Here is a 115,343-nt window from a genome sequence, read left to right as displayed (position 1 = left end):
AAAACGTTGAATGGTTGCCGGGCATCATCGGGCCAGTCCCTCCGCCACTCTCAATAAGAGTTTAATAATTTATAATGTTTTGAATTAATTGTCATGATAGCATGATAAACAAAGTCTGTCAAAATAAAATAAAAAATGTTCGCTACAGAAAGGTTTAAAAAAGAGGGAATGTATATTTTGTATAGATAGATAATACATTAGAAGCAATCCAGAACACGGTTAGATTCAGTGGTCTAAGTAATTTTATTTTGATCTAGTTCTTAACTAAAAATTTTTTTGATCAACTTTACAATCCGACTACTCGGTGATACAATGTACCTGTACTTAGCAATACTGAATACCAGTAATACTAAATAGTTAAATTTTTTTTAAAAAAGGGTTCACATTTCTTCTACTTAGTAATACTATATACTATTACTAAGTAATACGGAGTATCAGTCGCACCAGATAGCTGAAAAAGAGTTCAAATAAAATGAACAGTGAAATCAATGATCTATAGGCTATTTAGTTTTTCTATTGTCCGGTACTAAGTATTACTGAATATTTGTATCACTAATTAGTAAAAAGGTGGTTTTCTCCGCAGTTAATTGCCGTTTAAATTAATAGACCTAAAACTTATTTAACGAAAGTAAAAAGGAGGTGTACGCTATGGAAAATTTAACAGAAATGCTCAAAGGTTCATTGGAAGGTTGTGTACTTGAAATCATCAGTCGCGGTGATACTTACGGCTACGAAATTACTCGTCTTCTTAATGACTTAGGATTCACTGAAGTTGTCGAAGGTACAGTCTACACCATTTTAATCCGACTGGAAAAGAAAGAGCTGGTAAATATCGAGAAAAAACGATCTGAAATGGGACCGCCTCGTAAGTTTTATTCATTAAACGAAGCAGGGCGTGAGGAATTACAACAATTTTGGAAAAGATGGAATTTTGTTTCATCAAAAATCAATATCCTAAAGGGGGAGCGATAGTATGAAAAAATTTATTGAGTTAATCATTGGCGATATAGAAAGCAAAAAAGAATATAAAGCATTTATGAAAAAGGTAAATTCTCTACCAAAAGATTACGCATTTGTGTTCAAAAAGATTCAAAAGTACATGTGGAATTTCGGTTATGGTTTTGGTGAAGAAATCATCAATCTATATGAACTATTTGAGGCTAGTTCAGCAGAAGGAAAGCATGTGTTGGATGTAACTGGTGAAGACGTAGCGGCATTTGCCGACGAATTGATGGCTCTCTCTAAACTAGGTGGAGAATCGGCAGGTTTTTTCGGAGGTAAAGTAGAGTTGGAAAAAGATATTGAGAGTAGAGTCGAACAGCAAGTAAAGATATGGACGAATAAAAAATAAAAGTAGGGGGCTAAAAACCATGGTGAATTTCTTCAAAAAGATACTCGATGATAAAAAAGAATACAAAGAAATGATGGCACGAGTAGATGCATTGCCAGCCGATTACCAAGAAGCCTATAAAAAAATCTGCAACTATATGTGGAGTTTTGCTTCTGGAAGCGGGATGGATATGTTGAGAATCCAGTATGATCTCATTGATTTATTTGAAGCAGGTGCATCAGATGGTAAGGACGTATTAGAAGTAACAGGTGAAGACGTTACAGCATTTGCTAATGAACTTACCGATCAAGCGAAAAGATGGGATGATAAATTACGTAATAATTTGAACAAAAGCATTCTAGATCGATTGGGTAAGAAAAAATAAAATCATCAGTTAATATTTAACAAATAAGTACAGCATAAGTCATATTTGTATGTCTGTTTAGATAAATCCAGCTGCAGGCGCAACTTACGCTTAGAGCGCGCGCCTTCAGCTTTATATATGGGAGGGAAATGATTATGAGTAATACTGCAATCTCAGTGAAGGGATTAAAAAAATCCTATAAAAATATAGAGGTGCTAAAAGGCGTAGATTTTGAGGTGAAAAGAGGCAGTGTTTTCGCTTTACTGGGCTCCAATGGTGCTGGGAAAACGACTATTATTAAAATCTTGAGCACATTAATACAAGCGGATATGGGGGAAATTGAAGTTTGTAGTTCGAATATTCAAACAAATCCAGGGCAAGTACGTGAGAAAATTAGTCTAACCGGACAAAACGTTGCAGTAGATGATATTTTGACAGGGCGTGAAAATCTCGACCTAGTAGCAAAACTCCGCCACTTGCCTGATCGAAAAAAAGCTGTGGAGGAAAGTCTACGCCGTTTTGATTTAATTGAAGCTGGTGATCGAGCTCTTGCTACTTATTCTGGCGGTATGAAAAGACGATTGGATTTAGCAATGACAGTACTTGGGTCACCGGAACTTGTTTTTCTTGATGAGCCTTCAGTTGGACTTGACCCGGAAGCACGATTAGCTTTGTGGGAAGTGATTCGTGATATGGCAAAAGCGGGTATTACTGTATTTCTTACTACACAATATTTAGAAGAAGCCGAACAACTAGCTGACCGAATTGCCATTTTACATGAGGGCAAAATTCTTGTAGAAGGTACGCTGGATGAATTAAAAGCAATTCTTCCGCCTAAAAAAGTAGAATACGTGGAAAAACAGCCAACACTTGAGGAAATTTTCCTAGTTGTTACTGGAAAGAGAGGGGAATAGCAATGAATGGAAATCATTTTTTCAGCGATACGTTTACAATGTGCAGTCGAGTGATGAAACATTCACTTCGAAGTATTGATACAATTATTACAACGATCCTCATGCCGATTATGCTTATGCTCGCTTTTGTCTATATTTTCGGTAGTGCCATGACAATGAATAAAGTAGATTACGTGAATTTTATCGTTCCAGGTGTGTTGCTTATGTGTATTGGAATGGGGATTTCCTATACAGCAGTTCGAGTGAACACTGACATGACAAAAGGAATATTTGATCGATTTCATTCCATGCCAATCGCTAAATCATCGATATTGGGAGGGCATGTTATCTCAACTTTAATATTAAATTTATTATCAGTTACAGCAGTGATTCTCATTTCTTTTATCATGGGATTCCGTCCTCACGCTGATTTTGTGGAATGGTTATTAGCAATTGGTATGATTCTTCTTACCGTATTTTCTTTTACTTGGATTGCAGTGGCATGCGGACTAATGTCAAAATCGTATGAAGGTGCGAGCGTATTCTCTTATTTACTTATGGGCTTAATGTTCGTAAGTTCTGCCTTCGTTCCAACAAATAATATGGGTAGCAAACTAAGAGCTTTTGCCGAAAACCAACCAATGACACCAATTGCTGAAAGCGTGCGTTCACTTTTAGCTGGGCAACCGGACTATGGTAATATTTTAACTGCTGTATTATGGTTAGTCGGAATTGGAATTTTGTTTTATATGATTTCAATGAAGGTATATAAAAAAAGAATGAAATAAATTATCGAAGTACGGGCTGGAGAATCTTTCAGTTTGTGCTTTTTTTATTTTGACAAAATGTTATTTACGAATTAAATCATTTTTTTGTTATGGAGAATAGTGCATTTTTCATAAAAAAAGAAAAATATGTAGAGACGTTGGAATAAGTCCACGAACTGATAATATTAAATAGAAAAAGATTACTACTATGAACTATTCAAAGTGGTAATCTTTTTAGTTAGAACAACTTAGATAAAAACGCTTAACTCCTGAAACCTTTGATTATCAGAACTAGATTTACAAGTAACTTCAGTATTACTTCTTATTCTTATAAAAACAAATCAATAAAAATATATTAATAAAAATAATAAAAACCAAATAAAATAGATTTTGTACTAAATATTTAATGTTATAAAAAGCTTGTCCCATATCTTCTTTATCTAATGGATATGCCGACTCTAATATACTAGGGATTTTTAAACTTCCGATAAGTATAATGAACATTAAAAATATAAATATGTAGCTTTTTTTCATGTTTAAATACCTCAATAATTATTTATAAGTGTATGTTTTTTTAAATTCCACGCCATAAGCTTTTTTAGCTGTACCAGTTCCTTCTATGCTCTAATAAATTGAATACCATGGCATGCTATACACATTATATTTTTTAGTTTAAAATTTATTAAATTTTAACAAGAAAAGATGTATATAAAATATAAAAAGTGTGACAACATTTCGAACCTTACAAAACTAAACTACAGAACAGCTAAAAGTTACTTTAGTATTCTTTTAATCTGTTTAAAAAGTTTAAAAGGCACTTGTTTGAGTAGAATTGAGGCATAAAACAAATTTTGGATACGAATTGAGTTAGTTTAATAACCCAAAATCAAGTATGATTGAACTAATATAAATTTGTACTAAAGGAAGATTATGATGAAGAATCGATTTTCAATTGGAGAAATGGCAAAGCTCCATAATACGACTATAAAAACCCTTAGATATTATGATGAAATTAGTTTGCTAAAGCCAATACATACAGACATAAACAACGGTTATCGATACTATTCCACCGAACAATTTGAGCACCTAAACACCATTCACTATTTAAAGGAATTAGGCTTTTCTTTAAAGGAAATCAAGCAACATTTAGAAAATCGAGATATTGATAGTTTTTTGCTTCTTCTTGAGGAACAAAAAGAATTAACTGAGCAAAAGATAAGAGAATTAGAAAGAGTAAAACAACGATTCCAAAATCGTATTATGGATATAAGAACAGCAAGAGAAATAAAGGAATTAGAAGTTCCTTTCATAAAAGAAATGAAAGAAAAAACGATTGTAAGATTAATGGAAAGAATCAGTTCGGAACCAGAGCTTGAAGTTACTTTGCGAAGATTAGAGGATTTATCAAATTTGAGTTCTTCTATCTTTATTGGAGGGGTAGGTCTAACTGTTAGTCTAGATCATATAAAAAATACTAAGTTTGACGAGTATAATTCCATTCTATTATTTACGGAGGATGATGATCTGCAAAGTCCACTTATTTCTACACTTCAGGAAGGGCAATATGCCTGTATTTATTATAGAGGAAACCATATGGAATCTTCGATGTATTACAATATCTTACTGAATTATATTGCAGAAAATGGACTTGAAATAATAGGCGACTCGATTGAACGGACGATTATTGATCATTATATTTCAAAGAACAAAGCTGATTATTTAACTGAATTGCAAATCCCAATAAGCTATTGACCCTCCTGTAACCGGAGGGTTTATATTTTGTTTATGACTAATTTTGAAAGGGGTTTTCAAATGTTTGATTCAACAACATTATTACTTTTTATTGGAACAGCCATTATTTTAATTATTATTCCCGGTCCAGATTTAATTTTTACTCTTACACAAGGAATGACAAATGGTAGGAAAGCTGGAGTGGTCACTGCGATGGGGTTAAGTTTAGGGAATATCGTACATACTTTAGCAGCAGCGCTTGGACTTTCCCTTATTATAAAAACTTCAGTGGTTTTATTTACGATCTTCAAATCGTTAGGAGCAATTTATTTATTTTATCTCGCATATAAATCTCTGAAACATCGAAAGGAAGTACTAAGTCTTAACAATGAAAATAATAGTGAAACAAAAGGTTTGTTTTTTAAAGGATTGCTAATGAATATATTAAACCCAAAAGTAGCCATTTTTTATCTTACCTTTCTTCCACAATTTGTAGACTACAAGGCACCACACGTCGCGTTACAAATGTGTATTCTAGGTTTAATTTTTATCATTTTGACGGCGTTAATATTTAGCTCTTTAGGCTATTTCTCAGGAACATTTCGAGATCGATTATTAAAAAATCCACGATTTAACGAGTATATGAATATCACAGCTACAATTATTTTCTTTGCATTAGGATTAAAACTGATTACTACTAGCATTTAAAAATTGTGTACTAGTTAATGGTAAATTGAAATAGAGGAAACCGTAAAAATGGATGGCCCTTGTGGTTTTACGTGTATTGTTTTTAAAAAGGAGAATATTATCGGTCAATACTTCAGCATTGAAGAGGTAATTTTGGGGATTAAAGGAATCCTTATTTAAAGAACAGTGATATATAATATAATCAGTATACGAAAAGTAAAGTCATAAAAAGGGGATATAACAATGGTATTATCATTAAGAACTGTTCAAAGTTCAGATTTAAAACAGTTAATAACGATTGAAAATGAAGGCTTTTCAAAAGAAGAAGCTGCTACAAAAGAAGCGTTTATTGAGAGGATTCAATTAATCCCCGATACATTTATTGTCGCGGAAAAAGACGGGGAGATTCTTGGTTATATTAATGGTCCAATTATTAACCAACCTTATATAACAGATGATCTTTTTGAGACAATTAAATTGAATCCGGATAAAGGTGGCTATCAAAGTATTTTAGGATTGGCAGTTTCCAATAATGCAAGAAAACAGGGTATTGCAAAAATCTTAATTGAAAAAATGGACAAGCTTGTAGAGGAAAACGAAAGAATAGGAATCACTTTAACATGCAAACAGGAATTAGTTTCTTTTTACGAAAAGCTAGGATTTGTAAATCATGGTTTATCTGATTCAAAACATGGTGGAGTAAGTTGGTATAATTTAGTTAAATTAAAATCGGATTATTAATAGAACGAATATTGAGATGAAAAGTTGGTCACAGTTTTGTTAATGAATCATCGACAATAATAACGCATCGAATACAATGTTTCGATGCGTTACTATTTGAAATTTATTTTGTAGAAGTTTCATATTCTTCATCTGTAACAGGTTCCAACCATTCTGGGGTACCTGCAGTTATTGCAATGTGCTCAAACCAACTATCTTTCGCAGCACCATGCCAATGCTTCACGCCATCGTGAGTGTTGATTACATCACCAGCCTTTAAGAATTGTGCGGGCTTCCCTTCTTCTTGGTACCAACCTTCCCCACCAGTTACTAATAATATTTGAAATCCATCTCGATGGACATGCCAATTATTTCTGCAACCTGGCTCAAAGGTCACATTTCCAACACCAACATTTACATTTGGATCGGCAATTAAGGTTTTAAGATAACTTTGTCCTACAAAAAATTGTGCGTATGCTTCATTTTTTTCGCCGACAGGGAATATGACACCATTTTTTACTTCTTCATGTTTTATCAATTTACTTCCTCCTAAATTGTAAATCTAAGCTAACAGTTAGTCGATTATCATTAAAGGCTACATCTCAAGATTTTAAATAAGTTATTTCTTTTGCCAGTCTATAGTAAAAGATGTTTCAAAGACTATGCTTTTGAAACATCTCTGAAAAACTATTAAATTGTGCTTGTGTCGATGACAAATCGATATTTCACATCTGATGCTAAAACTCGCTTGTATGCTTCGTCAATTTGATCGGCAGAAATAACTTCAATGTTAGGGACAATGTTATGTTTTCCACAGAATTCTAACATCTCTTGAGTCTCACGAATTCCTCCAATCATAGATCCTGCAAATGAACGACGATGACCTATAAGTGAAAAAACACTTAGGGATAACGGCTCTGCTGGGGCACCGACATTTACTAGCGTACCATCTAGATTGAGTAGCCTTAAATAAGCATCCATATTTATTTTTGCACTTACAGTGTTAATAATTAAATCAAAAGTTCCTGCAAGATTTTTAAATGTTTCTGGATCGTTTGTAGCATAATAGTGGCTTGCTCCAAATTGTAAACCGTCGTCTTTTTTGTTCAATGTTTGTGACAGAACGGTTACCTCTGCACCGAGTGCATGTGCAATTTTAACTGCCATATGCCCAAGTCCACCCATTCCAATAACAGCGACCTTCTTACCAGGCCCTGCTCCCCAATGGTTTAATGGAGAATATGTAGTAATACCTGCACAAAGTAAAGGTGCAGCAACATCAAGTTCAATATTATCAGGTATTTTAACCACGAAATCTTCTGTTACAACGATGTGGGTTGAGTAGCCACCCTGAGTTGGCTCGCCGTATTTGTCAACACCAGCATAAGTAGGTGTATTTCCTTTAAGACAGTATTGTTCCTCACCTTTACGGCAGTTTTCACAATCGCCGCATGAGTCTACCATACAACCAACACCAACACGATCGCCAACCTTGTATTTCGTTACCTCTGTTCCTACATCCGTTACTATTCCGGCAATTTCATGTCCTGGTACGAGTGGATAGTGCACATGACCCCATTCCCCGTGGGCAGTATGAATGTCAGAATGGCAAATTCCAGCGTATTTTATTTCAATTAGAACATCATTTAAATCAAGATCACGTCGCTTAATCTCAGCAGCTCGAAAGGACTTGTCAGGACCATCTACAGCTCTTGCTTTTGCAGTTATCATAAATAAAACCTCCTAAAAAAATATTTTGATAGAGAACAAAACAAATCACTCAGGTTAAACTTTACATGCATTTTTACCCTAAATTTATTCTCTTGCACAATCATCATAATCCCTCGAGTTAACTCTAGGTCAAGCGATTTTGAGGAATCCACGTTTCTTTTTATATGACATAAAAAAAATAACGTGATAAAATCCCTTCATAATAATAGAGTTAACTCGAGGTCTAATGCTTAGGAAAGAGGGATTAATGTGAAGACATATTCAATTGGGGAAGTAGCAAAAGCATTGAATCTTACGGTATATACTTTGCGATACTACGACAAAGAAGGGCTTATGCCTTTTGTAGAACGGACAACCAGTGGTATACGAGTTTTTAAAGAATCTGATATAGAGGCGTTAAAAATAATTGAATGTCTGAAATCTACAGGGATGCCAATAAAGGAAATTAAAAATTTCATAGAATGGTGTTCTGATGGGGATTCCACATTACAATTAAGATTTGACATGTTTATGGAAAGAAAAGCGAATGTAGAAGCACAGATGGAACAATTAAAAAAAACAATGGAAATTATCGAGTACAAATGTTCATATTATCAAATTGCTTTAGAAGCCGGAACGGAAAATAGTTTAAAGAACAATAAAAAAGAAACTTTGAATTGTCAGTAACCAAAAGCCCCCACCGATTCATAAATGAGTTATGAATCGTGGTGGTCATTATTTTTTTAGAGTCAACTGATTTTGTTGTGGATCGATGACTCCAAAAATCTAAACATCTACACAATGTAAAGGCAAATCCCAACTCGTAAACAAACAATTATTATATATTATAAAAAATTTATAAAATTTTATTTTTTCTAATAACGCCAACGATGAAAGCGTTATCACTTAAAGGGAATTTAAAATCCGATATTGACAATCAGTTTACTAGGACTTATTATTCAATTAATGAAATTACATAATAGAAACTTATCGAGAGTGACCGAGGGATCAGGCCCTATGACGTCCGGCAACCTCCTTGAAAAGGAACGGTGCCACTTCCTGCAGAATGAAATCATTCTGATAGATAAGTCGAAAACAATCGTTTCCGATGCCTCTTTCTGAATGAAAGAGGCTTTTTGTGTTTTTATATACTTCTCAATTACAGGGGGGATCTCTTAATCAATCTACAAAATATTATGGAATTTGTTTTTAACTTACTTTTATAAAATTTTTTATTTAAACAAAATTCCAACTTAGTTGATAGGAAAACTTGTTTATTTGAATAATAAGGGAGAGAATAGAAATGAAGTATGGTTTTTGGTTACCGATTTTTGGGGGATGGTTAAGAAATGTGGACGATGAAAAGATGCCACCAACCTTTGATTATGCAAAAGAAGTTATTCAATCAGCAGAAAAATGGGGTTACTCAACTACTTTAATAGCTGAATTATATTTAAATGATATAAAAGGACCGGAACATGATTCACTTGAAGCTTGGTCGACCGCAGCTGCTCTAGCGGCAGTGACAGAAAAAATTGAAATTATGACAGCGATACGCCCAGGTTTTCATAATCCAGCTGTAACAGCGAAAATGGCAGCAAATATTGATCAAATCAGTAATGGCCGTTTTACGTTAAACGTAGTTTCAGCTTGGTGGGCAGAGGAAGCACGTCAATACGGGGGCGTTTTTACAGAGCACGATGAGCGTTATGCGCGAACTGAAGAGTTTATTGATGTTCTAAAAGGGTTATGGACAGAAGAAACCTTCAATTATTCTGGTCAATTTTATGATTTAAAAGAATCGAAGCTTGCTCCAAAACCTGTTCAAAGACCTAATCCACTTCTTTATGCTGGAGGTGAAAGTGAAAAAGGTAAGCAAACAATTGCTGAAAAATGTGATGCTTATGTGATGCACGGTGGAACAGTTGAAGAGATTGCTCGAAAAATAAATGATATGAAAGTACGCCGCGAACAAACTACTAATGCACCATTTAGTTCTTTCGGTATGGCAGCTTATGTTATTTGCCGCGATACAGAAGAAGAAGCTTTTGCAGAGCTTGAAAAAATTACAACCGTGAAGGAATCTAGCGGCTATGCAGGCTTTAAAGATTTCACAACAAAATCACAATTAGAGCAACAAATACAATTACAAGATTATTCGGTTTCAAATCGTGGGTTACGACCAAACTTAGTTGGAACACCTGAACAAATTGCAGAACGAATTTTACAATACGAAGAAGCGGGCTTAGACTTGCTATTATTACAATTCTCTCCTCAACTAGAGGAAATGGAACGCTTTTCTAAGCAAGTTATGCCTTTAGTAGAACAAAAACGTAGTTTAATAAATAGCTAGATAGGGGAAATAAAAATGAGCAAAGTATACGTTATACATGAAAATAGTGAATGGACAGTACATTTAACAAAAAGATTAGAGGAGCTAGGTGTTCCTTATGAAGAATGGCACTTAGATGAAGGAACGGTTGATTTATCAGCAGCACCACCAGAAGGAATATTCTACAGTCGAATGAGCGCTTCTTCTCATACACGTGATCATCGTTTTGCAGCTGAATTTACAGGGCAAGTATTAGCTTGGCTTGAAGCACATGGGCGTACTGTATTAAATGGAACAAGCGCTTTAAAGCTAGAAGTTAGTAAGGTTTTACAATACTTAGAATTAAATAAATATGGTGTAAAGACACCAAAAACAATTGCAGCTGTTGGAAAACAAAATATTATTAATGCAGCTGAAAAATTTGAAGGACAGTCATTTATCACAAAGCATAATCGTGCTGGTAAAGGATTAGGTGTTCAATTATTCCATAGTGTAGAAGCATTAAAAGCTTATGTGGAAGGTCCTACTTTCGAAGAGCCAGTCGATGGCATTACACTTATTCAAGAATACATTCTATCCCCAGAAAGCTACATCACTCGTTGTGAGTTTGTAGGTGGAAACTTTGTTTATGCTGTTAAAGTTGATACTTCAGAAGGATTTGAACTTTGTCCAGCAGACGCATGCCAAATTGGAGATTTATTCTGTCCAGTAGGTGAAGAAGTAGAAGAAAAACCTAAGTTCCAAGTCATTGAAGGATTTGATGACGAAATTTTAACTAAATATAAAGAAGTTCTAGCTAAAAACAGTATCCAAATTGCTGGAATCGAATTTATAAGAAATGCTGAAGGTGAAATTTATACTTACGATATCAATACAAACACAAACTATAATTCTGATGCAGAAGAAAAATCAGGGAAATTTGGAATGCTCGAAGTAGCTTTATATTTAAAGAAAACGTTAGAAGAAAATTACACTAAAGTAAATGCTTAATTTAGTGTAGTGAATCGCTAAAGGCCCAAACCTATGATAGATCAGGTTTGGGCTTTTTTTTATTGGAGACTGTGAAGAGAAAGTGGGTAATCGCAAATAAAATCAGAGAATCGCAATTAAAAATGAGGAAACGCAAATAAAATCAGAGAATCGCAAATAAAAGTGGGGAATCGCAATTAAAATGAACAAATACCAATACCGGTTAGGGTATATCGTCTGAAAAATTAAGCAATAACGGTCGCTTTCAAATATAAATAAGCAAATTTGACTTAATTCTTTCTAATTCTAGGGAAAAATGGGTAAGAATCAGCTACTAATCTATAGAAAGAATGAAACAAACAATCAGCTAGAAATGAAAAGTTTAAGGAAAATAACCATCCCTTCGATAAATCAACAAAGCACTCACACGAAAAAAAGTTCGTTTAAATTTAATTCAATAGAATAGAAAAAATATCAAAGCATTTTTCGAATTAAGAGAAATAGGCAATTAATTGAGAGGAATATGCTAACGATTAAATTTAATATATTGATAATATAAGATTGTAAGTTGATTTGAATTTTAAAGAAGTTCAATTGGCTCTTTTCCTGAGGACTTGATTATGGAAATATTCTATTAACATTCAAATAGGGGGATGCAAATGAAAAAGACTTTGTATCTAATGAGGCATGGGCAAACATTATTTAATAGTAGAAGGAAAATTCAAGGTTGGTGTGATTCACCACTTACAGAGTTAGGAATTAAACAAGCAGAGACTGTTGCAAAGTACTTTAAAGACAATAATATTATTTTTGATCACGCCTATTGCTCCACATCTGAAAGAGCAAATGATACGTTAGAGCTTGTGACGGATTTGCCGTATACAAGATTAAAAGGATTAAAGGAATGGAACTTTGGAACGTTTGAAGGTGAAAGTGAAGATTTAAATCCACAGTTACCATACGGTGACTTCTTTGTTCAGTTTGGTGGGGAAGATCAAAAAGACCTCCAACTAAGAATTGCTACTACTTGCCAAAAAATAATGGAAGAAGATAATGAAATAGTTTTAGCTGTATCGCATGGAGCGGCTTGTAGAAATTTTATGAGATATTGGGAGCACACTAGTTCAATTGCACAACAAGTAAGAATTGGGAATTGTTGCATTTTGAAATTTGAATATGAGAAAAAAGAATTTAAATTAGTAGAGATTATTAATCATAATTTAAGCGACATAGTCCAAGTATAGTTTGGGTTAGTTTTTAATAGTAATAGATTACATATTTTGAAGGTGAGGATATTTTGATGGAATATACAAAACTTGGAAATACAGGATTAGATGTATCTAGACTTTGCCTTGGTTGTATGGGTTTTGGAGACGCGAATCGTTGGATCCATCCATGGGTAATCGATGAAGAAAACAGTCGTACAATCATAAAAAAAGCACTTGATTTAGGAATTAATTTTTTTGATACAGCGAACGTTTATTCAGACGGAACTAGTGAAGAATATGTAGGTCGAGCTTTAAAAGATTATGCAAATAGAGACGAAATCGTACTTGCAACGAAAGTTTATTTTCCTATGCATCAAGGTGCTAATGGGTCAGGACTTTCCCGTAAGCATATTATGAGCGAAATTGATAAAAGTCTTAAACGCCTCGGAACGGATTATGTGGATTTATACCAAATTCATCGTTGGGATTATCACACCCCAATCGAAGAAACAATGGAAGCACTGCATGATTTAGTGAAGGCTGGTAAGGTAAGATACATCGGTGCTTCTGCTATGTATTCATGGCAATTCTTGAAAGCTTTACATGTCGCAGAAAAAAATGGTTGGACTAGATTTGTAACAATGCAAAATCATCTTAACCTTATATACCGTGAAGAGGAAAGAGAGATGCTGCCTCTTTGTAAAGACGAAAAGATCGGCGTAATTCCATACAGTCCGCTTGCTTCGGGAAGGTTGACACGTGACTGGTCAAATACGACACTAAGATCTGAGACAGATGAAACTCAGAAATCGAAATACGGTGCAACGGAAAATACTGACCGACTCGTAGTGGAGCGGGTTGCGGAAATCGCCGAAAAACAAGGCGTATTAAAATCACAAATCGCACTTGCCTGGTTACTACAGAAACAACCAGTTACTGCTCCAATTATTGGTGCCACGAAAATTTCCCATCTTGAAGATTCAGTAGGGGCTTTATCGGTTAAGTTAACTGCTGAAGAGGTTGCTTATTTGGAGGAGCCTTATGTTCCTCATCAGGTAGTTGGTGCATTAGGTTCTAATTAATGTTAACTTTAAAATAATGAGTTTAGACCCTATTTTCCTTAAGTGTGAAAAGGGGTTTTTTTATATCATAGTGATATATGTTGCAATATGCCGAAAAATCCTTCATATTTGTTAAAAAGGAGGTTCTTTATGCGAAGTGATATACAACCGAATGAACGAGCTTTTTCTTCGAAGGAAGTAGCAGAAGAACTGGGTATTGCAACGCCTACTGTTCGAAAGTATGGACAAATCTTAGAGCGCAATGGATATGAGTTTTTGAAAGATGGCGAACGGCGTATATTTGTTCAATCTGATATTAAAGTGCTTATAGCGTTACGCGATACAGACAAGTCCCTGGAAGATACTGCAAAAGACCTCGTATTTCAACAAAAAGAAAGATTAGAAGGTTTTGATGAAACACAAATTGCGGTATCCGATACATATGAAAATTTACCACATGACCCAAATCAATTAAAAGAGTTTTTAAGGTTTTTAGTCAGTGAACTTGCAGCTGCACGTGAAATGAATGTTGAGCTGAAAAATGATATGACAGAACTTAAAACGGCGGTTTCCAGGCTTCAACAAGATCATCATGATATAAGCGCAAATATTGGAAACTCATCCAAAAAAACTTATATCAAAATTGAAAAATTAGCCGAACATCAAAAAATACAATACGAGACATTACTGGAACAAGAAAAACAAAAAAATGATTTTTTACAAGAAGAATTACAAAACATGCGAGAAGAACAGAGAACAGAATGGCGCTCACAAGATGATTTTAATAAACGTTTAGAAATTGTGATACAAAAGCCTAAAGATAAATGGGGATGGCTTTTCTCTTTATTTAGAAAATAAAGGAACTATTAAAATCTTTTTATGCTAATCTTGTGAAAACTTGTTTCATATTTTTGATAATGAAAATTTAATAAGTACTTTAAGGTCGATACTTCCGTAAGGATGTATCGGCTTTTTGTTTCGTATCATATCGTTGGCTGATACAAATTGCAATTGATACAAAAGTCTTTTTAATCGTAAAAATTTGAACACGATACAAAAAATCTCTAAACAATACATCAAAAGTTCCTTTGAAACATATAACAAATTAGATTTTAATTTATATCAAATTTTTACAAATTCCCGGGAAATATCTACAAATTTCTTGATATAGGAAATAAATTCTATGTGTGACACTATGTCGAAAATGACTAGTAGAGATTGAATAGTATAACCTCAGTCATAACAATGAAATATACTATTTTTTCAATGAAGTTTACTTAGAATATTGATTACAATCTTGTGCATTACACAGAAAAAGCCCCCGAATAGCAGGGGGCTTTTGTAGTTTAAATCGAACATAATAGTATTTTAAATATAAGAAAGCTAGTTTATTGTACGCCTAAAGCAATTTTAATACTTTCTAAAGTAGCAGATTTATATTGTTTTTGTGGCTCAGGTGCATTCTCTGCATATTGATTTTGTTTCAGATAGTTACTTTCTACAAAATTCAAATCATTTGCATCAACTTTTCCATCAAAATTAATATCTGCCTCTCTTTTGCTAGTGCCCCAATATGTTTGGATGTATAATGCATCAAGAACATCAATCACATTATCTTGATTCACATCACCAGCAACTGCCTGTTTAATAAAGTAAGAGGTTGCAAGTTTCTTTTGTTGACCAAACAGAGTACCCTTGTATTCGAAACCAGACATCATCGGAATTTTTACCATAAAGTGACCTGGTAAAGTGAATTCCCAAGACCATGAATCGCCAGTTAGTGGTAATTTTGAAATAGAGAAGCGGTTGACATCCTTTACTAAATTCGGTGTAATATCAAATACGTTACCATTTGATTGTGTTAGTTTAATGGATGCACCTGAGTTTGGCCAATCTACATTTTTATATTTATTTGTTGTACCTGGATTTAAAAATCCTTCAGCATTAAGCGGACCTTCAAGTTCAGAGAAGGAAGATAATAACCCCCATGTATATCCTGCTTTAATTAAATTAGTAGTTCCTTCTAAGGTGTTAATCGTAACTGTTGGATCTATTTTAATAGATGTACCAAAAACAGCATCTTTCACTTTTAAAGTTACATCGACCGCAGCCACTTTGTCATTTATTTGAGTCGTTGATGGCAGATCCAATTGTACAGTTGGACTACTTGAATTCGTAAGAGTCACTTTTGCTTCTCCATATTGGCTTAACTCTGCATTTGGTTTGGCATCGACTATTTCAAAGTTTTTATCTAGATTAGCGAAAGTCCAGTTAGCAGATGATAGGGATGAAATATTATCTAATTTCAATGTTGCCTTTACGGTATCACCCATCGTTACTTCTTTTATTGGGCTAGTGATATATGCGTTTGGTGTACCCTCTTTGATAAAATAGTATTGTTTTTTAACAGTACTGTTTACAGCCACATCTCTACCTTTTACGGTGAAGCTTTGAACTGGGTATTCTGGATACATAACAATATCTTCTGAAAACTTTCCATCTTTATCCATGTTAATAATATTGGATTCAGCTGAATTAATAAAGGTATATTGAAAAGAAGTATCCGATAAATCTACGTCCATCCCAGCATCTTGCATTTCCTTCACCTGTGGATCAGTAATTTGCATCGAAAAAGGATACGTTTCTTGTCCAGGTTTGTATTCGTGAAATGGTGATTCCTGATCTAATGATGTAGTAACTTCTGGTTGTTCAATATCTACATAAAGATCAAGATAACCGGTAAAGGTTTTACCTTTCGCATTGGTCGAAATCAGCTTTATCTTGTAGTAACCTGGTTTTGCGTTTTGAGCAATAGCAGAAATCGGATGATCAGGATCACCAGTAAATGGATAATAGCTACCAAATATAGCTAAGGGGGAAATAATCTGTGTATTTGTATTTAATTTAGATAGATCAATTGATGTAGCGTATCCTAGATCTTGGCCGGTTTTTCCATCTTGCCAAACGATATCCATATTTTGCATAGGTGTTTTCATATTAAAAGTTAGTACAGGCGCAACAGTACCTGAAGCCATTCCCATCGGTTCTGTTTGCGAAATTCTATATTCTAAAGTTGTTGTAGCTTTATTGAGTGCATATCCATAAAAGCCTTCCTCTACTGCTCGTATACTAAAAGGAATACGATATTGCTCATTTTTATCTTTTTGGTTTGTTAAGATAACATAACCAGTATAGACGCCTTCTTTTGCTGTTTTCGGAAAAGTAAGCGATACATTTACATTTTTAGTTTCGTTTTTCTTGACTTGAATCACTGGGTCTACGGCCAATTTTATTCCGCTAGTAGTTGGGTCAGAAGTACCTTTTATATTTTGAAAATGAACAGTTGCAGTTAACTTTTTATTTTCTTTTTCAAAGTTTTGCAAAGTCACTTTTTTATTAATTGAAAGGTCCTCACCTGTATAAAGTTCACCAAAGCTAATTCCACCCGACTTTTCGTCAATTTTGACCATTTCTTCTCCGAATGGAATGAGGGTTTCATCTTTAACTTGAACTTCCATTTTTGGATGAATCGCTTCATTTGGGTCGACTCGACCTGCTCCTTGTTCATAAGGAAGATAGTCTCCATTTAGTGGATCCGCAGTATTCATTAAAAGGGTCTTAATATCCTCAGGTTGCAGATTTGGATTAGCTTGTAACATTAAGGCTGCTATACCTGCTACATGAGGTGTCGCCATAGATGTTCCACTCATTCGAGCATAGGCACTTGAGTAATCAGTAGGTGTATCTGAGTTAGTTATATAAGCAGGTACAGTGGAAAGAACACTAACACCTGGTGCGACAACTTCTGGTTTTACATCGAAGTTGGCTAATGAAGGACCACGGGAACTAAAATCCGCTAGCTTATCTCCTTCTGTTTCGGTAACAGTTACATCAGTAAAGGTTAATTTATTGTTACCTGCAGCAACTTGCGTCTTTAAAGCTTGTCCGTCTTGTTGAGTTACAGAGAAAGTAGGAATAAAGTCATTTGCTTCTCCAATATAAGCCCCAATTTGGCCTTCAACATTGTTAAATAGAAGAACTGCTTTCGCACCATGTATTTTTGCAAACTTAATCTTATCTGCTAGTGCGTAGGTACCTCTTTCGACTAACGCGATTTTGCCTGCTACATTTTTATTTGTGTAGTCAGCATCTCCACCTAATCCAACATCAACCATGTCAAAACTTTTCCCTTTTAATGTTGTGAGATCATCAGAAAAACTTCTTGCCATCGTTTGTAGTTCAATCGATGATTCAGATGCAACTTTACCCTTCATGGTTGTAATTGGCATCGAAATATCACTCGCACCAACAGTAAGTGCTAAAGCCGCCGCTCCAGGAGATCCTAAAGTATAGAACCCAGGTCCAGAGTTTCCAGCTGCAATTACTGCGGTTACACCACTTAAAACAGCATAGTTAATCGCTGTACTAGTTGGATAGTATGGATCATTAAGGGTAGCACCTAACGAAAGATTCATAACATCCATTCCTGATATTACTGCTTGATCAATTGCAGCAATAATATTAGAGGACGTGCCCGAACCGTATGGACCTAGTGCTCGATACACATATAAGTCCGCGTCCGGAGCAATTCCTGTGACGGAAATCTCACTATTACTTTTCGCTTGTGAAGCGATTGTACCTGATACATGAGTGCCATGTTCGGTGTAATAGGCAGAACCGTTAGCAGCAAATTCAGCTGATCCTGATTTTTTCCAATCTTCATAGGTTGTTTCCATCGGATCATTGTCATTATTTACAAAGTCGTATCCACCTTTGTAGGCATCTTTGAGATCAGGATGATTGTAGTCAATTCCTGTATCGATGACAGCTACTTTGACTCCCTTACCTGTGATACCTTCTTCGTGTAGCTTGTCTACACCTAAGAATGAAACAGGATCGCCAGTCACAGTTGAATTCGTATTTTCTGATTTACCAGGCTTTCCATTAGACTCTGCAATAGAAGGTGGTTCAATTGTAAACGTTGTATCCTTGTAAATTGCTTGAACAACATCTGACTGCATAAGTGATTCAATTTGGTTTGCTGGTAGCGTCATAGAAACTCCATTATAGGAAGCTTTGAAGGAACGCTTGATTTGGTAAGGTGTTTCTACCATATTTAAACCTTTTCCAGTTGAGGGAAGAGATCGTTGCAAACCAGCTTTAGCAGGAAAGATTTGTTTGAGATCATTTAAGAATGTGGAATGATCTTGATCGACCTTGCTTTGTGCTACATCTCTTGTTAACGATTTTCCATCTAAAGCAGCATCAACAACAGCTACTTGATCTGGTTTTGATTTAAACTGAACGATAACGGAAATCTCTTTGTTATCTTTTAGCTCTTTCTCATCAAACCCTTGAAGTCCATATAGTTCCTTTGCTTCAGACTTTTGTAATGCTGCTCGTTGTGCATCCGTTAAGGAAGCTAGAATTTTTTCGGCACTACTTTGAGTTTTAGTAGCTGCATTCGTCAAACTAGAATGCGTGGTTGGGAGGATTAGCCCCAATGTTAACACTACAGGAGTTGCTTTTTTTAAAGTCTGATAAACCAATCGATGTTTACTCTTTTTCATATTTCTCCTCTTTTCAACTTGATTAAAAATTTTCAGAAAACTTTCATTTTTTAATTTTCAAAAAATTCTCATGGGAGTAATGTTAATATCTAATTTTGGAGATTACAAAGGGGGTTTCTTTAGGTACAAACTACCTGTTTTTATTGAGGAAATTATATGATGGAGATTTTTTTTATCTGTTTTCATTAAATCTAGGTTAGAAAGTATCAAAATTTATTGGGGTTTTATTCTAACATTTTAAATAGATTTTAAGGAAGTATATTTTTACCAATTGATAGAAATAGCAATTATCATTGATAACATTAAAAACTATGATTTAAAATACGTAGTATAAATATTAATTTAATAGAATTAGGGGTAGTTAAACTATTTAAGTATACTAATGCGGAAAAAACAAGGGGGGGACAACATGATCCAAGGGAAAATAATAAAGTTTTACCGTGAACTTCAAGGTTTAAGGCAAGCAGACTTAGGGAATCAAATTTGTTCTAGTACGCATATTAGCAAAATTGAACGTGGTATAACAGAAGTATCTGAAGAAACAATCAAATTGTTAGCTAAAAAACTTGATATAAACATGCATGATGAAATCGAAACGTACTATAAATTGAATTCAGTTTTAAAAGAATGGCATGAAGCAATAATCTTAAAACTAAATTCAAAAGCAACAAGCATGAAAGCCAAGTTAGAAGGAATCTCGCTATTGAAAATCCAAGATTTTTATCGTTTTTACACACTGGTTTTAACTAGATATTATTTATTAATTGGTGAAAAAAATCTTGCTAAAGCTTTGATTGAAGAGATGAATTGTTGGCAAGAACTTTCACCTTATGATCAAAATATGCTATATCATATTAAGGGGAAGTTTTATCTTGACTATCAGGGTGAATATAAACGAGCGATTTCTTATTTAAAGAGAATTGATCTAACCTACTACAATAATCCGGAATATTATTTTGATCTAGCTGTTGCCTATATGTGTATGAATTCGCATGTGCTTGCGTATCATTACGCTAATAAAGCATTACAATTTTTTACGAATGAGAACAGCTTTAATCGCATTCTTGAAACTGAAATGTTAATGTTGATTCAAGTTGAACAAGAAGAAATTTTTGATACAAAAGATTCAGGGTATCCAAGATTAATTGAAATGGCTGAAAGTCTAGGTTTAAATGATCAAAAAGCTAAATTGCTTCATAATTATGCTTACCAACAATTTCGTAATGGTTCATATAAACAAGCATTCGATTATTATAGTCAGTCCTTAAAATTACGTGATAAATCACATCCTCATTATCTAGTAACCTTAGAAGGATATTTAAATACAGCTTCAAAACTAGGTCTACAATCTAATATAGACTTGATTAAAACTGCAAAGAAAGGGCTCGCTTTAGCAAATAAATCAAACGATGCTATGTATTTACACTATTTTCAGTTACATGTCTTTAAAATTCAAAATTTAATAGAAGAATACTACCAATATTTAGAGACAGTTGCATATCCGTTTTTTAAGGAGAAAGGCTATGGTCTTGCAACTGAGAATTATGAAATTAAATTGTTCGATTATTATTTAAAAAGAGGAGATATCGAGCGCGCTAATCAGTTCACACACTCAATAGTAGATCGATATCGAAAAAACAGTGAGCTTGTTTAAAGTTAATAAATAGAAGCCTTGTATTTAATATAAGGCTTTTTATGGTTTGTATAGGAGATTTTAATGTAAAAACCCCATTTATTAACAAGCATTCGTCATCTTTCCTTCATTTATTTCACCTAGTAGTAAAGTTTTCAGAGTGAATAACCCCCATTGCTGTGTAAATCTACAGAGATTAAGATAATTTCAGAAAGATTTTTCTGAATATTTAGAAATGGAAATTTCTCTCTACATACATGATTTACTAGGAGGAAGAAAATGGGGAAGAATCGTCAAAAACATAAAACTGTAAAGAGTTTAACAGTTTTAGCTTTATCTACTTGTTTCGTTTTTGGTTCATTTGGTCAAGCAACATTAGTCTCACAAGCAAAGAGTAACTCCAAAGTAGAAGATATTCTCGGGAATTTATCATCTTCACAAAGAGCAGCTCTACATCAATTATCAACGACGGATGAAACAGGGCTCAAAGTTTCACCTGATATTAATTTAGCATCAACAGCTCAAACGCCTGTCATTGTTGAATTCACTAATAAACCAGCAAAAGTTGCTCAAATAGAAGCGAGTCTAGAAGGTAATAGTTTAACGGAAGCAAAAGCATCTAGTTTAGTTGAAAGTGATCATGAAGAGTTTAAAAAAGATATTGAGAAGTTAAAATCCAATAATAAAAAATTGGATTTTAAAATTAAACGTACATATAAAAATGCTTTTAATGGTGTGTCAATGAGTTTACCGGCAAATCAAATTAATGAGCTGTTAAAGTCTAAAGTTGTAAAGAAGATATGGAGTAATCAAACATTTACGATTAATCCACCTCCAGAAGAAGACAAAAGTGGTGAATTGAAAGCAGACGAAGCTAAAGTTGGGAATTACTCACCTTACGACGGATTAGATCGCTTACATGCTGAAGGTTATACAGGAAAGGGTATAAAGATTGGGATATTAGATACTGGTATTGATTATAACCATCCTGATTTAAAGGACGCTTATAAAGGTGGTTATGATTTTATTGACAATGATAACGATCCGATGGAGACAACCTATGAAGACTGGAAAAAATCAGGGGAACCAGAATTTGATGGTACATCAGCTTATTATACCGAGCATGGTACCCATGTAGCTGGTATAATTGCTGGTCAAGGAGTAGCAAATAGTGAATATAAAAAAGTTGGAGTAGCCCCAGATGCAGACATTTATTCTTATCGTGTACTTGGTCCTTATGGGGGTGGTGATAGCGATGGAATAATAGCTGCAATTGATAAAGCTGTAAGCGATGGCATGGATGTTATCAATATGTCTTTAGGTGCAACGATTAATGATCCATTATTTCCAACGTCAGTAGCTGTAAATAATGCAGTAATTAGTGGCGTGACTACAGTAGTTGCTGCGGGAAATAGTGGTGATAGCTTGTATTCACTCGGGGCACCTGGTACATCAGCATTAGCTTTAACAGTAGGGGCTTCATCAGTAGCAATTGATTTATATCAATACTCAGGTGTTAACAACAATAAAAATTACTTATTAAGACAAATGGCTCAAAATTATTTAGATGACTTAACATCATTAAAAGGTAAAACATATCAACTTGTAGATGTTGGTTTAGGAAACACCTATAATTTTACTGGAAAAGATGTTAAAGGGAAGATTGCCTTTATAAAGCGGGGTTCTATTGCATTAATGGATAAAATTAAAAATGCAAAAGCAAATGGTGCTGCTGGCGTAATTATGTATAATGATGAAGCAAATAAAGCAGAAGGAACAATCAAGGAATTATTAGGAGAGTCCATGGACGCAATCCCTTCTTTTTCAATAACGTACGAAGATGGTTTAGCCATTTCTAATGCAATTAAAGAAGGAAAATCAGATTTTACATTTGGTGATTTTTCAAAGTTACAAACGGCATCAGATGAATTAGCTAGCTTTAGTTCAAGAGGTCCATCTCGTATTAATTATGATATTAAACCAGAAGTGACTGCACCAGGGGTATCAATTCTTTCAACAGTTCCATATTATATTAATGATAAAACAGCGGATGGTACAAAAGCACAGGATTATCAATTTGCTTATGAACGTTTATCGGGTACATCAATGGCTACACCTTATGTTGCAGGAGTATCGGCTTTACTACTTCAATCAAATAAGGGTCTCTCTCCGTCTGATGTGAAGTCGATTTTGATGAATACAGCTGACCCGTTGTCAAAAGCATATAGTGTATTTGAAGTTGGCAGTGGCAGAGTAGATGCATATGAAGCTATTCACTCAAATGTGGAATTAGTAGTAAAGGATAAAACACCTAGCATTATTAATGGAAAACAAAAATTAATCGATGAAGACACAGGTGGAATGAGCTTTGGATCTTTCGGATTTAATGACCAAGCCATTTCTGATTCAAGAACTGTTACACTTAAAAACAGAAGCGAAAAGGCGAAGACATTTAGTATAAATGTTAAGTTTCAAACTGATCAAAGAGGATCAAAAGATGCTGCTTTAAATAATGTATCGTTAGTAGGGCCAAGTTCAATTAAATTAAATGGAATTAGTCAAAAATCGATTAAGTTTAACTTAAACATTCCAAAAACGGCAGACAAAGGGACTTATGAAGGATATGTGGTATTTACTAATAATGAAGATCCAACAGAGCAATATCAAATTCCGTTTGGTGTGCGCGTAGTAAACGAGGGGATTTCAACATTTAAAGTGGAAAATCCGCTATTTTCAACTGGCTACACATGGCCAGAGACAATGTATCCATTTCTCGGTTTCTCATTTGAATTAAAGTCTCATATGAAGACTTTAGATGTAGTAATACAAGATCCAATTACTGGACAAGACCTTGGATTAATAGGATCATTTGATACTTTACAATTAAATGAAAATCAATCTTATTTTATCCCAAGAGGGTTTGATGGTAATTATTATCCATTTACAGGCGATCCAAAAAATCCTATTAGTAGTGAAGCTGAAACAATACAAACTGGACATTATAAATTAAGATTAGTCGGGACTAATGAAAGTGGAAAAGTATTCTCAGCAGCTTCAGATTTCTTATACGAACTTGGTGCACCGACAATGACCAGTAGTTTTGATCAGTTAGACCAAAAAGTAATTGAATACAATGATCGTCAATTAGATTCAAACGGACAATTTTTATATGATTTTACTATTAATGTCCAAGATCCAGAAGTTGAAGAGGCAAATCGTATAGGTATTCCTGTTGATCAATCTAGTAATTCAGTTGTATCGTTTTATGGTGGATTTCCAGCAAATCCAATCAACACAGATAAAGACGGAAATTATGAAGATCAAATTTTAGTTAACAGTCAATTTCAACCATTACAAGTCCAATTTTATGGTATGGACGCTGCGAAGAATCCTTCTGCGGACGCGTCAAATATGTTAAAGGTCGTTTTCGTAAAAGATACGTACCCATATTATTATTTAAAGGCAAATAAACAAAGTATCACAACGGGGGACACGGTTAATTATAGTGTGCGTTCAAATAATATTAAAAACTTAAAAACTACTAAAATTTCGTTACCAGTATTTACAGATCAAGCTAGCATTGAGAATGTGACTGTAAATGATGAGGTGAAAAAATATGGGGCAGCCAAAGTCACCGTAGCAACTAGTCCAACAAACTGGCCAAATGTACAACAATTTACATTTACTTTTAATTATGAAGGTACTAAATCACTTCCTGAGGATTTACAGTTATTTAATTTCGATGTAAAGACATTAAATAAATATACGGTAAGTACTCCATTCTCATGGCATCTGATTAATTCTACGACAATCGATCAATCGAATGTTGAGACCTCAGATGTTTACACTTATATGGATGGTTATAAAAATAATCAAACAGTATCAATGTTAGAAGGTTCTTTACAAGTAGAGGGCGCTTATGACCCTACGACTGGTCAATTAAATAATGATTTAGACCAAAGAATGATTGATGCAAAAGTTACTGTTAGTTCATACGACGAAAAATCAATTGTTGAAGTACCAATAACAAATAATAATGGTGCATTCGAAGCAAATGGTTTTAATGCTGATAAAAATGATTACACTGTAAGAGTAGATGTTCCTGGACATTTTACATTATACAAACAAGTAAATTTATCAAATGAAGTGCGCGGTAAGTTAGTAGGAAAAGATCTACAAGTTAATATGCCAATTGCTGCAGCTGGTGATGTAAATAAAGATAATGTAATTGATATTTTGGATGCGTTAGCTGTCCAAACATATTGGGGTACAAATAAAGCCTCTGCAGACTTTAACTTTGATAAAGTAGTAGATAAAAAGGATATGGATTTTATTATTAAAAACTTCGGATTACAAAACAAAACTGTTCAAGATGTACCGAAAGCGAAGACTTCTTATAAAGGTGCAACGTTAGACAGTATATTGGAAATGTTGGGATTAAGTAAATAGAAAGACATTTTAATAATAGGTACAGCAAAAGACTCATGGAATAATTCATGAGTCTTTTTTATTGATCATCGTAAACGAAAGGAGTGATGACTTAATTTACAAAAATCAAATATAAAATCAAGGTTAAAATATCCTAATAAACTCTTGGGAGGGATGACATAGCTTTTGTAGAATTTTATCTATTTATGGCATGATGTGAAAATGGAGAAAAAAGGAGAAATATTTCATTTTAGGAAAATCACTACTTAAAAAAAGTAATTGAGTCTAAAATAAATAAATTGAGTAGATTTTAAAATTAATCAGTAGGTAATAGATGAATGGAATGGTTTTTCTATTGATTTCATTATGTTTTTTTTGTTGGCATGAAATTTGCTTAATGATTAGTAAGGAGAGATAAGTTCTACTCATTTGTTCCTGTAAGAGATGGACGGAAATAGGAGGTGCTTTAGAGGACAAATTTCATATTACTTATTCACTCGTCTAGAATTTTGTTTAAAAATGTAATTAAGTGGAAGATAAATATCAAAAAATGAGACAATCCTCTATTTTACTTTTTATGAGAATTCTATGGCCATTAAGCTCATCTGTTCTTTGTTTAGTTTCTGTAGTATTTTTAGAGATTATTAGAAAATGTAAAGGTTTACAAAAGTTTATGCTATTTTAGTAGATATATTTTTCTATTATTTCGTTTTATTTTTTCTGAATATTCTAAAATAAAAGGTGGGTCAATATGGAATCTAATAATGAAAAAGGGCAGTTACAACGTTCCATGAAAAGTAGGCATTTGTTTATGATTTCACTCGGAGGAGTAATCGGTACAGGTTTATTTTTAGGTTCAGGTCTTACGATTAATCAAGCTGGTCCAGGTGGAGCAGTTGTTGCGTATTTATTTGGTGGATTGGTGATGTATCTTGTAATGGTTTGTTTAGGTGAACTATCCGTCTCGATGCCAGTAACGGGTTCATTTAAGACTTATGCTACTAAATATATTGGTCCTGGTACAGGATTTACGATTGGCTGGATGTATTGGCTTAGTTGGGCAACAACTGTTGGTTTGGAATTTACCGCAGCTGGGATGTTGATGAAAAGATGGTTTCCTCATGTACCTGTCTGGGTTTGGTGTCTTGTGTTTATCATTCTTTTGTTATCCTTAAATATTCTTAGTGTAAAGGGCTACGCTGAAACAGAGTTTTGGTTTGCAGGGATTAAAGTATTTGCTGTTATAGCGTTTATTCTAATTGGAGCGGCTGCCATTTTTGGGTTTGGTAGTAAAGGTCATTCAGCCCCGATGTTTACTAATTTTACAAATGATGGTGGACTTTTTCCACATGGCTTTTCATCAATATTTACTAGTATGATGGCGGTTGTTTTTGCATTTCAAGGCGCAGAAGTTGTTGGAATTGCAGCCGGTGAAAGCGAAAAGCCAGAAAAGACTCTTCCAAAAGCAATTCGTAGTATCATTTTTCGTGTATTGATTTTTTACGTGTTAGCAATCTTGGTCTTAGCAGCTTTAATTCCATGGAGGCATGCTGGTGTAGTTGAGAGTCCATTTGTAGCAGTTTTTGACAGCGTAGGGATCCCTTATGCTGCTGATATTATGAATCTTGTTATTTTAACGGCACTCCTTTCAGTAGGAAATTCTGGATTATATGTTTGTTCTCGAATGCTTTGGTCACTTTCCAAAAATGGTATGGCACCTGCTGCATTAGGTAAAGTGAATTCCCGTGGTGTTCCGGCTAATGCAGTACTGTTCAGTCTTTTGTTTGCTTTAGTATCATTACTAACAAGTGTAGTATCTGCAGAGACTTTGTTTGTAGTCTTGCTTTCTGCAACTGGACTAGCAGGTACACTCAGCTGGATGGCAATTGCATTATCTCAATTCAATTTTAGAAGACAATACATTAAAAATGGTGGAGATGTTAAAGATTTAAAGTACAAAGTTCGTCTATTTCCATTAGTTCCTATTTTATGTCTTGTTCTATGCGGAATTTCTATTTTATTTATGGCTTATGATCCGGCACAACGTTCATCCCTGTACGGTGGATTAGGGTTCATGGGTGTAAGTTATCTTTATTACTTTATACGTCATGGAAGACATAAAAATAAAGTTGGCATTAAACAAGATCATGGAGAAGTACCTGTACAATAAAAAAGAAACTGTAGAATGAATTTACTAAAAATTAATTAAAGGAGCTGGAAAACTATGAAAAAACCTTACCTAGTAGTTGAATGGAATGATAGTGAGACAGATGCAAAAGGGTGGTTGGTAGTACATAACTTTGTCAAAGGGTATGCAGGTGGAGGAACACGAATGCATCCGACAGTGACTAGAGAAGAAGTAGAACGTTTGGCAGAGGCAATGGCCTATAAATATATGGCTTCAGAAAGTGTCACTACAGGTGGTTGTAAAGCTGGAATTGCATATGATTATAAAGCTCCGGATGCGTATGAAGTATTAAGAAGATTTTTAATTGCAATGATGCCATATGTAGAAGCGGGAGTATCTTTAGGAAGCGATTTAGGTACGAAATATGAGGACGTACTAAGGGTATTTGATGAATTCAACGTAGGAATCCCTTTAACTAAATCGATGAAGGAAAATGCAAGTGTTCAAAATCGAATTAAAGATTTTAATAACTTGCTAGCTTCTAAAATAGATTGTTTCCTTCTAAACGATGCAGTAACAGGCTACGGTGTTGCATATTGTGCAGATGAAGCGTGGAAGTTTAAAGGGAAAAATAAAGATGCGAAAGTAGTTATCCAAGGATTTGGTTGTGTAGGAGCAAGTTGTGCGTTGAAGTTATCACAGTTAGGCTATAAAATCGTCGGCATTTCGGATGCAAATCTACTTGTTACTTGTGAAGAAGGATTAGATGTTCAAAAATTAATTGACCATAAAAATTCACACGGAGAAATGAATCAGGCGTTTTTTGAACCAAATTATGTGGTAAGAACTAACTCTGAATGGCTTGATGTAGATTGTGATATTTTGATTCCTGCAGCTTTAGAGGACGTAATTAATGTATCAAATGCCAATAAAGTAAAGGCGAGTTTAATTGTAGAGGCTGCAAACATTCCAATCTCTGCTGAAGGTGACAAGATCATCAAACAAAGAGGTATTGATGTGGTTAATGATTTTGTAGCGAATTTAGGAGCAATTAGATTTTATGATGCAGTTATTTTTGAATTAGTGAAACCTGATCCTCAGGCAGTAATAGATGATATTGAAAGATTAAGCAGAAAAAATACGTTTAACTTATTTAATGAAGCTAAAAAGCAAAATCGTTATCAAAGAGAGATTGCTTGCGAACTGTTTGAGCCAACTGTTCGAGATTTGATTGAGTGTTAAACTAACAAAATTAAAAATCAGTAAGGTTTTAGAAAAGGGGTTTCTCATATATTGGGACACCCCTTTTCTATTTGGATGGGTTTTAAATACGAACAAAATATGAACTATATTGATAAAGTTGTGAACTTCGTTGATATAATGCTGATTCTCGTTGATATAATGCTGATTCTCGTTGATATAATGCTGATTCTCGTTGATATAGTGCTGTTTCTCGTTGATATAGTGCTGATTCTCGTTGATATAATGCTGATTCTCGTTGATATAATGCTGTTTCTTGTCGATATAATGCTGATTCTCGTTGAAATAATACAGTTTCTCGCTGAAATACCTTTTTTGATAGTCCCACTTTCAACCCGAATGTTATTAATGAGTTAATTTTGACAGTTTTGAGTGAATTTTAGGTTTATTTTTCTCTATTTAGGACTGTAATTACTATCTACATTGGAGTTTTGAAGTTGGCATGGGTTTTGCATTATGAAAGATATAAAGAAAATGAGGGACAATCTATCTCTTTAATTTTCTAAATAAAGCTACTACAGAAGTGGTACCCATTTAATTGTCTAGTAGAAACTAGTAAATTAGCGGAGGAAAAGAGATGAAGAGGTGATCAAATTGCCGGGGGCATTACATGGTGTCAAAATTATTGATTTAACTAGAGTACTAGCTGGTCCCTTTTGTACGATGATCCTAGGTGATCTCGGGGCTGAGGTAATCAAAGTTGAAAGTATTAGCAGTGGGGATGAAACAAGGGGTTGGGGGCCTCCTTTTGTTGAAGGAGAAAGCGCGTATTATTTATGTGCTAATCGAAATAAGCAAGGTATAACTTTAAATCTGAAGAATGACAAAGGTAAAGAAGTTTTAAAAAAGCTTATCTCAGAAGCGGATGTTGTCGTCCAAAATTTTAAACCTGGGACATTAGCAAAACTTGGTTTTTCATATGAAGAAATGAAGGAGATTAAAGAAGATATTATTCTTGCATCAATTAGTGGGTTTGGTAGCAAAGGACCTAATTCTTCACTTCCTGGATATGATTATATCATTCAGGCGATGTCTGGTTTAATGAGCATTACTGGAGAGAAGGATGCCGAGCCAACAAAAGTGGGAGTTGCCATATCAGATGTTTTAACGGGGTTATTTACATGTGTTGGAATTCTTGCCTCTCTGCAGCATCGCAATCGTACAGGCGAAGGACAAGAAATTGATATTTCACTATTTGACTCTCAATTAGCTGCTTTAGTTAATGTGGCTAGCAACTATTTATGTAGTGGAGCTGTTCCTGAGCGATTAGGGAATTATCATCCTAATATTGTTCCTTATCAAGTTTTTTCGGCTAGCGATGGTGAGATGGTGATCGCAGTTGGAAATGACAATCAGTTTAATCGATTCGCGTCACTGATTGAAGAACCGATTTTATTAGACGAATCTTATCGAACAAATTCTAGTCGATTACAGCATCGAAAACAAATTGAAGAATTAATTTCAAATAAAATAAAAACAAAAACTAAAGATGAATGGAAAGTCCTTTTAGATAAAAATGGAATTCCAAATGGACCTATTTATAACGTAAGTGAGGCCTTACAGTCTGAACAGGCTAGATCAAGGGATATGGTTCTAGAAGTAAATCATCCAACCGTAAAGGATCTAAGGTTAGTTGGTTCACCTCTAAAATTATCAAAAACACCAGTCGAAGTTTTAAGACATCCACCACTGCATGGGGAACATACTGAGGAAGTAATAAGTAAACTTGGTTATTCTCAATTAGAAATAGAAGAAATGAAGCAAAATAATACAATTTGAGGAGGAAATAAAATGAATTTTTCATTAACAGAAGAACAAAGTAGTGTAAGAAAGGTAGTTAGATCATTTGTAGATCGTGAAATTATACCGTTCATTAAGGAATGGGATGAAAAAGGACATTTTGAAGTAAATATTTTAAAACGTCTTGCTGAGTTAGATCTAATGGGCGTATGTATCCCTGAACAATATGGCGGAGTTGGAATGGATTATAATACTTTAGCAATCATCTGCGAGGAATTAGAGCGAGGCGATACAGCTTTCCGTACTGCTGTTTCAGTACATACCGGATTAAATAGCATGACATTATTGCAATGGGGAAGTGAAGAGCAAAAGAAAAAATATCTTGTTCCTCAAGCACAAGGGAAGAAAATTGGGGCATTTGGATTAACTGAGCCAAATGCAGGTTCTGATGTAGTTGCAATGTCTACAACGGCGGTAAAAGATGGGGATGGTTATATTTTAAACGGTTCAAAAACATGGATTTCTCTATGTGATGTAGCTGATCATTTCTTAATTTTTGCAAAAACAAATCATGACTTAAAGCATCATGGCATTTCTTGTTTTATTGTAGAACGTACTTTTGAAGGAGTTTCTACAAAAGCGATTAAAGGGAAAATGGGAATTAGAGCAGGAAATACTGGAGAAGTATTTTTAGATGATGTAAGAGTACCTGCTGAAAACTTATTAGGATTCGAAGGTGAAGGATTTAAAATTGCAATGTCTGCGCTTGATAATGGAAGATTTACTGTTGCAGCCGGTGCTTGTGGATTAATTCAGGCATCACTTGAAGCTAGCGTAAAATATTGTAATGAGCGAAAAACATTTGGTAAAGAAATCGGAAAACATCAATTAGTACAACAAATGATCGCTAAAATGTCTTCAAATCTTGAAATCTCACGTCTATTAGTCTATAAAGCTGGTTGGTTAAAAAATAATGGAAAACGTAACACTAGAGAAACTTCACTAGCAAAATGGATTTCTTGTAACGCAGCAAATGAAGCAGCAAATGATGCAGTGCAAATTCATGGTGCATATGGATTTTCAAATGAGTTCCCGGTAGAGCGTTATTTAAGAAACTCAAAAGCTCCAGTAATTTATGAAGGAACAAGAGAGGTTCATACAATTATGCAAGCTGAATATGACCTTGGTTATAGAGAAGATAAGGTTTTAAGAAAGATGCTCCCAGCTTGGCCATTTGAAGAGGTTAATGTAGAGACTGTTAAAGCTTAATAAAAAATACAACTAGCTAATAGATAGCTAGTTGTATAGGAAGACTTTGCATAGTAGAAGGGAGTGCTGAGCAATGAAAATCAGTGGAGGAAAAGCTGTAGTCAATGTTATGGCAAAGGAAGGGGTAAGAAAGGTTTTTTGTGTACCTGGTGAGAGTTATCTAGGAGTAATGGATGCGTTATATGAGCATCCAGATATTAACTTGATTTCAGCCAGACACGAAGGTGGAGCTTCATTTATGGCAGAAGGCTATGCGAAAGCATCAGGTGAAGTAGGTGTCTGTATGGCAACTCGTGGAGTAGGAGCTTCGAACTTGGCGATTGGCATTCATACTGCCAGCCAAGATTCTACACCTCTAGTTGCGCTGATTGGACAAGTGGAACGCCCATTTAAAGAAAAGGAAGCATTTCAAGAAGTTAATCTAGTCGGGATGTTTAGTCATTTGTGCAAATGGACAGTAGAGATTGATCAAGTAGAACGAATTCCAGAGCTCTTACACCGCGCATTTCATATTGCACGTTCAGGTCGTCCTGGTCCTGTGTTAGTTGCACTGCCTCATGACATGCTAGAAGACACGGCCGAAATGGTCGAGATTCCAGTTTATCAATCTCTGCCAACTAGACCAAATAAAGAGAGTGTTCATCAAGTAGTAGAGATGATTCAAAATGCAAAACGTCCGATTCTTATAGCAGGTGGGGGCGTCATCCGATCGCATGCTGTTCCTTTACTAGTTAACTTTGCTGAAACGTTACAAATTCCTGTTGTTACTGCATTCCGTCGTTTTGATGCGTTTCCAAACTCACATCCCTGTTATGCAGGTTGGTTAGGCTTTGGAACACCGAAGTATTTACTTGAAGCGATCGACAATGCAGACGTGGTGATTGCACTAGGTACAAGATTTTCCCAAGTAGGAACGCAGGATTATTCTTTACTTTCTGGAAAAGGGAAACTAATTCATATTGATATTTCCGAGGAGGTATTCGGAAAAGTTTACGCTCCTACATTGGCAGTTACAGCAGATGCTAAAGCCTTTTTAGAGGAAGCAGTAGCAGTTGCGTTAAATACAACGTTATCTTCAGATGAAATGCGAGTAGAAAAGCTACATAACGAATATATAAACTTTTCAAAAGCGAAGGAAGATTACACAGATGAATACGTAGACATGGATGGTTTTATGTATGATATCATCTCGCATCTTCCAAAAGATACGATTATTACGAATGACGCAGGGAACTTCTTTGGTTGGCTTTCTCGATATTATCGCTTTGAGCATGAAAATACATATGTCGGACCAACATCTGGAGCAATGGGATATGGGCTACCTGCTGCGATTGGTGCAAAACTCGCACAGCCACATAAAACAGTTGTTTCCTTCTCAGGAGATGGAGGTTTCATGATGACACTGCAGGAAATCGAAACAGCAGTACGCTACAACATTCCGGTCATCTCAATTGTCGTGAACAATAATTTGTATGGAACTATTCGTACACATCAAGAAAAGCATTTTCCAGATCGAGTAATTGGAACAGAATTGACAAACCCGAATTTTGCAGAGCTTGCCAAATTATTTGGTGCATACGGTCAGAAGGTTGAAAAAAATGCTGATTTTGCACCTGCACTGCAAAGGGCATTATCGTCAGGCCGTCCAGCTGTGATCGAGGTAGTAACAAATCCGAAAATTTTATCTGTTAGTCAAGATAAGTCTAAAGAGAATTTACTTTATAGCAAATAAAGTAGATTGCTAGCAATTGGCATTATTAGTTAAAAATAATCTAATTGGGGGAAATGACATGCGTTTTGCAAATTATATTAATGGACAATGGAAACAACCTACTTTAGGAGAATATCGAGAAAATACTAGCCCTCATGATGGTGAGTCATTAGGCGAATTTCCATCAAGTACTGAGGAGGATACACGAGAAGCCATTCTTGCAGCCAAAACGGCATTTCAGTCATGGAAGAAACTTTCTTATCAACAGCGAGCTTCGTACCTTCAAAAAGCAGCAGACATATTAAAAGCAAAAGTCCAAGAAGTAGGAAGTGATCTAGCTCTAGAAGAAGGAAAAACATTAGCCGAGGGAATCGGCGAAACACAGCGTGCTATTAGCATCTTTGAATACTTTGCAGGAGAAGCTAGACAGCCAGTTGGAGAAGTGATTCCTTCTGGAAATACAAATACATTCTTATATACGACTCGTACACCAATCGGGCCAATTGGACTGATTACTCCTTGGAATTTTCCAATCGCAATCCCTGTATGGAAAATGGCCCCAGCACTTGTGTATGGTAATACGGTCGTTATCAAACCAGCGGATCTGACACCGAAATCAGTCTATCATGTCATAAAAGCACTTGATGAAGCTGGGATTCCTTCGGGAGTTGTGAACTGTGTATTTGGTAGAGGGTCAGTCGTTGGAACTGAATTAGTTGAACATCCATATATTAAAGCGATTTCGTTTACAGGCTCAAATCAAGTTGGAAATCAGATTCAGCAGAAGGCTTCAGCAAAAGGTAAGAAGGTTCAAATGGAATTAGGTGGAAAAAATCCGCTTATTGTTCTTGCCGATGCAGATATCGAAAAAGCAGTTGAAATAGCTGTGAGCGGTGCTTTTAGATCGACGGGTCAAAAGTGTACAGCAACGAGTAGGGTCATTGTGGAAGAATCGATTTACGAAACATTTCGTGACCGACTTGTAGAACGTACAAAGACATTAAAAGTCGGCAATCCACTTGATGACGATACATTTGTTGGGCCAGCTGTATCTCAATCGCAACTCGATACCGTACTTGCGATGATTGAAGCAGGTAAGGATGAAGCAACATTATTATATGGTGGTGAAGTTCCAGCTGAAAATGACCTGAAAAATGGTTTCTATGTACAACCTACCATCTTTGAAAATGTCTCCACAGATGCTCGTATTGCTCGAGAGGAAATTTTCGGACCAGTTATCGCGCTTTTTAAAGTGAAAAATTATGAAGAAGCGGTAGATATGGCGAATGATACAGAATATGGCTTAAGCGCGGCAATTTGTACAAACAATTTTACGGTCGCACAGCGCTTCGTTGAAGACATTGATGTTGGACTAGTGCACGTAAACAACGAAACAGCAGGATCAGAGCCACAAGTACCATTTGGTGGCTGCAAAAGTTCAAGTACTGGTTCACGTGAACAAGGAAAGACAGCAATCGATTTTTATACACAGGTCAAAACAGTCTATATGGACCAAATGTAATTGGTTTAAAGTGAAAAATACCCGGCTATGTATCGGGTATTTTTTAGATTGTTGAAAAATGAGTTTGTGAACCCCTTATGAGTAACAGTTTTTCAGAAATGAGTCCTTTTAGTTACTCATGGACCCTCTATGAGTAACAGTTTTACAGAAATGAGCCTTTTTAGTTACTCATGAACCCTCTATGAGTAACAGTTTTTCAAAAATGAGCCCTTTTAGTTACTCATGAACCCTCTATGAGTAACAGTTTTTCAGAAATGAGCCTTTTTAGTTACTCATGAACCCTTTATGAGTAACAGTTTTACAGAAATGAGCCCTTTTAGTTACTCATGTACCCTCTATGAGTAATAGTTTTTCAGAAAAGAGCTAATTTAGTTACTCATGAACGCTTTATGAGTAACAGCTTTTCAAAAATGAGCCTTTTTAGTTACCCATGAACCCTCTATGAGTAACTTAAATTCATATTTCTGCCTTATTACTTACTCATGAGTTACCCCAATTCATTTTTCAATATTAACTAGGATTTATTTCAACACGCAGAAAAAATACCCGGCCATGTACCGGGTATTTTTTATTATTAATTATAGAAGTCTAATTCACTACAATACTTCCGAACTAGTCTTGCGGCTTTTGACTGACTAATATCTAGATCCTCAGCTACTTTTCTTGTATTCCTATATTTTGTATAAGAATTAATTACAATGTTTTTCTCAACTTCTTCTAGTGAAGCTAGAAGCGAACAGTCGCTAATCACTTCAGTGCCTGAACTGTCTTTTTTGTTTTCGATTAATAGGTCTGTTAAATCCTCGACTTTTATAATGCCATCACTTGTTACGACGAGGCTTTCAAGCATATTTTCTAATTGTCGTATATTTCCAGGCCATGAATAGTTGTAAAAAGTATTCAAAGCTTCTTCAGAAATAATCGTATTTAAGTGATGCTTTCGATTAAATTCAGATAGAAAATGATAGGTTAGTGGAATGATATCTTCTTTTCTTTCTCGTAATGGTGGAATTTTTATATTAACGACATGAAGTCGATAATATAAGTCTTCTCTGAATTCCTTGTTTTGTACCATTTCATATAAGTTTCGATTTGTCGCTGAAAGGATACGGATATTTACTTTTTTAGCTTGTTTGCCACCAATTGGCATAAATTCAAATTCTTGAATGACTTTTAGAAGCTTTGCTTGAACTTTTGGTGAGATATCGCCAATCTCATCTAAAAATACGGTTCCCCCATCTGCAAGCTCTAAAAGTCCTTGCTTGCCACCTTTTGTTGCCCCGGTAAACGCTCCATCTCTATATCCAAATAGTTCTGACTCTAGTAGCTCTTCTGGAATAGTTGCACAGTTTAAAGATAAAAAAGGAGCTTTACTTCGATTGCTCTTTTGATGGATATATTTAGCGATTACTCCTTTTCCTGTACCAGATTCACCTTGAATTAATACAGTTGCATCTACTTTAGCAACCTTTTCACAAACCTTAACAATATTACTCATTTCCTTGTTATTCGTAATGATATTATTTTTATAAATTGCTGCTTGTTCAGCTTCATTTATTTCCTGTTCATCAGGTATGTATAAATCTTTATAGCTTGCATCTTGTGAAGATGTGATAATTAGCTCAATTTCTTGTTTATCATTTAGTAAAGGAATGGCTGTTGTAATAATTTCTTTTCCAACATAACTTATTTGTTTCATTATGACTGTTTTCTTTTCTTTGAATAAGCGCGGGAGAATAAGCGGTTTCCAATATTCTTTTGAAATTAAGTCATCATTTGATTTTCCTACTACATCCTTTAGTTTGATCCCATAATGTCTTTCACAAGCTTTGTTCATATACACAATACGGGCATCCTTATCAAGTACATAAAATTCATTAGGAGAATTGTCCAATATTTTTTGTAGGATCTCATTACTAATCTCAATTTTTATTTTGTCATTTGTTGTATTTGCCAAAACGTAAACCTCCTCTAAAAACATTGTTAGTCAAAAAATAGTTTGTTGAGTTAAAATTGACTGAATTGAGTAAATTATAAGATAATTACTCTAGTTTGAAAATAGATAAATAGTGTTATCTCCTTTCATACAACGAATCCAAAAATTGGCATAAATCTTGCAAGAGTTAATTAATAAAGGCTGGATTTAGTTTAAGGTGAAATCCAACTAATCATTACTGCTAAAAGGAGGAATCATTATTATGTCTACAAAGGAAACGCAAACTTTACAAACGTCATTGCCGTATAAAAATTATGTTAGCCAAGAGGTATTCGACACTGAAAGAAAAAAGATTTTCAGTAATAATTGGATTTTCGTAGGTCATACTAGTCAGGTTAAAAAAGTTGGTGATTATTTCACTTTTGAGGTTGCTGGAGAATCTATTTTAGTAACACATGCTAATGATGGTAAAATACGCGCATTTTATAATATTTGCCCACATCGTGGTACAAAGGTGGAGCAAAGTGAATCAGGAAATAAAAAAATTCTGCAATGTATTTATCATGGTTGGACCTTTAAGTTGGATGGGCATGTAAATCGTGCACCAAACTTTAAAAATATCGATTTAGGAGAATATAACTGTTTGAAGTATATTCAATTAGAAGTACATCGATCGATGATATTTGTAAATTTAAATAAGAATGCGGCAGCATTTTCTGTTGAATACGGGGAGTTAGTAAACGAACTAAGTCGTTACCCTTTTATGGATTCATTACAATTAGTAAAAGAAAACCGCCGTTTGATTAAAGCGAATTGGAAAGCTGTCGTTGATAATTTCTTAGAATGCGATCATTGTCCAGTTGCACATCCATCATTTTCGAAAACATTTGATCTATCGAATTACAGCATCGTTCCTTGTGATAAATTCTCTTACCAATGTTCAAATGTAAAGAACCAGGAGGAAAGCTTAACACGTTTCTACTGGATCTGGCCTAATATGATGTTGAGTGTATATTCTGGTAGTGGAAATATGACGACAACACAACTAATTCCTATTGATGCAAACCAAACAATGGCAGTATATCGCTATTTCTTTATAAATGAAGAAATTTCGAAAGAAGAAGAGGAAATGATTAAATTTGTTGATCAAGTGAGAGAAGAGGATTTTGATTTAGTGGAATTATTGCAATCGGGTTTACATTCTAATGCATTTGAAAATGGTATTTATTCACCTACAGAGAATGCGATGCAACATTTTCACGAGATGATTAAAGAAGCAATCGAGTTATAATAGAGTTTTTGTAGAATGTAAAAATGATAGATACCTATTTGGTAACTAATTTCAGATAATAAGACGTTTTAAAAAGCTAAGTATTTATAGTTTACCGATCGATCATACTCGGCTTTTCTTTTTTGGTTCGATATTTTGAAAACGTTTTATTTATAGCTATTATCTTAATCTATCAAAAGTATTTTTCATATTTATCTAGTCTCACGTAAAAGAAGGAGAGGGTATCAAATGAAAAAATTACTGTACATATTAAGTGCAATACCAGCTATTGGATCGCTCACAGTTATTAATAAAGTTGAGCCATATGTTCTTGGAATGCCATTTGTTCTCTTTTGGACGATTTTATGGGTTTTTCTAACATCGATATTTTTATTAATTGTGAATAAACTAGATCCTGCTAATAAAGGGGGCGAGCAATAGTGAATTCCGCACTGATCATAATTCTTGGCTTTTTAGCTTTATCTATTTGGTTAGGTTTACAAGCACGGAAAGGTAAAGAGATGACTTTTGAGCAGTGGTCAATTGGTGGACGAGGCTTTGGTTCTCTTTTTGTTTTTCTCTTACTGGCAGGAGAAATGTTTACGACATTTACATTTATGGGGGCATCGGGTAGTGCTTACTCGTTTGGAATGCCGGCAGTGTATGCCTTTAATGCTTTTTATTTTATTGTAGCTTATTGGCTGTTACCTCCAGTTTGGAAGTATGCAAAAGAAAATAATGTTGTGTCACAATCTGATTTTTATACGAAAAAGTATAATAGTTCAGCACTAGGAGTTCTTGTTTCAGTCATTAGTATTATTTCGATTATTCCTTATTTAACAATGCAGTTAAAAGGGTTAGGTATTATTGTTTCAGAGGCTTCATACGGAAAAATCCCGCAGAGTATTGCGATTACAATTGCTGTAATTGCGATCACAATTTATGTAACAGTTTCAGGGATCCATGGTTCAGCTTGGACAGCTGTTATTAAAGATACGCTAATTTTATTTGTTGTCATCTTCGTAGGGATTTATTTTCCTGTACATTATTACGGTGGCTTTCATCCAATGTTTGAGGCAATTCAAACTGCTAAACCTGATTTGATGCTATTTCCTGAAAAGGGTTTAAGTGTCTCTTGGTTTATTACAACTAGTATTATGTTAGCTCTATCATTCTATATGTTTCCACATATGCTCATGGGGATATTCTCTTCAAAGAGTGCAAAAGCACTTCGTTGGAATGCAGCATTTATGCCAATCTATCAAATTATCATAGTCTTTTCTTTATTTGTTGGATTCGCTGCTATTCTTCAAGTTCCATCATTAAAAGGTGGAGACGTAGATTTAGCCCTATTTAAACTCGCTAAGATTTCGTTTGATCCTTGGTTTGTAGGGGTTATTGGCGCAGCAGGAGCTTTAGCTGCACTAATACCAAGTTCATTAGTCTTAACATCTGCTGCTACGATTTTATCTAAAAATGTTTATAAAGCAATGAAACCTAATACAACAGATGATCAACTTATTAAACTAACTCGAGTTTTAGTACCGTTACTTGCACTAGTAACACTGTATTTTACGTTAAACGGTGGCGATACAATCATGACACTCTACATAATGGCATACAGCTTTATGGCGCAGTTGTTTCCAGCATTGTATTTTAGTCTTTGGAAAAAAAATCCGGTAACAGTTCAAGGAGCGGCTGCCGGTATCATAATCGGAGTTGCAGCTGTTACGTATTCCACAACAACTGGCACAACGTTAGCAACACTGTTTCCATCGTTTCCTCATGTCATACAAGATATTGATGTTGGTTTAATTGTAATGGTTATCAATTTTGCTGTAACGCTAGTAGTAAGTAGAGTGACAAGAAAGACTAAATTTGTAACAGAAAAGAACGATCGAGTGCTTACTAATTTTCGAGAAAATGTATAAAGGTGTATTTTAGGAGAAAGGAAGTGGTCAATTTTGACTCAATTTAAGCACCTATTCTCAAAAGTGACAATTGGAAATACTGAACTTAATAATAGAACTTTATCGACAGCACATCAAACTAATTACGTAGAAAATGGCATTCCCACTCCTGAAATGACTGCCTATCATGTTGCTCGTGCGAAGGGTGGAGCTGGACTAATTATTCTTGAAGCAGCTGCAGTTCACTCATCGGGCATGCTTACTTCACATACGATTGCAGGGTTTGATGAAAAAGTGATACCAGCATACGCTGAAATCGCAAAACAACTTCATCAAAATGGTACGAAAGTTTTTAGTCAACTATTTCATGGTGGAAGAGAAGTAGTATCAAGCGATTATCGTAATGCTGCTTGGGCACCTTCTTCGGAGCCAAGTTTTCGATTTGGGATAATGCCTAGACCAATGAATATTGATGAAATTAAAGATGTGATAAAGGGATATGCTCATTCAGCCCTAATAGCTAAAAAAGCTGGTCTCGATGGAGTAGAAGTTTGTTGTTCCCATGGCTATTTACCAGCTCAATTTTGGTCAAGCCATACGAACTATCGAACTGACGAATACGGTGGAACCTTCGAAAACCGAATGCGCTTTATTGTAGAAATAGTACAAAGTATTTGGGAAGAAGTTGGCGAAGATTTTACTGTAGGTATTCGAATGAGTGCAGATGAAATGACAATGGACGGAACGAATATAACAGATGCGGTGAAAATCGTTGAGCATTTAGTTGAAAATGTTCGAGTAGATTTTATAAATGTAACATCTGGTGACTCAAGTACATACGCAGGATCGACTCATATCGTTCCACCTTCTCCAATCAAACATGCATATAATTCTGCCCATTCATTTAAAATTCGGATGGCTGGCGCTGTTCCAGTTTTTGTCGGATCCCGAATTATAGACCCGATGGAAGCAGATAAAATAGTAGGTTCAGGTAAAGCGGATGTAGTCGGTATGACACGAGCTTTAATCGTTGATCCTGAATTACCGAATAAAGCAATGAGAGGAGACCTACATTCAATTGATGCATGTTTAGGATGTATACAAGCTTGCATTGGTCACTACTCTAAAGGACTTCCAATTGGATGCGTGCAAAATCCGATGGCAGGTAAAGAAAAAGAATTATTACCACTAGTCCAAAGCGTAAGAGTAAAACAAAAAGTACTTGTCATAGGTGCAGGACCTGCTGGATTACATGCTGCTTTAACTGCTGATGGTGAAGGGCATGAAGTGATATTGGTTGAACAGAGTGATGAGATTGGCGGATTACTAAGAAAGATGAGAAAGGCTCCTATGCGTCATGAAGTAGCTGAAACGATGTTAGACAATTATATTAGAAAGCTATCTAATAGTAAGATTGATGTTCAACTTGGTAAGAAAATTACACTTGAGAAAATATCAGAGATTAAGCCAGATGTGATTATTTGTGCTGTAGGTTCTAGACCATACTATCCACATGTGGAAGGCATCGGTGATCCAAGAATCATAACAGTTGATGACCTTTTCAGCGGAAACTCGATACAAATGGGCAAACGTGTATTAGTCTTTGATTTAATCGGCGATTGGCCAGGTATCGAAGCAGCTATCCACTTGAAGGAAAAAAATCACGATGTTACTTTGTTTTCTGCTAAAGTACACATTGGAAAAGAATTACATTCATATTTAGTAAATGAATATTTAAAGAGACTATATCAATTAAAAGTAGATGTTCGCCCACATTTTGATTTTGGTGGTATTCATAATAATCAAGTCAAATTAAGAAATCTTTTTACTCATGAGACGGAACTTATAGACGAGTGGGATACAATTGTACTTGCAATGGGACGCGTTCCAAATTATGAGCTATATGAACAAGTGAAACATATGGCACCAGTCGTTAGACAAATAGGGGACTGTCTTGCTCCGCGTACAATTGAAGAAGCAACGTACGAAGGATTGACATCGGCTCTTGAAATAGGAGTTGTTTCTTCTGGGGTACACGTTTAAGTAATATAGACTTAAAAAAGAGCTGTCTCAAAAGTAATGAGGCAGCTCTTTTTTATTTTCAGCATGAGTGAAGTATTACGAACAAATTATGTCTTTTGTTGATAAAGTTGTGAACTTTATTGATATAGTCATTATTTTTGTTGATAAAATAACGGAATTTGTTGATTTAGCTTAGAGTTTTGTTGATAAACCTTTTGGATGAATTGCATCTTCCAGCTAAGATAAACCGTTCTTCACCAATTCTTCTAGCATAAAAAATTTTAGTGCCAATAAGATTATAAATGAGGTGATGACGTGGGTAATAAAAAAGAAACTAACTCCTCTGTTGATAATGATTCGTGTTGTTTTGAACCGTTTATTAGTCCCAACCCTATTACTTCATTTAATCCTGTTCAACATTTTCCTACTATTGATCAAACAGCTTTTATCAGTCAGTTTTCTAGTGTGATTGGTGATGTTACGATTAAAAACAATGTTTATGTTGCGCCTAATGTAAGCATACGTGCGGATGAAGGGACCCCGTTTTATATAGGCTCCAAAACGAATATTCAAGATGGGGTAGTTTTGCATGGATTATTAAATAAAAGAATTACAGTCGATAAAAAAAAGTATTCGATCTTCATTGGAGATGAAGTGTCAGTTGCTCATGGTGCACTAATTCACGGACCTTGTTATATTGCGGACAAAGTATTTGTTGGCTTTAATTCCATCATTTATACTGCAATTGTAGGAAAAGGCGCGTTTATTTCATATAATGCTGTCGTAACAAATGGTGTTCGGATTGCACCAAATAAGTTCGTACCACCCGGAGCTAATATTGATACTCAAGAAAAAGCGGATTCACTTTCTAATGTACCAAAAGATAGTAAGGAGTTTGCAGCTGAAGTTCAACGAGTCAATCAGGAATTCCCGGCATCATATCATCTGTTATTTGGGAAAAATCGTTGCTCATGTGGTTTGGCTTGTGAGCATTAATATATTTTTGAATACTTAAAGGCTGATTTTCTAAGGTATCTTCTACCTTAGAAATCAGCTTTTTTCAGTTATTACCCCATATTTTTTTCTATAGTAATCATCTTCTTAATGATCTACCTATTTGTTAAATTCATTTTTTAATTGATTTATATATTTTTTATCATCAGATGACAGAGGAGGATATTTATTTGTTACAAATCCTACATAAAAGGGCCGGTGATAAGGATTAATTAGTTCGATCGATTTAACTTCACCAGTTTGGATCAGTGGTTCATTTTGGATAACGAAGTCAGTGCCAATTGTTATTGCAATATTTTCTTTGACTGCGCTTCTAATACTGTCGATATTATTTGTTGAAAATAAAATTTCTGTTTTGTTTTTTAAAAACTCATCATAATACCATCTAATGTTTTGTTCATCATGAATGACAAATGTTTCGTTTGATAAATCCTCTATTGTTATTTGCTTACATTCAGCGAGCGGGTGCTTTTTACTTACGCATATTTTGATTTTAACCTCTTGAATAATATCAAAAACCATTTCTTTATTTGTTTTTAGTAACTTGTCATAAATCCAAATTAAGCCAAAGCGTGCATTTTTTTGTTTTACATCATTTATAATTTCTTGTGTTGTTTTGCCATTAACTTCTATTTTTGTGTTTGGATTTTCGGATTTAATTAGTTTAATTAAATTGACGATATAATGCATTAATCCAGGTACAGAAGCGATCGTAATCTCTTTTTGTAATTCATTTTTTTTGAGTGCTAGCTCTTTTAATTTTTCAGCATGTGCCAAAACATTTACGGATTTTTCAATTAGTTTTTCTCCTTCAGGTGTGGGGATTGTTCCATGACGCAAACGAGTAAAAATTTTAAAGCCGAATTCTTCCTCTAAATTGTTTATGGCCTGAGATATTGCAGAAACTGAAATATGTAATTTTTTCGCAGACATTGAGAGTGAGTTAGTTTTTGAGACATCAACTATATAAGCTAAATGGTCTAAATTCATTTGTTTACTCCTTAAGAAATCGTTAATCTTAATTTAAGTATAATTAAATATATTTTAACCTATTTTAATTTTATAATAATTTTTGGGGCAATTTTTTAATTGAATCCTAATAAATTACAAGGGGAATTTAAATGAGGAGAAAGAATAGAAGAAATTCGAAAACGTTGTCATTATCGTTAGCATTATCTTTATTAGGCATGTCAGTCGTAAGTACGCAAGCATATGCTACACCTAAGGAAGAATCAATCAATGTTCTGGCATCCAAAAAGGGTCAAGATGAAAAGGATTTAGTAAATTTTCGTATTATGGAAACGACAGATATCCATACAAATTTATTAAATTATGATTACTACAAAGATGCAGCATATGAAAAAGTTGGATTAGCTAAGACTGCTACATTAGTAAAAGAAGCTCGAAAAGAAGTTCAAAATAATGTGTTAGTCGATAATGGGGATTTAATACAAGGAACTCCATTAGGAACTTATGAAGCTAAAATTGATCCTTTAAAAAAGGGCGAAGTTCATCCTGTATTTAAAGCAATGAACATAATGGGGTATGATATTGCAACATTAGGTAATCATGAGTTCAATTATGGATTAGATTTTTTAAATGAAGCTTATAATGATGCTGATTTTCCGTACATTAATGCAAACGTTTACGTAGATGATCATGATAAAAATCCTAATAATGATAAAAACAAATTCAATCCTTATAAAATTATTAATAAAAAAGTAATCGATGAACAAGGGAAGAAGCACGTAATTAAAATTGGCTTCATTGGATTTGTTCCTCCACAAATTAGTGAGTGGGACAAAGCAAATCTTGATGGAAAAGTTATTACGAAAAATATCGTAGAAACTGCTAAAAAATTCATACCTGAAATGAGAAAAGATGGAGCAGACGTTATTGTTGCAATGACTCATTCTGGTTTTAATGCAAATAAAGAAAATACTGAAGATGTTATTTATACGTTAAGTGAAGTACCTGGAATTGATGCAATTACTTTTTCACATACGCATAAAGTGTTCCCTGCAACATCAGAAGCTACTCTTGATGCCTTATTTTTAGGTGCAGATAAAAAGCCATTACCGGGTGTAGATAATTCGAAGGGAACAATTAATGGTGTACCTGCAGTTCAAGCAGGTTACGGTGGCGGTTCATTAGGATTGATTGACCTTACACTTAAGAAAGAAAAAGGAAAATGGTCAGTAGTAAATTCTAAGTCTTCAACTAGAGAAATATACGAAGATGTGAAGGATCCTGCTACAGGTAAAACTATAACAAAAAGTACAGTAGCGCCGGATCAAGAAATTGTAAAGGCTGTTAAACCTAACCATGATGCAACGGTTAAATATGTTAATACACCAATTGGAACAACAACTGATGATATCCATAGTTATTTTTCATTGATCCAAGATGATCCTTCAATTCAAGTTGTAACAAATGCCCAAAAATGGTTTGTAGAAAAATATATTTCAGAAAAGAAACCAGAATATAAAGAATTACCAATATTGTCAGTGGGTGCTCCATTTAAAGCAGGACGTAATGGTGTAGCTGAATATACAGAAATTAAAAAAGGCGATCTAACAATTAGAAGCGCAGGCGACTTATATCTATATGACAATACATTAAAGGCTATTAAAGTAAAAGGTTCTGTTGTCAAAGAGTGGATTGAGATGACTGCAGGTAAGTATAATCAAATTGATCCTACTAAAACAGAAGAACAAGCTTTATTAAATCCAGCTTTCCCTGTTTATAATTTTGATGTAATTGATGGTGTTAACTATCAAATCGATGTAACGAAGCCAGCAAAGTATGATATAAATGGAAAGTTAGTAAATAGCAATTCAAGCCGAGTAGTAAATTTAACATATAATGGACAACCAGTAGATTTAAATCAAGATTTCATCGTTGTAACAAATAACTATCGTGCTGGTGGCGGTGGAAATTTCCCAGGTGTTAAAGGAAGCGAACTTGTAGTAGATTCTGCTGATGAAAACCGTCAAATCTTAATGGATTACATTTCTGAATCGAAAACAATTACGCCAACAGCAGATAACAACTGGTCGATCGCACCAATTAGCGGTAATGTAAATGTAACTTTTACATCATCTCCAAGAGCAGAAGAATTTATTAAATCAGAGAGTAATATTTCTTATACAAATAAAACTGATAACGCAGGCTTTGGAATATTCAAATTAGATTTAGCTACAGCTCCTAAAGAGAATATTAAAGTTCAATTATTGGGCCTAAATGATCTTCACGGTCAGCTTGATACAGATACAAAAGTTACTGTTAATGGTCAAGAATTATTAACTGGAAGCATGGAATATACAGCTGCCGCAATGAAAGAACATGAAGCTGAAAATCCGAATACATTACTTGTTCACGCGGGAGACATGATTGGTGGAAGTCCACTAATCTCAGCGTTATTCCAAGATGAGCCAACTGTTGAAGTGATGGAGGCTATGGGTTTTGATGTAGGTACAGTTGGAAATCACGAGTTTGATGAAGGTATTGCTGAATTAAAACGTATGATTAATGGTGGAGAGCATCCTAATGGTACAAAAGGATATGACGGAATGAACTTTCCAGTTATTGCTGCCAATGCTTATGATTCTTCAACAGGGCAATTAATCACACAGCCTTATGCAATAAAAGAAGTTGGTGGTAAAAAGATCGGTTTTATCGGTGTTGTAACCCAAGAAACACCAAATATGATCGTTAGAAAAGGGAACGAAACGCTTGAGATTCGTGATGAGGTTGAGGCAATAAATCATTATACGGATATTCTAAAAAAACAAGGGATTAAAGCAATCGTAGTATTAGCACATAATCCTACACTTCAAACAGGTAAAGCGGATTTATATGATGCATCTGATATTGCTGAAAAAGTTGATGATGAGGTAGATGTTATTTTTGCTGCTCATAATCATGTCTTTAATAATAAAGAAGTTGATAATAAATTAATCGTACAAGCTTATTCATATGGTTCTGCATTTTCTGATGTAGATTTAGAATTAGATGCAGTTACAGGTGATATTGTGAAGAAAGAAGCAGAAGTTGTAACTGTTTATCAAAAAGACTATACGCCTGACCCAACAATTTCTTCGATCATGAAGAAATACGAGGATTTAATCGCACCAATTAAAGCTGAAATTGTAGGCGATTCGATGCAAAATTTACCAAAAGGATACCCATCTTCAGATAATTATGGTGATTTAGCATTAGGTAATTTAATAGCAGATGGAATGAAAGTAGCTATGAATGCCGACTTCGCAATGATGAACGGTGGAGGTGTTAGAGCACCACTTAATGCTGGCCAAGTTACATTTGGTGATTTATTCTCAATTCAACCATTTGGAAATGTTTTAAATAAAGTAATGCTGAGTGGACAAGATATTGAAACAGTTTTAAATAATCAAATTACAGATAAAGGCTTAGATTTCCATATCGCTGGATTTAAATATACTTGGGATTCTTCGACTAGAAAAGTTGTAGACATCTTCTTTTCAAATGGAAGTAAAATTGATCCAAATGAAGAGTATTCAGTTGTAGTAAACAACTATATGTATGGAAACGTAAAATATGGTATTGGTGAACTTTCAACTAATTTAGAGGTAGGTCCAGAAGATCTTCAAGCAACTGTAGATTATGTGAAATCACTTTCAAGACCCTTCACTTATGAAGTTGAAGGAAGAATTCAAAAAGTAAATTAAGTTTAATATTGAAGAAATGACGTGTGAAATATTGCACGTCATTTTTTTTTGCCCTCAACTAGATTAAATGAAGTTAACTCAATAATGTGTTTAAAATGTATACAATTAAGTGTAGTGTAAATTAAGTTTGGTTATTTTAACAGTTGCATTTAACGTTAGTATCTAAATTTTTTTTAATTGAAAAATGGTAGAAATGATAGAATTTTTAATTCAAATTACCAATATCTGTAGATTGAAACTAAACGGTTAACTGGTTAATATTATTGTATACAATATGTATCTCGGTTAAGCGAGACAGTTAAGCAGTGTTCCATAATGATGGAAAGTAGGTGTACAAAATGGCCGTTCGTAAAAAGAGACTTGGTGATTTATTAGTTGAATCAGGTGTGATTACAGAAGACATCGTTGACATAGCATTACGTGAAAAAGAAGAACATCAAAAGCTTGGAGATTATTTGATTCAAAAAGGATATATTACCGAGCAACAATTAATCGAAGTACTTGAAATTCAATTAAATATTCCACGAGTGAGTTTATATAATTATCCATTTGATGAAAAATTAGTTACTTTAATTCCAAAAGAAACGGCTAAAAAGAACACGATTATTCCTTTGAAAAAAGAAGCTCATAAGTTGTTTGTTGCAATGGCTGACCCGATGGACTTCTTCCTATTAAATGATTTAAGACTTTCAACAGGATTTGCAATTCAACCTGTTATCGCAACAAAGGATGAAATCAAACGAGCGATTAGTAAACAATACGATACTCAGCAAGAGTTAGTTGGGAAATGGTTAGAGGATTCGCAAAAGAAAAAACATGAAGAAGTAATACGAATTGATGAACAAGATGATTCACCGATTATCAAGCTCGTTTACTCAATTTTACAAAATGCTGTTGAACAACAGGCTAGTGATATTCATATTGATCCGCATGAAAAAAACTTAGTCGTTCGTTTTCGAATCGATGGAACGTTAAGAAATGAGCGTGTATTACCTAAAGAACTTCAAAGTGTTATATTAGCGCGTATTAAAATTATGGCTAATTTGGACATTACCGAACAACGTATTCCGCAAGATGGGCGAATTCGTTTACTTGTTGAACTAAAGCAAATCGATTTACGTATCTCAACATTGCCAACAATTTTTGGTGAGAAACTTGTAATTCGTGTACTAGACCGAAACCATTCAATTGTGGAACTTAATCAGTTAGGATTTAGTCCAACAAATCACAACACATTTATGAACTTTATCGAAAAGCCTCATGGTCTTGTATTAATTACTGGTCCAACAGGTTCTGGTAAATCATCCACATTATATGCAGCATTAAACAAACTCAATCACGAAGATGTAAACATCATCACAGTTGAGGATCCAGTTGAGTACCAATTTGAAGGAATCAATCAAGTGCAAGTAAATGCTTCAGTCGGAATGACGTTTTCAACAACATTGCGCTCAATTCTTCGACAAGACCCTAACATCATTATGATTGGGGAGATACGTGATAGAGAAACAGCCGAAATCGCGATTAGAAGTTCTCTAACTGGTCATCTAGTCTTTAGTACATTGCATACGAATGATTCGATTGGGACTTTAACTCGTTTAATGGATATGGGTGTAGAACCATTTCTAGTTGCCTCTGCCTTAAATGGAGTTGTATCTCAACGACTATGCCGACGAATCTGTAAACATTGCAAGGAAGAACGAGAAATTTCTGTAAGAGAACAAGAGATTTTTAAAGCTAGAGGCATTAACATCGAGCGTGTATTTTACGGAAAAGGTTGTCCAGTATGCCAATTAACTGGTTACCGTGGAAGACTGGCGATCCAAGAAGTACTCGCAATTTCAGAAGAGATGAGACGAATTATGGTTAATAATGAGCCAGTTTCGAAGCTTGTTGAGGTAGCACAATCAAATAAAACAACGTTTTTAATCGACGATGGTTTACAAAAAGTAAAAGAAGGACTCACAACAACCGAGGAAATCCTTCGCATAACGACGGTTTCGTAGGAGGCAAAATGAATGTTATCCATTCAGGAAATTTTACTGAGCGCTCTTGAGCAAAAAGCGTCTGATATTCACCTTACCGTTGGAGTTCCACCAATTTTCCGAATTAATGGGCAGCTAATTCGATTCAAGGAAGAGCTAATAGAACCTGTTCATACAGTACAATTTGGAAATGATTTAACGTCTGATGAAGAATGGGAAAGGTTTCAAAAAGACGGAGAACTAGATTTTTCCACAAATTTATATAACATGAGCAGGTTCCGGATCAATGTATATAGGGAACGTGGAAATATTGCATTGGCCATAAGACTTATACCAACAGTAATTCCTGCACTTGAGGAACTAAATTTACCAGTAATTATTCAATTACTTGTTCAAAAACCTCAAGGACTAATTTTAGTAACTGGCCCTACAGGAAGTGGAAAATCTACAACATTAGCAGCAATGATTGATTTTGTAAATAGACAGCAATCAAAGCATATTATTACACTTGAAGATCCAATTGAGTACTTGCATCAACATGGGAAATCAATTATTGATCAACGCGAAATCGGAAGGGATACAAAAACATTTGCAAGTGGGCTTCGCGCTTCTTTAAGACAAGACCCAGATATTATTTTAGTTGGTGAATTGCGTGACTTAGAAACGATTCAAACAGCCATTACAGCAGCAGAGACTGGACATTTAGTTTTATCGACACTTCATAGTCGGAACGCATCCAATACGATTAACCGAATAATCGATGTATTCCCTGAGCAAAAACAAACTCAAATACGAGTTCAACTTGCAGATGCGTTAGTAGGGGTTATTTCACAAAGGCTTGTGCCAAACGGAAACAAAACAAGTAGAACAGCAGCAACTGAAATATTAATCAACAACTCAGCTGTCGCGAATCTCATAAGAACTGAGAAAGTTCATCAGATTGATAATGTACTACAAACAAGTAAAAGTTTGGGCATGCACACATTTGAAATGAATATGAGAGAGTTAATAAAAGCTGGTGCAGTTTCAAAAGAACAGTCTCAGCTAGTTTTGGCAGGTGGCTTGTAGATGACTCAATATCAATACACCGTTAAAAATGTAAAAGGTGAACGAAAAAACGGTCAGATCAAGGCCAATTCTCAAAGAGAAGCTTACGGATTATTGAGAGAAAAACAATATCGTGTCCTTTCCTTAACTGAAGTACCGGAAACAATTTGGACAAAGGATTTATCTTTTAACCAATCTGTTAATCAAAAAGACTTTGTTATTTATTTACGTCAATTTTCAACTTTACTAAAGGCAGGAATTACGATCGTGGATGCAACTAATATCCTCGCAAAACAAACAAATAGCAAAGTATTACAAAAAACTTTATACGAAATTCAGGAGAGTCTACAGCAAGGAAATGCATTATCAGAAGTGTATGAGCAATATCCACACATCTTTAAAAAACTATTTACGAATATGATTCGAGCTGGTGAAGTAAGTGGAACGATTGCTGATACGCTTGAACGATTAGCTGATTATTACGAAAAACAGTTACGAACTAAACAAAAGGTAATGGCAGCCATGACATATCCTGCCGTAATTGCAATCATTACAACGTTTGTTGTGTTCTTTCTCTTGTTATTTGTTGTCCCAACATTTGTTAATATGTTCAACGATTTAAACGCAACACTTCCTGCAATTACGATTTGGGTATTAACCGCAAGTAAATGGATTCAACAAGATTGGTGGTTAATTTTGTTACTAGTCATTATAGCAGTCGCGGGCTTATTGCTCATTAAAAAACAACCAAAAGGTGCTTATCTATTAGATGTCATACTGTTGAAGATCCCAATTTTTGGGACATTGTTTCAAAAGGCTGCGATATCAAGAATGACGTCTACACTTGCTTCCTTATTTGCAAGTTCAGTCCCAATTCTAGAAGCAATTGAGATCACTGAGAAAGTAGTAGGAAATGAAGTAGTAGCAAAAGTTTTAAATGAAGGAAAAACATCACTTGAAAGGGGGGATTCATTGGCAGAACCAATGGAACAACATTGGGTCATTCCACCGTTAGTAACGCAAATGATTGCGATCGGGGAAAAAACTGGTTCACTTGAATCATTGTTAACAAAAGTATCTACTTTTTATGAAAATGAAGTAGAAGCAGTCGCAGAACAATTAAAATCATTAATTGAGCCTGTCATGATTGTATTATTAGCTAGTGTAGTTGGATTTGTTGTATTAGCAATTATGATTCCTATGTTTGACATGTTCAACCAAATCCACTAACACAATCGAAAGTACTAAAAGAGCAACAATATAAAAAATATATATAAATGGAAAGAGGAGAAATAAATGTTAAAAAAATTAATCAAAAATGAGCGCGGGTTAACTTTAGTTGAATTATTAGCAGTAATCGTTATTTTAGGAATCATTGCAGCAATTGCAATTCCAAGTATTGGGAAAGTAATTCAAAATTCACGTGAAGATGCAGTAAGAGCAGACGCAATCCAAGTATTAAATTCAGCTGATTTATATATCTCAAGCAAAGGTATTCCTGCAGACGGTTCATTAGATGCTGCTGATTTAGGAACTTATGTAAAAAATACTGATAAATTAGATACTGGTTGGACAGTTAATGTTTCTACAGATGGAAACACAGTAACATTTAATGGTAAAGGTCATGCTGGAAGCCAAGTAATCACATTTACAAACGCAAGCGTAAAAGCTATCAACAGCGATAATGGTAATGGTTCACATACAATTCAATAATATTCAATAAATGCTAGACCCACCCGATCAAACCGGGTGGGTTTTACAAAGCAATATTAAAAACAAAACTAGTAGAAAAGGTGAAACAGATGCTAATCACGATGGGATTTTTATTTTTAGTTGGTATTACATTTGGTTCATTTTTTGGTGTGGTTGGTTTGCGCATACCAAAAAGTCAATCAATCATAAGGCCGGGTTCTTCGTGTGACAACTGTCATCGCCAATTAGGTCCGCTAGAATTAATACCGGTTGTTTCATACTTATTTCATAAAGGTAGATGTCGCTTTTGTCAAGTAAAGCTCGCTCCAATGTATTTAATTATTGAGCTATTAACTGGTGTGTTATTTGCCTCACTTCCATTCGTAACAAATTGGAGTGAAGAAACGATTATTGTTCTGACATTAGTTTCCTTGTTTGTCATCATAACGGTTTCTGATCTTGCATATATGATTATCCCAAATAAGGTGCTTGGATTTTTTTCAGTTCTCTTTTTGATCGAACAGTTAGTGGTGCCAAGGATTTCATGGTTAGACGCCATCTTAGGGGCTGTTACAGGATTTGCGATCTTACTTCTAATAGCGTTTGTAAGCCGTGGAAGAATGGGCGGCGGAGATATTAAATTGTTCGGATTAATAGGTTTTGTTGTAGGAGTTAAACTTGTGCTTCTTACATTGTTTCTTTCTTGTTTCATCGGTACGATTGTCGGAGTCAGTGGAATGGTAGTTGGCAAACTAAAAAAAGGACAGTATATTCCATTTGGTCCATCTATTTTTGTAGGAACAATCATCGCTAGCATTTATGGTGAAGCTTTAATCAATTGGTACCAACAATTTATTTTATAAAGGAGAATCCCTATGTTTGGTTTACGTTTATCGAAACAATCCTCATCTGTTGGGATTGAAATAAAAGAGCATGTCATTCGATTCGTTGAATTACAATCGAAAAATCCGCTTGTTGTGAAACAAATGGGTGAAAGACTGATTCCTGAAGGCTTAATTGAAAATGGTGAAATTAGTGATTTAACTCAATTTAAACTTATTATAGAAGATTGTATTGATACGTGGAAACTAAAAAAGAAAAAGATTACATTTTCGGTATCAGACGAACTTGTTGTTGTAAAAAAAATTACAACACCAATCGATTTACATCCTGAGGAACTAAGAGGATATCTATATTTAGAGCTTGGAGAAAGTATTCACCTTCCTTTTGAAGATCCATCAATTGACTATGTAATCTTAAAAGAAACAAATGAAGGTCGCGAATTATTACTGATCGCTACGCCAGAACAAACAGTTTTAGCAATTTCGTCTATTTTTGAAGAAGCAAAAGTAGATCCAATTGCTGCAGATATTTCACCACTTTGTTTTGACAGATTACATTATCATGTAGCAACTGATCGTCAAAATGAAACGAGTCTACTTGTTCAGTTGGACGTCTCATCAACAACGATTAGCTTATTTGAAGAAAGAGTTCCTGTATTTATGCAATGCGAACCAACTTCAATTATACTAAGTCAATTTGATGAATTATCGGAAGCTTGGAAACAAAGAGGGTCTGACATTATGAATGGATTTGATCTTGTTATCGGGATGATTGAACGAATTCTCCATTTTTACCGTTTTACGTTATCAGAAGGAAATGAATGTAAAAATATTAAACTTGTTGGGGACCATCCATTTTTGACTACTTTCTTTGATATGTTAAATGAACAGATTGATCTGCCAACTGAATTAGACAGTCACACGATAAAAGATATAGGTGGAGAGTTAGTTCCAATGAAATATCAACTTGCTATCGGGCTTTCTCTTAAGGAGGTGTTAGCTTGATCGTTAACATTAACTTACTCCCAACTAGAGAAGGAAAAAGTAAAGCAAATTGGCTAACAATTATTCTTTCATTACTCATATTATTGATTGGCAGTGCTTCGTTTTTAGTTTTGACAAACAAAGCTACTAATTCAACGGCTATTATACAAAGTCAAATTGACCAAACTACCATTGTAATTAATCAATTGCGAAGCGAGCAATCAAAAAACTTAGTAAACCAAGCTCAAAATGGAATTGAAGAACAACGTGCAGTTATTGAACAAACGGTTTTGACATCAAAATTAATCAAAGATAGTTTGAATGGATTAACAGGTGGAGCCGAATTAACGAATTTTCAATATGAGCAAAATACAGTAACAATATCGATTATAGTTCCTACCGAACGTGAAGCTGGGGTATACGTACAGAAAATTCAAAAGTTAAAATGGGTCTATGATGCGAAGATGGTTTCACTAATCAAGCAGGAATCTAATAATTATTTAGTAAGCTACTTAATCGACATTAACCAATTAAACGTTCCGAAGATGAAAGGAGTCGACAAATGAACACTGCATATTCGAAAAAACAACTCCTAATTTTAGTCGTCAGCTTATTAATGTCGTTCGGAATAGTATCGGGACTGTATGTAATGGTGTATCAGCCTGCGAAAAAAGGCTTCAACTTTGCCAATACAACACTAGACCAAAAACGTAAAGTGCTCGCAAACCTAAAGGCAAATCAGTCAAACTTGAGTGATAAGCAGGTTAATCCTATAGATGAGAAGTTATATGCAGATAAATTTCCAACTGATTTACAGTTAGAAGCATTTCTTACTGAAATTGAAAGCGCAGAAAAAGCATCCGGAATTACAATCAATAAAATTGAGCAACAAACAGATTCAACTGAGAATACAGCCGTGAATCAAAGCGACAATGCAACTAACCAACAAAATCAAAGAACAACTATTCAAAAAACAACGTTTACAATTCAGCTCGACAGTCCTTCAGTATCATCGTTTTATTCTTTTTTATCAAATCTAGAAGCGTCTAAAAGATTGATTCAAGTGACAAACACGGCTTGTAACGTAACAATACCAAGTCAAGCGCAAATCAAAGCTGAGAATCAATCATCCGAGCAAATTCAATTGGAATCACAAGAGAATGTATTACAAACGCCGGTCCAAAAAAATCTTGTACAAGCATCTGTCACAATTAGTATTTTTGAAAATAAACAATAAAAGTGGAGGCGAGAGAAGATGTTAATTTCCAATGATGAAAAGGGTTTTACGCTAACTGAAATTCTCGCATCCGTTGTCATATTATTTTTAGTTCTAATTACATTTTTTGCTATTTTTACTCAATCTTCTCTTTTTACTCATAAAAATGATGAAAGCATTACGGCCGACAGTCTAGTTGAACAAGTTAGCCAGGTGATTCGTTCTGGTGATTTACAGTCGATCCAACCACTGGACACACGCTCTAAAAGCTTACTAGGTGTTGATAATAGTTTGCACTTTCTTAATAATGCTAAATTCAGTTTACAGTTGATTCCAATTGACCAAGCAGGAAGCCAATCATTGCAGACCGTAAAAATAAACATTCTTGACCAACAGCAACAAGTAATTGCTACTACGTATTGCTATCTTGACCAAACAAGGTGATGAACATGAACAAGAAAATTAAACTAATAAAGAATGAAAGAGGCATCACACTGGTCGAATTACTGGCTGCAATATTGTTGTTTTTTACTTTCATTGGGATTATTTATGCTGTGTTGATACAGTCAACAGACTTGTTTCACTCTGAAAGTGGACAAATACAACTACAACAAAAAGCAAATACGATTGAGGCACAATTAGATAGGTATTACCGAAAAAACGGTGCATTTAGCGTAACGCAGACAGCTGATAGTGTTGTCATTAGCAGTAATGGTGAGCAACGAAAATTTAGCATTCCTGGCTATTCGATTCAAATCACATCGACTGACAAAAATAATACTACTTATCAATCAAAGGTAGTCACGATTACTTTGCGGGGAGCAAATACGTATAAGTACACTACCACACTATCACGGTTAAATGAGGTGAACCAATGAAAAACGAAAAAGGCTATACATTGTTGATCGTACTATTAGTCGTCACCTTGCTTTCGCTATTTAGTCTTGTTTTAATTGGTAGCAACCTCAATACAGCAAAGCAATTAAAAGCGACGAAGCAATCTAAATTAGCAGTTAATTTAGCTGAAATGGGAATCACTTATGCAAAAAAAACAGTTGAAAAGGAAGTAGGCTCTCTTGATTTAACTAGTCTTTCTAAATCGGTTCAACAAGCTAATCCTAATAAAAGTGCAGATGAGTTAGCAGTACTACTAAATACAACAATCAATAATCAAATCGTTGGTAAATATTCGAACGTGCAATTACCAGTAGAAAGTAATACAATCAATGTCTCTATTGCAAGTCAGTCTCTTTCTAAAGATGCAATTATATTATCTGTAAAAAGCATTGGTTCAGTGAATAATCTTGAGAATTACACTATTCAAGCTGAAGTAGCGATTCATACATTATCCATGATGTCTAGTTCAGGTGGTTCATCAAATGACGGTTCAAGTAATGATTCAAGTAATGGTTCTACTGGAGGAACAAATACTTACAATGATCCTAAAAATTTCTCGAACTGGGATACTATCAAAAATGATATCGTAAGTAGTTCAGTTTTTCCTTCAATTACAAATAAAAAGCCTGGTGCTACTTATAGTGGAGTCAAAGCATTTCCAACAACAGATTTTTATAGTGAAGTAATTCTATTATCTGGCACTGAATTTACTGTCAATGGTGATGTGAAAATGGATGGTAATTTTAAAGGGGTGAGTCCAAAATCAGTAACGATTAATGGAGCAGCAGATTTTAATTCCATGAATATGGTTACAACTCAAAGCTTTCACGTGACAAGCCATGCAAAGTTTGCAGGCCCACCTACGTTTACTTCTAGTAACGTGACGATTGATGGTAATGGTCTATTTTTTAGTGGGATGACAATTGATGCAAATCCGATCACTAGCCCAACAACTCTTACAATTGGTGGAAAACTATGGACAAGAAGTCCTACAACGATACGTAATAGCGAATTGGATGTGAAAGGGGTATCGAGCTCTTTAACTGCTACGATTATTGATGGAGGTACTGCTAATTTTGAATCATATGCAGCAATGAATCAGCTACTAATTGATCATGCATCTAAGACAGTCAGGACTCGAGATTTATATGTGGGTAACATGAGTATAAACTCTTCGGAACTAGTTGTAGATGGCAGTTTACGTACAGATTGGTCTAGCTCACCGATTCAAAGTTCTAATATCACTGTGAATGGAAATGTATACTCCAATAATATTACATTTGGAAAAGATGGCATCATGACGATAAAGGGGAATGCTGAATTTGATACGGTTACAATGGATCACCATGATGGGCTCCTCGTAATTTACGGAAATGCAAAGATTAATCGTTTCCAATTTAATAAGCAAAATAAAAGCCGAGTCATAATTTACGGCATATCGAACCAAGCGACACTTCCTAAAGATGAAGCATGGGATAATTATGATTACAAAGTTGTAAAATCAATTGACGAATGTGTTCAAGTGCCAAACAATAATATCGTTTATTTTATCGATGCACCTCCACCTGGAAGTGGACAGGAAACATCTGATTTTAACCTTTCTATTTCATCAATTGACCTACAACATGTTAAATATTAACTATTAAAAACCAAAGACATTCAAAGTGTTTTTGGTTTTTTTGCTTCGTTAAGTTGTAATTTAAATCAAAAATTAATATTTTAAGTTTTCTTTATAAAGTTCTAATTTATTTGTAATTTTTTGAATATTTACCCAATATTTTCTCGAAAAATAACGGAATTTCGACAACGATTATTACAAATTTCTAAAAAATAAAACAAAATTTTATGTTAATAAAGCTATAAAAATATTAATTTGTATTAAAATCTTTCTTAAAAATGAGTAATGAAATGCATCAAATCCCCCAATTTACTCTTTTTAAAGATACATATACAGTTAAATTATATGTAATTAATATGTGGGGGGAAGTGGAGAAGGTAAGTTTATAAGTTCTGATTTCTGAATATTTAAAATCTTAAATGATACGATTTGAAAATTTTATGACTTTAATAGTTGGGGAGAGTAAACAGAATGAAAAAGAAGTTTATTAAAAAAGCTACATCCCTTGCACTAGGGGTAGGTTTAGTTTCAACAAGTTTATCAAATCAAAATTTTAGTTTCCATTATGTAGTGCATGCTGCTAGTAAGGCAGCTGTAAACAGTACAAAAGCAGAACAAATCTTAGCATCACTTACTAAAGAAGAGCGAGATGCACTGACAAAACTTCAAGCAACGGACAACAATGGACTCCAAGGATTTGATGAAAAGGATTTACAAGATGATCAAGAAGTCTCAGTTATTGTCGAGTTTAAGTCGATGCCTGAGAAGGTTGCTGTGCTTGATGCCGCGGTAGAAGGGAAAGCATTATCAGATGCTCAAGCCGAAGACAAGGTTGACGAGGAACATACTACTTTTGAAAATGATCTTAGTAGAATTTTGCCTTCTGCTAAAGAAAAAGGTAGTAAAAAATCTTATAAAATAACTCGTTCTTTTAAAACAGCATACAATGGTGTGGCAATGAGCCTACCTGCAAACGAAGTAGAGTCACTGCTTCAGTCTGGTGCTGTAAAAGCTGTTTATAAAAGTACTACTGTTAAGCTCGAACAACCGATCGAATCAGATACTAGTAATGAAGAAGAGTCTACTAAAAGAATAGAGAGCATTCCATTTCTTGGGGTGGACAAGTTACATAAAGAGGGAATCACAGGGAAAGGCGTAAAAGTCGGCGTAATTGATACAGGTATAGACTATCACCACCCAGATTTAAAAGATGCATTTAAAGGTGGATATGATTTTATAGATAATGATAATGATCCAATGGAAACTACATACGATGATTGGATAAAGGCTGGAAGTCCAGTGCCTCCGGAAGGTGCTACAACCTATTATACTGATCATGGTACTCATGTTTCGGGTACGATTGCTGGGCGAGCAAAAAATACTAGTGGTATAGCTGTTAAAGGGATTGCACCTAATGCTGACTTATATGGATATCGTGTTTTAGGACCATATGGGACAGGCGGAATCGATGCAATTCTAGCTGGAATTGATCGAGCGGTTTCAGACGGAATGGATGTAATTAATTTATCGTTAGGAATCGATATGAACGATCCGCAATATCCAACGAGTACAGCGATTAATTATGCAGTACTTAATGGTGTTACAGCGGTTGTATCTGCAGGGAATAGCGGACCTAGTTCTTATACACTTGGTTCGCCAGGAGCAGCAGCATTAGCGTTGACAGTCGGGGCTAGCAGTACTCCAATATCTGTCGCAAAATATACAGGAACTTTAGAAGGTGTATCAGACAAAGCATATAATTTAAGCAATCTTTACTCAAACTTTATAGCAGATCTTAAATCATTTGATAAACAAACAATTGATATTGTTGATTTAGGAATTGGACAAGAATCAGATTATAAAAATAAAGACGTAAACGGAAAATGGGTCTTAGTGAATACAGGAACAATCGGAACGCAAACAAAAGTTATTTCTGCAAAAGCACATGGAGCATTAGGAGTAATAGCGTATAACAATATACCAAATGCAGGTCCATCGAGCTTTGTAAGAGAGGATCAAAATTTTATTCCGACATTTAGTTTGAGCTATGAGCAAGGCTTGGATTTTAAAGCACAGCTTGCTGCTGGTCATAACAAATTAACTTTTAAAGATTACACTGAAGGATTTACAGATGGTGACAAGCTGGCTTATTTCAGTTCTCGCGGACCATCACGCCAAAATTATGATATAAAACCGGAAATTACTGCACCAGGTGTAAGTGTTTTATCAAGTGTTCCTGCTTACGACATTTATAAAAATGATCCATCAAATTATCAGTTTGCTTATAATCGAATGTCAGGTACATCGATGGCTGCTCCACATGTAACAGGGATTTCTGCATTGTTACTTCAGGCAAATCCCGATCTTCAGCCAGGTGATATTAAGACAATTTTGATGAATACTGCCAAACCATTAGCTGACAAATATAGTGTATTTGAAGACGGAGCAGGACGAGTAGATCCTTATCGTGCTGTACACACAGGTATGGAAGTTATAGTGGAAGATAAAACACCTATTATGATTAATGGAAAAACAGTCAACATATCTGAGGAAACCGGGGGATTAAGCTTCGGCAGTCTTTATGCAGGTGAAGATAACTCAGTTAAGAAAATACTTAACTTCAAAAATATTGAAAACAAAACGAAGAAATTTGATGTTGAAGTGAATTATCAAACAGATGTTGCTGGATCACTTGACGCAAGTGCTAATGATGTGAAATTAAACGTCCCAAATGTTATTTCAGTACAAGCTTTAGAATCTAAAAAAGTAGCAGCAACAATCAAAGTACCAGCGACAGCTAAAGCAGGCATTTATGAAGGCTATTTAATTATGACAAATCAGGCCGACAAAAATGAACAATATCGAGTACCATTTAGCGTTAGAACAACTGAAGAAGGAATCGATTCATCTTCACTTTCTTCAAATGTAATCTCACCATACCAATTACAAGAGACAGTAAACAGCTCAGCAACTTGGCAGGTTAGATTAAATTTTAAATTAAAGTCTCAAATGAAATGGCTCGATTTAGTAGTTGTAGATGGAAAAACTGGCAAGGATATAGGTTTTTTAGAATCTATTCCTGCAGACACTTTATATGAAAATACGAATTATTTTGTAGAAAGAGTATTTGAAGGTAAATACTATGAGTTTACAGGTGATCCAGCTAATCCAATTTCGTCTAAAGTAAGCTATGCAAAACCTGGATATTACAAGATTAAATTGATTGGTACTAGTGAACGTGATCATATTTCAACATCTTCAAGTGATATTTATGTAGACCCATATAGTCCTACAATCACAACATCTTTAGATGGAAATGAAGCTCCTGTTGTGTATGAATATCAACAAGGACAAAAAACGGTTCCTCTTCAAATTAAAGTAGTAGATGATGAAGTGAATAAGATGGCGGCAGCGGGATTCAACTTAAATCAATCGGTTAATACTTTCAATTATTCTATTAATGGAAGCCGTAATCCTGTTCTTCCTGTAAGTTCAGATAGCGTGGTAAATTATGACGTGCCAATTAGTGAAACGACTCCTTTCATAAAATTTACTCTGAATGGATTAGACGGGGCGAAAAATACTTCTCAGAAGAAAAATTACTATTTTGTTAAAGCTGGCACTCCTTATGGGACAGTTAAGACCGATAAATCAACTGTAAAAATGGGTGATACGGTAACTGCAACTCTTAATTTGAATAATGCACAAAAAATTAAATCAGCAGAGTGGACTTTAACGAACATCGGACAAAGCTTTGATATTGTAGAAGCAAAAGGAAATGAAGCACTTAGTAATTATGGTGATTACCAGGTGACTGTTACAACGACAGGTAACACGTCAAAAGTGAAACTCGTTTTAAATGGAACAAATTCAATTAGCGGAAACTTACCAGCTATTAATTTGAAATTAAAAGCGAAGGAAACAGGATTTGCATTAAGCACATCGATCAACCCAACATTATCTTGTATAGACGATGTAGGCAAAACGACTTCAGTCTCTTCAACGGGTATGGATTTTCAAATACAGCCAAACTTCTCAGAAATTTTTGGGACATTAAAAGCATATGGCTTAGCATTAACACCTGATTGGACTAAGACAGGCGCAACCATTAGAATAATCGATTCAAAAGGTAATGTGTACGATGGTACATCGACGATTACTAGAGCTGGCGACTACCGTATCTCAAAGCTTCCGATTACAGATCAACCATTCACTTGGGAATTGAAAGTACCTGGACATTTCACAATGAAGCGTCAAATTCAAATAGGGTTTGATAAGAACGGAAACGTCTCTGGGCAGCTTCTATTGTACTACAATGGCATAGCTGGATCATTTTATGATTATGGTGTCTCAGGCGACGTGAACCAAGATAATGTAGTTGATGTACTTGACGCATTGTATATTCAGACATATTGGGGTACGAGTAAACGAGAGGCAGATATTAATTTCGATGGAAAAGTTAATGCTAGAGATATTGAATATCTTGAATTAAATTATTTAAAACAAAATAAGGATGTAGATAATGCACCGAAGCCATTAAAGAAATATAAAGCAAGTACTTTAGAAAGCGTTAAAAGTGCATTAGGTATTCAATAGGATTTTAGCTCAATAGTACGAAAGAAAAACCACAAGGTAGATTAAATATCTTGTGGTTTTTACCATTTAAAGGGAACTAGTACATTTTAATCAACTAAGAAAATCTATTTTAATAGAATCTGTGAAAAATTAGTCAGTTGCTAATCCTTACTAGTAAAAAAGTAAGGGGTATATATAGTTCACATTTCCTTTATTGTAACTGAATATTCATAATATATTGTCAAAACTTGATTCGTATATTAGTATTGTTTGTAAGCGAATACATATCTCGTTGCCAGTTTCTTCCTTCGTGGTTGGAATTATGCACGGTATACCTGTTTTGCGGGAGGAAAAAAATTGTACAATAAAGATACTATTTACATTATTGGGGATGCAAAAACTTCATCCAATAATCCGATTATGCAAAAATATAATGCTTTTTTTATTGGTTTGGTCGTCGATCGGACAAGTCATTTAATTATCGATGCGGATTGTTCTGCTACTATTGCATTAACCTCATCCTTTGTGAAGCATTTATTCGAAGGGCAATCAATGCTAAATGTAGATCGAGTAATAGACGAAATTAGTTCACGTTATTTTGGTTCATCCCAAAAAGCATTGACTGTAGCGTTTAAAAATGCACATATAAAATATAAGCAAATAATTGAATCTTAATGCTGCTTTATCTATTCTCGTAGATGAAATCCAGCTATTAGTAGGGAAGTTTCCTTTCTAATAGCTGGATTTTTTATTTAGTAAAACAATTGGAAGTTTATCCTCATTTAGAAAGGAAAAAAACGATGATTATTCAATCGATACAAGTGCAAACAGAAGTTTTCCCTTTAAAAAAACCATTTAAAACAGCTCTTCGGACAGCTACCGAAATCGAGAACGTTTTTGTTTACGTTCAGTTGGAGGATGGAATCGTCGGAGTAGGAGCTGCAGCACCGACACTAGCTATTACTGGAGAATCGAAGGAAAGTATTGAAACGATATTAAAGTCAGTTCTTACACCACTATTAGTAGGAAGGGATATTCGAAATATCAATGAAATCTCCCTATTAATTGAGCGCTCTTGTGTGGCAAATACAAGTGCAAAAGCAGCTATGGAGATAGCGCTATATGACGCACTATGTCAGCATCTTAATCTCCCACTCTATCAATATCTTGGGGGAAGAACGAATCAATTAAAAAACGATATGACTGTCAGTGTTGGAACAGTGGATGAAATGTGCCGTGATGCTAGTCAAAACATCAAGGACGGATTTTCTACTTTGAAAATTAAAGTTGGAAAAGAGTGGGCAAAGGATGTTCAACGAATTATGGCGATTCGAGAAATAGTCGGCAATGATGTTGCCATTCGTGTAGATGCCAACCAAGGATGGACCCCACGACAAGCCGTTTCCATTATCCAAGAATTGGAACAGTTGAATGCCAATTTAGAGCTAATTGAGCAACCAGTCAAAGCAGGTGATATTGATGGACTGAAATTTGTTAAGCAGAATGTCAAAACACCAATTATGGCTGATGAAAGTCTTTTTTCTCCGGAAGATGCAGTTCGCCTAATTAAAGAAGAAGCAGTTGATCTTCTAAATATTAAGCTGATGAAAACAGGGGGAATTAGAAGAGCAATGCAAATTGCAGATATAGCTGAAAGAGCGAATATTCCTTGCATGATTGGAAGTATGATGGAAACTTCAGTCTCGGTAATTGCAGCAGCGCATATTGCTACTGCTCATCCAAATATTCAAAAAATCGATTTAGATGCTCCACTTTGGTTAAAGAATCAAGAGTTTGATGGAATTGAATTTATAGGGGATGAAGTCCATTTATCATCTCTACCTGGTTTAGGGCTTAACCGAAGATTATCAAAAAGTCTTCGTTAAAATATGGAGAGGAGTTTTACGATGAAAAAAACAAAAAATTTAATTTTGAGTTTATGTGTTGCAGGTACATTACTTTCCACAATGACAACCCAATCTTTAGCAAATACGCAAGAAGAACTTACTCCGGGTGAGACAGCCTACGTAGATGTGTCTGTTTCAACTCAATGGACAACAAATGGTAGATTCCAAGTTAGAGATATTGATGCACCATCTTTAAGTAATCCAGTTGATCCGCGCCAATGGTCTGCTAATATGGAGGATACTGAAACTCGACGTTGGCTAACAAGTTATCTTGAAACTCAAGCAATATACGGTACAAAAGTAACTATTTTAGAGGAGTCGGGTGACTGGGTGAAGGTAGCTGTTGATGGACAACCTACTCCACGTAACGAACTAGGCTATCCTGGTTGGATGCCAAAAAGACAATTAACTACAGATGATCGATTAGAGAATTATTCGGATAGTCCATTTATTATGGTATCAAGTCAAACAGCTTGGTTATATGATGGAAAAGCACTAAATCATAAGTTTATGGAGATTAGCTTTAATACACGCTTACCTGTTGTTAAAGATTTTGGAAATGTCGTGATGGTTGCAACGCCAGATGATGGGAATAAATTTATTAAAAAAGCAGATGTGTCCGTATATCAAAATGAAAATCAATTTCCTAAAGCAACTCCTGAAAATTTAATCAAAAAAGCGAAACAATTCTTAGGATTACGCTACCTATGGGCTGGAGTATCAGGATTTGGATTTGATTGCTCAGGATTTACATCTAGTTTATTTAAGTCATTTGGTGTAACAATTCCACGAGATTCAGGACCTCAATCTAAGGGTGGAATAGAAGTCAAAAAAGATGAAATCCAACCTGGTGACCTTTTATTCTTTGCAAGTAACAACGGAACTGGATCTGTCCATCACGTGTCAATGTATATCGGAAATGGTTTAATGATTCAAGCTCCAAATGCTGAGCGAAATGTGGAAATTATTCCATTAAATACAAAAGGGTATATTGAAGAATTTTCTGGTGCTCGCCGTTACTGGACAGAATAATCAAAAAAGAAAGCTATGAACAAACGAATTGTTCATGGCTTTCTTTTTTATTTAAAAGTGTATAAATGAATTATTCCTTATAACATAATTCCACGTGTGTACATCTCTACTTTTGTATGAATTTCAAATGGGATACTTGGATAGTCTTTTTCCCAATTCAACTTAGTCCACGTTTTAGGATGATAAGCCATTAAATTTCTACCAACTCCTAAAGCATCACAATTCGCGACTTGCAGTTCTTTTATTACTTCTCTCATTTCTTTTTCAATATTGTCTGCAATCTGTTTTTCTATTTGTTTTTTCTTTTTATCTTTTAATAAATTTCCACCTGTATACTCAGTTAAATTAATTTTAATCTTCATATTCATCGTTACTTTTGGTTGACCGTTTTTTACATTAACTTGTAGTTTTCTTTTTATGTTTTTTACTTTAAAAGAAATAACCTCTTTTTTATCATTCAACTGTTCAGATAAATTCATTACATTGCCTATTTTTCCTTGCAATAATAATAATAGTTTGGATTGTTGCTCGTTTAATATTTTTCCAGAAAATTTAGTATCATGTAATAGGCCGACACCTTTAATTTTAATCGTTTCATCATCTATCTTTTCTAAATAAGGTAAGGCAAGGTCATAACCAGGATCATCCATTTTTTTATAGATTGTCTGTTGTGTTTCTATTGGAATTAAAGAAAGTTTTTCGGCACTCGAAAGCATTTCCGTCAATGATTCACTGATTAATATATCTTTGTAAGTTTTCATTTCAAGAATACTCGATGCCTGTCCTTTTACAATCGCTACACGTGAGGTTAGGGAGCTCCTAATATAGCGAAAAAAATTATCAAAGTAAGGATATAAATTATTCTTGGCAAGATCTTCACCTATAAGCATGACAAGTAGCTTGTTGGCAGAAAAATTACCAGGTATTTGATAATCAATATTTTGCCTTGCATCTATAACAGAAAATCCATTATCACTAACAATATAATTAATTGCTTCGGCTTCGCTACCTTTAGATACACTAGTCCTAATGCTAGCTGTCGTTTTAATTTTATCTTTTGGAAGCTTGTCTATTGCAAGACTTAGTACAAGTGCTGAGTCTTTTAAGGAGTGTTGATCCCAGCATCCAGTTAAAAAGAATACGAGTAATAATGTAATAGAAAGAGACTTTTTCATGTTAGTTCAACTTCCTTACTTTTTATTTTAAAAAGAAGGGATATGATTAATGTTAACAAAGGAATGACAACTATAAAAATAATACTAGCGAAGTTGAAAATATCTAATAGTTTCTCCATGAAACTATAAGTAACAGGTAGAAAATTTCCAATTAAAAATATTAATGAACAAATTACAAGTATGGATAAAGTTCGATTTTTATTAATTTTTAGTAAGTTAATCATACCGATATTCGCCAAAAATAAATAAACGACATAGGACGAAGCGATCAGTACAAACCAGATTGAAAGGAATAGTAAGTCAAGTCGCTCTAAAACATGGAAAAAGGTTAATGTTTTATATAAATAAATGGTCGGTTCAGGGATTAACTTCATTTCTTTTGAACTAAAAAACACAGTACATAAAATAACAATAAAAAGATAGATAAATGTAACAAAAAGTGCAGAAATAATAGAGCTATTGATTTTTTTTCTATGATGGACCTTAACAAAAGGATAGACTACTAACAAACTTACAAACCCTTCTGACATAAAAATTGAATGATAGCTACCCTTTACGATCCCTGTAATATTTGTATTACCAATCGGTAGTAAATATTGCCAGTCTACATCCTTATATGCACTGAGGCTAAATAAAAAAATAATAAATATTACCCAAAAAGCTAACTGATAAAATCTAGTTAATGTACGAATACTCTCTTTCCCTAAATAAATACCAATAATCATTAATAAAAGTAATATGGCCCAAGTAGGAGTGTTTGAAAAAACCCATTTGCCAAAGCTACCAATATAAAATTGACTAATAATTAAACTTGTAAAAATAAAGTACAAAATATAACCAACAATTAAAATTCCACCAATCCACTTTCCAAAAAAAATCTTACAAATTTCAAAGATTGTTAAATTAGGAAAACGCTTAAGCAAGAGTGAATATAGAAAAATAATACTGATGGAAAAAACACCAGAAAATAAAACGGAAATCCATCCATTATGCTTAGCATATTTAAATAAAATCGTCGGAAGTGTAAAAATGCCAATATTTAAATGTGCAACGACCATAAAGAAAAATAATTGAAAGGATGTAATTGTCTCATTTTTATTAATTTTCATCTTTCCACCCCTTAGTTCCTTTTGATTGCACAGTATCAGTTGGTAAAGCATTCGTTGGTCGTGTTTTCATTTTCCAAAAAGGTACACGAATAAGTGTATCCTTCATATCTTTTAGTCGAATCGGAGCAAAAGGAGAAAAATATGGTGTGCCAAACGATTCGAGCTTTACTAGGTGAATCATAATAACAGTTAGACCAAATATAATTCCTACAAATCCATAGATTGACGCTAATATAATCATTGGAAAACTTACTAGTCGAAGAGAAAAGCTCATTTCATGAACAGGGACAACAAATGAAGCAACTGCTGTGATTGCAATTACAACCGTCATCGTATTTGAAACTAAATTAGCTTCAACAATTGCTGTTCCGATAACAAGACCTCCAACAATTCCAATGGTTTGAGCAATTGGGCTTGGTAGACGAATAGACGCCTCCCTTAGTAATTCTAATGTTAATTGCATAATTAAAGCTTCGATAATAGGAGGGAATGGTACATATTCAATACTATTGCGAATAGTTGTTACTAATTGATATGGAAGAACTTCATAACTGAATGACACGATCGCAATATAAATTGCCGGTAAACAAATACAGAGAAAAAAGCTAAATAGTCGAATTAATCGTAAAAACGATCCAATTAACATCCTTCCGTTATAGTCATCCGGGCTTTGAAAAAACATAAAAAATGAAGCAGGCACGATCGCAGATGATGGACTTCCCTCTACTAAAAGTGCGATTTTCCCGTCATAAAGATTAGCAACTACCCGATCAGGCCTTTCTGTTTCTAATAATTGTGGAAATGGAGAAAATGAATTATCCTCAATTAATTCTTCTAATTTTCCTGGAGTTAAATTATTTTCAAGTTGAATAGATTCAATACGCCCTTTTACATTTTGAAGAATATCTTTATTTACGATATTTTCAATATATAAAACACCTACATTCGTACCAGGATCTCCGACTCGTATAATCTCTATTTTAAAATCAGCGCTTCTAATTCTATTTCTCAAAAAGCTAATGTTTTTACTTAAATTCTCAACAAATCCATCATGTGAACCTGTTACAATTTTTTCGTTATCAGGTTCATTTGATGCCCTTACTTCAAATTCGACGGTTTCAATAATAAAAGCTTCATTCGAACCATCAATTAATAAAATGGTACTACCATTAGTAAGAGCAGACTTAATTTCATCAAGATTAGGAGTAGTAGTAATATTGGAAACTGGAAGATCAGTCAAAATATGACCCTTTTTTATGTTAATAAGGACCCTAATAATATTTTCATTGATAAAATCTTTATTTGAAATCGTATCAATAAAAGCAATACATAGTGGTTTATTATTGAAAATAATCGTTCTAGATTTAAAATCAAATACATTTGAAAATTCGTCTTTTAATTTTTCTAAATTAATTTTAAGATCTTTATGGATGGAATTAGTTACTTCATTTTTCAATATTTTTCCACCTCCAGTAAACATATCTTTTGTTAATTTAGTAAAGATATTCATTCATGTAGATACATACTTTTTTTTTGAAATGATTGGAGAGAAGTGTCGGAGTAAGAAACAAATAGCCCCCTTAAAAAAAGCAGGGAGCCAATAATCTTAAAGCTACTATGTATTAAGTATATCAATATCAATTTTCGGTTCAATCGTCATTCGTGGATAATCTTTTCTCCAATTTAAAGACTTCCAAACATTTGGATGGAGTGCCTTTAAATCCTCTCCAATACCGAGAGCGTCTGAATTTGCTGATTGCATTGTCTTAATTGTTTCCAAGGCCATTTTTTCAAAATGTTTACTTAGAACTTTTTCCATTTGAACATAATCAGGCTTTAACTTATGGCCTTCATTACCAAGCTCGAAAGCACTTACTTGTAATTTTACTTTTATCTCGATTTTTGGTAATTTTTTTGACTCGTTAGAAACAGTAATTTTTGAAAAGTTTCTTTTGACGGTAAATCCGAAATTATTTTTATTAGCATTTTTAGCATATGATTTTTCACCATTTTCGCCTGATATATTTCCGGTAAATCTTTCCCAATTCCCAGTAAATCTTTGTCTGCCAGTGTTTCCACCTTCCAGTAACATCATTAGTTTTACTTGATCACGATCAAGTGTTTTCCCAGTTGGTTTACCATTACGGTATAATAATGCTCCATTTAATTCTAAATCCGAATTTATTGGACTTAACATAGGTAATGCTAAATCACACAAAGGATCGTCCTTTGATTGGATAAAGTTCATCATGGAGACTGTTGGAATCGTTTTGTTTTTCTCCATTGAGACAATAAACTCATTCAAATCTTTTGAAAACTCTTTCTCCGGTTTTGAAGCAGTTTCAAATACTTTAGAAAGATCTCCATCTATTACGATCAAAGGTGTGTTAATGGATGAATAGGGTGCTCCAAGTAAAAAATCAAGTTCTGCTACAGGATCAGATGAAGCGAAACTTTTACTCATTAAATAAACTCTTGTACTAATTCCTATGAAAGGAGACTGATCAGTATATTCCCATTGACCAATTGCTTCTGCCAATGTAGGTCCTTTTAGCTCTTTCATTTCCGAATGAGCCTCCCCGGTACCTTGGCCTGTGCTTTTAAGCTTCGTAATTAGAAAAAAGGCTTCAACTTCATCGGTTTTTTCGTTCAAGTCAAACCCATTTACATCAACTAAATGAAGCTTTTTTAAGTCCAATCGATCCCAACATCCTGTCAATAGTGGCAACAGCAGTAGTAAAATGAAGGCTTTTTTCATTTGTTCGCCACCTTTACTTTTACAATCGAAATTAGTAGTAATACTATTGGAACTCCCAATATCATGATAGCCGTAGAAACATCATGATAATCTAATAATTTCGGAATCCACTGTCTCTCAGTGAAGAATGTACTTGCTACAAAGCATAGTAGTGCTATTAACCATACTAAAAGTGTATGATGACGGATTTCTTTTCGACCGATAAATGCTAAATAACGAGCAGACAAAAATAAGTAAATATAAGCCGTTACTAAAGTCACTGATAACCAGATTGTGATAAATAGAATATCAAAACTTTGAACGACAGGCCATCTGAACTTGCGAAGAATAAAGACCATCGGCTCAGGGATATGATTTAATTGCTTTTCACTAAAGTTGTACGTCACAATAAATGCAATAAATACGTAGAATAATGTCGTTATCCCATTAGCGACAGACATGGCCACTAAAATATTTTTCTTTTTTTTACTTTTTACATATGGAAATACGTACAGAAGAAGTTCGTATCCAGCAAATGCCCAAAAAGCAGGGATAGCACCTTTTAATATTGGAGCAATCCCATGTGTACCGATTGGTAGAAAATGACGGATGTCTCCGTTTCCAAAACCACTAATAAAAATTATGACAAAACATACAAAAAACATGGCCATTATAGACTGTGTAATGGTAGATAATGAACGAAGTGTTGAAGAAGCAATATACCCTGTGAGAAAAGTCATTAAGCCGATTAGGACGAACCAAGGTGTTTCAAATAATAACCATCGATTAATGACATCCGCATAAGTAACAATGATCGTTAAACAAGATTCTGCACAATATGCTGCAAAAAGTAAGTTGAAAATCAATCCTAATGGCTTTCCTACAATCGAAGCAATATACTGCTGCAATGATCGATCGGGATAAGTTTTTCCAAGTTGATAGACAACAAGGATTCCGATTTGTGCTATTATTCCTCCTATTATAAGAGACATCCAGGAGTCGTATCCCGATATTTTAGACATTTCATAAGGGATTGATAATACACTGACGCCTACTTGGTTCAGTACAACGAGACAAATTAGTTGATTAATTGAAATCTTTTTTAATTGAATCACTCAGTCTCCCCCCTAGTTTTTCCCATTCTAATTTCGTCTTTAGCCATGCTTTCTATTGGACGTTTTTTCATACTCGTGATTGGTGCTCTAAAGATCGTATCTTTAATCGTATCGCCATTAAACCAATTGTAAAAGTAAGGGATGCCGAATGTATTCATACGGGATAGGTGTGTCAAAATCAATAAATATGATATTTCTAACCCGATAAGCCCGAAAAGTGAGGCAATGATGATAAAAGGATACGCTAATAGTCGAGCTGTGTTACTCATTTCATATGAAGGTATAATAAATGAAGCAATACCAGTAAGTGCTACAATAACTACCATCATGTTTGAAATTAAATTAGACTGAACTACGACAGTTCCAATTACGATACCTCCTACGACACCGATAGACTGTCCAACTGGATTCGGTAAACGAACAGTTGCCTCTTTTAAGACCTCAAGTATGGCTAGCATTGTGATTGCTTCTAAAACAGGCGGCATAGAAACGTATTGCATAGAGCTTTGTAAAGTTAGTGCGATTTCCAACGGGAGAATTCTAGGGTCGAAAGTAACAAGAGCAACATAAATTCCAGGTAAACTAATTGCAATAACAAAACAAAGAATACGTAGAAGTCTTAATACAGTACCAAATAACCACCCAACATGATAATCATCTGGACTTTGAAAAAATGCCCAAAACGAAACAGGAACCAAGGCACATTCTGGAGCACCATCGGTTAAAAAACCAATTTTTCCATCCATCAAGTAAGATTTTACTCGGTCTGGTCTTTCTGTTACGAGCAATTTTGGAAATAGAGAGAATTTTTTATCTTGAATCAGTTCTTGGAAAAATCCAGGTGCTTCAATGTAATCAGTATCAATATTGGCAATTCTACGTTCAAACTCCTGTAAAACTACTTCATTAGCAAGCGACTGCAAATAAATAACTGCCACGTTCGTATTTGATCTACGTCCAACTTGATAATTCTTTATCACTAAATCTGGAGTAGCAACTAAGTTTCGTATAATATTCAGATTCGTATTCAGATTTTCATTCAAAGCTTTATGAGAACCACGTAAAACTCGTTCATTGATTGGAATGTTCACTGAGCGCTCTTTAATTAGCTCGGTTCTAAGTAAATAAAGCTTTGTATCGCCTTCAATTTGGAGAACTGTTTTTCCTTCCACAAGAGCATTTACGGCAACCGATAGAAGTTCGGTTTCACTGTAATCCAGAATGGAAACGGCTTCACGTACACTGCCATTTGTGTTGTTAAGTAAAGGACGAATAATAAATTCTTGTACCGATTTATCATCAATCATAGTATTCAAATAAAATAACCGATAATGCCGGTCATTGCTTGCGAAATCACTGAATTTGAAGTCAGAGCTATTAAATAGTAATTCCCGAAGCGATTTTTCGTTTTTCTCTAAATCTCGGTCAGCTATCATTAAAGGAGCATCCCTTTCTCGAACAGGTAATTTTATCCTATTTTTCCCACCAAGCTTATTACTATTCTGTATTTTAAGAAGTAGTTAATTACTGATTAATTAGATGTAATTCAAACAATGAAACGTTTTACTGTACGTTTTTAAAAGATTCACATATAATACAAATAGAAGGAGGGTGAAACCATTGGGATTGTCTATAAAATTGGCGAACTAGCAAAAGAAGTAGGAGTGTCTAAGCGCACAATCGATTATTATACAAACCTAGGATTACTTGAACCTGAGCGTTCGGAATCTGGACATCGTTTTTATAATGAAGCTTCTTTAGAGACTTTAAAATTTATTGAGCAATGCAAATCAATGCATTTACCACTCCAAGAAATAAAAGAAATTTTAGATAAGAAAAAAACTATTTTCGAAAGTCAGAGTATTGCGCCTCTGACAGAGGAAGTAACCGTTCATATGAATCAGTTACAAAGTGAATTATCACAATTAAAATTTTTACTAGAAAATTTAAGTGAAGATCAGAAACTTAATATTTTACGTCAACTAACGTCACAAACATCAGAATTAATTCAGACTTTATTGTCATTTATTCTTTAAAAGGAGAGAATGTAAATGTTTTTTCACCCTATGGATTTCCTGATTTTGATTGCCTTTGGATTATCGATTTGGGCACAATTTAAAGTGAAATCAAGTTTTAATCACTGGGCTGAAGTGCCAGCATCTGGAGGATTAACCGGAGCTGAGGTTGCAAGATATATATTAAATAATAATAATTTACCCAATGTACCGGTGGAAGTAGTGTCTGGTCGATTATCAGATCATTATGATCCGATGGCAAGAACAGTTCGTTTATCTGAAGAAGTTTACTATGGCAAATCAATCGCATCTGTATCAGTTGCTGCACATGAAGTGGGGCATGCGATTCAACACGATACTTCATATGGATTTTTAACACTTCGTCATCGAATCTTTCCGATTGTTAACATTGCATCTGGTGCGGCCCCGTTACTATTACTAGGAGGATTTTTACTTCAAGCATTTTCTTTAATTGGAGTAGGGATTTTACTTTTTTCAGTAGCGGTAGCATTTCAACTAATTACTTTACCAGTTGAATACAATGCTAGTTCACGAGCGAAGAAATTAATGCTAGCATCAGGTATAATCCATGACACTGACAGAAAAGGTGTTAATAAAGTGCTAGGAGCTGCTGCACTTACGTATTTAGCTGCAACCTTAATTTCAGTTTTAGAATTAGTAAAATATTTATTCATATTCTTCCAAGGTCAAACAGAAGAAGAATAAAAATAATCAAAAAGATGATTTTGTGAACCCTACAAAATCGTCTTTTTTTTTTGCACATTAAGAAAGTATAAATTGGCAGCCGAGAAGAAAAAAACGACGTAGTTTCCAATTTTAGGAATTAAGTATAAGTGCAACTACCCCTCTGTCTTCGTCTAAAGGCTCGCCAATCGGAGAGTGTTCTTTATTTGAAAATATTAAATTTGAAATGATAAGTATGTTTAAAATTTCAATGTCTAAACTAGTAAATAGATTTTAAAATTGGAAGTTTATGTATTTTTAGTAGCCTTGGCTTTTTTATCATATTAAATGTAGTACAATTAAGTGGATAAAAAATGGGGGGAAATTATGACTCTTTCTGCAATTGAACATTTTTTAAATACATACAAAGATTATGCAGCCATACTTAGTATTTTAATTAATGTTCTAATTAGTATTGTTGGAATAATACCAGCTTGGTTCTTGACTGCAATCAATATTAAAATATTTGGTTTTACGGATGGATTTTTAATTTCTTTCACAGGTGAATTAATCGGTACATTAGTATCTTTCATTTTGTATAGAAATGGTTTGCGAAAAAGATTTAACCGTGATGTAAGTAAATTTAAACTATTAAATAAACTATTAAGTTTAGAAGGAAAAGAAGCTTTTTACGGTGTGTTATTGATACGCTTTATTCCATTTATTCCATCTAGTTTGATTACTTTATTTGCTGCACTCGGAAAGATCACATGGTCAAGCTTTATTGTTGCTAGTTTTTTTGGGAAGTTGCCTGTCATCTTATTTGAATCGTATTCGGTCAATCAAGTGTTAGAATTCACTTTATTCGGCAAAATCATTTTAGGATTATTGCTCATTGCCTTACTGATCTATTTTTATAGAAAGCGATTTAATGTATTTTTGAAAAATAAATTTTAATATTGTCTAAAAAGCTCAATCCTATTTTTATTAGGGGTTGGGTTTTTTTTGTTGTTACTTGCTTAAAAATGTTGTAATAATCATGAAACAGATACCGTTAACACATACATAAACATGTCTAAATTAATTTAAATTTACATATATTGAAATACCTCAATTTTGAAAGAGCATTCCATTTAGGAACAGAAGGAATCGTTCTTATTTTGAACATCGCTTTTCTTATAAGGAGGGAAAAAGAAAATCTGGGAAAGCCAAAACATATTAGCACAATCGTAAAAATCGCTTTCTTTAAGTAACTATGTAGCTACTAGGAGGGTGTTATCGGTGAATAGAGTTTCGTTAAATGACTTATCGAAGAACTTTGATGAAGTAAATCCTGGTTTATCGAATCGCGAAGCGTTTGAAGAAGCACATAGATGTCTTTATTGCTATGATGCGCCGTGTATTAAGGCGTGTCCAACTGGGATTGATATTCCATCATTTATTAAGAAAATAGGTTCGGGAAATTTAAAAGGATCAGCTAAAACGATTATGTCATCTAATCCAGTTGGCGCAAGTTGTGCTCGAGTTTGTCCAACGGAAGAGTTGTGCGAAGGTGCATGTGTGCTCAATCACTCAACTAAACCGATTATGATTGGAAATTTACAGCGTTATGCAACAGATTGGGCAATAAAAAATAATCCAGTCTTATTTAAGGCTGGACAAAAGAACGGAAAAAAGGTCGCAATCGTTGGGAGTGGTCCTGCTGGCTTAGCTGCAGCTCGGGAACTCGCTTTACTAGGTTATGAAGTAACGATCTATGAAGCGGAAGATTATGCAGGTGGATTAAATCGATACGGAATTGTTTCGTTCAGATTACCGAAGAAAATATCAAGTTGGGAAGTTCAACAAGTAGAACAGTTAGATGTAAAAATTCATACGAATACTAGAGTTGGATCGGATATATTAGCAAATGAATTAGTAGAAAACAATGATATGGTCGTGCTAGCGATAGGTATGGGGAAAGTACCGATGCTTGATATAGAAGGGGAAGATTTGAACGGAGTATATGATGCGATTGATATTGTAAAAGAGACAAAATCGGGTGAATTAACAGATCGCTTTATTGATAAAAACATCGTTGTAATAGGAGCTGGAAATACCGCAATTGATGCAGCGACATGTTCTGTTCGTTTAGGAGCAGCTAATGTCAAAATTTTGTACCGTAGGACACCAACAGAAATGAGCGCTTATCAATTTGAATACGATTTTGCAAAGCAAGATGGTGTAGAATTCCGATGGCTAACTTTACCGATACGAATAATTGGTAAAAACGAAAAAGTAATCGCACTTGAATGTGTTCGTTTGGAATTAGGTGAAGTCGGAAAAGATGGTCGCCGTCGACCTGTTCTTATACCAGACTCAAATTTTACGATTCCAGTAGATGGTGTTATTAAAGCGATTGGTCAAACACGCTATAAAGATCTCATTGAACAATTTGAATTAGAACATAATGATGGAGTCGTGAAGGTAAATTCAGAAACTTTTCAAACATCGAATCCGAAAGTGTTTGCTTGTGGTGATGTCATATTCGGAAAAGGGCTAGGTGAAGCAATGGTAGTGACTGCTGCACAGCAAGGAAAAGAAGTAGCTTATGCGATTCATAAACAGCTAAATATTTAAAGGGAGGTTTTCTTGCATGGCAGATTTACGGATTAATCTTGCGGGCATACAATCACCTAATCCATTTTGGCTAGCTTCTGCACCTCCGACAAATTCGGGGTATCAAGTACAACGGGCTTTTGAAGCTGGGTGGGGAGGGGCAGTTTGGAAAACATTAGGTGAACCGATTATTAATACCTCCTCAAGATTTGCTTCTACTAACTTCAACGGACAAAGAGTAGCCGGCTTTAATAATATCGAACTAATTAGTGACAGACCGCTTGAAGTAAATTTAAAAGAAATTTATGAAACGAAAAAGAAATTTCCAGACCATGCAATCATCGCTTCACTAATGGTTGAACCACAACAATATAAATGGCATGAAATCGTAAAAAGGGTAGAGGATGTTGGAGTTGACGGTTTAGAGCTAAACTTTGGCTGCCCACACGGTATGGCAGAACGAGGAATGGGTTCAGCATCCGGTCAAGTACCAGAATTAGTAGAACAACAAACTTTTTGGGTAAAAGAAGTCGCAAAAACACCAGTCATTGTCAAATTAACGCCTAACATTACTGATATTACGGTAACTGCAGAAGCAGCAGTTAGGGGAGGCGCAAATGCAGTTAGTATGATTAATACAATAAACAGTTTAATGGGAGTAGATTTAGATTCTTGGAATACAATTCCACATGTTGCAGGAAAAGGGGCACATGGAGGATATTGTGGACCGGCCGTAAAACCTATTGCATTAAATATGGTAGCAGAATGCGCACGGAATCCACGTATTAATGTACCAATTTCAGGTATTGGAGGAATCTCAAATTGGCAAAACACAGTAGAGTTCTTGCTAATGGGAGCGACAGGCGTTCAAGTTTGCACAGCAGCAATGCACCATGGGTTCCGAATTGTTGAGGACATGATTGATGGATTAAACAATTACTTAGACGAAAAAGGAATTTCATCCGTAATGGATCTTGTAGGTAAATCAGTTCATAAATTTTCTGATTGGGGAAATTTAGATTTAAATTATCAAATAGTAGCTAAAATTGATACTGATGTGTGCATTAACTGCAATAAATGCCATATAGCTTGTGAAGATACCTCTCACCAATGTATTGATATGTTAACAAATGAAAATGGAAAGCCATACTTAAAGGTACGTGAAGAGGACTGTGTTGGATGTAATTTATGCGCAATTGTTTGTCCGGTGGAAGGTGCCATAAATATGGTCGAAGTAACAAGTGAACATTCTCCAATGACTTGGAATGAACGAGAACAGGCATTAAATAGACTAGCGCGTTCTAATCAATACTCAATTTTAAAGGGGGGAAGGAAAAGAAAATGAAGAAGATTATTCGAAATGGAACAATTGTGACTGCAACAGATACATTTAAGGCTGATATTTTAATAGAAGAAGATAAAATTTCAACAATTGGTCTAAATTTAGAAAGTACAGACGCTGAAGTTATTGATGCAACAGGTAATTATATATTTCCTGGAGGTGTAGATCCCCATACGCATTTAGACATGCCGTTTGGAGGAACCGTCACAAAAGATGATTTTGAATCAGGAACAATTGCAGCAGCTTTTGGAGGAACAACAACAATCATAGATTTTTGTTTAACAAACAAAGGAGAACCACTTCAAAAAGCAATCGAAACATGGCACGAAAAATCAACTAATAAAGCAGTCATCGATTATAGTTTTCACTTGATGATCGGAGAAATAACCGATGATGTTTTAAATGAGTTACCTAGAGTGATAGAAAAAGAGGGAATTACCTCATTTAAAGTTTTCATGGCATATAAAAATGTATTTCAAGCTGATGATGCTACATTGTACCGAACTTTATTAGCGGCTAAAGAACATGGCGCTCTAGTAATGGTACATGCAGAGAACGGTGATGTTGTCGATTATTTAATAAATGAAGCATTAGCTGAAGGAAAAACAGAGCCAATTTATCATGCCTTAACTCGTCCTCCGGAAGTGGAAGGGGAAGCTACTGGAAGAGCAGCTACATTAACAGCTCTAGCAAACTCGCAACTATATGTTGTTCATGTTACATGTGCTGAGGCAGTTGAAAAAATAACAGAGGCCCGAAATAATGGAGTTGATATTTGGGGTGAAACATGCCCACAATACTTAGTGCTTGATCAGACTATGCTTGAAAAACCAAACTTTGAAGGAGCAAAATATGTTTGGTCTCCTCCGCTTCGCGAAAAGTGGAACCAAGACGTGCTATGGAATGCATTGAAAAATGGGAACCTGCAAACTCTAGGGTCTGATCAATGTTCTTTCGACTTCAAAGGACAAAAGGAATTAGGACGTGACGACTTTTCGAAAATTCCAAATGGAGGACCGACGATTGAAGATCGTGTAAGTATTTTGTTCTCTGAAGGTGTAAAAAAAGGAAAATTAACACTGAATCAATTCGTTGACATTACTTCTACTAGGAGTGCAAAGCTATTTGGTTTATATCCTCAAAAAGGAACAATTTCAGTTGGCTCAGACGCAGATTTAGTTATATTTGACCCGAATATAAATCGAACACTCTCATCAAAAACTCACCATATGGCAGTCGACTATAACGCATTCGAAGGCATGGAAGTAAACGGAGAGCCAGTAAGTGTCTTAGTTCGTGGAGAATTTGTCATAAAAGATAAGCAATATGTCGGTCATGCAGGTAGTGGCCAATACTTAAAACGAAAAAAATACGGTGAAAAATTTCTAGATTTACTTCCAGAGTAAAGTAACGAAGGGAATGATTCATTTAATGTCAACGTTTAAGGAATTTTTAATCGAAAGAAATAAAATAGACGCTCTCCTAAAGAAAGGCTATATGATTAAAAATGTTAGAGAAACACTAGACGGTGCCTTTGTTGACTTTGAAAACCAAGAGGAAGAGGAGCAGTTTATAACACTACAAATCATGAATGCTGATACTCGTAAATATTTTGGATCGTTAATTATTAAACAGTTTGGGATTCATTTGTAGAAATTAGGGATTGCAAATAAAAGCTGGAATCTTAAATAAAAATTGGGAATCGCAAATAAAAATTGGGATTGGCAATTAAACTAACATATTAAGCGATTTTTCAAAGGAATTTACAAGAAAATTAGATCAAAATCAACCAATTTTATTGAAAAGAGGTAAGATTCAACTGTTTTTAGCTGTTTTTATTAAAAAATAGGTAGTTTTGGCTCACCTCGGCAATGCCCACATAATTGTATAAAAAGAAAATAGGCCATATCTATTCCATAATACAATGTTTTCGGCGAAGAAAATCTCGTACTAGAGGAATAAATAATGACCTAAAGCAAACTTAATAAAAATTTTAAATCGCATAGCATCCGTTAATTCTAACGGACCATGCGATTTTTTTCTATTTAAAAAAAGCTCTCCCAATAGGTAGTAACTTAAGTACTAACTAATGGAAAAGCATAATTGACTTTAATCAAATCTACTAGTTATCATTTTCTTCCTAGTATAGAAGTCGATTCCATCTGTTCCGTTTGCATGGAGGTCGCCGTAGAAAGAGTTTTTCCATCCAGAGAACGGAAAGAAGGCCATTGGTGCGGGAACGCCGATATTGACTCCAAGCATTCCTACTTCAATATTTTCTCTGAAGTATCTAATACTTGAGGCACTGTCGGTAAATATGCAAGCTCCATTTCCAAAATCTGATTTGTTCGTTAGTTCGATTGCTTCTTCTAATGTTTTAACTCGAACAATTGAAAGTACTGGGGCGAAAATTTCATCCTTCCAAATTTTCATAGAAGGGGTTACATTATCAAAAATTGTTGGGCCAATAAAATAGCCTTTTTCTTTTCTGATTAAGTCGTTACGACCATCACGTAATAAGGTTGCACCTTCTTGAATTCCGCTTTCAATATATTTTTCCGTTCGATCGCGATGTTCTTTGCGAATGACCGGACCAAGGAATACATCTTCATCTAATCCATTTCCGATTGTAAGATTATTTGCTTCCTTCTTTAATCTTTCAATTAGGGGGTCAGCTATGTCACCTATTGCTACAACTACTGAGCATGCCATACATCGTTCACCCGCTGAACCGTATGCTGCTGTAATGATTTGCTTAACTGTTTCATCTAAGTCTGCATCCTGTAAAACGATACTATGGTTTTTAGCTCCAGCTAATGCTTGAACGCGCTTTCCATTTGCAGATGCTGTTTTATATACGTACTCTGCCACAGGCTGAGAACCTACAAATGAGATGGCTGGAACATCTTTGTTTTGAAGTAATTCGTTTACAATTTCATGTGCGCCATGAACAATATTAAAAACGCCTTGTGGGAGTCCAGCTTCTGTGAAGAGCTCTGCTAAACGATTTGCTAGTAATGGTGTTCGTTCAGAAGGCTTTAAGATAAACGTGTTTCCACAAGCAATCGCTAAAGGGAACATCCAGCAAGGTACCATCATTGGGAAATTAAAAGGTGTAATTCCTCCAACTACCCCAACTGGGTACCGAAACATTGCAGATTCAATATTTGTAGCTATATCAGGTAATTGTTTACCCATCATTAATGTTGGTGCTCCAGCAGCAAATTCTACGCATTCAATTCCACGTTGAACTTCCCCATATGATTCATTATAGCTTTTGCCATTTTCAATCGTAATTAAATTTGCAAGCTCATCCCAATGCTTAATTAGTAATTGTTGATATGAAAATAGTATTCTTGCTCTTTTTGGAACAGGTGTTTTGCTCCAAGTGATAAAAGCTTTTTTTGCAGCTTTTACAGCATTTTCTAAATCTGATTTAGTTGAGAGTGGTACAAGTGCTAATATTTCTTCAGTAGCTGGATTTGGAACTGGGATTGTTTTAGCATTTGGCGAAGCTTCAGTCCATTCTCCATTAATAAAATTCTTTAAAACTTTTATATTTGTTTGCGTCGACATAGGATATCACCTCATACGATTATAAGTTTGAGAATGCTTTGTTTAATGTACTTACGATAAAATCAATCTCTTCATCAGTTGTAGTAAATGGAGGAGAAAGTGTGAGGATATTGTTGTAGCCAGGAACTGTATCTCCATTTTTACCGATTATTAATCCATTTACTTTACATTCAGTTATTATTTTTAATACTAATTCTGGACTAGCTGGTTTTTTACTTTTTTTATCTTCAACAAGCTCAATTCCTGCGATAAAACCAAAACTTCGTATGTCCCCAACGTTCTTATAAATTAGTAAACTATCTAATTTTTTGCGAAGCTCATCACCTAAATAAGCTGCACGGTCTATTAAATTTTCATTTTCAATTATTTCTAAGTTTTTAAGTGCAACCGCGCATGATGCTGGATTTCCTCCGAATGTATTTACATGGCGAAAGTGATTATCCGGCCCAGGCTGCTTAAATACTTCATATAAATCGCTTCTAACAGCAGTTGCTGAAAGTGGGGAATAGGCACTAGTCATTCCTTTAGCCATTGTGACGATATCAGGTTTTATGCCGTAGTTTTGATGTCCAAACCGTTTTCCAGAGCGGCCAAAGCCACAGATTACTTCATCAACAATTAACAAAATACCAAATTCATCACATATTTTTCGAACTTTTGTTAAGTATTCGGCAGGTGGTACAATAACTCCTCCGCCTGTAATAACTGGTTCCATTATGATACCCGCAATCGTTTCAGCACCTTCATAATTGATCACATCTTCAATTGCTTTTGCGCATTGGATACCACAATCTCCATATGTTTTACCAAAAGGACAACGATAACAATAAGGTGGAGCTACATGATGGAAGCCTGAAGAAAGAGGCTCATATTTAACTTTACGGTTAGCTTGACCAGTGGCACTTAAAGCGCCCATAGAATTACCATGATATGCACGATATCTTGAAATAAATTTATAACGTAAAGGCTCTCCATTTTGTTGATGGTACTGCCTAGCAATCTTAAAAGCTACCTCATTTGCATCCGATCCAGAATTTGAATAAAAAATACGATAATTTCCACCTAGCCACTCATTTAACTTTTCAGCTAATAGAATAGAAGGAACATTACCTTGTGACATAGGAACGTAGGGGATCGCTTGCATTTGTTCAGCTGCAGCTTTGGCAATTTCTTCTCGACCGTAACCTACATTCACACACCATAATCCAGACATTCCATCTAAGTAATCTTTACCATTAATATCAGTTACTGTACTATTTCTTCCCGATACTAAAACCATTGGATTTGGATTGTGAGGGGACATATGATGCCATACATATTTTTGATCTAATTCAAGGAGGTCTTCCTTATTTCGAGAAGTAGAATTAGTTGCTTTTACAGTTTTATCATTCACTAAATTGTCACCAACTTTCAGTATTCTAGTTTTATTGAAATCTTACTTTTATATCTTTATTAATTAATATTACCGAATGGACGATATTATCCTATTACAATTAGACAATTTCTAGTTTTGTAAGTTTTGAAATTAAAAAGAAGTCATTTGTTATGATAGAGGCCAATTGATAACCTAGATTAAAATATTAAGTGTAATTGAAAAGGCAAAAATTCCATATAAAAATAAAAAAGGAGGTGTGGGTTAAGTGTATTACAGAAATCAACGCCCAAGTATGGTTTACATGATGACTAACATGGATACTATGAATCAAGTTATTGCTTTTAGTAGGGGGATGAATGGGATGCTGACCTTTATAGGAGCATACCCGACTAACGGAAAAGGGACCGGAATAAAAGAAGTTTCCGGAGCAACCGCCAATGATGGTGTAGATCCCCTAGCATCACAAGGGGCATTGACATTAACGAAAGATGGACATTTATTATTTGCTGTTAACGCAGGAAGTAATTCTATTAGTAGTTTCATAGTAAATGAGAATGGAACTCTAACTCTTGTGGATGTGAAGCCATCGGGAGGTGAACAGCCCAATAGTATAGGGGTGTCTGGTAATCTACTCTATGTTTCCAATGTAGGTAGCCAGGCTAATAATTTTGCTTCTAATATTACTGGTTTTGGCATAGATGCTAATGGACGACTTTCTCAAATCCCTGAATCCACTCACATTCTAAGTACTGCTAATGCTCAGCCAGCTCAGGTTTTATTCACACCGAATGGAAGTAAACTTCTCGTATCTGAACTCACAACAAATCGTCTAAGTATTTTTAATGTAAATAGAAATGGTACCTTGACTGGACCAGTAATAAATAATTCAAATGGAACAGGACCATTAGGTTGTCATTTTCTTTCCACAGGGATCTTATTAGTAACTGAAGCAGGCACTAATGCACTGTCATCCTATTCATTAAGTGAAAATGGGAATCTAAAAGTTGTCAGTGGCTCTGTACAGTCGGGATGGAAGACTGCTTGCTGGGTTATTACAACAATTAACGAAAGATTTGCATTTGTTACTAACACTTTAAGTGGCACAATCTCAACTTATCGAATCAATCATAACGGTGTACTGACAGTCGCCGGATATACTACGAGTACACCTGCAGGAATGACTACTGGTCTGCCAATGGATGTCGGAGTTAGTAATGATGGAAAATATTTTTACACTTTAAACGGCAATCAAGGTTCTGTTTCTGTATTTCAAATTAACGATGATGGTAGTCTTGTCAGATTGCAAGTTGCTGTTTGGACACCAGAGTTATATTTTGGATCGCAAGGTTTGGCAGTTCTTTGACTCAACTTAGTAGTTATTTTACATAAAGAATCGCACTTACGTAGTGAGTTGCGAAAATAAAAAGGAGCACAATTCATTTCAAAAAGTGAAAAGTGCTTCTTTAATTATGTGATTTAGAAAGTTATTTTTTATCCTTGTGTGGATAAGTATGTTTACTATTAATCAAACTACGCAAATCTCCACGAAATAAAACATCTTTGAATTCCTTATATTGAAAAGGAAAAAATGGTGCTAAATAAGGTACCCCAACTGATTTTAGATTTGCAATATATATGATTGTAATGATTAGTCCTATTGCCATACCGGTTAATCCGAAATAATAACCTATTAATAGAAATAAAATTCTAAGTACACTCATTACACCCCATAGTCCACCAGCTGTTAGTGACATACTTGTTAAAAAACTAATACCTACAACAATCAAACTTAAAGAATGGACTATTTTAGCATCTACAGATGTTTGGCCAACTACAGTTGCACCTATGAGTGATACTAATAATACCGTCGATTTAGGAATGCGTAAGGATGTTTCTGAAAGTAGATCAAAAATAAATTGTAAAAATAAAATTTCTAAAGGTAACGGTAATAATGTATCTGATTGAGTTAAAAGATCTTTACTAAACTTATGTGGAAACCAATCCTGGTGAAATTGAACTACAGTTGCGTAAAGGCCAAGGAGTAATATAGATAGTAGCCAACTGAAAAAGCGGAGAAATCTAATAATAAACCTTCTACCTTTCATAGTATATTCATCTGGTTGTTGAAAATAATGAATAAATAGGGTAGGTACAATTAAGACGTATGGGGTACCGTTTACGATAACGATTGTTCTACCTTCATACAAAGCTGATACCGATACATCTGGTCGCTCACAAGTAAATACTAAAGGAAATAATACCTTTTTTTCTTCTATAGCATCTTCTATAACCCTAGCTTCGAGTAGGTAAGTTACATCGATTTCCTTAATTCTCTTCCTTGTTTCTTCAAGGACATTTTTATCTACAAATTCTTCAATATAGACGATTGCAACATCTGTCTTCGATTTCGTTCCAACTGAAATGCTCTCAACAGTAAAATCTGGAGTTTGGATCAAACTCCTAAGCAGATTCACATTCACTTTTAATTGTTCATTAAATCCAATTAACGATCCTTTTCCTGTTCTTTGAGTATCTGGTTCTGATAGTGCCCTAATTTGCCAATCAGCTGAATCAGCCAATATCCCTTGATCAAATCCATCAATTAAAACGAGTGCCTTACCCTTAGTTAATGCAAAATAAATTTCATTAAACTTAGTGACAAGACCGGCATCAATGATTGAAATTCTTTCTGAAACAATCGACTCCAAATTCCTAATGTTAGAAAGCCCTTGTAAAGGTTGGAGAATATTTTCCTGTAAATTTCTTGTGTCAGTAATTCCATCAATATAAAGAATAGCTGCTTCACGAACCACATCAATTGTAAATGAACGTATTTTTAAATCGGATGATTTATTAACGGCTTCTTCTATTTGTTTAATATTTTTATGCAAACTGATCGATAAAGTAGTTGATGTAGATTCGTTCATAAAGTCACTCCTAAATTAGGCAAATAATTAGGTTCATATTAGAAAGAATTGCCTAAAAGGAATGTATGTAAACTATGTTTATATTTGTAATAATGGAATTCTAAAAATTAAAATATTTCTAATTTGAGATTAATATAATGTGATTATCCAATAACCTAATTGATATTTTTTCGAAATACTCAATAACGTAAAATCTTGAGCAGCTAAAGAGATATATCTACTTTTAGATCAACCTAGTCGATGAACTTTTTTAGACAGTTCTTTTTTTGTTCCTGAGTAGTGCTGATATTCAAAAATACGAACACATTATGTCTTTTGTTTATAAAGCTGTGAACTTTGTTCATAAAGCGGGTTTACTGCTGTTTGTCAGTTGATCTAAAGCAGTTTCAATACAGCACAAGCACGAACATTTTGTGAACACCGTTGATAAAGTTGTGAACTCCGTTGATATATTGCTAAACTCCGTTGATATAATGCTGAAACCGGTTGATATAATGCTGAACTCCGTTGATATATTGCTAAAACCCGTTGATATATCGTTAAAACTTGTTGATATAGCACTGAAACCCGTTGATATATCGTTAAAACTCGTTGATAGATAACTTAAACTTGCCCATACTCAAGCAAATCTAAATGATCTATCTCAAATTTTGCTTTCAAACATGTTTATGCTAATAGTATTCCATGCAAATATGAAAAAACCGCCAGGAATTCTTAATTCCTAGCGGGTTTTCATTGTTTTTATGAATCAAATAGATTGGCTTTCTGATATTAATTTCTTAGTACAATACTCAATAATTTCTCTTCGTTTAACCATGCCGATAAAAACTTCATTATCGTCGATCACAGGAATGAAGTTCTGATTAATGGCTCTTGAAAATAAATCCTCTATTTGTGCGTTTATTGAAACAGGAGCATAGATGTTGTGTAAGGATAGTTCATTTAAGTTTATTTCATGAGTATTTGTAAATGATAAACCTTCTGTGTTCTTTAGCTTCCATAATAAATCACCTTCGTTAAGTGTACCAACATATTTCCCATTATCATCTACTAATGGTATAGCCGTATAACGATGGTGTTCCATTTTTTCAAGTGCTTGACGCATTGTTGAATTGATATTCATATAAACAAGTTCATTCTTTGGGGTAAAGAAAAACGCGATATTCATTTTTCATACTCCTTATTCTGTAATTTATTAGTTTTTGTTTTTTTCTTCTAATATTTTACCAATATTTTGATCCATTACAAAAACTTCAATTCGTTCACCAGTATTTGTACTAGTATCACTATGGCTTGATAATACCTTAAATCCGGTATGTTTTTCAACGATTTCTTCATATTCTTTACTGTACATTTCCCTAAGTACTTGTCGCATTTTTTTAACAAGACCTTTTCCAGTATGATGAGAAACTAAATGTTTCTCTTCCGTTGTTAAAACTCCTTTGAATCGAAGGATAATCATATCTTCAACTATATAAGTCTTTGCTTCTTGAGGACCTCTGCCAATAAGTTCTCTTTGGAACTTTATAAATGCCTCACTTAATTCTATTTCAAGTTTTTTTTTCGATGTGATCATTAATATCTCTCCCATAACGTTAATTAAAACAAAAAAATAGCTACAAGAAGAGCAATCTCCTCGAAGCTATTTATTTCAATGGAAAGTATATTGAAATATTAATAACTCGATTAAGTTTTGCTCTCTTCAAACGCTGGCGAGGTTAGCTGACGGATTCGGACTTGAAAAGTAGCCCTACCTATATTGGATTCACCCCATGTGCACTGCACGAATGGTTCCCCCGCTCGAAAATTTACGATTTAGCGATTAGCAGATTTATATTGTTGATATGTTTATAATAACGAGATAAATAAAATTGTAAAGGGGGAAAATTTAACTAAAAATTTTTTTCGTGAAAAAAACTCTTTACATGTAAAAATCATCGCCGTATAATCAAGTCAACAAAATAAATATCGCCTTAATTACGAATCATCGTAAACGGAGGAACCAATTTTTTGGGGTTAATTCTACATGAATGTAGAAGGGATGAGATACTCTTTCGCCATCCTACCCGACAGCTAACTTCGTAGGCTAAAGCGAGGGAGGTCAGTAGACCGCCTAATTTGAGCGGGTTTTTTTAATGCAATTTTTATTGCAGTAATTTTACCTGGGCAAATAATTGAGTTGGTCTTTTTATTTTGTTATAAAATGGAAAATTTTGGATATTGCATAGAAAAGATTAGGGAGACAGAACACAAAGAGAGCATAGTGCTAGCTGGGTGTTAGGTAGACCAATGAATACTTTTCTTCCAATTTCAATTAACTAAAACTTTTTTAGGTATAAACATGATTGGTTTTTAAAATGTTTAAGCCTTATTTAAATTAGTTAATTTGTTGGAGGATTAGTATCCATTGGTCTTTTTTATTGCTTAGAAAACAAAATGGAAAACATTGTAACAAAAAAGTTTTGCGAAAAAAGAAAGGAGAATTGCAATGATTAATGATCTTACAATGGTAGGCTTACTAGTTATCGTTTTTGCAATTTTTTGGGGTTTTACAATATTTTGCGAAAAGGCGTAAGGGGGAACTAACAAATGCTTATTCCAGCGATTATTGGAATTGTACTTATTTTATATTTAGTTTTTGTACTAATTAAACCGGAGAAATTTTAGTTACTTTAGTGGGAGGAATTAGGAAATGACCATGGGAATTTTGCAGGTAGTTGTTACATTGCTAATTATTATTTTATTAGTAAAGCCAGTAGGTAGCTACCTTGTTAAAGTATATGACAGTGAGAAAACAGGGTTAGATCGTTTTTTTGGACCTTTTGAAAGATTAATTTATCGTTTAATCGGTGTACGAAAAGATGAGAAAATGGGTTGGAAAAAATATGTTTTGGCAATGTTACTAAGTAACTTTGTCATGATGATTATTTTATACGCAATCTTTAGGTTTCAAAAATATTTGCCTTTAAATCCTGATCATATAGGAAATATGCCATCAGCTTTGGCATTTAATACGGCAACTTCATTTATAACAAATACAAACTGGCAAGCTTATAGTGGGGAAAATTCACTATCCTATTTTTCACAAATGATGGCTATTACATTCCCAATGTTTACCTCAGCTGCTACCGGTTTTGCTGTAGCGGTCGCATTTATTAGGGGATTAGTAGGACGTCAAGATAATCTAGGAAACTTTTATGTTGATTTAGTTCGTACAATCACTCGTGTACTTTTACCAATATCATTTATCGTTGCGCTAATTTTAGTATTTCAAGGTGTACCACAAACTTTAAAAGGTGCTGTGGATGCGACAACAATTGAAGGGGTTAAACAAATAATTACTAGGGGACCAGTAGCTGCACTTGAATCAATTAAACATATTGGTACAAACGGCGGTGGATTTTTTGGTACAAATGCAGCCCATCCTTTCGAAAACCCAACACCATTAACAAACTTAGTTCACATTGTTTGTATGATGCTTTTACCAACTTCATTGGTTTATGCATTTGGAGTGATGGTGAAAAACAAAAGACAAGGTTGGACAGTATTTGCTGCAATGGGCATCTTGTTTATTGCGCTTTTAACGACTGTATTTGTAGCAGAGTATAATGGTACTCCCGCATTACACACACTTGGTATTCATGGAAATATGGAAGGAAAAGAAGTTCGTTTTGGGATATCTGAATCAGCGTTATTCACGGCAGTTACTACTGCAGCAACGACAGGTTCGGTCAACAACATGCACGATTCTTTAACACCAATCGGTGGGATGGTTCCACTAGCTGAAATGATGTTTAATAATGTTTTCGGCGGTAAGGGTGTTGGTTTATTAAACGGATTATTATATGTCATCTTAACAGTCTTTATTTGCGGGCTAATGGTTGGTAGAACACCAGAATTTTTAGGAAAGAAAATTGAAGCGAAAGAAATTAAACTAGCATCGATTGCTATATTAACTCATCCTTTAATTATTTTAGTTCCTACTGCTTTAGCTTTGGCATTAAAAGGACCAGTTTCTTCTATATTAAATCCAGGCTTCCATGGTATGACTGAAGTATTGTACGCCATTACTTCTGGAGCAGCTAACAATGGATCAGCATTCGGTGGATTAACAGCTAATACTGACTTTTATAATATCGTCATCGGTTTAGTTATGTTATTTGGTCGCTATATTTCAATTATTGCTATGTTAGCAATTGCTGGATCGTTTTCGACAAAGAAAATTGTTGCAGCATCGTCTGGAACATTCCGAACAGATACACCATTATTTACAGTTATTTTAATTGCGATTATTTTAATTGTCTGTGCATTAACGTTTTTCCCAGTACTTGCACTTGGACCAATCGCTGAACACTTAGGAATGTTTAAATAGTAGCAATAATAACGAAAGAGGAGATTGATCATATGGCTATTGAAAATAAGCCTATTTCAAAAGAAATAAAAACTCAGGCAATTATCGATTCATTTAAAAAGTTGAATCCACTAGTTATGATAAAAAATCCAGTTATGTTTATAGTGGAGGTCGGTACGTTTATTACATTAATTTTATCCATTAAACCAGATGTTTTTGGTTTTGATACAGTTGGAAGAACATACAATATAGCGGTATTTTTTATATTATTATTTACCGTCCTTTTCGCAAATTTTGCAGAAGCACTTGCGGAAGGACGCGGCAAAACGCAGGCAGACACATTAAGAAAAACGAAATCAGAAACAAATGCAAAGTTAAAACAAAAAGATGGATCATATATAGAAGTACCGTCAACTTCATTAAGAAAAGGAGATATCGTTCGAGTTGATACAGGCGAAATTATTCCTTCAGATGGAGAAATTATTGAAGGTTTAGCTTCCATCGATGAATCAGCTATTACTGGTGAATCAGCGCCAGTAATTAAAGAAGCAGGTGGAGATTTTTCATCTGTAACTGGTGGTACTCGAGTAGTATCAGATTATATTATTGTTAAAATATTAACTGATCCTGGTGAATCATTTATTGACCGTATGATTTCATTAGTTGAAGGAGCAGCTCGTCAAAAAACTCCGAATGAAGTTGCATTAACGACTTTATTAGCTGTGTTAACTTTAGTGTTCTTAATCGTCATTATGACACTTGTGCCAATTGCGAATTATTTAAATGTCTCAATTGATGTAGCAACATTGATTGCCTTACTTGTTTGTTTAATACCGACTACAATTGGTGGATTACTTTCTGCGATCGGAATTGCAGGGATGAACCGCGTCACACAATTTAATGTTTTAGCGATGTCTGGTAAAGCTGTTGAAGCTGCTGGAGATATTGATACGATGATTTTAGATAAAACTGGAACAATTACATTTGGGAACAGAATGGCGAGTGAATTCATTCCAGTTGGAAGTATAACAGAAAAAGAAATAACGCTAGCTTCTTTAAAATCTTCTGTAAAAGATGAAACACCAGAAGGGCGTTCAGTTGTAGAGCTATCGCATAAAAATGGGTTAAGCTGGAATGAAAATGAATATAAAGATGCTGAAATTATCGAATTTACTGCTGAGACTAGAATGTCTGGCTTAAATTTAAAAGATGGAACTGAAATTCGAAAAGGCGCAGTGGATGCAGTTAAACAATATGTATCTGCTAAAGGGGGCAATATCCCAAGCGAGCTTGATGAAAAAGCAAATGTTGTTGCGAAAGCAGGGGGAACACCACTTGCTGTTGCAATTAACAATAAAATATACGGTGTTATTTATTTAAAAGATACAGTAAAACCAGGATTAAAAGAACGATTTGATGAATTAAGAGCAATGGGGATTAAAACAGTAATGTGTACTGGTGATAATCCTTTAACAGCTGCAACAATTGCGAGAGAAGCAGGTGTTGACGAGTTTATTGCAGAAGCTAAACCTGAAGATAAAATTGCTGCAATCAAAAAAGAACAAAATGAAGGTAAATTGGTTGCGATGACTGGAGATGGAACAAATGATGCTCCTGCTCTAGCACAAGCTGATGTTGGTTTAGCGATGAATTCAGGAACGATGGCTGCAAAAGAAGCTGCAAATATGATTGACTTAGACTCTGATCCTACTAAACTATTATCTGTTATTGCAATCGGTAAGCAGCTACTAATCACTCGTGGTTCTTTAACAACTTTTTCAATAGCAAATGACATTGCGAAATATTTCGCGATTATTCCAGCTTTATTTATTATGGCAATACCGCAATTAGATTATCTTAACATTATGGGATTGAGTTCGCCCAAATCAGCAATCCTATCAGCATTAATATTTAATGCAATCATTATTCCTCTCCTCATTCCTGTTGCAATGAAGGGTGCGAAGTATAAACCGATGGATTCAAATAAACTATTATCTAAAAACCTATTAATCTATGGACTTGGTGGAGTTATTGCACCATTTATTGGAATTAAATTAATCGATATGCTTGTATCCACATTGCATTTTGTTTAATTCATTGGAATTGGAGGATTTATTGTGAAATCAATTATGATTGCCATAAGAGCATCTATTATATTGTTATTAATTTGCGGATTTATTTATCCGTTAGCTACAACAGGTGTTGCGCAAGTTATTTTTCCGAAACAAGCGGATGGTAGTTTAATAGAGACAAATGGAAAAGTTAAAGGCTCTAAACTATTAGCTCAAGAATTTAAAGGACCTGAATGGTTCCACTCTAGAGCATCTGCTGCTAACTATAACCCAACTGCTTCAGCGGCAACAAATGCAGCAGTTGCGTCAAAAGAATATATTAAGGCAACAAAAAATAAAATAAATGAGTTGAAAAAAGATAATAATGCTTTAGGTAAAACAATACCAGCGGACTTAGTTACTACATCTGGTTCGGGTTTTGACCCAGATTTATCACCAGAAGCAGTGAAGGCTCAAGTACCTAGGGTTGCAAAGGCGACGGGGTTATCTGAGGATCAATTAATCACATTAATTAATAAGCATACAAAAGCGCGTCAAATTGGAATATTTGGTGAGCCACGTGTGAATATATTGGAATTAAACTTAGATTTAGAGAAATTGAGATAAAGGGTTTATGAGTAAGTAACTCATAAGTGGTTCATGAGTAATAAAAATAGCATCAATATGAGAATATGTAACTCATAGAGGGTTCCTGAGTAAGTAAAAGAGCAAAAAAATGAAAAACAGTTACTCATAAAGGGTTCATGAGTAAGTAAAAGAGCAGAAATAAGGAAACAAGTTACTCATAGAGGGTTCATGAGTAAGTAAAAGGGCAAAAAAGTGAAAAATAGTTACTCATAGAGGGTTCATGAGTAAGTAAAAGGGAAAAAAAGTGAAAAATGGTTACTCATAGAGAGTTCATGAGTAATCAAAACAGCAAAAAAATGAAAAAGCCTTACTCATAAAAGGCTGTTGTGAGAAGCAACACCACATTACATTCTTAAACAGCCTGCAAGGAGAGATTTATTCTCTCCTTTTTTATATAAAGAAGGGAGGAGAAATCTTGAGTGACAGACAATTTCGTAGGAAAACACCTGAGGAATTACTTGAATCTATTCAGAAAATCAAAAAAGGTCGATTAAAAATCATTATAGGTACTGTAAGTGGATCGGGAAAGACTTATCACATGCTCCAAGAAGGTAATGTTTTAAAAGAACGTGGAATTGATGTTGTCATTGGATTAATTAATGAGAGAAGCCGCCAAAATACAATTGATCAAATTGGCTGTTTGGATAAGGTATCTACCATTATTTGGGATGGTGGAGGAATGATTAAACAAGACCTTGATTTGGAAGCGATTATTGCAAGAAATCCTGAAGTTGTTCTGATTGATTCACTTGCTCATCTAAATCGACCAGGTGCAATGTTTCAAACACGTTTAGAAGATATAAACTATTTAATCTCTAAAAATATAAGTGTTATTACAACGATGAATATATATGAAATAAAAGAAGTTTATGATGAAGCTGCCAAATTGACGGATGGAAAAGTAGAGAAGAGTTTTTTTGTTCCAGAAGAAACTTTAGCATTAGCAGATGAGGTGAAGTTATTAGATGTTTCACCAGAAGTTATTTTACAGAGATCAAAAGAAGATTTTTACAATAAAAATGAAAACAAAAAACGTAATCAGTTATTTCATAAAAGTAACTTAGCTGTACTTCGAGAGCTTGCACTTCGTTTCATAGCTAGTGAAGTAAATGATGAACTTGATGAATATCGAGAAAAACACGGTATAGTAGGGCCATCAGGAGCCTCGGAGAAAATTTTAGTTACAGTCCAATATCATTGGAATGGATCTATTTTGATACGTAGAGGACAACAAATTTCTAAAAGACTCAGTGGTGATCTACAAGTAGTATGTTTTCGGGCCGCTAATAAAAAATTGACAAATGATGAATTAACCTTTAAACGCTCCATCATAAAGCTTGTTGAAAAAGTCGGAGGTGCTTTTGAAGAATTACCTTTGAGTAGCAATTCAATTGCGAGTGAAATAGTCGACTATTCAATTCGTAACAACATAACAAGTATTGTATTAGGCCAATCAAAAAGGACTCGTTGGGAAGAGATTGTGAATGGTTCGATCGTAAATAAAATTTTAAGAAAAACGAAAAAAAATGATGTGTTTATTGTTGCTGATCGAGCAGAAAAAGCTGGTGAAAGAGTTATTCCTACAATGCAAATAAATAAAGAAACAATGGATCCGTATCGTCGTTTAAGTCCGAAAGAGCTTGCTAACGTAATTAATAAAATTAAACGAGGTACCTTAAAAGTTTATATTGGGGCCGCTCCTGGTGTCGGAAAAACATATTCGATGTTAAGGGAAGGAAACGAACTGAAGAAAAAAGGGATAGATATTGTAATCGGCTTACTTGAAACTCATGGTCGGAAAGAGACACTAGAAAAAGTAGGAGATTTAGATATTATTCCGAGAAAAGTAATCCCATATAAAGGAACTACACTAGAAGAAATGGATACTGAGGCAATTATTCAAAGAAATCCAGAAGTAGTGTTAATAGATGAATTAGCACATACGAATATACCAGAGAGTAAGTTTACTAAGAGATATATGGATGTTGAAGAAATACTCGAAGCCGGAATTTCAGTTATTTCTACTATGAATATTCAACATATTGAAAGTTTAAATGATAGTGTCGAACAAATTACTGGCGTTAGAGTTAGAGAAACGGTACCTGACAATGTTCTAAGAGATGCTACTGAAATTGAATTAATTGATATTTCACCTAAAGCATTAAGGGTTCGAATGAAAGAAGGAAGAATTTACGCGCATGCAAAAATAGAACAATCACTAAATAACTTTTTTAAAACGGGAAATTTAATTGCCTTGCGGGAATTAGCACTAAGAGAAGTAGCTGATGATGTAGATGAACGTCTTGAAGCATGGGAAAGAGATTTAACACTTAGAGGACCGTGGAGACAAGAGGAAGTAATTTTCGTGTGTGTAAATTTAAAATCAAATAGTGAAAGACTAATAAGAAGAGGATTTCGATTAGCGTATCGATTAAAAGCTAAATTTTATGTAGCCTATGTTAAAGAACATGATAAATTATCCGAAGAAGAACAGCTTTCCTTAAAAAAGATAAAAGAGTTAACTGAACGTTTAGGTGGTTCATTTGAATTATATGAGACAACTGATCGACGGCATGTATTTATCGAATTAGTCAAAAACATCATTGAAAAAAAGACTACCCATGTCATTATTGGACAGTCAGCTCGTACTAGATGGAAAGAAATAAAAACGGGATCAATTGTTCAAAAACTGTTAAGGGAGTTACGGCATTTGGATGTTTTAGTAGTAGCTGATCAAAGCTTAAAATGATGTTTTTATTTTTGTGTAGCATGAAATGATTGAATTTCATGCTTTTTTGTTGTTTAAAATTAATGTCACCATAATTCATAAAATTATTATTAAAACGCTTGACCTAAACTTAGGTTTAGGTTGTAATCTCTAATTTGTAAGTAATTAATAATAAATCGGAGGAAGAAAAAATGACTAAATTTGCGTTTGTAACAGGTGCTAATAAAGGGATTGGATTAGAAGTAGTTCGACAATTAGCTGAAAAAGAATATCATGTATTTTTAGGAGCTCGAAATGAAGAATTAGGAAAAGAGGCTCTTCAGTCTTTAGGATTATCAAATGTTACATTTATACAAGTTGATGTGACTGATACTCAATCAATCCAAGATTCTTTTAATCAAATTACGGAAACGACTAATCATTTAGATCTATTAATAAATAATGCAGGTGTTGCACCAGATTTTCATATTTTGCCAAGTGAAATTAAAATTGAAACGTTACGTCATGCATTTGATGTGAATTTCTTTGGGACGTTCCAAATGATTCAAACTTTTTTACCTTTGGTTAAAAAATCAAAAGGCGGAAAAATTATTAATGTAACGACAGATATGGCATCACAAACATTATTTGATAGTGGTGAAACTGCCTCAATCAATATATTGGGTTATAATTCTTCAAAAACTGCTAACAATTCATTAACGCTTACTTTCGGTAAAGAGTTTGGAATTAACGGTCCTGAGATGTTTGGTGTCACACCTGGCTTTACAACGACTGATCTAAACGGTAATTCACCTGGTGGTAAAACAACTGCTGTAGGTGCGGAAATTATTACTGAGTATGCATTAAGTAATACAAACTACAATGGTAAAATTCTAAATGAAAATGGAATTATGCCTTGGTAAAGGGATGAGAGTTCATGAATTATACAATTGGACAAGTAGCAAAGTTGAATAATTTATCTATTTCTCAATTAAGATACTATGATAATCAAGGACTGTTACCTTTTCTAAAAAGGGCAGACAGTGGAGACAGAATTTTTGATGAAGACGCACTTAAATTTATCGAGATGATTCTATGCTTAAAAAACACAGGAATGCCAATCAAAAGAATCAAACAATTTGTTGACTGGTCAATGAATGGCGAAGATACTTTACACGAGCGTTTGGAACTAATGAAACAACAAGAAAAAAATGTTTTAGAGCAAATAAAGGAAACGGAAGAGAATTTAGAGAAAATTAGGCGGAAAATTGCAAAGTATGAATTAGAGCTTAAAAATAATAACTAGTTAAGAGCCTTAGCCCTAAGATTATAGGACTAGGCTCTTTAATTTGTAGTAGATTATATTTAATTGTTCATGCGATAATAAATTTGAAAAATTAAAGTAAAATTAGAAGGGCTGTTTAGTTAATTGGTTTCAATCATTCTTGCATTATTTATTTTTATCATCACGCTTATTTTAGTCATCTGGCAACCGAAAAATATTTCAATTGGTTGGATCGCATCTGGTGGAGCAGTCTTATCCTTATTGTTAGGTTTAGTTGATTTTCATGATGTTGTTATCGTAACAAGTATAGTATGGAATGCAACATTTGCATTAATAGCTGTCATTATTATTTCATTAATATTAGATGAAATTGGCTTTTTTGAATGGGCTGCTCTGCATATGGTAAGTGCCGCGAATGGAAACGGGATAAAGATGTTCGTTTACATAAATATTCTTGGAGCATTTGTTACAGCCTTTTTTACGAATGATGGTGGAGCGCTAATCCTTACGCCAATTATATTAGCGATGGTACGTAGCTTGAAATTAGATGAAAAGATGATCTTTCCATTTATTATCGCTAGTGGTTTTATATCAGATACAACATCTATCCCATTCATTGTAAGCAATTTAGTTAACATTATCACCGCGGATTATTTTAAAATTGGTTTTTTAGAATATACGAGTAAAATGTTCATTCCAAATATCTTTTCGCTTATTTCTAGTATTTTGGTGCTATATTTTTATTTTAGAAAGGTCATTCCGAAAAACTATGATCTTGAGAATTTGAAGGTTCCAAAGGACGCAATAAAAGATAAAAAAATGTTTTATATATCTTGGTTAGTACTTCTGTTGTTATTAGCAGGTTACTTTATCGGTGAATTACTACGTGTTCCAGTTTCATTTATTGCAGGACTTGCGGCTATTATCTTTTTATTTTTAGGGAAAAGAAGTAAAGCAGTTAATACAAAAAAAGTATTAAAAGAAGCACCGTGGACAATTGTCGTGTTTTCAATTGGGATGTATATAGTTGTTTATACATTGAAGAATGTTGGTTTAACAGATGTATTGGGCCAAATAATTCATTCTGTTGCCCATCAAGGCTTATTATTTGCAACGTTAGGAATGGGATTTATCTCTGCTATTCTTTCGGCCATAATGAATAATCTTCCTACAGTTATGATTGCTTCACTTGCAATTAAAAATATACACACAACAGAAATAATAAAAGAGGGACTTATTTATGCTAATGTAATCGGTTCAGACTTAGGGCCGAAAATGACTCCTATAGGCTCTCTCGCAACACTATTATGGCTACATGTACTATCACAAAAAGGTATTAAAATTTCTTATAAAACTTATTTGAAGATCGGGATTATTATAACGATTCCAGTGTTATTGGTTACATTATTAGGTCTTTATATTAGCCTAAGGATACAGTAATAAATTTATACACTAATAAATCATGCATCATTAGGCAACTAGATTCTAGTTGTCTTTTTTTGTCAACTAACTCAATTAAAAGCTGATCAATTTTGTAAACGATTACCAAAAAAAGACCATCAAAAATCATTCTTTACAAGTAATCGTTTACATGGAATATACCAAAAAACACCAATTGACGAGTGGTTTTTATCATGTTAAAGTTGGTCTTACGTTTAAAAACGAACGTCAAACCACGGCTAAAAAGTCATGGTTTTTTTATATTAAAAATCGCGAAAGGAGAAATCAAAATGAAGAAAGTAATTTTATCTTTAGTAGTTGGATGTGGATTTTCTATTTTAATGACAGGGTACGAAACGAATATGTCAGAAGTTAATAAAAAGGTCTCTACGTTTCATCAAACTGAGGTACAAAACGTGTTAACAAACATGGTGGCAGTTGATAAGAAACAAGAAATCGCTTGGAATCAAGCACGCTAAATTGTCGTGAATTTTCCATAGAGCCGGTCTTACGTTTAAAAACGAACGTCAAACCACGGCCAAAGGTCATGGTTTTTTTATATGAAAAAAATTTGAGAGGAGAAAACAAAATGAAAAAAGTAATTTTATCACTAGTAGTTGGATGTGGATTTTCTATTTTATTAACGGGGTATGAAAAAAACAAATCAGAAGTTAATAAAGAAATCTCAATGTTTAATCAAACTGAGGTACAAAACATGTTAGTAAACATGGTAACAGTTGATCAATCAAAAGAGATCGTTTGGAATCAAACACGTTAATTAGGTGTGAATTCCAAAGAATTGGTCATACGTTTAAAAACGAACGTCAAACCACGACTATAGGTCATGGTTTTTTTATATGAAAAAAAACGAAAGGAGAAAGCGAAAATGAAAAAAGTAATTTTATCTTTAGTAGTTGGATGTGGATTTTCTATTTTACTGACAGGGTACGAAACGAATATGTCAGCAGCAAATAAAAAAGTCTCAACTTTTCATCAAACTGAGGTACAAAACGTGTTAACTAACACTACTGTAACTAGTAAGTCCCAGCAAATTGTTTGGAATCGATAGTCCAGGACTAAAAACTAAGAATTAGTCTTCAAGAAATGATATAAAGAAAGCCGATTTTCTAATATTTGAGATATTAAATTTTTAATGAAAAATTTATATAAAAATGTCTTTACAAAACTATCTTGAAGTTATATATTTACATTTAAATTCTATATTTTTCTAATTCATAACCATAATTGCTTAATCTTAAAAAGAGCGGGGGAACCATTTCTTTATTGGGGTGAATCCTTTTTTGTAAAGGTAGGGGTATTCTTTAATCCCGAATCCGACAGCTAACCTCGTAAGCATTTAAAGAAGGGGGTTTATTTAGTATTGTTTGTAAACACTAAGTAAAGCTTAGTGTTTTTTTGTGCGTAAAAATATATTTTGACAGCAAAGAAGAGCTTGACTTATCAGTTCAACAAGCTTTGTGTTTTCTTTAAGAAAAGGGGAGAAATTCATGCATCATCCGTCCGATTATATCGAACTTGGACTATTTATTTTAGCGGTTTTTGGAATTTATTATTCAGTTGCTAATTTTAACAGCGTAAAGCGAGTATTTATTGGTAGACCAATGAGAACTGCAGAGATTCATGCTCAGCACAATAAATTAATTTGGTTCATTGCCTTACCAATCCTTGCAGCTGATTTGTATTCATCTGTATCATATGGACCTGAGGCGGGAATGACAGAGTTAATGAGTCTAGGGGCAAAAGCACATTGGTACATTATACCTATTACAATTGCAACAGTTTTATTATTGGGGCTTTTAATTCTTTCATATATTATGGGGATCTTAGCTTATCCAAGTGGTGGTGGAGCATATGCGATTGCAAAAGACAATTTCAAACCTAGATGGGTTTCGCTTATCGCTTCAAGTTCATTACTTGTAGATTATATTTTAACGGTTGCCGTTTCAGTTTCTGCAGCACTTGAAGCAGTGTCATCTGCATATCCAGCCGTTGCGCCGTATGAAACAGTTTTAGCTATTTTTTGTGTATTTTTATTATTAGTTGTTAACTTACGTGGTGTTGCTGAATCTGCAAGAATTTTTGCATGGCCAACATTTGGGTTTATGATTTGTATGTTACTTTTAATCTTTACTGGATTTTTTGATGAATTCCAACATGGATTTGTTCAACACCATACACCTACATTCGGTACAGTGCCACAAGGTTTAAGTATTTTACTTGTATTAAAAGCATTTAGTTCTGCATGTTCTGCTTTAACGGGAATTGAAACAATTTCAAATGCAGTGCCAGTTTTCAGAGAGCCACGACAAAAAAACGCTATAAAAACTTACATAGCTCTAGGGGTACTAACTTCAATCACACTTTTAGGTTTTGCATATCATTTATATGTGAATGGAATTTCACCTAATCCAAACGATACGATGTTATCTCAATTAGTAAAGGTTTATTTCGGACACGGAATTTTGTATCAAGTTATTATTTGGTTTACATTTATTATTTTAATTTTAGCAGCTAACTCAACTTTTACTGGATTTTCACAATTAGCGGCAATTGTAGCAGCTGATGGTTTCTTACCTAGAGGATTTACAAACCGTGGAGATCGACTAGGTTATTCTAATGGTATTATTGCACTTGCTGCAGCTGCTAGTATTTTAATCATTGCATTCCAAGCACATACAAATGCACTCATTCCACTATATGCAATTGGCGTATTTTTATCTTTTACAATCGCTCAATTAGGATTAACAAGAAGATGGAGAAGAGTAAAAGGACCAAAATGGCAAATTAAATTAACAGTTAATGTAATAGGTTTAATCGTAACATCTGTTGTAACTGTTATATTTGCTGTTACAAAATTTGTTGATGGTGCATGGGTTGTTTTAGTCGTAATACCGACGATTATTTTCTTATCTTTAGCAATTTATAAACACTATCAAAATGTAGCGAGTGAATTACGTATCGATTTAAGTTCGTTTAAACCAGAAGCAAATAAAGTTGTTACAATCGTATTAGTTTCAGGTACACATCGAGTTGTTCACAATACATTATCATTTGCAAAAGGTATATCTACTGAACCGATAGCGGTTTATGTAGGCTTTGATGATGAATCAGTTGAGAGAATGGAAGAAAAGTGGGAAGAGTGGGGGAACCCATGCCGCTTAGTAGTTCTTAAAAACCAATATCGATCAGTATTGGCACCTCTTTCAAGATTCATTAAGTTAATAGAAGGAAATGAGCCAGATAGTCACGTTCAAATTGTAATTCCACAATTTATTCCTAAAAAGTGGTGGCATAATCTTCTTCATAATCAAACAGCACTTTTACTTCGACTTTGGTTGATTAGACAAAAGGATGTAGTTATTACTACGGTTCCGTATCATTTGAGAAAATAGAGTTTTGAGCATCAATAAATTAAGCAATTATTAATGTAAGAAAAGAGTCCCTTTGTGGACTCTTTTCTTGTCATTGAATACTCATGAACCTCTTATGAGTAAAAAAAATTCGTATTTCATCTCTTTTAATAACTAATGAACCTTTTATGAGTTAAAAAAAATCAAATTACTTCTCTATTCTTAACTCATGACTTTATGAGTATTTAATTTTCATCAAACATAGAGGCCACCTATGTAATAACCAACCTAATCTTCAGAAAGGGCTCACTATATTTTAATTAATCCCTATAATACTAGGACTATTTATTCATTTTGTAGTGCATAACCATCCTTTATCATTTTAAAATTTATAATATTTTTAATATTCCCCCAATAATTAATTTATATTTTTCTTCAAAAAACTACAAAATAAATTTGCGAAAAACTTACAAATACTAAGAAAGATTAACATTTAATTAAATTAATCGACAATTATTTTAAAAATGCTATTTGAATTTTGTTTAATGAAGTAACGGATATATCTCAATTTTCCCCAATTTACCCAAAGCTTTTTATTTTCAATAATAGTATTAACATAGGTAGTTTGTAAGTAAAGGATGCTGAATTTAGTAAAATTGAAAACTTAGAATTGCAAAGTATCTTTATTCTTGAACAGATACGTATGTATTAAAGAGACGCATGGAGGGTAAAAATGGGGAATAAGTCATACAATAATAAATTTGTAAAAAGTTTATCTGTAGTTGCTTTATCATCTAGTTTTATTTTAGGTTCTTTAGGACATATGAATCTAACAAAGGCTGCAGGAACTTCTAGTGTTGAGGATCTACTTGCAAACTTAACACCTCAACAAAGAGCTGCACTGAATCAGCTTTCAACTAATGAAGAAACAGGACTTCAAATTTCTTCAGACATAGATCAAAATTCGACTAAACAAACTTCGGTCATCGTACAGTTTGCTAATCAACCGGCAAAGGTTGCTCAAATTGAAGCAAGTGTTCAAGGGCAAACATTAACTGAAACTGAAGCAACACAATTAGTTGATGAAGATCATATAACGTTTAATAAAGATGTTGGAGAAATTTTAGTTGATGATAAAAATAAAGAAGTAGATTATAAAATTAATCGTTCATATAAAACTGTATTTAACGGCGTTGCTATAAGCCTACCTGCTAACCAAATTAAAAATCTATTAAAATCAAAAGCTGTTAAAACAGTATGGAGCAATGAGTCAATTTCAATTGATCCACCAGCAGAAGACGCGGACCAATTAAAAGCTGACGAAGCAAATGTAGGGAATTACGCTCCATATGACGGCTTAGATCGATTACACGCAGAAGGATTTACAGGAAAAGGAATTAAAGTAGGAATCTTAGATACGGGAATTGATTATAATCATCCAGATTTAAAGGATGCCTTTAAAGGTGGATACGACTTTGTCGATAATGATAACGATCCGATGGAAACGACTTATGCAGATTGGCAAAAATCTGGTAAAGCAGAGTTAAGTGGTAGTGAATCATACTATACAGAACATGGAACACATGTTGCAGGAATCATTGGTGGACGTGGGAAAAATGATAGTGAATTCAAAACAGTTGGGGCAGCACCTGAGGCTGATATTTATTCTTATAGAGTACTTGGACCATATGGCGTAGGTTCGACCGGAGACATTATTGCAGGTATTGATCGTGCAGTGAAGGATGGTATGGATGTTATAAATATGTCACTTGGTGCTACCTATAATAATCCACTTTATGCCACTTCTGTAGCAGTAAATAATGCAGTTCTAAGCGGCGTAACAACTGTAATTGCAGCTGGTAATACTGGAGATCAAATGTATACGCTAGGTGCCCCTGGAGCCGCGGCATTACCACTAACAGTTGGAGCATCATCTATTGCACTTGATCTTTATCAATATGCTGGAGTTCAAAATGATGTTAATTATTCTTTAAGACAACTAGCAAGAAATTATTCTGATGATGTAACTGTGTTAAAAGGAAAAACATATCAGCTAGTTGATGTTGGACTTGCTAGAACAGCAGCTGATTTCAACGGAAAAGATTTAAATGGAAAAATTGCTTTTATCAAACGAGGAACAAATGCATTAATCGATAAAATTAAAAATGCAAAAACAAGAGGTGCCGTCGGCGTTATCATGTACAACGATGAAGCTAATAAAGCTGAAGGAGATATTCAAGCATTCTTAGGTGAGTCCGTTGATGCAGTTCCTTCATTTTCAGTAACAAATGCTGAGGGCACAGCAATTTTAGCAGCAATAAAAGCTGGGAAAAATAATTTTACATTTGGTGATTATACAAAATTACAAACAGCTGGAGACGAGTTAGCGGCATTCAGTTCAAGAGGCCCTTCTCGAATAAATTATGATATTAAACCTGAAGTAACCGCACCAGGGGTATCTATTCTATCAACTGTTCCATTTTATGTTAATAATAAAACGGGAGATGGGACGAAAACGGACGATTATAAATATGCATATGCAAGATTATCTGGTACTTCAATGGCGACACCATATGTAGCTGGTGTGTCTGCATTACTATTACAAGCAAATAAAGGATTACAACCTGAAGATGTAAAGTCAATTTTAATGAATACAGCAGATCCGTTATCAAAGAACTATAGTGTATTTGAAGTTGGAAGCGGAAGAGTGGATGCGTACGAAGCAATTCATTCAAATGTGGAATTAGAGGTAAATGACAAAACACCTACACTTAATGATAAAGGCAAACAAAAGACGATTAAAGAGTTAACAGGTGGGATGAGCTTTGGTTCATACAGTTTTAATGATCAAGATATTACTGATGATCGAACGGTTACCTTGAAAAATCGAAGTGAAAAAGCAAAAACATTTACTGTAAATGTTAACTTCCAAACTGGTTTAAGAGGCTCATTAGATGCCACAAAAAATAATGTAACTTTAACTAGCCCAACTTCAGTTAAATTAAACGGAATTAGTTCAAAAAATATTAAATTTAATTTAAACATTCCTAAGACAGCTGAAAAGGGTACTTACGAAGGATATATCGTCTTCACCAATGCGGCAGATCCAACAGAAACATACCAAATTCCGTTCGGTGGAAGAGTCGTTAATGAAGGAATCGATTCATTTACGATTACAAATCCGATGTTTTCAGGGGATCTAACTTGGCCAGATTTTGCAGTTCCTTATATGGGATATAGTTTTACATTAAAATCACATATGAAATATGTAGATGTAGTAATTCAAAATGCAACAACTGGGGAAGATTTAGGAATGCTTGGTTCATTTGATGGTTTCCAGTTTGATGAAAATAGAATTTATACAAACTCAGCTGGATTTCAAGGAGCTTATTATGCATTTACAGGTGACCCGAAAAATCCAATCAGTAATTTTATTACTCTAGCAAAAACAGGGCACTACAAATTAAGATTGATTGGAACAAATGATCAAGGGAAAGTGTTTACAAAATCAACAGATTTTATGTATGAAAAGGCTGCACCAATTATGACATCAAGTTTTGATTCATTAGATCAAAAGGTAATTGAATATAACGATAGCCAATTCGATTCAAAAGGACAGTTTTTATATAACTTTAATATTAATTTAAATGATCCTGAGATAGATGAAGCAAAACAATATGGTATTCCAGTAGATCAATCTAAAAATAGTATTGTAAGCTTCTATGATAGTCCGTTTCCATATGACCCAATTAATACGGACAAAGACGGAAATTACAAAGACAAAATACTAGTTCAAAAAAGAACGACTCCATTAAAAGTTCAATTTTATGGAATGGATGCAGCTAGCAACTTCACATCAGATGCTACAGCAATGTTAAGGGTTTCTTTTGTAGCTAATAACTATCCTTACTATTACTTAAAGGCAAATAAACAGACTGCTTCAACAGGAGATACAATCAATTATTCACTTCGTTCGAATAATATTAAAAACTTAAAAACAACAAAAATCAATATTCCAGTTATGATAGTAGATGGAAAGGATCTAGCTACTATAAAAAATGTTGTTGTAAGTGATGCAGTTAAACAATACGGTGATGCAAATGTGACAGTGTCATCTACAACTGATGGAAAAACAAAGACAACTTATACAATTACATTTAACTATTTAGGAGACAAAGTTTTACCAGAAGATTTACAATTAGTTAATTTCGATTTAGTCTCAGGTAATCGTTATTGGCAAAACTTCCCTGTAAACTGGTTTGATATGGAGTTTACTGGAACGACAATTGACCAATCAAATGTAGTGAATAGTAAAGTATATACTTATATGGAAGCACTAAATTTAAAACAAACTTACTCAAGATTAGAAGGTGCAATGAAATTAGAAGGCACAATAAATCCGGCGACTAACACAACAAATACTGCGATTGATCAACAAAATATCGGTGCGAAAGTAACGGTTACTTCTTACGATGGTAATGTTTTAAGTGGTTACTTCATTAACAAGACAGGAAGTTACGCAGTAGAGGGTATAAAACCTGATGCAAAACCATATACAGTAACAGTTGATGTACCTGGCCACTTTACAATGACTAAATCTCTAATGTTGTCAAATGAAATTCGAGGAGAGCAGCTAGGTAAAAGATTAGGGTTTAACTTAGCAACAGCTGCAGCTGGTGATACAAATAAAGATAATGTTATCGATATTTTAGATGCAGTAAATGTACAGACTTACTGGAACACAAACAAAGCGTCTGCTGATTTTAACTTTGATGGCGTTGTAAATAGTAAGGACATGAATTATGTAGTTAAAAACTTTGGTTTACAAAATACTACTGTTCCGAATCCGCCAAAAGCGAAAGCGGCATATAAAGGAGTAACACTTGACGATGTTTTAACTCAGTTAGGTATGAAATAAAAAATTAATTATTTATTAAGAAGTAATTAGAAAAATTATAAACTTATTAGTAAGCTATCATTCTTTTTTTATTAAAAGTTTGATAGCTTTTTTTTGTTAAAAATAGGAATTTTCCGACTTTTTAAACTTTTGTAATTTTTTTAATGAAAAACCTCAAATTCCCCCAAGTTTTAAATTGTCAAAAGTTTCTAATTTTACATAAAATTCGATGTTTTAAAGGTGTTTTTAGCTAAAAATCTACAGTATATGTCAAATAGTTACATTTTTTCTATTTAAACACAAAAAAAAATGAAGCATAAATCGCTAAATTTCCCCAATACAAGACAATCAAAACATGGAGTAATATTTAATTAAATTTAAGTGTTTAGAAAAATTTTAATACTTAAATTATCAGAATTTGGGCAAATACTTGGAATTTAGTATTTATTTTTACTGGGGGGGAAATTATGAAAGAGAGAAAAATGTCTAGTAAGAGTAAGAGGCCAACGAAAAAGATTATGTCGATCTTTGCGTTGAGTTCAATGTTTTTAAACGTTGTAATACCTCATAGTTATGCAAGTGGAAACACTGCCGAGACAAAAATTAATCAGCAAACGTCATCTAGTAATTCTTTTAATGCTAGTGAAGTAAACCGTATTCTTGACGGACTTACTGCTGAACAAAAAGCAAATATTAATAAGCTTACTGGAGCAGATCAAGCTGAAAAAATCCGTGTAGACAAAAAGGATTTAATTGGTTCAAAAAAGATTAATGTTATTGTTCAATTTAAACAAGATCCAGCTAAAATAGAAATCATTAAGCAATCTTTAGCTAAAGGTGGAGCAACTGCAAATAGTCAAGCATTCGCAAGTGAATATTCTGATGCTCAAAATAAAGTTAAAGATTCACATGCAAATTTTAAAAGCTTTTTGAATGCACAACCTAAAACAACGATTGTTGGTGGGAAATCTGTTAATACGGGAATCAGCATTAACCGAGAATATACAGATGCATTTAATGGAGTATCATTAACATTACCTGCAAATTTAGTTCAAAAACTTGCAGAAAGCCCAGATGTTGCGTCTGTTTGGTCTGAAGTAGAATATTCTTTACCTGATGAAGGAAATTCTAAAACTACAGCAACAAGTACATCTGTTGGCAAGCCAACATCAGCGCTTACCTATTTAGGGATTGATAAACTTCAAGCTGATGGTAACACGGGTATCATTAAAACAGGTCCACGTGCGGGTCAAAAAGTTAAAGTGGGTGTATTGGATACAGGTATCGATTACAACCATCCTGATCTTTATAAAGCAACACATGATGAAAATGGACACTTATATAGTGGACATGACTTTGTTAGTAATGACGGATTTGATGCAAACGGAAATATAAAATATGTTGATGACCATGATCCTATGGAAACAACTTATGATGATTGGGTAACTGATAAGGCTAATCCAAATTCAGTTTGGGGAACTCCACCTTCAGATTATAAGCCGTATATTACTTCGCATGGAACGCACGTTTCTGGTACGATTGCAGCAAATACGACGAATAATAACGATGCTTATTCGGCAAATGGGGTAGCACCTGATGTAGAGCTTCATGGTTATCGTGTATTAGGACCAGGAGGACACGGAACAACGGAATCTGTACTAAGTGGTATCGATCAAGCTGCAAAAGATCATATGGATGTAATTAATCTATCACTTGGTGCAACAATTAATGATCCACTATACCCAACAAGTATCGCAATTAACAATGCTACTTTAGCTGGAGTAGTATGTGATGTTGCTGCTGGTAATAGTGGTCCTGGACAAGCTACAGTAGGTTCACCAGGTACTTCAGCACTAGCAATTACTGTAGGCGCAAGTACAATTCCAGAAGATATTGCAACAATGACAATTAAGAATGGTTCAGCATCATATAAAGCACGTTTATTTGGTAAAGACTTTTCTCAATCGGACGATGCGTATAAAGGTCAATCACTTCCAATCGTTGATGTTGGTCTAGGAAGTGAAGCAGATTATAGTGGAATTGATGTAAAAGGTAAACTTGTTCTAGTAAAACGTGGCGTTGATTATTTATCAACAAAAATGACAAATGCTCACAAAGCTGGAGCAGCAGGTATGATTATTTGGGATAATACGGATGATACTGATAGCCAAGGCTATATACCTAGTTTCTTAGGTGTTAGCATGGATAATGTATATTCAGTTTCTCTAACACAGGCACAGGGACAAGCTCTATCTGATGCAATTAAAAAAGACCCAAAAACGGCTAGCATTACATTCCCTTCTACTCTTGATGCTCCTATTAGGAAGAATGGAGATGAACTGGCAAGCTTTAGTTCAACAGGTCCTGTCAAAGATTGGACGATTAAACCTGACGTTGTAGCTCCAGGTGTGGACATTTCTTCTACAGCCCCATACGATATTTGGGAGCCGCAAAACAATGGAACACATGATTATAAAGTTGCATATCAGATTGAGTCTGGTACTTCAATGGCAACGCCGCACGCTGCTGGTATTTCAGCTTTAATTAAAGCTGCACATCCAGATTATACACCTGCAGATGTAAAAGCGGTGTTAATGAATACAGCTAAAAGTATTGATACAGATTCAAAGAGTTATAGTGTCTACCAGGTAGGTGCTGGACGAGTTGATCCTGCTCGTGCGATTGCTACAGATGTGAAAATTCAAGTGTTAGATAAAGCAGTTTCGGCGGATGATCCATCAGATGCTTCGACTCTACATGATGTAGATAATCTTACTGGAAGCATGTTCTTTGGCTTTAAAGGTAGAGGAGAAGGTGCAACGAACGGATCAGATGATGTTGTTTCTTCAAAAGACTTTAACATTACAAATCAAGGAACTGGCAGTAAAACATTTAAATTAAGTAGTGCGTTTATATCAACAAAGTTTGCAGGATCAAATAAAGTTGGTCCAGGCACAGGAAATGATGTGAAAATCGATTTTTCTGTAGATGGCAAAAACGTAAATTCTATTAATGTTGGCGGCGGAAGTTCTGTTAAAGCAACAGCTAAAATTACAGTTCCGTCAAATTCATTAGATGGCACTTACGAAGGTTATATTAACGTAGTAAATGCAGCGGATTCATCAGAATCTTATCGCGTCCCGTTTACAATTACAGTTGCGGAAAAAGGTATTAATAATTTCAAAGTCGCGATAAAGTCGACGTCAGTAGGAAATCTTTCATCTTATAATTTCTCAGTAAATAACGAAATGGATAACTATTATATCCTAGTAAAAGACAAAGACGGAAAATATATAGGGGTAGCAAATTCAATTGCAAACGGTAGTGATATCATCCCTGGTGTCCAATATGGCCCACGTATCACTCTATTTAATGGATGGTATCTTCCATTTACAAAGGCTTACGATGGAACGTATGATCAGTCTGGCATTTCAAAAGACGTACAAGTGTTACCAGAAGGCGCATACTCTCTTGAGTTGATTGCAACTGGCAAAGATGGACAACGTTACACTGCAGAGGATACGCTATATGTTGACGGTACACCGCCAACTATGACGATGGATAGTGACTCTAAAGGTGGAATTTATGAAATTGATCCGACAGGGTACCTACCTGGACAAGAAATTAAAGGATTCTCTGGTACTGTTTATGACTCGAACATTGACGTAATGAAATCCAACGGGGAAACGTCAGTGCCAAGTCCTCAGGATGGTGTTACACCAGTTCCTGTTGATCAAGGTTTAAATAGTGTTGTAGGTTATCAAGACAGTATGTTCCCAACAGTCTACTTCAAAACTAATGCAAAAGGTCGTTTCCATTTTGGTGTGTCTCCTGAAGACCTTACTAATAAATGGGGAAGTGAATTCATTATTGATCCTGTTGATTATTCAGGTGAAGATGATATGGATCTAAACAGTCAAACCTATTACTTTATTAAAAAAGGGAATCCATATGTTACTTTAACTGCATCTAATGGAGTAAATGCAGGACCAGGTAACGAAGACAAAGTGGTTGTTGATGCGGATAAACCTTTCAAAACGACAATTACAACCCACTACGGTGTTGGAATGACAGGCGGTAAATTTTTACTGAATGATAATAAAGTTTACAAATATAGTAATATCCGACTAACAGACGAGTATAAAAATTACCTTATTAGTAAAGGGATTGATCCAACGAAGGTTCTTACTGTAGGGCAACCTTATGTTCATCCATATTATGGACTTGGTTTAACAACAGATGTGACACTTTCTAATATCGGAGCAGCTGGTGCTCTTGACCATGATATGCCAATCATTGAAGCGGATGTGACTTATTCAAGCCCTGATCCAATTACAGGACCATTCCCATATACAATGGTACAAGCGAATTTAACATTATCTGGTGATGATACAGAAATCGCATGGTTCCCAACGAATGTACCTACTGTAAGACAGAACATTTCTGTACTTAGAGGACGTTTAGCAGCGGAATCTTTCGCAAGAAATAATATAAACAACAACTATCCACAATTCACAGTTGATTCAGGTGCAAAAATAACGGCGACGGATGATAAGGGTAATAAATTTACGACTGATCAACCGACATCATTTAATAACACTATGGCCTATACATTTATTAATCCATATTATGCTTTAACAATGGGTGTAAGTGACAAGCCATATTCTGTTGAAGCAAGTGTACCAGGACATTTTAAAGGATATGCAAAAACACCAGTAATTGGTGAAAATAAATTCGGTTATCAATCAGGTACTGTAAAAGATATCCCTGGTCTGTTCCCAATCTTATTAGGCGGAGACGTAAATGGTGACAATGTCATCGATATGAAAGATTTACTGAAAGAAATCGATGTTTATTATCAATATAAAAACTTAGGTTATGTTGATAATCCAGACAATACGATTGCTAAAAAGACAGCATTCTTAAACGATAACCGTGACGAGGATATTTACTGGATTAAACCAACCGGTTCAGGTTACGGGATTAATTATAACGATTTCTACTTCATCTTTAAAAACTTTGGCGTAAAAAATCAAAGTGCAATTGATGCAGGATTAACAGTTCCAACTGCACAATTAACGGTAGATCAAGATACAACTTTTAAAACTGCTTATGCAGGAGCATTACCAACAATTACTTTAAATGCTGGCGACACAGTGCAGCAAGTACTACAAAAACTTAATTTCCCTGCTCCAGACTTGAAAATCGAATCAACACCAAAGCTTCAAGATTTACAAAATGGTGCATCGATTTCACTTGTTCCTACAAATACAGTATTTGTAGATGATGTAGTATGGAGAAAAGCGATCACAAAAGTAATGTTAGGTACAACTGATGTGACAAATTTAGTGACAATTAACCCTGGATATACGTATGCTGATGCAAATGGTGCAGCACAAACAATGCCAGCTAAAATTACGTTCCCAGGATCATTATTCCCAACGGCAACGAACTATGCAATGACAATAAAGGCGACAGGATACCCTGATGTATCGAAATCTCTAACGATTTCAACAATTCCAATTCCGACGCCAAAGGTTCCAATCGTTACTGATCCAACAGCTGCGCATATTGGTAAAGATTTAACTTTAAACTTTACAGAGGATGCGAAATGGAGAAATGGAATCAATAAAGTGATTGTAACTACAAATGGTGGAAAAAGTTTAGATATCACTAATTTGATTAATCCAGATACGAATCAAAAATATTATGACATTAGTAAAGCGGGTCAAATTACGTTTAATGCGAAAACATTTATGACGAATTCAACGATTGATCCGAAAGATGCTACAAACTATAATAGAGGAACTGTAGATCCTGGAGGAGCAAATTATTACCCACAACTTTACAAATTTACCATCAGTTCACAAGGTGCAGATGGCACAGTTTATCCTGATGTAATTGCTGGTTATGATAGTTCTTACACAGCTCAACAACCTGTTGGTTATTCTCTGACGTTCAACAGCCAAGGAGGAACGCAGATTAATCCGATGGCGATAGGATTCAAACCGGGCTCGAGTCGTACAAATGGTGATGGTAGTGAGTTGATCGCATTCAATACTCCTGCTCCAACGAAACAAGGCTATAAGTTCCTTGGTTGGTTTAATGAGGCATCGGGTACAACTCAATTTGATACACAATCTGTTGTAACTGGAGACAAAACGGTTTATGCAAAGTGGCAAATGAATACGACTCAAAATTATTCACCTGTCGATAAATCGAATCCGAATGGAGCGAAATTCGATCCAAGTAACGCAAATGCAAGTGGTAACGGTTGGGTACTTGGAGAAGGCGATTTAAAAATCAACATCCCAGATTATTTAACAAATGTTTCTTGGTTAACAGGAAAAGATAAAATTGCAAATATTGAAGCGACGTTCTATGCAATGAAGAGCGATGGTTCAACAGATGGAGTACCGACAAAGTATACGTTAGACCCAAGCACTTATGGCTTATCGTCTAACGGAAATAACGGGATTCTATCATTCACAACGGCGACACATGATCAAGCTGTTCAAGCAGGTCAAACTAAACTGGGTGAAAAGTTTGCGTTCAGTGAAATGCCAACTCTTGGGAATGCTGGCGCGATTAAAGGGTATAACTTAACGATCACTTCTACAACAGGAGAAACGGTTACAATTCCAAATATTCTTCTTGGTTATAGACGCCATATTGATTTAAACGGTGGTACGTTAAAAAATGCAACTGACACATTCTTTGCTGATGCGTTAGTTAATGGAAAAACAACTGCGCCAAATATGTCTACAGGTGCAACACATGTAATTAATGGTAATTTAACGATTAGTCCAGACCTCTATTTGGATGCAGCAAATTCAAGTGACAAGAAGTCCGATATTACAACAAATCCGAAAGTCTTAACTGGTAGTTCTACATTCTATCTATGTTGGATGAAAGTTCCTCCTACAGTGAATAAAGACGTTGTTGGAAATATTGTTGGAAGCGACATTACTTTACCATTTACTGATGATGGAACATGGAAAAATAATATCAAATCTGTGAGCATAGGTACTAAAACTTTAGTTCTTAATAAGGATTACACGATCACAAATAATAGTATTATCCTTAAAGCTGCTCTTTTCACAGCTGGACAAAAAGTTAACGTAACGATTGTTTCAGAAGGTTATAAAGATGTGACAGTTGTTGACCAAGTAATTGGTTATACAGTGACGTTTGATTCAAATGGTGGAGATCCACTTTCTGCTCAAATCGTAGACAGAAATGCAACAAAACCAGTAGATCCAACTAAGGTAGGCTACAAGTTCTATGGTTGGTATACAGATCAAAATTTAACAAATGCTTATGATTTTGATAACATTGTGACAAAACCAATTACCCTTTATGCGAAATATGCGTTAGCTGGTTCAGTTGTAACAGTTGATACAACAGACAATGCAGTAGGGAACGATATGGTATTAGAGTACAGCGACAAAGACTGGGCAAATGCGTTTACTGGCATTAACATCAACGGTCTTGCAATAGACGCATCGAAATACAATTTAGATAAAGAGAATCGTACGATTACTTTAGATAAGAGCCTGTTCTCAAGAGCTAAAGATTATACGGTTACAATAAAAGCTAAAGAGTACGCTGATGTGACATTAGTACAAAAAGTTCTAAATGGATATAATGTTCATTTCGTAATGCCAAAAGATGCTCCTGCAGTAGTGAAGGATGCAACGAAAGATTCAATAGTAGTACGTAGAATTACAGCACCAACAGCTCATGGTTATGATCTAGCTTGGTTCGCTGATGAAGCATGTACAATCCCTTGGGATTTCACAAATTCAATCTACTCTACAAAAACGATTTACGGACAATGGAAACCAGCAAAATACACTATCATCTATGACACACAAGATGCTGGCCTTGCAGTTTCAGTAAAAGCTGAGTACAATTCTTTACTTGATGAATCAAAACCAACAAGAACAGGTTACACATTCGTTGGTTGGTATAATGATGCAGAAGGTAAAACTCCATGGAACTTTGCAACAGATAAAGTAACTGATGACATGGTTCTATACGCTAAGTGGAATGTAAACTCTTATACAGTTCACTTTAATACAAATGGTGGTAGCCAAGTAGCTGATAAAGCTGCAAATTATAACACTACGATTACAGCACCGACAACAACGAGAACAGGTTACACATTCGTTGGATGGTACGAAGATGCTGCAGGAGATTTACCTTGGAACTTTACAAAAGATAAAGTTACAAACAACACTACTTTATA

At 34.5% G+C, this 115,343-nt stretch carries 82 protein-coding genes and 5 riboswitches (1 of these 87 running past the window's edge); of the genes, 65 read left to right on the top strand and 17 right to left on the bottom strand.

Translation table 11 applies throughout. The features are described 5' to 3' along the window. Positions 1 to 60, bottom strand: a riboswitch (SAM riboswitch); it reaches 52 nt to the left of the window's first position. A gap of 588 nt (positions 61 to 648) precedes the next feature. The 8 genes from CN601_RS04855 (at position 649) to CN601_RS04815 (ending at position 6,513) form a co-directional block, all read left to right on the top strand. Beyond that, the gene (locus tag CN601_RS04855; RefSeq protein WP_098170294.1) at positions 649 to 972 is read left to right on the top strand and encodes a PadR family transcriptional regulator; all 324 of its coding nucleotides are present in this window, start codon (positions 649 to 651) and stop codon (positions 970 to 972) included. A 1-nt stretch (position 973) separates the two neighbouring features. Further along, complete coding sequence (locus tag CN601_RS04850; protein WP_098170293.1) at positions 974 to 1,351, top strand: DUF1048 domain-containing protein; 378 nt, start codon at positions 974 to 976, stop codon at positions 1,349 to 1,351. A 19-nt stretch (positions 1,352 to 1,370) separates the two neighbouring features. After that, the gene (locus tag CN601_RS04845) at positions 1,371 to 1,715 is read left to right on the top strand and encodes a DUF1048 domain-containing protein (RefSeq protein ID WP_098170292.1); all 345 of its coding nucleotides are present in this window, start codon (positions 1,371 to 1,373) and stop codon (positions 1,713 to 1,715) included. A 134-nt stretch (positions 1,716 to 1,849) separates the two neighbouring features. Continuing rightward, complete coding sequence (locus CN601_RS04840; RefSeq protein WP_098170291.1) at positions 1,850 to 2,608, top strand: ABC transporter ATP-binding protein; 759 nt, start codon at positions 1,850 to 1,852, stop codon at positions 2,606 to 2,608. 2 nt (positions 2,609 to 2,610) lie between these two features. Further along, on the top strand, positions 2,611 to 3,375 hold the full coding sequence (locus tag CN601_RS04835) for an ABC transporter permease (RefSeq protein WP_098170290.1): 765 nt from the start codon (positions 2,611 to 2,613) through the stop codon (positions 3,373 to 3,375). 912 nt (positions 3,376 to 4,287) lie between these two features. Next, positions 4,288 to 5,106 carry a MerR family transcriptional regulator gene (locus CN601_RS04825; protein WP_098170288.1) on the top strand — a complete coding sequence of 273 codons (819 nt, stop codon included), beginning with the start codon at positions 4,288 to 4,290 and terminating at the stop codon, positions 5,104 to 5,106. A gap of 60 nt (positions 5,107 to 5,166) precedes the next feature. After that, positions 5,167 to 5,793: a LysE family translocator gene (locus CN601_RS04820; RefSeq protein ID WP_098170287.1), complete on the top strand. Its 627-nt coding sequence runs from the start codon at positions 5,167 to 5,169 to the stop codon at positions 5,791 to 5,793. A 222-nt stretch (positions 5,794 to 6,015) separates the two neighbouring features. After that, positions 6,016 to 6,513: a GNAT family N-acetyltransferase gene (locus tag CN601_RS04815; RefSeq protein ID WP_098170286.1), complete on the top strand. Its 498-nt coding sequence runs from the start codon at positions 6,016 to 6,018 to the stop codon at positions 6,511 to 6,513. A 103-nt stretch (positions 6,514 to 6,616) separates the two neighbouring features. Here the strand turns inward: CN601_RS04815 and CN601_RS04810 are convergent, their stop codons facing one another. Both CN601_RS04810 and CN601_RS04805 read right to left on the bottom strand, forming a co-directional pair. After that, the gene (locus CN601_RS04810) at positions 6,617 to 7,030 is read right to left on the bottom strand and encodes a cupin domain-containing protein (protein WP_098170285.1); all 414 of its coding nucleotides are present in this window, start codon (positions 7,028 to 7,030) and stop codon (positions 6,617 to 6,619) included. Between the two features lie 152 nt (positions 7,031 to 7,182). Beyond that, positions 7,183 to 8,223: an NAD(P)-dependent alcohol dehydrogenase gene (locus CN601_RS04805; RefSeq protein ID WP_098170284.1), complete on the bottom strand. Its 1,041-nt coding sequence runs from the start codon at positions 8,221 to 8,223 to the stop codon at positions 7,183 to 7,185. Positions 8,224 to 8,472: 249 nt separating this feature from the next. Here CN601_RS04805 and CN601_RS04800 point away from each other — a divergent pair, with 249 nt between their 5' ends. The 6 genes from CN601_RS04800 to CN601_RS04775 all read left to right on the top strand — a co-directional run bounded on the left by CN601_RS04800 (position 8,473) and on the right by CN601_RS04775 (position 14,630). Further along, on the top strand, positions 8,473 to 8,889 hold the full coding sequence (locus CN601_RS04800) for a MerR family transcriptional regulator (RefSeq protein ID WP_098170283.1): 417 nt from the start codon (positions 8,473 to 8,475) through the stop codon (positions 8,887 to 8,889). A gap of 297 nt (positions 8,890 to 9,186) precedes the next feature. Further along, a riboswitch (SAM riboswitch) is annotated at positions 9,187 to 9,293 on the top strand. Between the two features lie 212 nt (positions 9,294 to 9,505). Continuing rightward, a complete protein-coding gene (locus CN601_RS04795; RefSeq protein ID WP_098170282.1) occupies positions 9,506 to 10,555 on the top strand; it encodes an LLM class flavin-dependent oxidoreductase in 1,050 nt (349 codons plus the stop codon). A gap of 15 nt (positions 10,556 to 10,570) precedes the next feature. Further along, the gene (locus CN601_RS04790; protein WP_098170281.1) at positions 10,571 to 11,524 is read left to right on the top strand and encodes an ATP-grasp domain-containing protein; all 954 of its coding nucleotides are present in this window, start codon (positions 10,571 to 10,573) and stop codon (positions 11,522 to 11,524) included. Positions 11,525 to 12,162: 638 nt separating this feature from the next. Further along, on the top strand, positions 12,163 to 12,747 hold the full coding sequence (locus CN601_RS04785; protein WP_098170280.1) for a histidine phosphatase family protein: 585 nt from the start codon (positions 12,163 to 12,165) through the stop codon (positions 12,745 to 12,747). Positions 12,748 to 12,803: 56 nt separating this feature from the next. After that, complete coding sequence (locus CN601_RS04780; RefSeq protein ID WP_098170279.1) at positions 12,804 to 13,793, top strand: aldo/keto reductase; 990 nt, start codon at positions 12,804 to 12,806, stop codon at positions 13,791 to 13,793. 129 nt (positions 13,794 to 13,922) lie between these two features. Further along, on the top strand, positions 13,923 to 14,630 hold the full coding sequence (locus tag CN601_RS04775; protein ID WP_098170278.1) for a hypothetical protein: 708 nt from the start codon (positions 13,923 to 13,925) through the stop codon (positions 14,628 to 14,630). A 530-nt stretch (positions 14,631 to 15,160) separates the two neighbouring features. Here the strand turns inward: CN601_RS04775 and CN601_RS27845 are convergent. Further along, a complete protein-coding gene (locus tag CN601_RS27845) occupies positions 15,161 to 19,342 on the bottom strand; it encodes a S8 family serine peptidase (protein ID WP_098170277.1) in 4,182 nt (1,393 codons plus the stop codon). Positions 19,343 to 19,751: 409 nt separating this feature from the next. Between CN601_RS27845 and CN601_RS04765 the strand changes: the two genes are divergently transcribed. From CN601_RS04765 to CN601_RS04750, 4 genes are all read left to right on the top strand, one after another. After that, positions 19,752 to 20,996 carry a helix-turn-helix domain-containing protein gene (locus tag CN601_RS04765; RefSeq protein WP_098117320.1) on the top strand — a complete coding sequence of 415 codons (1,245 nt, stop codon included), beginning with the start codon at positions 19,752 to 19,754 and terminating at the stop codon, positions 20,994 to 20,996. Positions 20,997 to 21,254: 258 nt separating this feature from the next. Then, positions 21,255 to 25,424 carry a S8 family serine peptidase gene (locus tag CN601_RS27840; protein ID WP_098170275.1) on the top strand — a complete coding sequence of 1,390 codons (4,170 nt, stop codon included), beginning with the start codon at positions 21,255 to 21,257 and terminating at the stop codon, positions 25,422 to 25,424. A gap of 730 nt (positions 25,425 to 26,154) precedes the next feature. Then, positions 26,155 to 27,573, top strand: coding sequence for an amino acid permease (locus CN601_RS04755; protein ID WP_098170274.1), 1,419 nt, complete (start codon positions 26,155 to 26,157; stop codon positions 27,571 to 27,573). Between the two features lie 54 nt (positions 27,574 to 27,627). Continuing rightward, positions 27,628 to 28,773: a Glu/Leu/Phe/Val family dehydrogenase gene (locus CN601_RS04750; RefSeq protein WP_098170273.1), complete on the top strand. Its 1,146-nt coding sequence runs from the start codon at positions 27,628 to 27,630 to the stop codon at positions 28,771 to 28,773. A gap of 82 nt (positions 28,774 to 28,855) precedes the next feature. Here the strand turns inward: CN601_RS04750 and CN601_RS26495 are convergent, their stop codons facing one another. Next, entirely contained in the window at positions 28,856 to 29,119 is a 264-nt protein-coding gene (locus CN601_RS26495; protein WP_179865439.1) for a hypothetical protein, read from the bottom strand. 266 nt (positions 29,120 to 29,385) lie between these two features. Between CN601_RS26495 and CN601_RS04740 the strand changes: the two genes are divergently transcribed. The 4 genes from CN601_RS04740 (at position 29,386) to CN601_RS04725 (ending at position 35,033) form a co-directional block, all read left to right on the top strand. After that, positions 29,386 to 30,570 carry a CaiB/BaiF CoA transferase family protein gene (locus CN601_RS04740; RefSeq protein WP_098170271.1) on the top strand — a complete coding sequence of 395 codons (1,185 nt, stop codon included), beginning with the start codon at positions 29,386 to 29,388 and terminating at the stop codon, positions 30,568 to 30,570. A 12-nt stretch (positions 30,571 to 30,582) separates the two neighbouring features. After that, positions 30,583 to 31,800, top strand: a complete 1,218-nt coding sequence (locus CN601_RS04735; protein ID WP_098170270.1) for an acyl-CoA dehydrogenase family protein — start codon at positions 30,583 to 30,585, stop codon at positions 31,798 to 31,800. Between the two features lie 73 nt (positions 31,801 to 31,873). Further along, positions 31,874 to 33,532, top strand: coding sequence for a thiamine pyrophosphate-dependent enzyme (locus CN601_RS04730; protein ID WP_098170269.1), 1,659 nt, complete (start codon positions 31,874 to 31,876; stop codon positions 33,530 to 33,532). 58 nt (positions 33,533 to 33,590) lie between these two features. Continuing rightward, on the top strand, positions 33,591 to 35,033 hold the full coding sequence (locus tag CN601_RS04725) for an aldehyde dehydrogenase family protein (protein WP_098170268.1): 1,443 nt from the start codon (positions 33,591 to 33,593) through the stop codon (positions 35,031 to 35,033). A 574-nt stretch (positions 35,034 to 35,607) separates the two neighbouring features. On the opposite strand, the gene CN601_RS04720 is transcribed toward CN601_RS04725, so the two are convergent. Next, positions 35,608 to 36,990 carry a sigma-54 interaction domain-containing protein gene (locus CN601_RS04720; protein ID WP_257131609.1) on the bottom strand — a complete coding sequence of 461 codons (1,383 nt, stop codon included), beginning with the start codon at positions 36,988 to 36,990 and terminating at the stop codon, positions 35,608 to 35,610. 241 nt (positions 36,991 to 37,231) lie between these two features. On the opposite strand from CN601_RS04720, the gene CN601_RS04715 reads away from it, so the two are divergent. The 5 genes from CN601_RS04715 (at position 37,232) to CN601_RS04695 (ending at position 43,167) form a co-directional block, all read left to right on the top strand. Continuing rightward, positions 37,232 to 38,260 (top strand): aromatic ring-hydroxylating oxygenase subunit alpha, encoded by a 1,029-nt coding sequence (locus CN601_RS04715; protein ID WP_098170266.1) that lies wholly within the window; start codon positions 37,232 to 37,234, stop codon positions 38,258 to 38,260. A gap of 228 nt (positions 38,261 to 38,488) precedes the next feature. Next, complete coding sequence (locus tag CN601_RS04710; RefSeq protein WP_098121502.1) at positions 38,489 to 38,680, top strand: DUF3311 domain-containing protein; 192 nt, start codon at positions 38,489 to 38,491, stop codon at positions 38,678 to 38,680. Continuing rightward, positions 38,680 to 40,170: a sodium:solute symporter family protein gene (locus tag CN601_RS04705; protein ID WP_098170265.1), complete on the top strand. Its 1,491-nt coding sequence runs from the start codon at positions 38,680 to 38,682 to the stop codon at positions 40,168 to 40,170. Before CN601_RS04710 ends, CN601_RS04705 begins: the two co-directional genes overlap by 1 nt. Before the next feature lie 33 nt (positions 40,171 to 40,203). Next, positions 40,204 to 42,192 (top strand): oxidoreductase, encoded by a 1,989-nt coding sequence (locus tag CN601_RS04700; RefSeq protein WP_098170264.1) that lies wholly within the window; start codon positions 40,204 to 40,206, stop codon positions 42,190 to 42,192. Positions 42,193 to 42,486: 294 nt separating this feature from the next. Continuing rightward, positions 42,487 to 43,167, top strand: a complete 681-nt coding sequence (locus CN601_RS04695) for an LbetaH domain-containing protein (protein WP_098121499.1) — start codon at positions 42,487 to 42,489, stop codon at positions 43,165 to 43,167. Between the two features lie 117 nt (positions 43,168 to 43,284). Here CN601_RS04695 and CN601_RS04690 read toward each other — a convergent pair whose 3' ends face one another. Further along, positions 43,285 to 44,175, bottom strand: a complete 891-nt coding sequence (locus CN601_RS04690) for a LysR family transcriptional regulator (RefSeq protein ID WP_098121498.1) — start codon at positions 44,173 to 44,175, stop codon at positions 43,285 to 43,287. Positions 44,176 to 44,306: 131 nt separating this feature from the next. On the opposite strand from CN601_RS04690, the gene CN601_RS04685 reads away from it, so the two are divergent. The 16 genes from CN601_RS04685 (at position 44,307) to CN601_RS04610 (ending at position 65,689) form a co-directional block, all read left to right on the top strand. Further along, complete coding sequence (locus CN601_RS04685) at positions 44,307 to 47,894, top strand: bifunctional 2',3'-cyclic-nucleotide 2'-phosphodiesterase/3'-nucleotidase (RefSeq protein WP_098170263.1); 3,588 nt, start codon at positions 44,307 to 44,309, stop codon at positions 47,892 to 47,894. 338 nt (positions 47,895 to 48,232) lie between these two features. Next, positions 48,233 to 49,900 (top strand): GspE/PulE family protein, encoded by a 1,668-nt coding sequence (locus tag CN601_RS04680; protein ID WP_098170262.1) that lies wholly within the window; start codon positions 48,233 to 48,235, stop codon positions 49,898 to 49,900. Positions 49,901 to 49,912: 12 nt separating this feature from the next. Further along, the gene (locus tag CN601_RS04675; RefSeq protein ID WP_098170261.1) at positions 49,913 to 50,947 is read left to right on the top strand and encodes a type IV pilus twitching motility protein PilT; all 1,035 of its coding nucleotides are present in this window, start codon (positions 49,913 to 49,915) and stop codon (positions 50,945 to 50,947) included. Beyond that, entirely contained in the window at positions 50,948 to 52,156 is a 1,209-nt protein-coding gene (locus CN601_RS04670; protein ID WP_098170260.1) for a type II secretion system F family protein, read from the top strand. A 66-nt stretch (positions 52,157 to 52,222) separates the two neighbouring features. Further along, a complete protein-coding gene (locus tag CN601_RS04665) occupies positions 52,223 to 52,639 on the top strand; it encodes a prepilin-type N-terminal cleavage/methylation domain-containing protein (protein ID WP_098170259.1) in 417 nt (138 codons plus the stop codon). Positions 52,640 to 52,728: 89 nt separating this feature from the next. After that, on the top strand, positions 52,729 to 53,481 hold the full coding sequence (locus CN601_RS04660; RefSeq protein WP_098170258.1) for a prepilin peptidase: 753 nt from the start codon (positions 52,729 to 52,731) through the stop codon (positions 53,479 to 53,481). A gap of 12 nt (positions 53,482 to 53,493) precedes the next feature. Beyond that, a complete protein-coding gene (pilM, locus tag CN601_RS04655) occupies positions 53,494 to 54,465 on the top strand; it encodes a type IV pilus biogenesis protein PilM (RefSeq protein WP_098170257.1) in 972 nt (323 codons plus the stop codon). Next, a complete protein-coding gene (locus CN601_RS04650; RefSeq protein WP_098170256.1) occupies positions 54,462 to 55,010 on the top strand; it encodes a hypothetical protein in 549 nt (182 codons plus the stop codon). The genes pilM and CN601_RS04650 overlap by 4 nt, the downstream gene beginning before the upstream one ends. Then, positions 55,007 to 55,681, top strand: a complete 675-nt coding sequence (locus CN601_RS04645; protein ID WP_098170255.1) for a hypothetical protein — start codon at positions 55,007 to 55,009, stop codon at positions 55,679 to 55,681. The genes CN601_RS04650 and CN601_RS04645 overlap by 4 nt, the downstream gene beginning before the upstream one ends. An 18-nt stretch (positions 55,682 to 55,699) precedes the next feature. Further along, positions 55,700 to 56,104: a type IV pilus modification PilV family protein gene (locus CN601_RS04640; RefSeq protein WP_098170254.1), complete on the top strand. Its 405-nt coding sequence runs from the start codon at positions 55,700 to 55,702 to the stop codon at positions 56,102 to 56,104. A gap of 5 nt (positions 56,105 to 56,109) precedes the next feature. Then, positions 56,110 to 56,538, top strand: coding sequence for a type II secretion system protein (locus CN601_RS04635; RefSeq protein WP_098170253.1), 429 nt, complete (start codon positions 56,110 to 56,112; stop codon positions 56,536 to 56,538). Beyond that, positions 56,535 to 58,196: a hypothetical protein gene (locus CN601_RS04630; RefSeq protein WP_098170252.1), complete on the top strand. Its 1,662-nt coding sequence runs from the start codon at positions 56,535 to 56,537 to the stop codon at positions 58,194 to 58,196. The genes CN601_RS04635 and CN601_RS04630 overlap by 4 nt, the downstream gene beginning before the upstream one ends. Positions 58,197 to 58,646: 450 nt before the next feature. Then, the gene (locus tag CN601_RS04625) at positions 58,647 to 62,771 is read left to right on the top strand and encodes a S8 family serine peptidase (RefSeq protein ID WP_098170251.1); all 4,125 of its coding nucleotides are present in this window, start codon (positions 58,647 to 58,649) and stop codon (positions 62,769 to 62,771) included. A 336-nt stretch (positions 62,772 to 63,107) separates the two neighbouring features. Beyond that, entirely contained in the window at positions 63,108 to 63,425 is a 318-nt protein-coding gene (locus CN601_RS04620) for a DUF3870 domain-containing protein (RefSeq protein WP_098170250.1), read from the top strand. A 125-nt stretch (positions 63,426 to 63,550) separates the two neighbouring features. Next, the gene (locus CN601_RS04615; protein WP_098170249.1) at positions 63,551 to 64,636 is read left to right on the top strand and encodes a dipeptide epimerase; all 1,086 of its coding nucleotides are present in this window, start codon (positions 63,551 to 63,553) and stop codon (positions 64,634 to 64,636) included. A gap of 21 nt (positions 64,637 to 64,657) precedes the next feature. Then, positions 64,658 to 65,689: a C40 family peptidase gene (locus CN601_RS04610; protein WP_098170248.1), complete on the top strand. Its 1,032-nt coding sequence runs from the start codon at positions 64,658 to 64,660 to the stop codon at positions 65,687 to 65,689. 77 nt (positions 65,690 to 65,766) lie between these two features. Here CN601_RS04610 and CN601_RS04605 read toward each other — a convergent pair whose 3' ends face one another. The 6 genes from CN601_RS04605 to CN601_RS04580 all read right to left on the bottom strand — a co-directional run bounded on the left by CN601_RS04605 (position 65,767) and on the right by CN601_RS04580 (position 73,261). After that, a complete protein-coding gene (locus tag CN601_RS04605) occupies positions 65,767 to 66,864 on the bottom strand; it encodes a Ger(x)C family spore germination protein (RefSeq protein ID WP_098170247.1) in 1,098 nt (365 codons plus the stop codon). Further along, complete coding sequence (locus CN601_RS04600) at positions 66,861 to 67,973, bottom strand: GerAB/ArcD/ProY family transporter (protein ID WP_179865438.1); 1,113 nt, start codon at positions 67,971 to 67,973, stop codon at positions 66,861 to 66,863. The genes CN601_RS04605 and CN601_RS04600 overlap by 4 nt, the downstream gene beginning before the upstream one ends. Beyond that, positions 67,963 to 69,429, bottom strand: coding sequence for a spore germination protein (locus tag CN601_RS04595; protein WP_179865437.1), 1,467 nt, complete (start codon positions 69,427 to 69,429; stop codon positions 67,963 to 67,965). The genes CN601_RS04600 and CN601_RS04595 overlap by 11 nt, the downstream gene beginning before the upstream one ends. A gap of 159 nt (positions 69,430 to 69,588) precedes the next feature. Further along, on the bottom strand, positions 69,589 to 70,731 hold the full coding sequence (locus CN601_RS04590) for a Ger(x)C family spore germination protein (protein WP_098170244.1): 1,143 nt from the start codon (positions 70,729 to 70,731) through the stop codon (positions 69,589 to 69,591). Continuing rightward, positions 70,728 to 71,825: a GerAB/ArcD/ProY family transporter gene (locus tag CN601_RS04585; RefSeq protein ID WP_098170243.1), complete on the bottom strand. Its 1,098-nt coding sequence runs from the start codon at positions 71,823 to 71,825 to the stop codon at positions 70,728 to 70,730. The genes CN601_RS04590 and CN601_RS04585 overlap by 4 nt, the downstream gene beginning before the upstream one ends. Then, on the bottom strand, positions 71,822 to 73,261 hold the full coding sequence (locus CN601_RS04580; RefSeq protein ID WP_098170242.1) for a spore germination protein: 1,440 nt from the start codon (positions 73,259 to 73,261) through the stop codon (positions 71,822 to 71,824). The genes CN601_RS04585 and CN601_RS04580 overlap by 4 nt, the downstream gene beginning before the upstream one ends. 189 nt (positions 73,262 to 73,450) lie before the next feature. Here CN601_RS04580 and CN601_RS04575 point away from each other — a divergent pair, with 189 nt between their 5' ends. From CN601_RS04575 to CN601_RS04545, 7 genes are all read left to right on the top strand, one after another. Beyond that, on the top strand, positions 73,451 to 73,861 hold the full coding sequence (locus tag CN601_RS04575) for a MerR family transcriptional regulator (protein WP_098121475.1): 411 nt from the start codon (positions 73,451 to 73,453) through the stop codon (positions 73,859 to 73,861). A gap of 15 nt (positions 73,862 to 73,876) precedes the next feature. After that, the gene (locus CN601_RS04570; protein ID WP_098170241.1) at positions 73,877 to 74,566 is read left to right on the top strand and encodes a zinc metallopeptidase; all 690 of its coding nucleotides are present in this window, start codon (positions 73,877 to 73,879) and stop codon (positions 74,564 to 74,566) included. A gap of 345 nt (positions 74,567 to 74,911) precedes the next feature. Beyond that, on the top strand, positions 74,912 to 75,481 hold the full coding sequence (locus tag CN601_RS04565; RefSeq protein ID WP_098121473.1) for a TVP38/TMEM64 family protein: 570 nt from the start codon (positions 74,912 to 74,914) through the stop codon (positions 75,479 to 75,481). A gap of 324 nt (positions 75,482 to 75,805) precedes the next feature. Continuing rightward, on the top strand, positions 75,806 to 77,143 hold the full coding sequence (locus tag CN601_RS04560; protein WP_098170240.1) for an NAD(P)-dependent oxidoreductase: 1,338 nt from the start codon (positions 75,806 to 75,808) through the stop codon (positions 77,141 to 77,143). Between the two features lie 16 nt (positions 77,144 to 77,159). Further along, complete coding sequence (preA, locus tag CN601_RS04555; protein ID WP_098170239.1) at positions 77,160 to 78,467, top strand: NAD-dependent dihydropyrimidine dehydrogenase subunit PreA; 1,308 nt, start codon at positions 77,160 to 77,162, stop codon at positions 78,465 to 78,467. Beyond that, the gene (gene hydA, locus CN601_RS04550) at positions 78,464 to 79,870 is read left to right on the top strand and encodes a dihydropyrimidinase (RefSeq protein ID WP_098170238.1); all 1,407 of its coding nucleotides are present in this window, start codon (positions 78,464 to 78,466) and stop codon (positions 79,868 to 79,870) included. Before preA ends, hydA begins: the two co-directional genes overlap by 4 nt. A gap of 25 nt (positions 79,871 to 79,895) precedes the next feature. Further along, entirely contained in the window at positions 79,896 to 80,117 is a 222-nt protein-coding gene (locus CN601_RS04545; protein WP_098170237.1) for a hypothetical protein, read from the top strand. Between the two features lie 456 nt (positions 80,118 to 80,573). Here CN601_RS04545 and CN601_RS04540 read toward each other — a convergent pair whose 3' ends face one another. Next, complete coding sequence (locus CN601_RS04540) at positions 80,574 to 82,040, bottom strand: CoA-acylating methylmalonate-semialdehyde dehydrogenase (protein WP_098170236.1); 1,467 nt, start codon at positions 82,038 to 82,040, stop codon at positions 80,574 to 80,576. Between the two features lie 19 nt (positions 82,041 to 82,059). Further along, the gene (locus CN601_RS04535; protein ID WP_098170235.1) at positions 82,060 to 83,433 is read right to left on the bottom strand and encodes an aspartate aminotransferase family protein; all 1,374 of its coding nucleotides are present in this window, start codon (positions 83,431 to 83,433) and stop codon (positions 82,060 to 82,062) included. 274 nt (positions 83,434 to 83,707) lie between these two features. Between CN601_RS04535 and CN601_RS04530 the strand changes: the two genes are divergently transcribed. Then, the gene (locus tag CN601_RS04530; protein ID WP_098170318.1) at positions 83,708 to 84,778 is read left to right on the top strand and encodes a lactonase family protein; all 1,071 of its coding nucleotides are present in this window, start codon (positions 83,708 to 83,710) and stop codon (positions 84,776 to 84,778) included. A 121-nt stretch (positions 84,779 to 84,899) separates the two neighbouring features. Here CN601_RS04530 and CN601_RS04525 read toward each other — a convergent pair whose 3' ends face one another. The 3 genes from CN601_RS04525 to CN601_RS04515 all read right to left on the bottom strand — a co-directional run bounded on the left by CN601_RS04525 (position 84,900) and on the right by CN601_RS04515 (position 87,918). Further along, on the bottom strand, positions 84,900 to 86,342 hold the full coding sequence (locus CN601_RS04525) for a spore germination protein (RefSeq protein WP_098170234.1): 1,443 nt from the start codon (positions 86,340 to 86,342) through the stop codon (positions 84,900 to 84,902). Positions 86,343 to 87,090: 748 nt separating this feature from the next. Then, positions 87,091 to 87,510 carry a CBS domain-containing protein gene (locus CN601_RS04520; protein WP_098121463.1) on the bottom strand — a complete coding sequence of 140 codons (420 nt, stop codon included), beginning with the start codon at positions 87,508 to 87,510 and terminating at the stop codon, positions 87,091 to 87,093. A 27-nt stretch (positions 87,511 to 87,537) separates the two neighbouring features. Continuing rightward, positions 87,538 to 87,918, bottom strand: coding sequence for a Na-translocating system protein MpsC family protein (locus tag CN601_RS04515; RefSeq protein ID WP_098170233.1), 381 nt, complete (start codon positions 87,916 to 87,918; stop codon positions 87,538 to 87,540). A 115-nt stretch (positions 87,919 to 88,033) separates the two neighbouring features. Then, a riboswitch (cyclic di-AMP (ydaO/yuaA leader) is annotated at positions 88,034 to 88,173 on the bottom strand. A 128-nt stretch (positions 88,174 to 88,301) separates the two neighbouring features. Continuing rightward, positions 88,302 to 88,445, top strand: a riboswitch (cyclic di-AMP (ydaO/yuaA leader). Between the two features lie 486 nt (positions 88,446 to 88,931). Between CN601_RS04515 and CN601_RS27985 the strand changes: the two genes are divergently transcribed. The 14 genes from CN601_RS27985 to CN601_RS04445 all read left to right on the top strand — a co-directional run. Beyond that, positions 88,932 to 89,009, top strand: a complete 78-nt coding sequence (locus tag CN601_RS27985; protein WP_088012318.1) for a potassium-transporting ATPase subunit F — start codon at positions 88,932 to 88,934, stop codon at positions 89,007 to 89,009. Between the two features lie 31 nt (positions 89,010 to 89,040). Beyond that, entirely contained in the window at positions 89,041 to 90,714 is a 1,674-nt protein-coding gene (gene kdpA / locus CN601_RS04505; RefSeq protein ID WP_098170317.1) for a potassium-transporting ATPase subunit KdpA, read from the top strand. Between the two features lie 32 nt (positions 90,715 to 90,746). Then, positions 90,747 to 92,786 (top strand): potassium-transporting ATPase subunit KdpB, encoded by a 2,040-nt coding sequence (gene kdpB, locus CN601_RS04500; RefSeq protein WP_098170232.1) that lies wholly within the window; start codon positions 90,747 to 90,749, stop codon positions 92,784 to 92,786. A gap of 24 nt (positions 92,787 to 92,810) precedes the next feature. Then, positions 92,811 to 93,371, top strand: coding sequence for a potassium-transporting ATPase subunit KdpC (kdpC, locus tag CN601_RS04495; RefSeq protein ID WP_098170231.1), 561 nt, complete (start codon positions 92,811 to 92,813; stop codon positions 93,369 to 93,371). Positions 93,372 to 93,807: 436 nt separating this feature from the next. After that, positions 93,808 to 96,141: a histidine kinase gene (locus CN601_RS27835; protein WP_098170230.1), complete on the top strand. Its 2,334-nt coding sequence runs from the start codon at positions 93,808 to 93,810 to the stop codon at positions 96,139 to 96,141. A 170-nt stretch (positions 96,142 to 96,311) separates the two neighbouring features. Then, complete coding sequence (locus CN601_RS04485) at positions 96,312 to 97,022, top strand: SDR family NAD(P)-dependent oxidoreductase (protein WP_098170229.1); 711 nt, start codon at positions 96,312 to 96,314, stop codon at positions 97,020 to 97,022. Between the two features lie 14 nt (positions 97,023 to 97,036). Next, positions 97,037 to 97,405, top strand: coding sequence for a MerR family transcriptional regulator (locus CN601_RS04480; RefSeq protein ID WP_098170228.1), 369 nt, complete (start codon positions 97,037 to 97,039; stop codon positions 97,403 to 97,405). Between the two features lie 123 nt (positions 97,406 to 97,528). After that, on the top strand, positions 97,529 to 98,824 hold the full coding sequence (locus CN601_RS04475; protein WP_098170227.1) for an arsenic transporter: 1,296 nt from the start codon (positions 97,529 to 97,531) through the stop codon (positions 98,822 to 98,824). 290 nt (positions 98,825 to 99,114) lie between these two features. Further along, complete coding sequence (locus CN601_RS04470; RefSeq protein ID WP_142317304.1) at positions 99,115 to 99,303, top strand: hypothetical protein; 189 nt, start codon at positions 99,115 to 99,117, stop codon at positions 99,301 to 99,303. A gap of 110 nt (positions 99,304 to 99,413) precedes the next feature. Further along, positions 99,414 to 99,602: a hypothetical protein gene (locus CN601_RS04465; protein ID WP_098170225.1), complete on the top strand. Its 189-nt coding sequence runs from the start codon at positions 99,414 to 99,416 to the stop codon at positions 99,600 to 99,602. Between the two features lie 108 nt (positions 99,603 to 99,710). Further along, on the top strand, positions 99,711 to 99,893 hold the full coding sequence (locus tag CN601_RS04460) for a hypothetical protein (RefSeq protein WP_098170224.1): 183 nt from the start codon (positions 99,711 to 99,713) through the stop codon (positions 99,891 to 99,893). Positions 99,894 to 100,060: 167 nt separating this feature from the next. Continuing rightward, a riboswitch (cyclic di-AMP (ydaO/yuaA leader) is annotated at positions 100,061 to 100,195 on the top strand. 137 nt (positions 100,196 to 100,332) lie between these two features. Further along, complete coding sequence (locus CN601_RS04455; protein ID WP_098170223.1) at positions 100,333 to 102,237, top strand: APC family permease; 1,905 nt, start codon at positions 100,333 to 100,335, stop codon at positions 102,235 to 102,237. A gap of 691 nt (positions 102,238 to 102,928) precedes the next feature. Next, complete coding sequence (locus CN601_RS27830) at positions 102,929 to 107,113, top strand: S8 family serine peptidase (protein ID WP_098170222.1); 4,185 nt, start codon at positions 102,929 to 102,931, stop codon at positions 107,111 to 107,113. Positions 107,114 to 107,559: 446 nt separating this feature from the next. Further along, on the top strand, positions 107,560 to 115,343 hold a 7,784-nt coding region (locus CN601_RS04445; RefSeq protein WP_098170221.1), incomplete at its 3' end, for a S8 family serine peptidase.

The organism is Bacillus sp. AFS017336 (assembly GCF_002555445.1).
Classification (GTDB): Bacteria; Bacillota; Bacilli; order Bacillales; family Bacillaceae_G; genus Gottfriedia.
Note: the sequence above shows the minus strand (reverse complement) of the source record. Positions and strands in the feature narration are given on the sequence as shown.

Bases quoted from the DNA above. Each gene is read 5' to 3' on its own strand.
- CN601_RS04545 (WP_098170237.1), top strand. From the start codon at position 79,896: ATGTCAACGTTTAAGGAATTTTTAATCGAAAGAAATAAAATAGACGCT.
- CN601_RS04685 (WP_098170263.1), top strand. From the start codon at position 44,307: ATGAGGAGAAAGAATAGAAGAAATTCGAAAACGTTGTCATTATCGTTA.
- CN601_RS04820 (WP_098170287.1), top strand. From the start codon at position 5,167: ATGTTTGATTCAACAACATTATTACTTTTTATTGGAACAGCCATTATT.
- CN601_RS04755 (WP_098170274.1), top strand. From the start codon at position 26,155: ATGGAATCTAATAATGAAAAAGGGCAGTTACAACGTTCCATGAAAAGT.
- pilM (WP_098170257.1), top strand. From the start codon at position 53,494: ATGTTTGGTTTACGTTTATCGAAACAATCCTCATCTGTTGGGATTGAA.
- CN601_RS04460 (WP_098170224.1), top strand. From the start codon at position 99,711: ATGAAAAAAGTAATTTTATCTTTAGTAGTTGGATGTGGATTTTCTATT.
- CN601_RS27845 (WP_098170277.1), bottom strand. From the start codon at position 19,342: ATGAAAAAGAGTAAACATCGATTGGTTTATCAGACTTTAAAAAAAGCA.
- CN601_RS04525 (WP_098170234.1), bottom strand. From the start codon at position 86,342: ATGAACGAATCTACATCAACTACTTTATCGATCAGTTTGCATAAAAAT.
- CN601_RS04775 (WP_098170278.1), top strand. From the start codon at position 13,923: ATGCGAAGTGATATACAACCGAATGAACGAGCTTTTTCTTCGAAGGAA.
- CN601_RS04605 (WP_098170247.1), bottom strand. From the start codon at position 66,864: ATGAAAAAGTCTCTTTCTATTACATTATTACTCGTATTCTTTTTAACT.
- preA (WP_098170239.1), top strand. From the start codon at position 77,160: ATGGCAGATTTACGGATTAATCTTGCGGGCATACAATCACCTAATCCA.
- CN601_RS04465 (WP_098170225.1), top strand. From the start codon at position 99,414: ATGAAAAAAGTAATTTTATCACTAGTAGTTGGATGTGGATTTTCTATT.
- CN601_RS04670 (WP_098170260.1), top strand. From the start codon at position 50,948: ATGACTCAATATCAATACACCGTTAAAAATGTAAAAGGTGAACGAAAA.
- CN601_RS04470 (WP_142317304.1), top strand. From the start codon at position 99,115: ATGAAGAAAGTAATTTTATCTTTAGTAGTTGGATGTGGATTTTCTATT.
- CN601_RS04625 (WP_098170251.1), top strand. From the start codon at position 58,647: ATGAAAAAGAAGTTTATTAAAAAAGCTACATCCCTTGCACTAGGGGTA.
- CN601_RS04840 (WP_098170291.1), top strand. From the start codon at position 1,850: ATGAGTAATACTGCAATCTCAGTGAAGGGATTAAAAAAATCCTATAAA.
- CN601_RS04780 (WP_098170279.1), top strand. From the start codon at position 12,804: ATGGAATATACAAAACTTGGAAATACAGGATTAGATGTATCTAGACTT.
- CN601_RS04630 (WP_098170252.1), top strand. From the start codon at position 56,535: ATGAAAAACGAAAAAGGCTATACATTGTTGATCGTACTATTAGTCGTC.
- CN601_RS27830 (WP_098170222.1), top strand. From the start codon at position 102,929: ATGGGGAATAAGTCATACAATAATAAATTTGTAAAAAGTTTATCTGTA.
- CN601_RS04790 (WP_098170281.1), top strand. From the start codon at position 10,571: ATGAGCAAAGTATACGTTATACATGAAAATAGTGAATGGACAGTACAT.
- CN601_RS04455 (WP_098170223.1), top strand. From the start codon at position 100,333: ATGCATCATCCGTCCGATTATATCGAACTTGGACTATTTATTTTAGCG.
- CN601_RS04600 (WP_179865438.1), bottom strand. From the start codon at position 67,973: ATGAAAATTAATAAAAATGAGACAATTACATCCTTTCAATTATTTTTC.
- CN601_RS04750 (WP_098170273.1), top strand. From the start codon at position 27,628: ATGAAAAAACCTTACCTAGTAGTTGAATGGAATGATAGTGAGACAGAT.
- CN601_RS04485 (WP_098170229.1), top strand. From the start codon at position 96,312: ATGACTAAATTTGCGTTTGTAACAGGTGCTAATAAAGGGATTGGATTA.
- CN601_RS04515 (WP_098170233.1), bottom strand. From the start codon at position 87,918: ATGATCACATCGAAAAAAAAACTTGAAATAGAATTAAGTGAGGCATTT.
- CN601_RS27840 (WP_098170275.1), top strand. From the start codon at position 21,255: ATGGGGAAGAATCGTCAAAAACATAAAACTGTAAAGAGTTTAACAGTT.
- CN601_RS04680 (WP_098170262.1), top strand. From the start codon at position 48,233: ATGGCCGTTCGTAAAAAGAGACTTGGTGATTTATTAGTTGAATCAGGT.
- CN601_RS04530 (WP_098170318.1), top strand. From the start codon at position 83,708: ATGGTTTACATGATGACTAACATGGATACTATGAATCAAGTTATTGCT.
- CN601_RS04635 (WP_098170253.1), top strand. From the start codon at position 56,110: ATGAACAAGAAAATTAAACTAATAAAGAATGAAAGAGGCATCACACTG.
- CN601_RS04660 (WP_098170258.1), top strand. From the start codon at position 52,729: ATGCTAATCACGATGGGATTTTTATTTTTAGTTGGTATTACATTTGGT.
- CN601_RS04645 (WP_098170255.1), top strand. From the start codon at position 55,007: ATGAACACTGCATATTCGAAAAAACAACTCCTAATTTTAGTCGTCAGC.
- CN601_RS04480 (WP_098170228.1), top strand. From the start codon at position 97,037: ATGAATTATACAATTGGACAAGTAGCAAAGTTGAATAATTTATCTATT.
- hydA (WP_098170238.1), top strand. From the start codon at position 78,464: ATGAAGAAGATTATTCGAAATGGAACAATTGTGACTGCAACAGATACA.
- CN601_RS04610 (WP_098170248.1), top strand. From the start codon at position 64,658: ATGAAAAAAACAAAAAATTTAATTTTGAGTTTATGTGTTGCAGGTACA.
- CN601_RS04580 (WP_098170242.1), bottom strand. From the start codon at position 73,261: ATGATAGCTGACCGAGATTTAGAGAAAAACGAAAAATCGCTTCGGGAA.
- CN601_RS04765 (WP_098117320.1), top strand. From the start codon at position 19,752: ATGATCCAAGGGAAAATAATAAAGTTTTACCGTGAACTTCAAGGTTTA.
- CN601_RS04805 (WP_098170284.1), bottom strand. From the start codon at position 8,223: ATGATAACTGCAAAAGCAAGAGCTGTAGATGGTCCTGACAAGTCCTTT.
- CN601_RS04675 (WP_098170261.1), top strand. From the start codon at position 49,913: ATGTTATCCATTCAGGAAATTTTACTGAGCGCTCTTGAGCAAAAAGCG.
- CN601_RS04590 (WP_098170244.1), bottom strand. From the start codon at position 70,731: ATGAAAAAAGCCTTCATTTTACTACTGCTGTTGCCACTATTGACAGGA.
- CN601_RS04540 (WP_098170236.1), bottom strand. From the start codon at position 82,040: ATGTCGACGCAAACAAATATAAAAGTTTTAAAGAATTTTATTAATGGA.
- CN601_RS04615 (WP_098170249.1), top strand. From the start codon at position 63,551: ATGATTATTCAATCGATACAAGTGCAAACAGAAGTTTTCCCTTTAAAA.
- CN601_RS04835 (WP_098170290.1), top strand. From the start codon at position 2,611: ATGAATGGAAATCATTTTTTCAGCGATACGTTTACAATGTGCAGTCGA.
- CN601_RS04565 (WP_098121473.1), top strand. From the start codon at position 74,912: ATGACTCTTTCTGCAATTGAACATTTTTTAAATACATACAAAGATTAT.
- CN601_RS04520 (WP_098121463.1), bottom strand. From the start codon at position 87,510: ATGAATATCGCGTTTTTCTTTACCCCAAAGAATGAACTTGTTTATATG.
- CN601_RS04730 (WP_098170269.1), top strand. From the start codon at position 31,874: ATGAAAATCAGTGGAGGAAAAGCTGTAGTCAATGTTATGGCAAAGGAA.
- CN601_RS27985 (WP_088012318.1), top strand. From the start codon at position 88,932: ATGCTTATTCCAGCGATTATTGGAATTGTACTTATTTTATATTTAGTT.
- CN601_RS04710 (WP_098121502.1), top strand. From the start codon at position 38,489: ATGAAAAAATTACTGTACATATTAAGTGCAATACCAGCTATTGGATCG.
- CN601_RS04785 (WP_098170280.1), top strand. From the start codon at position 12,163: ATGAAAAAGACTTTGTATCTAATGAGGCATGGGCAAACATTATTTAAT.
- CN601_RS04690 (WP_098121498.1), bottom strand. From the start codon at position 44,175: ATGAATTTAGACCATTTAGCTTATATAGTTGATGTCTCAAAAACTAAC.
- CN601_RS04715 (WP_098170266.1), top strand. From the start codon at position 37,232: ATGTCTACAAAGGAAACGCAAACTTTACAAACGTCATTGCCGTATAAA.
- CN601_RS04640 (WP_098170254.1), top strand. From the start codon at position 55,700: ATGTTAATTTCCAATGATGAAAAGGGTTTTACGCTAACTGAAATTCTC.
- CN601_RS04665 (WP_098170259.1), top strand. From the start codon at position 52,223: ATGTTAAAAAAATTAATCAAAAATGAGCGCGGGTTAACTTTAGTTGAA.
- CN601_RS04735 (WP_098170270.1), top strand. From the start codon at position 30,583: ATGAATTTTTCATTAACAGAAGAACAAAGTAGTGTAAGAAAGGTAGTT.
- CN601_RS04815 (WP_098170286.1), top strand. From the start codon at position 6,016: ATGGTATTATCATTAAGAACTGTTCAAAGTTCAGATTTAAAACAGTTA.
- kdpA (WP_098170317.1), top strand. From the start codon at position 89,041: ATGGGAATTTTGCAGGTAGTTGTTACATTGCTAATTATTATTTTATTA.
- CN601_RS04855 (WP_098170294.1), top strand. From the start codon at position 649: ATGGAAAATTTAACAGAAATGCTCAAAGGTTCATTGGAAGGTTGTGTA.
- CN601_RS04845 (WP_098170292.1), top strand. From the start codon at position 1,371: ATGGTGAATTTCTTCAAAAAGATACTCGATGATAAAAAAGAATACAAA.
- CN601_RS04795 (WP_098170282.1), top strand. From the start codon at position 9,506: ATGAAGTATGGTTTTTGGTTACCGATTTTTGGGGGATGGTTAAGAAAT.
- CN601_RS04850 (WP_098170293.1), top strand. From the start codon at position 974: ATGAAAAAATTTATTGAGTTAATCATTGGCGATATAGAAAGCAAAAAA.
- CN601_RS04570 (WP_098170241.1), top strand. From the start codon at position 73,877: ATGTTTTTTCACCCTATGGATTTCCTGATTTTGATTGCCTTTGGATTA.
- CN601_RS04825 (WP_098170288.1), top strand. From the start codon at position 4,288: ATGAAGAATCGATTTTCAATTGGAGAAATGGCAAAGCTCCATAATACG.
- kdpB (WP_098170232.1), top strand. From the start codon at position 90,747: ATGGCTATTGAAAATAAGCCTATTTCAAAAGAAATAAAAACTCAGGCA.
- CN601_RS04725 (WP_098170268.1), top strand. From the start codon at position 33,591: ATGCGTTTTGCAAATTATATTAATGGACAATGGAAACAACCTACTTTA.